The organism is Rathayibacter sp. AY1H3 (assembly GCF_002932015.1).
Genome location: NZ_PSUU01000006.1, coordinates 1 through 101,160, shown reverse-complemented (window position 1 = coordinate 101,160; position 101,160 = coordinate 1). Strand labels below are relative to the sequence as shown.

Here is a 101,160-nt window from a genome sequence, read left to right as displayed (position 1 = left end):
GCGCGGCGTCCGAGATCGAGCCGGTGAGGCTCGGGTAGACGGTGAAGGCCCGCGCGACCTGGTCGACGGTCAGGCGGTGCTCCACGGCGAGGGCGGGGGAGAGGCGGGCGGGCCGCTCGGCCGCGCGGGAGACCGCGATGCCGTCGAGGACTGCGAGGAGAAGCGCCGCGTCGTCGGCGCCGAACGACGCTGCGGGATGCGCGGCGCGCAGCAGCTCCAGGACGACGTCCTCCGTGCGCGACCAGCCGGCGGTGTGGATCGCGCGGATCTCCGGATCGGTGCCGGCGCGGGAGGCGAAGGCGGTCCACACGATCGCGTCGGGCACGTCCTCGTCTGCGACGCACGCGATCTCGTCGCAGAAGACGCGCAGCCGCACCTCGGCCGAGGGTTCGGCCTCCAGGCGGCTCCGCATCCGCTCGCGGAAGCGCTCCTCGACCCGGGCCATCGCGCCGGCCAGCAGCGCCTGCTTCGTCGGGAAGTGGTGCTGGACGGCCCCCACCGAGACGCCGGCCTCGGCCGCGACGGTGCGGATGCTGAGGTGCTCCGCCCCGCGGGTCGAGAGGACGGCGACGACCGCCGAGAGGATGTCGCTCCTGCTCTCGCGCCGATCCGGCATGGCGTCCCTCTCGTTCGACTGCTCGAGCAGGCTACGCTCTCGGACATGACCAATACGACCGTATTGCCACCCCGTGCCGGAGCCGGCCGCCGCATCGCGACCCTGGACGTCGTCCGCGGTGTCGCGATCATCGGGACCCTCGGCACGAACATCTGGATCTTCTCCCACCCCTGGGGGATGCTCGGACTGCTCTCCGTCCCGGTGACGCCGGAGACCTCCTCCTCCGCCGGGACTGCGCAGCTCCTGCTGATGGCGCTGGCGCAGGGCAAGTTCCTCGCCCTCCTCTCCCTCGCCTTCGGGGTGGGCCTCGCGATCCAGCACGCCTCCGCGGTCCGGCGCGGGACGCGCTGGCCGGGCCGCTACCTCTGGCGCGCGACGCTCCTCCTCCTGGACGGCGCGGTCAACTACGTGCTGATCGCGGAGTTCGACGTCCTCATGGGATACGCCGTCACCGGAGCGGTCGTCGCCTGGCTGCTGCTCACCCGGCCGACGACGCAGCGCCGCGTGATCCTCGTCTGCGGCGCTCTGCACGTCGTCCTGATCTCGGCGCTCGTGGCGCTCGTGGCGGTGAGTCCGGACGGTGCCGGACAGGGGCCGACCGGCCGGAGCCCCTACGCGGACGCGTCGTTCCTCGGCCTCGCCCTCTTCCGGCTGCAGAACGCGGGCGTCTTCCGTGCGGAGCCGGTGCTCATCGGGCTCCTCAGCCTCGCGATGTTCCTCCTCGGCGCGCGCCTCCATCGGGCGGGGGTCCTCGCCGCCGAGGGCGCGTCACTCCGCCGTCGCATGATGGTCCTCGGCGCCCTCGCCCTCCCCGTCGACCTCGCGCTGGGCGTCGGGGGGAGCGCCGCCGGTCTGCTCGCCGAGCGCTACCTCGTCGCGCCCCTGGTCGGGCTCGGCCTGCTCGCGGCCCTCGCCGAGGCCTGCCTCCGCCGGGGCGCCGAGGGCTGGGCGGCACGCCGGGCGCGGGAGGTCGGCCGGGTCGCCCTGAGCGCCTACCTCCTGCAGAACCTGCTCGGCGGCGCCCTCTTCTACGGCTGGGGACTCGGGCTGGCGGTGACCGCCGCGCAGTGGCGCGTCCCGGCGACCGTCGGAGCGTTCCTGCTCATCGCGGCGGTCGTCGTGCTCGCGGCGCACCTGTGGCTGCGCCGGTTCGAGCTCGGTCCGGTGGAGTGGCTCTGGAAGCGGGGCGAGCGGATCGGTGTCCGCGCGCCCCGCTGACCGGAGGGGGACCTACGCGAGGAGCTCCGCGACGCCGGTGCGCAGGGCGGCGAGGCGGGACGAGACGGCCGACCGGCGGGCGTCGGCGTCGGAGTCGTGCGACCAGGCGTCGAGGTAGAGCTTGACCTTCGGCTCCGTGCCGCTCGGGCGCGCGATGAGACGGGCACCGTCCAGGGAGAAGCGGAGCGCGTCGGTCGGGGGCAGCGCGCCGCCCTCGGCGAGCAGGTCCTCGCTTCGCTCGACGGCGAGCCCGCCGATCGCGGTCGGAGGCGTCGCGCGCATTCCGGCCATGATCCGGCCGATCTCGGAGAGGTCGGTGACGCGGAGCGAGATCTGCTCCGATCCGAAGAGCCCGAACCGCTCGGCGAACGACTCCAGCTCGTCGTCGATCGTGCGCTCCTCGGCGGCGAGCGCGCTCGCGAGGGAGAGGAAGGCGAGCGCGGCCGAGACGCCGTCCTTGTCGCGGACCGTCCCGGGGTTCACCAGGTAGCCGAGTGCCTCCTCGTAGCCGAAGACGAGGTCGGGGACGCGCGAGATCCACTTGAAGCCCGTGAGCGTCTCGGCGAAGTCGAGGCCGTAGTCGGCCGCCACGGCACCGAGGGCGGGGGAGGACACGATCGAGCAGGCGAGCGCTCCTCCGGTGCGGCCCTCTCGGCGGGCCTGCTCGGCGGCGCGCCAGCCGAGCAGCGCTCCGACCTCGTTGCCGGTGAGGCGCCGGAAGCCCTCCGGGGCGGAGGCGTCGGGCACGGCGGCGGCGAAGCGGTCGGCGTCCGGGTCGTTGGCCACGATCAGCTGCGCGCGACCGGAGCGCGCGGTCGAGAAGGCGAGGTCGAGGGCGCCCGCCTCCTCCGGGTTGGGGAACGCGACCGTGGGGAACGCCGCGTCGGGCTCGATCTGCTCGACCACGACGGCCGGCTCGTCGAATCCCGCCGCGGAGAGCACCCGGTGCGCCGTCTCCCAGCCGACCCCGTGCATCGCCGTGTAGACGATGCGCAGCGGAGCGGACTGGCGGCCGACGGAGGCCGTCGCCTCGATGTAGGCGGCGACCACGGACTCGTCCGCGAGCCGGTACTCGCCGCGCGGAAGCTCCGGAACGCGCCGGTCCCGCGCGACCGCGAGGATCCGCTCGGCGATCTCGGAGTCGACCGGCGGCACGATCTGCGAGCCCTCGTCGGCGCCGCCGAGGTACACCTTGTAGCCGTTGTCCTGCGGCGGGTTGTGGCTCGCCGTGACCATCACTCCGGCGTCGGCGCCGAGGTGGCGCACGGCGAAGGCCAGCACGGGGGTGGGCAGGAGCCGGGGCAGCAGCACCGCGTCCACGCCGGCGCCCGCCATCAGCGCGGCGGAGTCCTCGGCGAAGACGCGCGAGTTCTTCCGGCCGTCGTAGCCGATCACGACCACGGGCCGCTGGACGCCCTGCGCCAGCAGGAAGTCGGCCAGGCCCACGGCGGCCTGCGAGACCAGCACGCGGTTCATCCGGTTGGATCCCGCCGCGATGGCGCCGCGCAGGCCCGCGGTGCCGAACGCCAGGCGGGCGCCGAAGCGGTCCTCGAGCTCGGCGCGGGCGGAGGCGTCCCCCGAGTCGGAGGCGGTCAGCAGGCCGACCAGCTCCTCCCGCGTCTCCGGGTCGGGGTCCTGGGCGAGCCAGGCCTCGGCGAGCTCCCGGACGTCGGCGCTCACAGGGCGCCCGTGATCCCGGCGAGCAGGCGGGCGAGGTCGTCCTCGGCGTCGCGGCCGGCCTCGAGCACCTCCTCGTGGCTGAGGGGGGTCTTCTGGATGCCGGCGGCGAGGTTCGTGATGAGCGACATGCCCAGCACCTCCATGCCCGCCTCGCGCGCGGCGATGGCCTCGAGGGCGGTCGACATGCCGACGATGTGGCCGCCGATGATCCTCGCCATCTGCACCTCGGCCGGGCTCTCGTAGTGCGGCCCGCGGAACTGCACGTACACGCCCTCGTCCAGCTCCGGACGCGTCCCCCGGGCGAGGTCGCGCAGGCGCGAGGAGTAGAGGTCGGTGAGGTCGACGAAGGTCGCGCCCTCGAGCGGCGAGTCGGCGGTGAGGTTGATGTGGTCGCTGATCAGCACGGGGGTCCCGGGCGTCCAGTGCTCCTTGATGCCGCCCGCGCCGTTGGTGAGGATCATCACCGTCGCGCCCGTCGCGGCGGCGGTGCGGACGCTGTGCGCGACGCGGCGCACGCCGTAGCCCTCGTAGTAGTGGGTGCGGGCGCCGATGATCAGCGCGCGCCTGCCGGTGGGGAGCAGGACGGAGCGCAGGGTGCCGCCGTGCCCGTGCACGGCCGGCTTGGAGAAGCCGAGGATCTCGGTGGCCTCCACCGTCGCGGTCGTCTCGCCGATCGCGTCGGCGGCCTTGCCCCAGCCGCTGCCGAGGGTGAGGGCGATGTCGTGCTTCTCGACCCCTGTCGCCTCGGCGATCTGAGCGGCCGCGCGGGCCGCGATCTCGAAGGGATCGGCGTCGGGGGCGTCGAGGGGGTGCAGGGTCTGATCGGACATCCTCCCACCCTACCGACGGGCTGCGCGGCGGCGGAGGGCGACTCCCGCGGCCGATCCGACACCCCGCGATTGGGCGAACACTCAGTGAGAGAGGACAATGGGAACCATGGCTTACGAGTTCGAGCGCGCGCAGAGGATCGCTGTACTCGGAGGGGGGCCGGGCGGCTACGAAGCCGCCATCGCGGGAGCGCAGCTCGGCGCTGAGGTCACCCTGGTCGAGCGGGTCGGAGTGGGCGGCTCGGCCGTCATCACCGACGTCGTCCCGTCGAAGTCGCTCATCGCGACGGCGGAGGCCACCAACGCCATCGGCGAGGCCGCCGACCTGGGCGTGCAGTTCTTCACCCGCTCGGAGCAGAACAAGCCGGTGCGCCCGGACGTGGCGGTCAACCTGGCGACGGTGAACAAGCGCCTGCTCGGGCTCGCGCGCCAGCAGTCCGAGGACATGCGCGCGAACCTGGTGCACCACGGCGTGCGCATCGTCCAGGGGGACGGGCGCCTGGACGGCTCGAACGCCTTGATCGTCTCCACGGCGGCCGGCGGCGAGGGCATGGACTTCGACCGCATCGAGGCGGACACGATCGTGGTCTCGGTGGGCGCCAGCCCCCGTGTGCTCCCGACCGCGGCTCCCGACGGCGAGCGCATCCTCAGCTGGACCCAGCTCTACAACCTCAAGTCCGTCCCCGAGCACCTGATCGTGGTGGGCTCCGGCGTGACCGGCGCGGAGTTCGCCTCCGCCTACCGTGCGCTCGGCGCCCGCGTGACCCTCATCTCCTCCCGCGACCAGGTGCTGCCCGGCGAGGACGCCGACGCGGCCGCCGTGATCGAGAACGTCTTCAAGCGCAACGGCATGGTCGTGCTCTCGAAGTCGCGCGCCGACCGCGTCGAGCGGACCGAGAAGGGCGTGCAGGCCGTGCTCTCGGACGGACGTGTCGTCGAGGGCTCGCACTGCCTGATGGCCGTCGGCTCCGTGCCGAACACGGCGGGCATCGGCCTCGAGGACGCGGGGGTGCAGCTGACGGAGTCGGGGCACATCCGCGTCAACCGCGTCGCCCGCACCAGCGTCCCCTCGATCTACGCGGCCGGGGACTGCACCACGTTCCTCCCGCTCGCCTCCGTCGCCGCCATGCAGGGCCGCACCGGCGTGTTCCACGCGATGGGCGACGCCGTGAACCCGACCGAGGTGCGCAACGTCGCGGCGAACATCTTCACGCAGCCCGAGATCGCGACCGTCGGGTGGAGCCAGCGCGAGATCGAGGAGGGCATCGCGCAGGGCGAGATCTACAAGCTCCCGCTCGCCGCGAACCCGCGGGCGAAGATGATGGGCATCCGCGACGGCTTCGTCAAGCTGTTCGCGCGCACCGGCTCCGGCACCGTCATCGGAGGCGTCATCGTCGCTCCGAAGGCGAGCGAGCTGATCTTCCCGCTCGCCCTCGCCGTGGAGCACCGCCTGACCGTCGACCAGGTCGCGCGGGCCTTCACCGTCTACCCGAGCCTCACCGGCTCGATCTCGGACGCCGCGCGCGCCATGCACATCGTCACCTGACGCGCCACTCCGCCGGGCCGCGCGGGGTGCGGCCCTTCATCGGCAGAGCGCACGACCGGGAATCGCGTGCGAAGCGATTGACCGCAGCGCGACGCGACCCGCTCGGCGGTACCACTCACGTCGAGGAGCCGACCGCGCCGGGCCGCGCGAGGAGCGGCCCGGAACGGGCTCAGACGATCTGGAGGAGCACGTGTCCCGCGGGGACGGTCGCTCCGGCCGTCGCGTCGAGGCCCTTCACGACGCCGTCCTTGTGGGCGGTGAGCGGCTGCTCCATCTTCATCGCCTCGAGGACGACGACCAGGTCGCCGGTGACGACCGTGTCGCCCTCGAGGACGGCGACCTTGACGATGGTGGCCTGCATGGGCGAGGCGACGGAGTCGCCCGTGACGGTGCTGACGGAGGAGGAGCCGCGGCGCTTCGGGGAGGCGGCAGCGGCCCCGCGGGCGGGTCCCGAGCCGACCAGGTCGCCGGGGAGCGTGACCTCGACGCGGCGCCCGTCGACCTCGACGACCACGTTCCGGCGGGCCGCCGGCTCGTCGGTCGCTCCGGGCTCGCCGCTCCAGGCCGGGATCGTGTTCTCGAACTCGGTCTCGATCCAGCGGGTGTAGATCGTGAAGGGCGCGCCGCCCTCGGGGGCGAAGGCCGGGTCCTCGACGATCGCGCGGTGGAAGGGGAGGACGGTCGGCAGTCCGGTGACCTCGAACTCGGCGAGGGCGCGGCGCGAGCGCTCCAGCGCCTGCTCGCGGCTGTCGCCGGTGACGATCAGCTTCGCGAGGAGCGAGTCGAAGGAGCCGGAGATCACGTCGCCGGCGACGACACCGGAGTCGACGCGGACGCCGGGTCCGCCGGGGGCCTTGAAGACGTGCACCGGGCCCGGAGCGGGGAGGAAGCCGCGGCCCGCGTCCTCGCCGTTGATGCGGAACTCGAAGGAGTGGCCGCGGGGCGCCGGGTCGTCGTAGTCGAGCACGCCGCCCTCGGCGAGGCGGAACTGCTCGCGCACGAGGTCGATGCCGGTGATCTCCTCCGACACGGGGTGCTCGACCTGGAGGCGGGTGTTCACCTCGAGGAAGGACACCGTGCCGTCCTTGCCGATCAGGAACTCGCAGGTTCCGGCGCCGAGGTAGCCGACCTCCTGCAGGATCGCCTTCGAGGCGCGGTAGAGCTCGGTGTTCTGCGCGTCCGTCAGGAACGGCGCGGGCGCCTCCTCGACGAGCTTCTGGTGGCGGCGCTGGAGGGAGCAGTCGCGGGTGGAGACCACGACGACGTTGCCGTGCGCGTCGGCCAGGCACTGGGTCTCGACGTGGCGCGGCTGGTCGAGGTACTTCTCGACGAAGCACTCGCCGCGGCCGAAGGCGGCGACGGCCTCGCGCGTGGCGGAGGCGAACAGCTCCTCGACCTCGTCGCGCTCGCGGGCGACCTTGAGGCCGCGACCGCCGCCGCCGAAGGCCGCCTTGATCGCGACGGGGAGGCCGTACTGGTCCACGAACTCGAGCACCTCGGCGGCACCGGAGACGGGGTTGAGGGTTCCCGGGGCCAGCGGCGCGCCGACCTTCTCGGCGACGTGGCGGGCCGAGACCTTGTCGCCGAGGCGCTCGATGGCCTCGGGGCCGGGGCCGATCCAGATCAGGCCGGCGTCGATGACGGCGCGGGCGAAGTCGGCGTTCTCGGCGAGGAAGCCGTAGCCGGGGTGCACGGCGTCGGCACCGGAGCGGCGCGCCACCGAGAGCAGCTTGTCGATGACGAGGTAGGTCTCGGCGCTGGTCGTCCCGCCGAGGGCGTAGGCCTCGTCGGCGAGGCGGCTGTGCACGGCGTCGCGGTCCTGGTCGGCGTAGACGGCCACGGAGGCGATCCCGCTGTCGCGGGCGGCGCGGATGACTCGGACGGCGATCTCGCCCCGGTTGGCGACGAGCACCTTCGTAATCTTCGGCATGGTCCTCAACCCTAGGGGGCGGCTCCGCCCGGCCCGGCGCGGCTCACCACAAAGAAGCGGAGGGCCTTCGTCGGTTCCTCACAAGGGCGGGACGGGCCTCAGCGGTTCCAGAGCGCGGTCCAGTCGACCCCGAGGCTCCGCACCAGAGTGCGGAGGGTCGGCACCGACATCCCGATCACCGTCGAGGGGTCGCCCTCGATCGCGGTGATGAAGCCGGCGCCGCGGCCGTCGATGGTGAAGGCGCCGGCCACCTCGAGGGGCTCGCCGGTGGCGACGTAGGCGTCGATCTCGGCGTCGTCGATGTCGTCGGCGAACGTGACGGCGGCGGAGGTGACCGCTCCGGCCTCGGCGACGATCCTCCCGCCGCGGTGGTCGACGAGCCAGTGGCCGGAGTGGAGGCGGCCGGTGCGTCCGCGCTGGGCGCGCCAGCGCTGCCGGGCCCGCTCGGGCTCGTGCGGCTTGCCGTGGACGACGCCGTCGAGGACGAACGCGGAGTCGCCGCCGAGCACCAGACCGTCGATGTCCGGGCGCAGGACGGCGTGCGCCTTGGCGCGGGCGAGCAGCGAGACGGTGGCGTCCGCGTCCAGCGCCGCGCCCCGCTCCTGCTCGGCCCGGGCGACGGCCGCGGGCTCGTCCACCTCGGAGGGGACGACGACGGGCTCGATCCCGGAGGCCCGCAGCAGCGCGAGGCGCGCGGGGGAGGTGGAGGCGAGGTAGAGGCGCACGAGGGCTCCCTGCGGCCGGGCCCACGCTGTGGGATGCTCGACGGATGGCACAGACCCCGTCCCGAGCATCCGCCCGCCCCGACGGGGCCGACGACGCACTCGGGACCGAGATCGAGCTCGACATTAGCAACGTCGCCCACGGCGGCGTGTTCGTCGCCCGGCACGAGGGCCGCGTCGTCTTCGTCCCGGACGTCCTCCCCGGCGAGCGCGTGCGGGCGCGGATCAGCGAGGTCCGGCACGACAGCTTCTGGCGTGCCGAGGCGCTCGAGGTGCTCGAGGCGTCCGAGCACCGGGTGGAGCACGTCTGGCCCGAGGCCGCCCTCGACCGCCGCCCGGGGGAGCGCGTCGGCGGCGCCGAGCTCGGCCACGCCGACCTGGCCTACCAGCGCGAGCTGAAGCGCCTCGTGCTCGTCGACTCCTTCTCCCGCTTCGCCCGTCGCGAGGTCGAGGTGGAGGTCTCGCCGATCGGCGGGGACGACGCGTCCGGCGGCCTCGGCTGGCGCACGCGGAACCGCCTCCACGTCGACGACGACGGACGGGTCGGCCCCTACGCGGCACGCAGCCACCACGTCGTCACCGTGGAGTCGCTGCCCCTCGCGACCGCCGACTCCTCCTTGGCCGCACCGCTCGGCGAGCGCCTCGCTCCCGGCTCGGTGGTCGACCTCGTCGACGCGGCCGGGTCCGAGGGGGCCGCGGTGCTCGTGCACGACCCCTCCGACAAGCGCGCCCGCCGCGACCGCACGGTGGTGAGCGAGTTCGTCGCCGACCGCACCTTCCGGGTCGACCGCACCGGCTTCTGGCAGGTGCACCGCGGAGCCGCCGCCGCGCTCTTCGAGGCCGTGCAGGCCGCCGTCGACGCGGATGCGGCGGACCCGTCGGCCGCCAACCACGACCTCTACGGCGGGGTGGGCCTGCTCGCCGCGGCGCTGGCCGACCGCCTCGGCGCCGGAGTGCGCGTGACCAGCGTCGAGAGCGACTCCCGCGCCACCGAGCACGCGCTCGAGAACCTGGCCGACCAGGTCGGCGCCCGCGCGGTGACCGCCCGCGTCGACCGCTACCTCCGCGACGTCGTCGCCCAGGCCGATGCGCGCGAGCGGGCGCGGTGGCGCGCGGCGACCGTGGTCCTCGACCCGCCGCGCTCGGGCGCCGGCCGAGCGGTCACCGACGCTCTGGCGGAGCTGCGGCCGGCGCAGCTCGTCTACGTCGCCTGCGACCCGGTCGCGCTCGCCCGCGACGTGGGCGCCCTGACCGGGGCCGGCTACGAGCTCGAGCGCCTCGAGGGCTTCGACCTCTTCCCGCACACCTCCCACGTGGAGGCCGTTGCGCGACTGGTCCGCCGAGAGGACTGACCGCGGGCCCGCGCCTGCGTACCATGGGCGGGATGGAGCCCCACGTCGACGCAGCCGAGGCCCCGCGCGTGCGCGTGGCGATCGTGGACGACCACGAGTCGGTGCGCCTGGGCGTGGCCGCCGCCGTCGAGAGCGCGGGGATGCAGGTGGTCGCCGCCGCCGAGACCGTCCAGGCCCTCGAGAGCACGATCGGCGGCGCCGAGATCGAGGTGCTCGTCCTCGACCTGTCCCTGAACGACGGCTCGAGCATCACCAGCAACGTCAAGTGGGGGCAGGTGCGCGGCTCCGCCGTCCTCGTCCACAGCATCGCCGACCGCGTCGTGGCCGTGCGGGAGGCGCTCGCCGCGGGAGCGGCCGGCGTCATCCCGAAGTCCTCGCCCATGTCGACGGTCGTCGCCGCGATCCGCACGGTCGCCCGCGGCGAGGTCCTCAACAATCTGGAGTGGGCCTCGGCCATCGACGCCGACGACGACTTCGCGCGGGCCGTGCTCGGTCGTCGCGAGCGCGACGTCCTGCACCTCTACGCCTCGGGGCTGCCGTTGAAGCTGGTGGCCGAGCGGCTGCAGATCTCGGTGTCGACGGCGAAGGAGTACCTCGACCGGATCCGCGACAAGTACGTCGAGATCGGCCGTCCCGCCCCGACGAAGGTCGATCTGCTGCGGCGCGCGGTGGAGGACGGCATCCTGCCGGGCATCGACCCGGACGACGGCGATGGCGGGCGCTGAGGCGCCGATCGCCCGCCGCAACGCCGGGCGCGAGCGGATCGACCGGATCATCAGCACGGTCGTGTCGTTCTTCGGCTTCGGCTTCGGTGTGCAGACCGTCCCGCCGATCCTTGCCCAGCTGCCCCTGCTGCGCCCCGAGGTGGCCTGGCCGGTGCTGGTGCTGGTCTTCGGATCGCTCACCGCCGCCGTGGTCACCGCCGTGCTGCGGCGGGGCACGCGGATCACGGCCTTCCTGGTCGCGGTCGGCGTCCTCGTCGCCCTCCTGACCTGGCCGGCCGCCGTCGCCACCGGGGGCGCGGACCGCGAGACCCCGTGGATCTGGTACCTGCTGACCATCGGCACCGCCTTCTGCACGATCGCGGCTCCCCTCCGGATCGCGATCGCGTACGTGTCGGTGACGACCGTGCTGTTCGGGCTGCTGCGCGTCCTCCCCTCCGGCGGCGGGGCGGAGCCGACCCGCGCGATCCTCGACGCCGCCTACGTGGGCATCGTCGGCTTCGTGATGCTGGTGCTGATCACCGTGCTCCGGCAGTCGGCCGACCAGATCGATCGCGCGCAGACGACGGCCATGGAGCAGTACGAGGCGGCGATGCGCCAGCACGCCGGCGAGGTGGAACGGGTCGAGGTCGACGCCCTGGTGCACGACAACGTGCTCGCGACGCTGCTCTCCGCCGCCTCCGCCGAGTCGCCGGCCGAGCGTGCGCTGGTCTCCTCGATGGCGCAGCGCACCCTCGCCGTGCTGTTGCCCGACCACGAGCCGGAGCCGCCCGAGGGGCTGGTCCCGCTCGAGCTCCTGCAACGCCAGCTCGCCCACGCGGCGTCCACCTTCGGGACCGAGATCGCAGTCGCGACGGCCGACGGAGTGGATCCGCGCGCGACGACGCTGCCGCGCCCGGTGGCCGAGGCGCTGCTCGGCGCGGTCTGGCAGGCGCTCGCCAACAGCGTTCAGCACGCGGGTCCGAGCGGCAGCGTCCACCGCGCCGTGCACGGGCTGCTGGGCGACGGCGCGGTGGAGGTCGTGGTGGAGGACGATGGCCGCGGCTTCCGGCTCGCCGACGTCCCGCGCGAGCGGCTGGGCATCCGGCTCTCCATCCTCGAGCGGGTGCACAACGCGCGGGGATCGGCGCGGGTCGACTCGACTCCGGGCGAGGGCACCCGTGTCGTCCTCTCCTGGCGGGCGGACGCGGGAGGAGGGCCGTGATCGCCTACCCGCGCCCCCTGCTCCAGGCGCTCGGCGCCGGCTTCTCGCTGTACCACGTGGTGCTCGCCTTCTTCTCCTTCCGCATCTCCCCGGCCACGCCGGCCGACCTCGTCGCGGTCGCGCTGTACGTCGCGGCGACCGTCGTCGCCCTCTGGCCGGGAGCGACGACCCGGCTCGCCCTGCCCGTCGCGGTCGGGATGACCGCGGTCGCCGTCGCTCTGCCGCTGCTGGTCGCGCCCTCGCTCGATCCGGGTGCCTCCAACGGCTACTCCACCTGGTACATCGCCGCGGTCGGCACCCTCATGACGATCGTGTGCGCCCGCCGGCGCGCGGCCTGCGCCTGGGTCGGCGTCGGCTTCCTGATCGTGCACACCGTGTTCTGGGCCGGCCCGGCCGCGCTGGCCACTCTCGGCGTCGTCGGGGGGATCGCCTGGGTCGCGATCGCGCAGCTGCTCATCGTCGAGCTCGGGCGCGCGGGCTCCGAGGCGCGCGTGCTCGAGGCGGCCGAGCGCGCGGCCGCGTCGTGGCGGGCCGCGGAGGAGGCGCACCTCACGGAGCGCGAGGTCCGGCTGGAGCAGACCCGTGCCCTCGCCGCCGACATGCTGCTGCGCATCGCCGAGCCGGGACCGGGCCTCACCGACGAGGAGCGGCGCGAGTGCCGGCTGCTCGAGGCGGCCGTGCGCGACGAGATCCGCGGCCGGCGGCTGCTGGACGACGAGGTGCGGCGTCTCGTGCTCGACGCGCGGCGGCGGGGGGTGACCGTCTCGGTGCTCGACGACGGCGGCCTCGACCGCACCTCCGAGGGCGAGAGCCGACGGGTGCTGGGGGAGCTCGCCCAGGCTCTGAGCGGGATCCGCGAGGAGGTCGACCGCGTGGTGGTGCGCACCGCGTCGGCCGACTCGGCGTCAGCCGTCACGGTCGTGGGCCTGCGGACGGCCGGCGACGGCAGCGCGGGCGCCCTCGGCTCCGACGACGCGGGGGACGAGGTCGACGCCTGGGTCGAGATCCGGCGCGACGGCGTCGGCGGACGGGACGTCTGAGCGGCGGAGAGCGCGCGGGACGGCGCGGCCGTCCGCCTGCGCAGCGACCGGCGGCGACCCCCCCCCGGAGGGCGTGCGGAAGTCGGATCGGTGCCGCGGGCGGGACGCTCCGGCTCTCAGCACGGCTCAGGTCTCGGCGCGCCCGGTCTCTCGGAGCGGACCGATCGACGGCGCGGCGCGGCACGGCGCGGCACGAGCGTGAGCAGAGCCGTCATGGGCAGAGCCCGTTGAGCGCAGAGCGCGTCAGGACGAAAGCCCGTTAACGGAGTGCGGCGGGCCGTCCACTCCTCCGAAGAGGGGGCCCGGCCCGCCGTCAAACCCCGAGTGAGGGTAACAACCCGAATATTACCCTCACTCGCCCCCAACACACCCGCCTGCTTACCCTGGTCGGCGAGTGATTGGCGGTGCCCCTTCCGAAGGAGGAGCACCGTACGTCCACTAGTGTGCTCGCTCCGCCAGGAGGCGCATAGTCAGCACTTTAGGGGACTAATCGGGGGACAAATTTCACGTTCCGCGTCGCGGATCGCTCGTTCCCCGACGGGCTGCGTCTGCGAGTCCGCTCAGCCGGAGAAGGAGCGCCACGCTCCGGGTGCCGGCCGGAGCGGCCTGCGGACCGCCGCGGCGCGGTCGTTCCAGCCCCCGCTGAGCTCCTGCGGGGTCTCCGGCTCGGCCTCGGTGCGAGAGGTCAGTGCGGTGACGACGGCCGTGACGGCGGCGATCTCGGCGGCGTCGAGGCCGGGGGTGGAGATGACGACGGCGGGTGCGGAGTCGGAGGCGGTCATCCCGTGACGCTATCGCATGCCGTTCACGGCGCCGGTCGGCGGGGCATGGCTATGCTGACGCCGGATGCCGCCGGAGCGTCGTCCGTCCGTTGCGAACAGGAGCGTCCCCGCATGCCGACGTGGTTCCCGAGGAGCGGTGCCGCGGCGCTGCGCCCCCTGCGTCTGCTGGTCCGGAGGTCGCCCGCGGCCGTCTCGGTCGTCCTGGTCCTCCTGGCCGCGAGCGCGATCACGGGGACGCTCGTCGCCCCCGCGGGAGCCGAGACGACGTCCTGGTGGGCGGCGGGCCCGATGACGACCCTCGACGGCCGTCCGTGGACAGCGGTGACCGCCCTCCTGATCGCGGCGGACCCGCTGCAGCTGCTCCTGGACGTCGTGCTGGTGCTCCCGATGCTCCTCGCCGCGGAGCGCCGCCTCGGCTCGGCCCGCACCCTCCTCGCCTTCCTCGTGACCGGCGCCGTCGGGATCGTCGTCGGGTCCTCCGTGCAGTCGATCGGCGCTCTCGTCGGGGAGTGGTGGGCGGGCGACACCGTCGGCGACCACACCTTCGACCCGCTGATCGGCGCGGTCGGCGCCCTCATCGCCTCGACCGCCTTCATGGGCGCTCTATGGCGTCGCCGGCTCCGGGTGACCGTCTTCGCCGTCGTGCTGATGTTCGTTCTCTACGCGGGCGACTCCGCCGACGCGTACCGGCTCCTCGCGGGCGGCGCGGGGCTCGTGCTCGGCGCGGTGCTCGCGCGGGGAGCGGCGGGGCTGCGTCCGCAGCGTCCGGCGCCGAGCTCGCACCGCGAGTCCCGGGGGCTGCTGGCGGCGGTCGTCGTCGTCACCGCGATCGGTCCGCTCGTCGCCGTCCTCTCGGACTCGGGCTACGGTCCGTTCTCGTTCCTCGGCCGACTGCTGCAGAGCGCCTTCACGGGGACGACGGACCTCGAGGACCCGTGCAGCCGCGCCCTCCGGCACTGCGCGCACCACGTGAAGCTGAGCCTGGTCGCCCCCGGGCCGATCCTGCTGACGTTCGTCCCGCTCCTCCTCCTGCTCGTCGCCGCCTACGGCCTGCGCTCCGGGCGCCGCCTGGGCCTGCTGCTGGCGGTCGGGGTGAACATCGCGATCGCGATCCTGGAGGTCTTCTCCCTCCAGCGCGCCGCCCGTCACCCCGAGTTCCTGTACTACGCCGAGTACCTGGTCTGGGTGGCGACGACGGTGCTGGTGCCGCTGGCCGTCGTGGCGATGCTCGTGATCGGGAGGAGGCACTTCCGCATCCGCGCGCCCCGTGCCGCTGCGAGGCTCTGGACGCGGGTCGTCGCCATCGCCTTCGTCGTGTCCCTCGGCGGCTACCTGGCGCTCTCGGCCGGCGTGCGCACGAGCTTCGAGCCGCTCCTGGGCCTCGGGAGGCTCCTCCTGGACGGGCTGCTGCGCTTCGTCCCGGTGAGCTTCCTCGGCGGCGCCGGACTGCTCGCCGTGCCGCGGGAGCCCGTTGCGCGGATCGTCTTCGAGTGGGTCGGCCCGGTGTTCTGGCTCGTGGTCGTCGTGGCGGTGGTCGCTCTGCTCCGGGCCACCGACGTGCAGCGGAACCGCGGCGACGAGGCGCGGTACCGCGCGCTCCTGTCCCTGCACGGCGCCGGCAGCCTCGGCCACCAGGGGACCTGGGAGGGCAACGCGCACTGGATCTCGGCCGACGGGACCGGCGGAGTCGCCTACCGGGTGATCGGCGGCGTGGCGATCACCCTCTCCGACCCGGCCTGCGCTCCCGAGCGGCGGGAGGACGTCGTGGCCGAGTTCGTGCGGTTCTGCGACGAGCGCAGCTGGACGCCCGTGTTCTACAGCATCCACGACGAGCTGCTCCCCGTCTTCGACCGGCTCGGCTGGTCGCGCCTCTCGGTCGGCGAGGAGACGATCATCGAGCTCTCCTCCTTCGAGCTCACCGGCAAGCGGTGGCAGAAGGTGCGCTACCCGCTCACGCGCGGCATCAAGCTGGGCATCGAGGCGCAGTGGACCAGCTGGCCCGAGCTCTCCCTCGGCATGGCCAACCAGATCGTCGACCTGTCGGAGCGCTGGGTCGCCGAGAAGGCGCTGCCCGAGATGGGCTTCACCCTCGGCGGCATCGACGAGGTCCGCGATCCCGACGTCGCCCTTCTGCTCGCGGTCGGACCGGACGGCGTGCTGCAGGGAGTGACGAGCTGGCTGCCCGTGCACAGGGAGGGTCGCGTGGTCGGCTGGACCCTCGACTTCATGCGCCGCTCCGACGACTCGATGCCCGGCATCATGGAGTTCCTCATCGCCTCCGCGGCGCTGCGCGTCAAGGAGGAGGGTGCCGAGTTCCTCTCGCTCTCGGGCGCACCGCTCGCCACCGCACCGGTCGAGGAGGGGGAGGAGCCTCCGGAGCCGACGGTCCTCTCGCGCCTGCTCGAGTTCCTCTCGCGGACGCTCGAGCCGGCCTACGGCTTCACGTCGCTGTTCCGCTTCAAGGCCAAGTTCCACCCGCGCTACGCGGGCCTCTGGATGACCTACCCCGACGCGCTGCAGCTGCCTCGGATCGGAGCCGCGCTGGGTCGCGCCTACCTGCCGGACCTCTCCGCCGCGCAGGCGCTGGCGTTCGCGCGGGTGGTCGGGGCGAAGCCGGAGGAGAAGCCGTCCGAGGCGCCCGCGGCGAAGCCGGATGCTCCGGCCGCGAAGGCAGGCGCTCCGGCGGTGAAGGCGGGTGCTCCGGCAGCCGAGCCGGACGGTCCTGCGGTGAAGGCGGGTGGTCCTGCGGTGAAGGCGGGTGCTCCGGCTGCGAGGGCGGATGCCCGGGAAGCGGAGCCCGATTCCGCGACAGGGGAGCCGGGTGCTCCGGCCGCGGAGCCGGCCGCTCCCGTCGTGCGGCCCGATGCTCCCGCGGAGTCCGCTGCCCGACGGACCGGCCCCGGCTCCTCCGACTGATCGTTCCGCCCCTCCGCCCCGTGAGGAGGCGGTCGCAGCGGAACGCCGCGGCACGGACGGTCTCCCGTCTCCTGCCGCGGCGTCCGAGCGAGTCGGGTCAGAGCGGGATGTTGCCGTGCTTCTTCGCGGGCAGGTTGGCGCGCTTGGTGCGCAGCGCCCGCAGCGCCTTGATGACGGAGACACGCGTCGCCGAGGGCTCGATCACGCCGTCGAGCTCGCCGCGCTCGGCCGCGAGGAACGGGCTCGCGACGTTGTAGGTGTACTCGTTCGCCAGGCGCGTCCGGACGGCTGCGACGTCCTCGCCGGCCTCCTCCGCCTTGCGGATCTCGTTGCGGTAGAGGATGTTCACCGCGCCCTGGCCTCCCATGACGGCGATCTCGGCGGTCGGCCACGCGAGGTTGATGTCGGCTCCCAGCTGCTTGGACCCCATCACGATGTACGCGCCGCCGTAGGCCTTGCGCAGGATGACCGTGACCAGCGGCACGGTCGCCTCGGCGTAGGCGTAGAGCAGCTTCGCGCCGCGGCGGATGACGCCGGTCCACTCCTGGTCGGTGCCGGGCAGATAGCCCGGGACGTCGACCAGGGTCAGGATCGGCAGCGAGAACGCGTCGCAGAAGCGGACGAAGCGGGACGCCTTCTCGCCCGCCTCGATGTTCAGCGTGCCCGCCATGGCGCTCGGCTGGTTCGCGATGATGCCGACGGAGCGGCCCTCGACGCGGCCGAAGCCGATCACGATGTTCGGCGCGAACAGCGGCTGCACCTCGAGGAAGTCGCCCTCGTCGACGATGTGCTCGATGACGGCGCGCATGTCGTACGGCTGGTTCGGGCTGTCCGGGATGACCGTGTCGAGGAAGCGGTCCGCGTCGGTCGTCTCGAGGTCGACCTCGGTCTCGAAGACGGGTACCGGCGACAGGTTGTTGTCCGGGAGGAAGGAGAGGAGCGTCCGCGCGTAGTCGAGCGCGTCGTTCTCGTCGCTCGCGAGGTAGTGCGAGACGCCCGAGATCTTGTTGTGGGTCAGCGCACCGCCGAGCTCCTCCATGCCGACGTCCTCGCCGGTGACGGTCTTGATCACGTCGGGCCCGGTGACGAACATCTGGCTGGTCTTGTCGACCATGATCACGAAGTCGGTCAGGGCGGGGGAGTAGACCGCGCCTCCCGCGGCAGGGCCGCAGATGATCGAGATCTGGGGGATCACGCCGCTCGCCGCGGTGTTGCGGCGGAAGATCTCGCCGTACTTGCCGAGGGCGACCACGCCCTCCTGGATCCGTGCTCCGCCGGAGTCGAGGATGCCGATGATCGGGACGCCGGTCTTCAGGGCGAGGTCCATCACCTTGATGATCTTCTCGCCGGCCACCTCGCCGAGCGAGCCGCCGAAGATCGTGAAGTCCTGCGAGTACACGGCGACCTGGCGGCCGTGGATGGTGCCGGTGCCGGTGACGACGGCGTCGCCGTAGGGTCGCTTCTTCTCCATGCCGAAGGCGTGGGTGCGGTGGCGGACGAACTCGTCCAGCTCGACGAACGAGCCCGGGTCGAGGAGGGTGTCGATCCGCTCCCGTGCGGTCATCTTGCCCTTGGCGTGCTGCTTCTCGATCGCCGCCTCGCCACTGGCCGTGACGGCCTCGTGGTAGCGGTTCCTGAGGTCCGCGATCTTCCCCGCGGTCGTGTACAGATCGGGCGCGGGACGTTCGGTGTTCGCGGTCACCCGCTCACCCTACCGGCGGGGCGGACGCCTCCTCTTGTCGCACTCGCACAGGGAGGGCCGCTCCGAAAGGGAGGATCCGGACAAGGGCGGGACGTCGCGAGCGGCGCTCGGAGCGGCCTCGCGGGAGCCGCCGCTACCGTGGCGGCATGCTCCTCCCGCTCTCCTCCGCTGTCTCCCCCCGCGTCCTCGCGCTCGAGTCGGCGGGGTCGACGAACGACGAGCTCCGCGAGCGGGCGGCCGCCGACCCCGCCGCGTGGCCGCACCTCTCCGTCGTCGCCACCGGCGACCAGCGCGCCGGGCGCGGCCGGCTGGGGCGCGTCTGGCAGGCGCCCGCGGGCCGCACGCTCGCGGCCTCGACTCTGGTCGACGCCTCCGCCCTCGGCGCCGAGGCCTCCGGCTGGCTGCCGCTCGTGGCCGGCGCCGCTCTCGCCCGGGCCCTCGCACCCCTCGTCGACGGGGACGTCGCCGTCAAGTGGCCCAACGACGTCCTGATCGACGGCCGGAAGGTCGCGGGGATCCTCGCCGAGCGCCTGCCGGACGGGCGGGTCGTCGTCGGCACCGGTGTGAACCTGCTGCTGACGGAGGCGGAGCTGCCGGTCCCGACCGCCACCTCGCTCGCCCTCGCCGGAGCACGGACGACGAGCGCCGACGAGGTGCTCGCCGCGTTCCTGACCGAATTCCAGGGGCTGCTGGCTCCGCTGCTCGCCCAGGGCGACGCCGAGGCCTCCGGAGCGGCCGCCGCCGTCCGCGCCTCTTGCGGCACCCTCGGAACGCGCGTCCGGCTCGAGCTGCCCGACGGCACGCAGGAGGAGGGGACCGCCGCCGCACTCGCCCCGGACGGCTCGCTCCTGCTCGAGCAGGGCGGCGCGCTGCGCTCGTTCACGGCCGGCGACGTCACGCACCTGCGCTCCTGATGGCCAGGACCGACCCCGCCGACCGCGAGCTGGCGCGGCTGACCCCGCGCGCCCGCCGGGCGGTCGCACCGGTCGTCGGCCTCCTCCTGCTCACCTGGACGGGCTTCTACTTCGCCGCGCAGTTCGAGCTCGCCCTGCAGCGCTGGATCATCGGGCTCGGCACCGCACTTCTGGTGCTGCTCCTCTGCGCTCCCGGGATCGCGGGCTGGGCGAGCGTGCGCTACCGCGTTACCGCCTCCGGCCTCAGCGCGCGCCGGGGCGTGGCGTCGATCCGGCGGGCCGAGGTGGTCTTCGATCGGAGGATGGAGGTCGTGGTCGAGCGCTCCCTCGGCCAGCGCCTCGCCCGGTGCGGGGACGTCCGGATCCTGCAGGCGGGAGCCGAGGTGTTCGTGCTGCGGGACCTGCCGGATCCGGAGCTCACGGCCGACCTGCTGCGGGAGGCGATCGGCGCGGCTCCCGCTCTCGAGCCGGAGTGGCCGCCGCCCGCGTGAGCGCGTCGGGGCCTCGGTAGCATGGAGCCGCCCCGCGCCAGCGGGCGGAGATGGAGGAGCGCCATGCGCGTCGGCGTGATCGGGGGCGGCCAGCTCGCCCGGATGATGATCCCCGCGGCGGTGGAGCTCGGCATCGAGATCGCCGTGCTCGCCGAGAGCGAGGGCGCCCCGGCGGGGCTCGCCGCGACACGGGTCGGCGACTACCGCGACGAGGCGACCGTGCTCGCCTTCGCCGAGACCGTGGACGTGGTGACGTTCGACCACGAGCACGTTCCCCAGCCGATCCTCCGCGAGCTCGTCGCCCGCGGCGTCGCCGTGCACCCCGGCCCCGACGCCCTGCTGTTCGCCCAGGACAAGCTGATGATGCGGCGCCGCCTGACCGAGCTCGGCGTGCCCGTGCCCGAGTGGGCCGAGGTCTCCTCCGCCGAGGAGCTGGGGGAGTTCCTGGCCGAGCACGGCGGCAGCGCCGTGGTGAAGACCGCGCGCGGCGGCTACGACGGCAAGGGCGTGCGCGTGGTGCGCGGCGCCCACGAGGCGGACGACTGGTTCACCGCCCTCGCCGAGGACGGCCGGGGCGGCTCGCTCCTGGTCGAGGAGCTGGTGGGCTTCCGCCGCGAGCTCGCGCAGCTCGTCGCCCGGCGTCCCTCCGGCGAGAGCATCCTCTGGCCGGTGGTGGAGTCGGTGCAGCGCGACGGCGTCTGCGCCGAGGTGATCGCTCCGGCCCCCGCGTCCGCCGGCCGGCTCGCATCAGCCGCGGCCGAGATCGCGCAGACGATCGCCGACAGCCTCGGGGTCACCGGCGTCCTGGCCGTCGAGCTGTTCGAGACGACGGACGACCGGATCCTGGTCAACGAGCTGGCCATGCGCCCGCACAACAGCGGCCACTGGACGATGGACGGATCGACCACGTCGCAGTTCGAGCAGCACCTGCGCGCGGTCCTCGACCTGCCGCTCGGCGCGACGGGCTGCCGCGATCCGTGGACCGTGATGGTCAACGTGCTCGGCGGCCCGGTGGGGGAGTCGCTGACCGACCGCTATCCGCGGGTGCTCGCCGATCACCCGGGCGTGAAGGTGCACAACTACGGCAAGGAGCCGCGACCGGGCCGCAAGGTCGGGCACGTGAACGCCACCGGCGACGACCTCGACCTCGTGGTCTACGAGGCTCGCGCGGCGGCGGCCGTTCTCACGGACTGACCCGTACGATGGTCGCCGTGACGAGCCTGCCGACCTCCCCGACCCCTGCCGGAGCCCTCTCGTGAGCGCGGACGCGCTCGTGAACGGGCCCGCGCCGCTCGTCGGCGTCGTGATGGGCTCGGACTCGGACTGGTCCGTCATGCAGGCGGCGTCCACCGTCCTCGCCGAGTTCGGCGTGGCGCACGAGGTCCGGGTCGTCTCCGCGCACCGCACCCCGGAGGCGATGATCGCGTACGGCCGCGAGGCCCGCGGCCGCGGCCTGAAGGTCGTCATCGCCGGAGCGGGCGGAGCCGCCCACCTCCCCGGCATGCTCGCCGCCGTGACCTCGCTCCCCGTCGTCGGAGTGCCGGTCCCGCTCGCCCGCCTCGACGGGCTCGACTCCCTCCTCTCGATCGTGCAGATGCCGGCGGGCGTCCCCGTCGCCACTGTCTCCATCGGCGGAGCGCGGAACGCCGGACTGCTCGCGGTGAAGATCCTCGCGACGGCGGACGACGCCCTCTCCGCAGCGCTCGACGACTTCGCCGCCGACCTCGAGGTGCAGGTCGCCGCGAAGAACGACGCCCTGGTGGCGGGCCTGTGACGGCCGTCGCCCTGCCGCTGCGGCACCCGGACGTCGCCTCCCGCGCCTTCATGACGCGGCGGGCGTGGTGGCTGCTGATCGTCAACCTGCTGGTGCCCGGGTCCGCTCAGGTCCTCGCGGGCAACCGCCGGCTCGGGCGCCTGGGGCTCGGCTTCACCCTCGGGCTCTGGGTCGCCCTCCTGGTCGCGGTGCTCCTCTACTTCGTCTTCCCGACCGGCCTCTACACGCTCGCGACCTTCGACGTCTCGATGCTCGCGCTCCAGGCCGCGCTCGTCGTCTACGGGGTGGTCTGGGCCGTGCTGACGCTCGACACCCTCCGCCTGATCCGCGTCGTCCGGGTGCGCCCGCGGATGCGCGGCGTGCTCGCGTTCGCGACGATCGCGCTGATGGCGATCTCGGTCGGCACCACCGCCTACGGCACCTACCTGCTCGGCGTGACACGGGGGACGCTGTCGTCGATCTTCGGCGGCGGAGCGATCGAGCAGCCGATCGACGGCCGCTACAACGTGATGCTCCTCGGCGGCGACGCGGGAGAGGACCGCGACGGTCTGCGCCCCGACAGCATCTCGGTGGTCAGCATCGACGCGTCGAGCGGCAAGGCCTCGATCATCGGCGTCTCGCGCGAGTTCGTCGACTTCCCGTTCCCCGAGACCAGCCCGATGCACGAGCTCTACCCCGACGGCTACGACACCGACAACTGCGCCGTCGACGTCTGCAAGCTCAATTCGGTCTACACCGAGGTCGAGCTGAAGCACCCGGAGCTCTACCCCGACGCCGTCGACCACGGCAGCGAGCCCGGCATCGAGGCGATGCGCGACGCGGTCGAGGGCATCCTCGATCTGAGGATCCAGTACTACGCGCTGATCGACATGGAGGGCTTCGCCCAGCTGATCGATGCGCTCGGCGGCATCGACATCGACTACGTCGCCGACGAGCCGCTGCCCCTGGGCGGGCTGCCCGACTCCGACGGCGTGATGCAGGGCGTCAACCAGTGGATCGATCCCGGGCACTGGCACTTCAACGGCGAGCAGGCCCTCGCCTACGCCCGGTCTCGCTACACCACGAGCGACTACGACCGGATGGCGCGCCAGCGGCAGGTGCAGGAGGCGCTGCTCGCCCAGTTCGAGCCGGGCAACGTCCTCGCCAAGTTCCAGGACGTCGCGTCCGCCGGGTCCCAGGTCATCAAGACGGACGTCCCGCAGGGGATGCTCGGCTACTTCGTGCAGCTGGGGCTCAAGACGAAGTCGCAGCCGGTGGATCCGATCGAGCTGGTCCCGCCGGCCGTCGACCCGGAGGACCCGGACTACGACGTCGTGCACTCGCTGGTGAGTGCCGGACTGTCGGGCGACTCCGCGCCGTAGACGGCCGGGTGCCGCACGCCTCAGAGGTCGGCGTGCAGCGCCCAGACGCGCTCGGCGGAGTCGCGCCAGCTGAAGGCTCGGGAGCGGTCGCGGCCGGCCACCGACATCCGCTCGCGCAGACCGGTGTCGGCGAGCACGCTGCTCATGGCGAGGGCGAGGCGGTCCGGGTAGTCCTTCGCGTCGCCGCGCTCGACGGCGACGCCGGCGTCCGCGGCGACCTCCATCAGCGCGGGGTCGTCGGAGTGCACCACCGGCACTCCGAAGTGCATCGCCTCGAGCACGGGCAGGCCGAAGCCCTCGGCGATGCTCGGGTAGACGAAGAGGGTGGCCCGCGAGAGGACGACGGCGAGGTCGGCGTCGCTGAGGACTCCCAGGGCGCGCACGCGCGTCTCGTCGAGGCCCTGCTCGTCGGCGACGGAGGCCACGTCCAGGTCGCCCCAGCCGGTCGGGCCGACCAGGAGCAGCGGGATCGCCGGGGCGGACGCTCCTCCGAAGGCCGCGATCAGCGAGACCAGGCCCTTGCGCGGCTCCAGCGTGCCGACGCTCAGCACGTACTCCGGGGGGAGGCCCAGCGCCGTGGCGCGCTCGTCGGCGTCCTCCGGGACGACCAGGCCGGAGCCGACGGCTCCGCCGATCACGCGCAGTCGATCGCCGAAGTCCATCAGCTGGGAGAGCTGGTGGGCGACGGCGTGGGTGGGGACGACGACGGCGTCCGCGTGCTTGCGGGCGCGCTTCGCCATCGCCCGGTGCCACTTCGCGCCGTGCGGAGTGAGGGTCTCGGGATGCGTCCACGGCACCGTGTCGTGGATCGTGACGACGATCTGCTCGCCCTCGCTCCCGTCGTGGCTGCGCAACGGGGCGAAGAGGCTCGGGGCGTGGATCATGCCGCCGCCGGCCGGGATGGCGATCCCGTACTGCCAGGCGCGCGAGAGCTCGCGGCGCCCGAGCGGCAGCCGGTGGATGCGCGCGAGGCCGGGCAGGCGCAGGCGCAGCTCCTCCTCCTTCTCGGGCGGGTGGGCGGAGACGACGGCCTCCACCTCGCAGTCGCGGGGAGCCGTCGCGATCAGCTCGCGGGTGAGCTCCTCGGTGTAGCGGCCGATGCCGCCGGGCACGCGGGCGAGCATCTGGTCGACGACGACGCGGAGAGTGGTGGTCACGGGGTCACCGCCTCGAGGGGTGCGGCGGCGAGCGCGTCCTGCCAGGAGCGCAGCGGCGGCAGGCCCGCCCGGCTCCAGCCGTCGTGTCCGAGGACCGAGTAGGCCGGACGCGGAGCGGGGCGGACGAACGAGCCGCTGTCGGTCGGGCGCAGGCGCTCGGGATCCAGGCCCGCCTTGGCGAAGACGGCACGGGCGAAGCCGAGCCAGGTCGTCTCGCCGGAGCTGGTGCCGTGGTAGACGCCGGCCGGGGCCTCCGCGTCGACCAGCTCGATCAGGCGCGCGGCGAGGTCGGCGGTCCAGGTGGGCTGGCCGTGCTGGTCGTCGACCACGGTCAGCGTCTCGTGCGCGCCCGCCAGTCGCACCATCGTCTTAGCGAAGTTGCCGCCGTGCTCGCCGTAGAGCCAGGCCGTGCGGACGACGTACCCGCGGTCCGGGTTGGCATCGAGCACCAGGCGCTCGCCCTCGGCCTTCGTGCGGCCGTAGGCCGAGATCGGGTTCCGGGGGTGGTCCTCGGAGTAGGGGGTCGTCGCGGAGCCGTCGAAGACGTAGTCGGTGGAGACCTGCACGAGTGCGGCTCCCGTCTCGGCGGTGGCGAGGGCGAGGTTGCGCGCTCCGACGGCGTTGACGCGGTGCGCCTCCTCCTCGTCGGTCTCGGCGTCGTCGACGCGGGTGTACGCGGCGCAGTTCACCACGGCGTCGTGTCCCGCGACGGCGGCGCGCACGGCGTCGAGGTCGGTCACGTCGAGGTCGGAGCGGCCGAGGGCGGTGCTGGGGCGGGAGCCGAGGGCCGCGCGCAGGTCGGTGCCGAGCATGCCGGAGGCGCCCGTGATGAGGAAGGTCACCTCCTCATCATGCCCGAGCGGTCCGTCGGCCGACGGTCGGCGCTCCGGCACGCCGCCGGGTGGCGCAGAGAGGCGTCGCGGGCCCGTGACACGCCGTCGTTAAACTGGCGACCGTGCAGATCCGAGAGCTCGACATCCCCGACGTCTACGAAGTGACTCCGCGCCAGTTCCCCGACGATCGCGGGGTCTTCTACGAGTTCTACCGCTTCGACCGCCTGGCCGAGAAGGTCGGGCACCCGCTCTCGCTCCGGCAGGGCAACACCTCCGTCTCGCGGCGCGGCACCGTCCGCGGCATCCACTTCGCGCAGATCCCGCCGTCGCAGGCCAAGTACGTCTCGTGCTTCTCCGGTGCGGTCCTCGACTACGTGATCGATGTGCGCGTCGGGTCGCCGACCTTCGGGCGCTGGGAGTCGATCCTGCTCGACGACGTCGACCGCCGCTCCGTCTACATCGCCGAGGGGGTCGCGCACGCCTTCGTGGCGCTGACCGAGGGCGCCGTGGTCTCGTACCTCGTGAACGCCACCTTCGACCCGGTGCGGGAGAAGGGTATCGACCCGCTCGACGAGCAGATCGGCCTGCGCTTCCCGGAGGAGGCCGGCGAGCTGCTCCTCTCGCCGAAGGACACCGACGCACCGACGCTGGCCGAGGCCGAGGCGCAGGGCCTGCTGCCGACCTGGGACGAGGCGCGGGCCTTCTACACGGAGCTCGACTCCGCGTCCTGACCGCCGATCCGGTGGGCGGGCCGCCCGGCGCCGGCCAGGCGGCCCGCCCGATCGGAGCGGATCAGCTCTTCGAGCGCAGGCGCATCAGCGCGACCCGGGCGCCCAGCCCGGCGCGGACCGCCGCGCGGATCGGCGCCTGATACCAGGCGCCGTACTTCTGCGCGAGGTAGAGGTAGGCGCTGCGGTGGTGGACCGCGAGCATCCGCGCCGAGGCCAGGCGGGTGGAGTGCCCGCCGAGGTGGGAGACGACCGCGTCGGCGAGGTAGACGTTGGTCCACCCGCGCTGTCCGAGCGAGTCGCCCAGCTGGACGTCCTCGAAGTACATGAAGTAGCGGTCGTCGAACCCGCCGATCTCCTCGAAGGCCGTGCGGCGCACCATCACGCAGGCGCCGGAGAGCCAGCCCGCCTCCATCCGGCCGTGGCGGAGGGTCTCGACCGCGCGCGAGCGCCGGTAAGTCGCCGACCACGGGTTACCGGGCCAGACGTGGGCGAAGACGGCGTGCCCGACGCCCGTGCCGAGAGAGGGCAGAGCGCGGGCCGAGGGGTAGATCGTGCCGTCGGAGTCGAGGATCCGGGGCCCGATCGAGCCGATCCGGTCGTCCGCCGTCGCCGCGGCGTAGAGGGCGTCGATCGAGCCGGGGAGGAAGACCGTGTCCGGGTTGGTGACCAGGATCCACTCGACCTCGGGCCCGAGGCGGTCGACCGCGTAGTTGACGGCCCGGCCGTAGCCGAGGTTCTGCCCGGTCTCGTGGAACTCGACCTGCGGCAGGCGCTCGACGACGCTGCGGACGGAGTCGTCCGTGGTCAGGTTGTCGACCACCACGATGCGCACGTCGTGCTCCGTCGCCTCCGGCACGGACTCGAGGCACGCGCGGAGGACCTCACCCGAGAAGTGGGTGACGACGACGACCGCGATGGGCAACGTCGAGCGGGCGATGGGAGCCTCCGGGTGGTGCGGCGTCGACGGGAGGAGTACCCCGTCGGAAGAACTCGACGAGGCTAGCACGCGGCTCGAGCGGTGCCCGGGAGCCTGCGGCCCTCAGCGGACGATGTCGACGGGCTCGGTGCTGACGGCCACGGCGGCGGGGGAGACCGTCTCGATCGCGGGCAGCGCATCGTGCGCCGGACGGCGGAAGACGACGAACTTGTACATGCAGAAGTTCCACACCAGTCCCACGAGGACCGCGACGGCCTTGGCGATGTTGATCGCGAGGAAGGCGTTCTCGCCGGAGCTGGGGAGGAAGAGCAGCGAGTTGCCGAAGCGGGTGTCGAAGAAGACCTCGAAGCCGTAGATGATCGCCGACTGCAGGACCAGCGAGCTGAACCCGGTGACGAGGAAGAACTTCGCGAACGTGGCGACCGAGACCCTGCCCGGGTGGCGGAAGACGAAGAAGTGGTTCAGCGCGTACGAGATCGTGATGCCGACCAGGACGGAGAAGACGTTGGCGACGAGGGTCGGCAGACCGAGCAGGAGCACGAGCGTGTTGAGGATGAGGAAGTCGATCGCCGTGTTGGTGCAGCCCGCGATGAGGAAGCGGACCTTCTGCGATTCGAGGAGTCTCTTCATCTGCGGTGCTCTTTCCCGTCCCCCTCTGGCGTCGATGCCCGACCGTCGGGCTCCGACGGGCGTCCATCGGGGCAGGCGAACAAGGGGTGAACCGCCGTGCACTGTCGTCCATCGTAACCGTGGACCCCTGCCGGGCGGTCGAACAGCCGGTGCCATGTTCCTGAGAGAGTGCGCGGACGGGGCGGCGGGCCGCGGGGCGCGCTCGGAGGCTCGCGAGCACCGCCTCGTTATACTCGCAGGGCTCTCACCGGTCAGCCGGTGCACCGGAAGAACGGATCCTCCCCGCCTCATGCGCTCCCTCGCCGTCGTCGTCCCCACCTACAACGAAGTCGCGAACATCGCGACGGCGCTGCCGCGGGTCGCGCTCGCGGCGTCCCGCAACCCCGACTTCCACGTGACCGTCGCCGTCATCGACGACAGCTCCCCCGACGGCACCGCGGACCGCGCGCGCGAGCTCGCGGCCGAGCTCGGGTCCGACACCTTCGAGGTCCTCGTGCTCTCGCGCGAGAAGAAGGAGGGGCTCGGCGCGGCGTACATCTGGGCCTTCCAGCACCTCCTCGCGGCCGAGCGCCGCTACGACTACCTGCTGCAGATGGACGCCGACCTCTCGCACGACCCGGACTACATCGACGCCTTCCTCCGCGAGGTGCGCGCGGGCGCCGACTTCGTGGTCGCCTCCCGCTACATCGCCGGCGGGGGCACTCCCGACTGGACGCTCGACCGCAAGCTGCTGAGCGGTGGCGGCAACCTCTACACGCGCCTCTTCCTCGGCTCGAAGATCACCGACTGGACCGGCGGCTTCAACCTCTTCAGCGCGGACCTCCTGCGCACCCTCCACCTCGAGACGATCCGCGCAGCCGGCTACGGCTTCCAGATCGTGCTCAAGTACCGGGCGCTGCGCCGGGCCCGCGGAGTGAAGGAGATCCCGATCGTCTTCCTCGACCGCACGGTCGGCAACTCCAAGATCCCGAGCGACACCCTCCTGAAGAACCTCCTGCTCGTCCTGGCCATCCGGTTCGGCGGGAAGCACCGGTGACGGCGGGTCCGACGGGATCCCCTCGGACCCGGAGGGCCCTCCTCGAGCTCGCCGCCCTCGCCGTCGTCGTCAGCGGGACCCTGCTCGTGCTCGGATTCATGGTCGGCACGCCGTGGCGGCCGCTGCTCTTCCGCGACGGCGACTCGCTGGCGCTGCCGCTGATCCTGCAGTCCTTCGCCGAGGGCCGCCCCGCGGCGTGGGTGATGACGAGCCAGCTCTTCCTCTTCCCCGAGCTCCCCGTCTTCGGCGTCGCGTGGCTGCTGACCGGTGGCGATCCCGCGGCGGCGCTCGCGGTCAACGCCGTGCTCAACGTCGTCCTCCTCTACGGCGTGCTCCGGATGCTCGCGCGACGGCTCGTCGCGGACCGGCACCGCCGGCTGCGGCCCGCCGCCGCGCTCGCCGGCATCGCCGTGCTGCTGGTTCTCTGCCTGACGGAGGGCCGCGCGCTCAACAACGAGGGGGCCCTGGCGACCACCTTCCTCCTCACGACCTACTACTACGGCGCGGTGCTCACAGGCCTCGCCGGGCTCGCCGTCGCTCTGGGCGCACTGCGCGAGCGCCGTCCGGCCGCGCGTCCGCTGCTCCTGGTCGGGGCGGCCGTCGCCGCGACGACCCTCTCCGATCCGCTCCTCCTGGTGCAGTTCGTCGGCCCCCTGCTGGTGGTCCTCGTCGTGCTGCTGGTGCTCGCTCTCGCTGCTCCCCGAGCGGTGATGATCGTCGCGGGCACGGTCCTCGGGGCCGCCGCGCTCGGAGCCGCGCTGCGGGTCCCGCTCGGCTTCCTGATCGGGACCGACGCCGGCGGGTACCTCCGGCTGCCGCTCGCCGGGACGGCACTGGACGACCTGATCGTGCAGTTCCTGGTGCTGAAGGCGCCGCTGATCGGCAAGCTCGAGGTGGCGCTGCTGGGTCTGCTGCTGCTGGCGGCCCTCGCCGTCGTCGTGGCCGGTGCCGCCCGACTGGCGCGGGGAGCCGCCCTCGACGAGGCGGCCCGTGCGCGCTTCGCGGTGTGCGCGTTCCTGCCGGCGCAGACGGCGGTGCTCCTGGTGGTGCAGGTCTTCACCGGCAGCTCGGTCAGCCGCTACCTGATGCCGATCCCGGTGACCGCGACCGTGGTCGTGATCGCCCTGATCGGCGCCGCGGCGGCGCACCGGCGTGCTGCGGGCGCGCGGCTGGCGCCGGTCGTCCGCGTCGTCGCTCCGCTGGCCGCCGCAGGCCTCGTCGTCGCCGCCGTGCCGGCCACAACGGCGGTCGCCTCCGCGGCGGCCGAGGCGCGATCGGACCCGGACGCCGACTGCCTGGAGCGCTGGATCGACGGCCGCGAGCTCGCGGGCGTCGGCTCGTTCTGGTCCACGCGGCCGCTGGACCTCTACGGACCGGCCTCGCTGCACGTCCAGCAGGTCAACTTCGACTTCACGGTGCAGCTGTGGATGAACAACCTGAGCGACTACCGCGACCGGCAGTACAGCTTCGTCCTGGCCGACCGCTCGCCCGACTGGGCGGGGCTCGCGCGCGGGACGCTCGGCGCTCCCTCCGATATCGTCGCCTGCGGGGGGTTCGACATCTACGACTACGCGGGCACCGACGGCGAGACCGAGCTGAACCGGATCGTCCAGACCAGCGTGGAGGAGCAGCGCCGTGAGCGCGGCTACTGACGTGCGCGGCCCGCGGACGGCGAGTCGGCGGCGCCGGACGCTCGTCGAGCTCGGATGGGCCCTCGTCGCCGCCCTCGTCTCGGTCGTCGCCGCCGTGCTCGCGCTCGGGATCGGGCCGCAGGACCTGACGGGCCGCTGGACCGTGGGCGGCGACGACCAGATCCTGCACTACACGCTCTTCACCAGCGCCACGCAGGCGTTCCCGTTCGACGGCAACGCGGCGCTCGGCTTCCCCGACGGGTTCAACGCCTTCTTCAGCGCGCAGTTCGACGTCGCCTCCGCCCTCGCCGTGTCGGTCCTGGCCCTCGTGGTGCGCGACGGGACGACGCTCCTGAACGTCTTCTACCTGGGCACGTTCGCGACGGTCGCCGTCACCGGCTACGTGTTCTTCCGCGCCCTCCGCACGCGGCCCTGGGTCGCGGCGTTCTCCGCGGTCCTGCTGTCGCTGCTGCCGTACCACTTCCTCCGGATCGGATTCGGCCACGCGTTCCTCGCCAACTACTGGGCGATCCCGCTCCTGGGCGTGATGGTGCTGATGGTCGCCGGACCGCGCACCGATCCTCTCCGAGCCTGGGCCGAGCGGGGCGCGACGCGGAGGAGCCGCGTACTGCGCTCCGTCGTCCCGGGAGTCGTGCTCGGGCTCCTGGTGGCGAGCACGGGCGGCTACTACTACGTCTTCGCGGTCCTGGTCCTCGGAGCGACCTGGGCGGTGAGCACGGCCGCCGGGCTCCTCTCCCGCGAGCGGCTGCGCGTGCTCGCGGTCTCGTCGGTGCCGATCCTCGCGCTCGGCGTGTTCGTCGGGCTCTCGCTGCTGCTGCTCTCGCTCGACTTCGGGGAGCGCTACAGCCCGTACTTCACGTCGCGGACCGTGGGGGAGTCGGAGGCCTACGCCGGCAAGCTCGTGCTGCTGGGCCTGCCCTGGTCGGGGACCGGGCTGCCGCAGGGGTACGGCCTGCTCAACACCTACGCGGGCCAGTCCGGCGTGGCGCCGACGACGGAGCCGCCCGGGTTCTCGATCCTCGCCAGCGTCGCGCTCCTGATCACGCTCGTGGCGCTCCCGATCTCCGCGCTCGGCGGCGGACGGGCGCTCCGTGCGACCGCGGTCGGCCGGTTCTTCTCGGACGCCCGCGTGCGCGTCCTCGCCGTGGCGACACTGGCCGCGCTCCTCTTCTACACGGTGACGGGCCTGGGCGTCGTGGTCTCGCTGGTGGCGGGGCCGACGATCCGTGCGTGGGCGCGGATGTCGATCGTCATCGCGGTCCTCGTCCTCGGCGTGCTCGCGCTCCTGCTCGATCGGATCACGGCCCGTGGCGGTGTCCGGATCCTCGTGGCGGCGCTGCTCGCCGCCGTCGCCGTCATCGATCAGCTGGCCGGAGTATCGGCCGCGGTGCCGATCGCTCCGACCGACGACTCCGAGATGCGCTCGTTCGTGTCGGAGGCCGACGCGCAGCTGGACGACGGCTGCGGAGTAGTGGAGCTCCCCCTGAAGAGCTTCCCCGACAGCGGGCGGATCGGAGCGCTCTCCGACTACGACGAGGCGCTGCCCTACCTCGCGACCGAGGAGGGACGCCTCCGCTGGAGCTACGGGGCGGTGGAGGGCACCTACGGCTGGGACGTCTGGGGCGACGTCGACGACCCCGCGGAGTTCGCCGACGCCGTGGCGGGCAGCGGCGCCTGCGCCGTCTACGTGGACACCGCCGGCTACACCGACGACCCCGACGGCTGGCGGGCCTACGTCGAGGCGGCGACGGGGGACGTCGAGCCCGAGGTCGCCTCCGTCTCCGGGCGCTGGCTGCTGTTCACGACCCGGCGCTGATCAGCGGTCGTCGAAGGCCAGCTCGAGCAGGCGCCGGGCGGTGCGGTCCCACCCCGGGATGGGCTCCGGTGCGAGTCGCCGGGGACGGCGCAGCGCCTCTCCGATCGCGGCCGACCACCCGGTGCGGTCCGCCGGGTCGATGAAGACGGCGGTGGACTCCCGCCCGGCGAGCGCGTCGCGGAGGCCGGGGATGTCTGCCGCGAGCACCGGAGTGCCGCAGGCGACGGCCTCGAGGGCGGGCAGGCCGAAGCCCTCGTGCCAGGAGGGCATGGCGACGGCGTCGGCCCCCGTGAGCAGGGCCGGCAGATCCTCGTCGGCGACGTAGGAGGAGGCGAAGCGCACGTCGGCTCCTGCGGCCACCGCGCGGGCGACGGCGGAGTGGACGTCCTCGTTGTCCCAGCCGTCCCCGCCCACCAGGAGCAGGGTGTGGTTCTCCGGCCGCTCGGCCTGCCGGTACGCGTCCACCAGGGTGACGAGGTTCTTGCGGCGCTCGATCGATCCGACGAAGAGCAGGTAGGACCCGAGCCCGTGCTGCGCGCGGACCCGCGCCACCTCCTCCTCCCCACGGGCATGGAAGAGGTCGGCGTCGATCGTGGTCGGCAGCACGCGGACGCGCTCGAGAGCGACGCCCAGAGCGCTCTCGACCTCGGCTGCGGACGACGGGGTGCCGGTCAGGACCAGATCGCTGCGCCGGATCCACCGGGGCACCGACCGCGACAGCAGCTCTCGGCGCTCGCGAGGAACGAGCTCGGGCATCACAGCGAAGCAGACGTCGTGCACGAAGGTGAGCGAGCGGGAGCGGGCGAGCGGCCAGCTCCGGAAGTTCGGGAAGAAGTAGGCGCCACGGCCGAGCAGGAGGTCGATCCCCGGCGCGGGCAGTCGGGTCAGTGCGCTCCACACCGGCCGGGGCAGCGGCACCGGTCGGACGCGCAGCGTACGGAAGCCGAAGCGCTCGAGCGAGCCGGCCTCGCTCGCCGGCACGACGAGGAGCACCTCGACGTCTGCGGCGGTCGCGTCGGTGTCCAGGGCGTGCAGCAGGCCGAGCAGGACGCGGCCGACCCCGGTCAGGCGCGGCGCCGCGAGGGCGGTCGCGTCGACCAGGAGGCGGCGGCGCCGCGCGGTCACGGCCTGCTGAGGCGGACGGTGGAGTCGATGTCGACGACGCCGTCGTGCACGGAGGCCCGCTCGACCGTGAAGGTCGCGGCGACCGGGATCCGCATGGTCTCGCCCTGCGAGAAGGTGGCCGAGGAGGCGTGCACGGCGTAGTTGCCGGCGCCGAGGTGCAGGTCGGGGAGGGTGAACGTGACCGTCATCTCTCCGTCGACCGCGCTCAGCGGCGTGCCGATGCGCTCGGTGTTCGTCCCGAAGACGCGCTGGCCGAGGGGGGTGTCGATGCCCATGCCGATGTTCCAGTCGTCGACCGGGCGGCTGGTGCGCACCGTGACGTCGAACTCGAGGGTCTCGCCGCTGCGGACGACCGTGCCGCCGTGCTCGATCGATCCGCCGCGCAGTCGGCAGCCCAGGATCTCGATGAGCTGGGGGGCGGGCTCGTCCGCGGCCTCGGCGGCCTCGGCCTCGCGCTCCTGGCGGGCGGCCCGACGGTCCTCGAAGCTCTCGCGGAGGACCTGGAGTCCCTCGGAGGTCTCGCCGTCGAAGACGACGGTGCCCTTCTCGAGGACGATGGTGCGGTCGCAGAGCTCGCCGACCTGCTCGAGCGAGTGGGTGACCAGCACGATGGTCTTCCCCGCGCGCTGGAAGGCGCGGATGCGGTCCATGCACTTGCGCTGGAACGGCTCGTCGCCGACGGCGAGCACCTCGTCGACCAGCAGCAGGTCGGGATCGGTGTGGATCGCGATAGCGAAGGCGAGCCGCACGTACATGCCCGACGAGTAGAACTTGACCTGGGTGTCGATGAACTCGGCGATCTCGGAGAAGTCGACGATCGAGTCGAACTTGCTGTCCAGCTCGCTGCGCGAGAGTCCGAGGATCGCGCCGTTGAGGTAGACGTTCTCGCGCCCGGTGAGGTCGGGGTGGAAGCCCGCTCCGAGCTCGAGGAGCGCGGCGAGGCGTCCGCGGCGCTCCACGGTGCCGGTCGTCGGCTGCACGATGCCGCCGATGAGCTTGAGGAGCGTGCTCTTGCCCGATCCGTTCGCGCCGATGAGGCCGACGGTCGAGCCCAGTGGGATCTCGAGGTCGACGTCGCGGAGTGCCCAGAACTCGTCGCGGTGCTTGCGCCCGCGGCCGAAGTTGACGATCCGCTCCTTGAACGACTTGTCCTTGCGGATGACGAAGCGCTTGGAGGCGTTGCGCACCCGGACAACGGTCGGGGTGCCGGAGGAGGCGGGCACGGACTCCTGCTTGCTGGTGAGGGTCACGATCAGATCTCCTGGGCGAAGTTGCCCTCGAGGCGGCGGAAGATCCGGTGGCCGATCCACACGAACACCAGCCCGACGACGAGGACGATGAGAAGGCGCAGCTCCATGTCCGGCGGCCACACCTGGGGGGCGATCTCGTTGCCGTCGATGATGCTGACGCGCGAGCCGTCTCCCCAGATCGCGCGCTGGAAGGCGAGGATCGCGTTCGAGATCGGGTTGATGAGGTAGAGCTGCTCGGCCCAGCCGTGGCCCGCTCCGGTGGAGGCGGCGACGACGAAGTTCCACGCGTAGACGATGGGGGAGAGCCAGAAGAAGATCTGCAGCCCGACCTCGACGAGGAACTGGACGTCGCGGAGGTAGACGTTGAGGGCCGAGAGGGCCAGGGCCAGCGCGAGGCCGTACACGAGCACGATCGCCAGCGCGGGCACGATGTAGAGGAGCTGGACGCCGAAGATCAGCGAGCCCGTGAGGACGGCTCCCGCGATCAGGACGACGAACTGCACACCGAAGTTGAAGAGGGCCGAGCCGATGGCCGCCACCGGGAAGATCTCCCGCGGCAGGTACACCTTCTTGATCAGTCCGCCGTTGCCGAGGATCGACGTGGTGCCCGCGGTCACGATCTCGCTGAACAGGCCCCAGAGGGTGAGCCCCGAGAAGACGAAGATCGCGAAGTTCGGGACGCCGCGCGAGGCCCCGAGGATCTGGCCGATCGCCACGTAGTAGATGAGGAGCATGATCAGCGGCCGGACGAGGCTCCAGACGAAGCCCAGGCTGCTGTCCTTGTAGCGCGACTTCAGCTCGCGCCCGACGAGGAGGCGGAGCAGCTCGCGGTGCCGCAGGATCTCGGCGAGGGAGGCGACGAAGCCGCCCGAGCCGCCGCCGACGGCCGACGTGGTGCCGGCGATCTGGAACGGCTCGTCGGCGATCGCGCGCGCGCGATCCACAGCTTTGCTGGGCATGGAACTCCAAGCTCTCGGCCTCCGCCGGGCGACGGACCGCATCATTATACGTGCGGCCCACCCTGGAGCCCCCTGGCTGGCGTGCCGGTGCGCGGCGCATGGCGGGTAGTCTTGCTCCCGCTCGCCGACTGAACGACACGAACGAGGTGTTCGCCATGCCCACGCAGCCATCCGACGTCCCCCTGGACCCGGCGCCGCAGAGCGCTGGGGACCCCGCCCCCGTCCTCGGCGGCACGGGCGAGGACGCTCCTCCCGCTCCCGACCCGAGCCTCGAGTCGGCGGTCGGCGACGCCGCTCCCGCCGCCGTCCCGGCCGAGCCCGCCCGCACGTCCGGGGCTCCCATCGAGCCCCGTCTCGCCGAGCCCGAGTCCCCGGACGAGGAGCTCGCCCGCCTGCGCGCGCAGGTCGACTCCCTCCTCAACGACCCCTTCGACGAGTGGGTCGAGCGGATCCAGGTGGGCGGAGTGACCGCCTCCGGCTTCGAGCGCACCCTCTCCTGGCGGGTGACGAAGCCGCTCCGCCTGGTGCGAACCTTCCAGATCCGCGTCGAGCAGCTCGGGCTGTCGGGCGCCGTCGGCCACAGCGCGCGCTTCGTGAAGCGCCGCCTGTCCGGTCGGGCGCGATGAGCGACCGGTCGCAGGTCTCGGCCGCCGGCGCGGCCGCCGCGCGCGCCCACCGCACGGAGGCGATGCTGCAGCGCCTGGAGCAGATCGGCGCGCTCCTCTTCGACGAGGAGCGCCGCGCCTCGCTGCGCACCCGCGGGCCCGGCCCGTACCTCGACGAGGTGGCCCGCGAGATCCGCTCGCGCCAGGACGACGAGTTGACCTGGGTCGCGCTGGTGTCGTTCACGGCCGCGTACCCGACGAGCGAGCTGTTCGACTGGTTCCGCCGCGCCCTCGAGCTCGCCCCCGAGGAGGCGGCGCTGCGCATCTTCCTCGAGGCGGGCTCCCGCACCGCGACCGGGTTCGCCGATCTGGACGCCCGTGTCGAGGTCGTCACCGGGGCCGTCCTGATCGACGTCGACTTCCCCGCCCGCCACGGTCACAACACCGGCGTCCAGCGGGTCGTGCGCCAGACCGTGTCCCGCTGGGACGCCGAGCACGAGATCGTCCCGGTCGCCTGGGTCCACGGATCGATGTCCTTCCGGCGCCTGAGCGCGATCGAGCACGAGCGCGTCGTCGACTGGTCCTCCGCCGGGCGGCGCGACTGGGAGCACGGCGATCCGGAGCGCATCGAGTTCGTCGTGCCCTACCGCAGCGTCGTCGTCATCCCCTCGGTGCCCGACTACAACCAGTGCGGGCCGCTCGCGGCCCTCGCCGAGTACTCCGGCAACGAGGTCGTCGTCCTCGGCCACGACGCCATCCCCGTCGTCAGCGCCGACACGGTGCCGCCGGAGGAGACGGTGCGCTTCGTCAACTTCCTCTCCGTGGTCAAGCACGCCGAGCGCGTCGCCACGGTGAGCGCCGCGGCTGCGCTGGAGTTCGAGGGCTTCGTGCGAGCGCTCCCCGCTCAGGGCCTCACCGGCCCGACCGTCGTCCCGGTCCCGCTGCCCGTGGAGCTCCCGGACGGCCTGCGCTCCGAGGGCCGGAGCGCGTCCGGCCTGCCGCTCGTGCTCTGCGTCGGCAGCCAGGAGCCCCGCAAGAACCATCTCGCGGTGCTGCACGCCGCCGAGGTCCTCTGGCGCGAGGGCCTGCGCTTCCGCGTCCGCTTCATCGGCGGGGCCAACCCCTGGGCGCACCAGGTCTTCGATCCCCGCGTGCGCGAGCTGGTCGCCGCCGGACGCCCGGTCGAGGTGCTCCGCGGAGCCGACGACGACGTCCTGATCGCGAGCTACCGGGAGGCGCTGTTCCTGGCGTTCCCGTCGCTGCACGAGGGGTACGGCCTGCCGGTCGCCGAGGCGCTGTCGATCGGGCTCCCCGTGCTGACCTCGCGCTACGGCAGCACGGCGCAGATCGCCGAGCACGGCGGATGCGTCCTGATCGACCCGGAGTCCGACGAGGAGATCACCGACGGCATGCGCCGCCTGCTGACGTCGCCGGAAGTCGTCGACGAGCTCCGCCTCGAGGCGGCAGAGCGGCCCGAGCGCACCTGGGACGACTACGCCCGGGAGCTGTGGGCCGCCCTGATCGGCCCCTCGGCCCTCATCGAGCACGAGGAGGCGCCCCGTGCGCTCTAAGCAGTACCTGGTCGACCGTCTCGCCACCCTGGTGCGCACCCTGGCCCCCTCCGTGGAGCCGCTGGGCAGCGTCGACGCCCTCACCGGACAGCTGAGCGTTCTGCTGCCCGCCCCCACCGACCGCGAGGTCTGGCTGGTGCTCGCCGTCCTCCGCGGCACGCTCCCGCGCCGGGAGGACGTCGTCGACGGCCGCCGCCGGGCCCGGCTGGACGGCACCGCCGGTCTGCTCACCCACGCCGCGTCCACCATCGCCTCGAACCGGGTCTTCGCCCGCTTCCACCACCCCGAGGTCGAGGTGGTCGTCGGCGCGGTCGTCGTCGACGTGCACCACACCGCGCGCACGGGGCTGGCCACGGGCATCCAGCGCGTGGTGCGCCAGAGCCTCGTCCGATGGACGCGCGACCACGAGATCCTGCTCGCCGGCTGGGACTCGACCCACGAGTCGCTCGTCATGCTCACCCCGGAGCAGAGCCGGAACGCCGTCTCGGGCGACGTGCCCGACGCCGCCGAGGACCGCTCCCGCGTGATCGTCCCGTGGCAGGGCACCTACCTCCTGCCCGAGCTCGCCGTGGAGGACGAGCGGACGTCGCGCGTCTCCGCTCTGGCCGAGTTCAGCGGCAACCGCACGGGCACCATCGGCTTCGACTGCGTGCCGGTCACCACCGCCGAGACGGCGAGCACCGGCATCAGCGCCGCCTTCTCGCGCACGCTCGTCGCCGTGTCGCACATGGACCGCATCGCGACCATCTCCGAGGCGGCCGCGACCGAGTACTCCGGCTGGCGCCACATGCTCGGCAGCGTCGGGATGCAGGGGCCGGACATCCGGCCGATCCTGCTGCCCTCGCAGCCGGAGAGCGTCTCGGACGAGGAGCTGGCCACCGCCGCGCGCTCGCTGGTGACCGGTGACCTCCCGCTCGTCGTCTGCGTCGGCAGCCACGAGCCGCGGAAGAACCACCTGGCTGTGCTCCAGGCGGCCGAGCTGCTCTGGCGCCGGGGCGTGCGCTTCAGCCTGGTCTTCATCGGCGGCAACGCCTGGAGCAGCGCCGAGTTCGAGTACCGACTCGAGGTCCTCGAGGGGCAGGGCCGTCCGGTCCGCTCGCTCTCCAAGATCACCGACGCGCTGCTCTGGAGCGCCTACCGCCTGGCCCGGTGCACGGTGTTCCCCTCGATCAACGAGGGCTACGGTCTCCCGATCGTGGAGTCGATCTCGGTCGGCACCCCGGTCGTGACCTCCGGCTTCGGCAGCATGCACGAGGTCTCCGCCTCGGGTGGCGCGCTGTTCGTCGATCCGCACGACGACCACGACATCGCCGCGGCCCTCGAGCGGCTGCTGACCGACGACGAGCTGCACGCGCGGCTCTCGGCGAAGGCGCTCGCGATCGACGGCGGCACCTGGGACGAGTACGCCGCCCGCGTCTGGTCGTACCTCGTCGAGGGCGAGGGCGTCGACGAGCGGGGCCGGGCCGAGCAGTCGGACGCGACCGCCTAGGCGTCCTCGACCCACCGCGTGCAGAAGGCCCCCGCTCCAGGAGCGGGGGCCTTCTGCACGCGGTGGGCGCGGCTCAGTCGGAGCGGCGCGCCAGCTCGAGGTCGTTCTCGACCATGCGGGCGACGATCTCCTCGAAGCTGACGGTCGGCGCCCAGCCGAGCACTTCGCGGGCCCGGGAGGCGTCCCCGCGCATCTCGGGGGCGTCCACGGGGCGCGCGAACCGCGGGTCGATCGTGACCCGCTGCTCCCAGTCGTCGATGCCGGCCGCGGTGAAGGCGGCACGGACGAAGTCGCGGACCGAGTGCGCGACTCCGGTCGCCACGACGTAGTCGCCCGCCTCCTCGGCGCGCGAGGCGCGCACGAGGGCGTCCACGTAGTCGGGGGCCCAGCCCCAGTCGCGGCGCGCGTCGAGATTGCCGAGCGAGAGCACCGACTCGGCGCCCGTCGCGATCGCCGCGACTCCGGCGGTGATCTTGCGGGTGACGAAGCCCAGCGGCCGTCGAGGCGACTCGTGGTTGTAGAGGATGCCGGACGAGGCGTGCAGCCCGCGGCCACGGTAGACCGCGACGAGGTGGTGCGCGAACGCCTTCGCGGCTCCGTAGGGCGAAACCGGGCGGATCGGGGTCCGCTCGGTCTGCGGGTTCTCGGTCGCGGCCCCGAAGATCTCGGAGGACGAGGCCTGAACGAAGCGGACCTCCCGGCCCGCCGACTCCTGGAGCGCCAGCGAGGCCTCCAGGAGCGCGGCGACCGCGGTGCCGGTCACCTCCGCCGTGAGCACGGGCTCCTTCCACGAGAGCGCGACGGAGGAGAGGCCGGCGAGGTGGAAGACCGTGTCCGGCTGCGCCTCCGCGACGATACGGCCGAGGCCGGAGGCGTCGCGGAGATCGCCCTCGAAGGCGCGGACGGAGGCGGGAAGAGCGGCGTCGTCGGTCCCGCGCACGAGCGCGGAGACCTCCCAGCCGTCGGCGAGCAGGCGCTCGACGAGGTAGCCCCCGTCCTGACCGCTCGCTCCGGTGACGAGAGCGGCAGGCATGACTACTTGATCAGCGCGGACTGCTCGGCGAGGTCGTTCTCGACCATCATCGCCACGAGCTCGGGGAACGAGACCTTCGGCTCCCAGCCGAGGACGTCGCGCGCCTTCGCCGGGTCGCCGATCAGCAGGTCCACCTCGGCGGGACGCATGAACGCGGGGTTCTGGGTCACGTACGGGGTCCAGTCCTCGATGCCGACGTGGTTGAAGGCGATGTCGAGGTACTCGCGGATCTCGTGGGTCTCGCCGGTCGCGACCACGTAGTCGTCGCCCTCGGGCTGCTGCAGCATGCGCCACATCGCGTCGACGTAGTCGCCGGCGAAGCCCCAGTCGCGCTTCGCGTCGAGGTTGCCGAGCTCCAGCGTCTCCTGGAGGCCGAGCTTGATGCGGGCGACCGCGAGGCTGATCTTGCGGGTGACGAACTCCGGGCCGCGGCGGGGCGACTCGTGGTTGAAGAGGATGCCGGAGGAGGCGTGCATGCCGTACGACTCGCGGTAGTTGATGGTCATGTAGTGGCCGAAGACCTTGGCCACTCCGTAGGGCGAGCGCGGCCAGAGCAGCGTCTCCTCGCTCTGCGGGACCTGCTGGACCTTGCCGAACATCTCGGAGGAGGAGGCCTGGTAGAACTTCACGCGCGACATGTCGGAGCCGGCGTAGAGGCGGGTCGCCTCGAGGATGTTGAGCACGCCCTTGCCGGTCACATCGGTGGTGAGCGACGCGTTCTCCCACGAGTAGGCGACGAACGAGATCGCACCGAGGTTGTAGACCTCGTCGGGCTGGGCGGCGGCGAGCACGCGCACGAGGCTCGACACGTCGGTCAGGTCGCCGGTGAGCAGGGTCACCTCGGGCACGGTGCGGCGGACCAGCTCGTACTTGGGGTTGTTCTGCCCGCGGACGAGCCCGAAGACCTCGTAGCCCTTCGAGAGGAGGAGCTCGGCGAGGTAGAGGCCGTCCTGGCCGGTGATTCCGGTGATCAAAGCGCGGGGCACGTGGTGGTCCAATTCGTCGGGGTCGATGACAGCGGGACACATACTACCCACGGGCACGGCCGGGCGCCGGGAGCGGTGCGGCCCGCCGGTATCCTGGCCGGGCTTCGGACCGATTGGACGCCATGCCGGAACTCCGCCCCGTCACGCTCGCCGTGCTCACCGTCGACCCGGGCGGGATGGGCGGCGGCGAGACCTACGCGCGCGCGCTCACGCGCCTCCTGGCGCCGCGGCCGGGGGAGGAGGGGCCCGCCGTGCAGGTGCTCGTCCCCGAGAACGCGCGCGGCTTCAGCGAGGGCGTGCCCGAGGTCGTGGCCGAGGGGGTCGTCAGCGGGGCGGGCCACCGCCGCCGGGCCGTGGGGATGCTCCAGGCGCTCCTGCGCACGCCGCGCCTGCGCCGGCGCCTCGGCCGGGACGCGGTGCTCTACTTCCCGTTCACGGTCCCGCTCCCGTGGCCGTCGCGGCGGCAGGGGCACGTGCAGATGCTGTTCGATCTGCAGCACCGCGACCTCCCGCACCTCTTCCCCCGCGTCGAGCGCGTCTTCCGCCGGCTCGCCTACGAGGCGACCGCTCGCCGCGCCGACGCGGTCATCACCATCAGCGCCTTCACCAAGGGGCGGATCGTCGAGCTGCTGGGCATCCCGGAGGAGCGGATCCACGTGTCGCATCTCGGCGTGGACACCCGGCGCTTCGTCGCGAATCTGGGCACACGCGAGGACTTCGTCTTCTACCCGGCGCGCGCCTGGCCGCACAAGAACCACGCCCGCCTGTTCGAGGCGGTGCGCCTGCTGCGGGAGGAGGGGCACGCCCTCCGGCTCGTGCTGACGGGAGGGGACCTGGACCGCCTCGGCCCGCTGCCGGACTTCGTCGAGTGGCGCGGCCACGTCACTCCGGAGGAGCTCGCCGACCTCTACCGCCGAGCCGCGGTGCTGGCGTTCCCGAGCCTCTACGAGGGCTTCGGCCTCCCGCCGATCGAGGCGATGGCGTCGGGATGCCCGGTGGCCGCCTCCGACGCGGGCTCGCTCCCGGAGATCTGCGGGGACGCCGCGGTCTACGTCGATCCGCTCGAGCCGCGCTCGATCGCGGACGGGATCCTCGAGGCGATCGAGCGGACCGGCGAGCTCGGCCCGCTCGGCGTCGAGCGCGCCCGGTCCTTCAGCTGGGAGCGCTGCCGGGAGGAGCACCTCGCCGTGCTCCGCCAGGTGGCGCGGCGGCGCGGGCGCTGAGGAGTCCGGTCAGTCCCGCGGGTGCAGGAGCCGGCGCCAGCTCAGTCCCTGGGCCGCGCGCATCGCGCAGAGCACCACGAGCAGCCAGCCGGCGTCGAGCAGGATCGAGCTCTCGGCCAGTGCGGTGACCATCAGCACGGTCAGCACCAGCACCGGCCAGACGTGCACGACCGCCTTGCGCTCGGAGGCGATCAGCCAGGAGCGCCAGAGCGCGAGGCCGATCAGCACGACGAAGAGGACCACCCCGACCGCGCCGACCTGCAGGGCCACGTCGAAGAGCGCGTTGAGGCTCGACGAGTGCGGGCGGCCCGAGAGGTAGTCGATGGCGGTGAAGGGGTAGAGGTCGGGCCGCCAGTAGCCCACCCAGCCCCAGCCGACGATCGGAGCGAGGTCCGTGAAGCGCCAGACCTGCTGCCAGAGCCGCAGCCGGAACTCGAACTCGCTGCCCGCGTTCAGCAGCTCGATCACCCGGTAGCGCAGGAGCCACACGGTGAGGGCGGCCGCGGCGGCGACGCCGAGCACCGCGAACTGCCGCCGACGGCGGTGGGTGCCGTCGCCGTGGCGCACCCAGCGCAGAGCGAGGGCGACGACGACGGCCACGGCGAGCACGCCCGCGCTCACGGCGGAGCGCGTGAAGAGGAGGGTGACCGCGGCGAGGGCGAGCGAGGCGACGGCCGGCCCGCGGGCGACGGAGCGGGTCATCAGCTCCACCGAGAACGTCACGATCGCCAGCAGGCAGACCAGCCCGAGCTGGTTGCGCGTGCCGACGAGTCCCTGGATCGGCCCGCCGACCGCGAGCAGGCCCTCCACGCCGAGGAAGCGCAGCGGCTGGTCGATCAGCACCCCCGAGAGCACCTCCACGGCCAGCGAGGCGATCAGCACGACCCGCAGCACGTCGCCGACCGAGCGGATGATCTGGATGATGTCGCGCGTGAGGCCGATCGCGATCGCCAGGAACGCCAGGGCGAACTGGTAGACGACGCTCGAGACCGTGGCCCAGGTGTAGTCGCTCCACAGCACGCTGAGCGCGATCCAGCCGAGGAACACCAGGATGCTCGTGGGCAGCAGGCCCTCCCAGTCGAGCCGCCCGCGCCGCAGGACGAGCATGACCGCGGCGAGGGCGGTGAGCGTGGCGACGGCGGCGATGTAGCCGGGCCAGCCGAGGAGCCCGCGGACCGCCGGGGCGCAGAGGACGGTGACGAGAGTGGTCTGCGCGAGGGCCGCCGCGAACTGCGGGGACGCCGTCGCGTCGGCGACGGAGGCGGGGAGCGAGGGGCGGCGGGGCCTCATCGCCTCGGGGAGGCGTCGGCGAGGGGGAGCGGGGTCGCGGCGAGGACCTCGGGCGTCTCGGTCGCCGGTCGCTTGGTCTGCACCGCGAAGAGGACGAGGAGCAGCCAGCCTCCCTCGATCAGGATCCGGCTCTCGAACAGCGACTGCGCCAGGAGGGCGACCACGATCAGCAGCGGAGCGAGGCTGACGGCCGTGTAGGGGAGGGTCGAGGTCGCGTCGCGCCGCGGGCGGTCGACCGCGCGGAACCAGGAGCGCCACAGCGTCGAGACGGCGAGCGCCGCGAAGAGGACGAGGCCGAACGCTCCGAGCTGGAGGGCGACGTCGAGCCAGGCGTCGTGGGCCTGCAGGTAGAGCACGCCCTTGCGCTCGGCGAGGGTGTCGAACGGGGCGGCCCAGGGAGCCCAGTAGCTGACCCAGCCCCAGCCGAGGACCGGGCGCTGCAGCGTGAGCGCGATCACCGAGTCCCAGATGTCGAGGCGGCCCGTGGCGTCCTCGCTCTTGCCGAGCAGGCCGAGGAGGGCGCCCCAGCCCGCGGCGCCTCCGGCGACGGCGGCCACCGCCAGCCCCGCGGCGGTCAGGTAGACGGGACGGCGGCGGGACTCGCCCCTCCGGCGAGCCCAGAGCGCGAACGCGGCCGCGAAGACGACGGCGACGAGGCAGAGCAGGACGGTGGCCGAGCGGGTGAGCAGGAGGGTCGCGACGAACAGGGCGACCCAGACCGCTCCCCAGCGGCGCCGGACCGAGTGGGCCGCCAGCTCGATCGCGATCACGATCAGGCCGAGCAGGGCGAGGAAGCCGAGGAGGTTGCGGTTGCCGACGATCCCCTGGACGGGCTCGCCGGTGAAGAGGGCTGCCTGCGACCAGTAGAAGGCGTCGGGCGTCGGTCCGTCGGCGGGAGGCTCGACGCCGAACGGCAGGACGGGCTGCCGCACGACGACCGCGATCACGAGCTCGAAGAGGAGCGAGAGGCCGACGGAGAGGCGCAGTGCCCGTCCGAGAGCCGTGAGCAGTTCCCGGCTGCTCAGCGTGACGGCGAGGACGACGCCGCCGAGCGTCGTCGCGAGCTGCGCCGTGACTCCGATCGCGCTCGCTCCCGGATAGGCGGACCACAGCAGCGAGAGCACCGCGAGCCCGAGGAAGAGGACCAGCGACTTCGGCGTGCGGGCCCAGCGCGGGCGGGGGCGGGCGCGGACGAGCACGGCGATCGAGGCGCCCAGGAGCAGCGCGACGACGACGCCCCAGCCCCACCATCCGGCGAGGTTCCGCAGCGACTGGCCGGCCAGCAGCACGGCCAGCACCGCCACCGCGAGCGCTCGGGGAGCGGCGGGGGCGGCGCGTCGGATCATGGCGACCAGTCTAGGGAGCGGGGGCGGCGCGGCGGCGTGCCGGGCGCGCCGCCGCTCGCTCCCCGGCCGGGGCGTCCCCTCGGGGAAGACGGCTTGGACGGGAGGCTCAGACGAACGCGGCGGTGCCGGTGATCGAGCGGCCGACGATCAGCGTGTTCATCTCGCGGGTGCCCTCGTAGGAGTAGAGGGCCTCCGCGTCGGCGAAGAAGCGGGCGACGCCGTAGTCGAGGACGATGCCGTTGCCGCCCATCACCTCGCGGCACCAGGCGACGGTCTCGCGCATCCGGGCCGTCGCGTAGGCCTTCGCGAGGGCGGAGTGCTCGTCGCGCTGCTCGCCGGCGTCGAGCATCTCGGACACGCGGGTCGCCAGGGCGATGCTGGCCGTGATGTTGCCGATGCTCTTGACCAGGAGGTCCTGCATCAGCTGGTGCCCGACGAGCGGCTTGCCGAACTGCACGCGCTCCTTCGCGTAGCGCAGCGCCGCGTCGTAGGCGCCGATCGCGACGCCGATGGCCTGCCAGGCGACCTCGGCACGGGTGAGCCGGAGCACCTTCGCGGTGTCGCGGAACGAGTTCGCGCCCTGCAGGCGCAGCGACTCCGGGACGCGGACGCCCTCGAGCACGATGTCGGCGTTCTGCACCGTGCGCAGGCTCTGCTTGCGCGCGATGGCGGTGGCGCGGTAGCCCGGCGTCGAGGTGGGGACGAGGAAGCCCTTCACCTGGCCGTCCTCCGCGTCCTTCGCCCAGATCACGGTCACGTCGCTGAAGGTCGCGTTGCCGATCCAGCGCTTCTCGCCGTCGAGGATCCAGTCGTCGCCGTCCCGGCGGGCGGTGGTGCGCAGGCCCTGGGCGGAGTCGGAGCCGGAGTGCGGCTCGGTGAGGCCGAAGGCGCCGACGACCTCGCCCGAGGCGAGCTTCGGCAGCCACTCGGCGCGCTGCTCCTCGGAGCCGGCGACGCCGACCGTGCCCATCACCAGGCCGTTCTGCACGCCGACGTAGGTCGCGATGCCCGCGTCCACCCGGCCCAGCTCGAGTGCCACCCAGCCGCGGAACACGGCGGAGTTCTCGATCGCGCGGGTCTCGGGCCAGGAGAGGCCGATGACGCCGGTGGCGTGGATCCCGGGGATCAGCTGCCGCGGGAACTCCGCGCGCTCCCAGTACTCGTCGGCGATCGGCCGCACCTGCTCCTCGAGGAACGCGCGGACGCCGACCAGCAGCTCCTTCTCGGCGGGCGTGAGCGCCGCCTCGAACCCGTAGAAGTCGGCCCCCAGGGTCTCGAAGGTCGTGCTGTCCATGCTCTGTGCTCCCTCGCTCGTCGGATGCGGCACGGCGACCGCTCCGACGGCGACAGTGCTGCGACTCCCAGCGTACGAAGCGCGCCTGCGAGTGCCGCGTCCTCTGGCGGAGAGCACCAACAGGCGGGCCCTCCTCCCGGGCCCGCGTTGTGGATCCTGCTAGCGTCGCAGCGGAGCGGCCCCGGCGCGTCCGGCTGAGCGGCTCGGACCCACCCCTCGGACGGAAGGCCAGCGCTCCCGTGTTCATCCCGATCGGCAACACCCCCCGCGACTACGCCTGGGGCTCGCTCACCGGCATCTCGGAGGCCCTCGGCACCGCGCCCTCCGGCGCCCCCGAGGCCGAGCTCTGGCTCGGCGCGCACCCGGGCTCGCCCGCGCGCATCCTCGACCCCGCCTCGGTCGGCGCCGGCACGCTCGCCGAGTGGATCGGCGAGCACCCCGAGGCGGCGCTCGCCGGAGTGGAGGGGTCGGTCGATCCGGTCTCGGGCGCTCCCCGTCTGCCGTTCCTGCTCAAGATCCTCGCCGCGGGCGGGCCGCTGTCGCTCCAGGCCCACCCCTCGTCCGAGCGGGCCCGGCGCCGGTTCGTCGAGGAGGAGGAGGCCGGCATCCCGCGGGACGCCGCCGATCGCAACTACAAGGACCCGTTCCACAAGCCCGAGCTGATCTACGCGCTCAGCGAGAGCTTCGACGCGCTCTGCGGCTTCCGCGAGCCGGCGGACGCCCGGGCGCTGCTCGCCGAGCTGGCCGGGCGCGCCCCGGCGGAGGAGGCGGCCGCGATCGCGCGGTTCGCCCGGACGCTCGAGGGCGAGCCCTCGGAGGTCCTCCGCGGCGCCCTGTCGTGGCTGCTCGCCGACGGCGACCGCGCCGAGGTCGCCGCGCTGGTGTCCGCGGTCGTCGCGGCGTCCACGGGCGACGACCGCCTCGAGACGACCACGGTCCGGGACCTGGCCGAGAGCTACCCGGGCGACCCCGGCATCGTGCTCTCGCTCCTGCTCAACCGCGTCCGCCTCGCCCGCGGCGAGGTGCTCTACCTGCCTGCAGGCAACATCCACGCCTACCTCGCGGGCACGGGCGTGGAGCTGATGGCCGCCTCCGACAACGTGCTGCGCGGGGGCCTCACGCCCAAGCACATCGACGTGCCCGAGCTGGTGAGCGTGCTGGAGTTCTCGCCGCTGCCCGTGCCCTACCTCCCGGCCGAGCAGGCCGGACCGGGCGTGCGCGTCTACCGTCCGGACGTCCCCGACTTCGTGCTCGCCGTCGTGCAGCCGGCGTCGGAGGAGCCGGCCCGCGTCGCCCTGCACGGGCCCGCCATCGCGATCGCGACCGAGGGCTCGTTCTCGCTCGAGGGCGCCGAGGGCTCGGTCCGCGTCGAGCGCGGCGGCAGCGTGTTCGTGACCCCGTCGGAGGGCGCTCTCGCCGTCACCGGACGGGGCACGCTCTTCGTCGCGACGGTCTGACCCCTCCAACGACCCGGCCGCTCAGGCGGCGAAGGTGCGGCGGTAGGCCACCGGCGTGGTCCGCAGGACGCGCGTGAAGTGGTGGCGCATCACCGCGGCCGTGCCGAAGCCGACCCGCGCGGCGACCGCCTCGAGGGTCAGCTCCGTCTCCTCCAGCAGCACCTGCGCCCGGAGGAGGCGCTGGCGGGTGAGCCAGGCGAGCGGAGTCGTGCCGAGGTCGGCCCGGAAGCGGCGCGCGAAGGTGCGGGGGGCCATCAGGGCCCGACGGGCCAGCGCCTCGATCGAGAGGTCCTCGTCGAGGTGCTCCAGCATCCACTCGGTGACCTCGGCCAGCGAGTCCGCGCGCGCCTCGGGAACGGGGGTCCGCAGGTACTGCGCCTGCCCGCCGTGGCGCTGCGGGGGTACGACCATCCGCCGGGCGACGACGCTCGCCGCCGTCGCGCCCAGCTCCTCGCGCACCACGTGCAGCGCCGCGTCGATGCCGGCCGCGGTGCCCGCGCTCGTCACGATGCGCCCCTCCTGCACGTAGAGGACCTCCGGGTCCACCGTGACGGAGGGGAAGCGCCGGGCGAGCTCCGCGGCGTGCATCCAGTGGGTGGTCGCGCGCCGACCGTCGAGCAGGCCCGCCTGCGCCAGGGTGAAGGCCCCGCTGCAGACGCTGAGGATCCACGCGCCGCGCTCGTGAGCCTCGCGGAGGAGGTCGAGCACCCGCTCGTCGGCGGGCCCGCGGCCGTGGGCGGGGACGGCGATCAGGTCCGCGTCCCGGGCCGCGTGGAGACCATCGGCGATCAGCAGGTCGAATCCGAGGCTCGTGCGGACGGGGCCCGGATCGGGAGTGGCGATCCGGAAGTCGAGGGCGGGACCTCCGTCGGCGCCGCGGTCGATCCCGAACACCTCGCAGACGACCCCGAACTCGAACGGCGCGAGGCCGGGCAGGGCGAGGAGGGCGACGGAGCGGAGCACGACGGCAGGATATCGCGTCACGTCGTCATCCGGCCTATCCACGCCGTCGATCCCCGCCGCTAGGGTGTCTTCCGGCGCGCGGAGTCGCGGGCCCGCACCGAGGAGGATCCACATGGCATGGCTGGTCACCGGGGGAGCCGGGTACATCGGGGCGCACGTGGTGCGCGCGTTCTCGGAGCAGGGCATCGACCCCGTCGTCCTCGACGACCTCTCCTCGGGGCACGCGTCGTTCGTGCCCGAGGGCGTCCCGTTCCGCCAGGGCTCGATCCTCGACGAGGCCCTGCTCGACCGCGTGCTCGCCGAGCACGACATCGAGGGCGTCGTCCACGTCGCCGGGTTCAAGTACGCCGGAGTCTCGGTGCAGCGCCCTCTGCACACCTACGAGCAGAACGTCACCGGCACCATGCGCGTGCTGGCGGCGATGGAGCGCGCCGGGGTCTCCTCGATCGTCTTCTCCTCGAGCGCTGCCGTCTACGGCGCGGTCGACGTCGAGATCGTCACCGAGGACACCCCCAAGAGCCCGGAGTCGCCCTACGGCGAGTCGAAGCTGATCGGCGAGTGGCTGCTCGCGGACGCGGGGCGGGCGCACGGCGTCAGGCACGCCTCCCTGCGCTACTTCAACGTCGTCGGGTCCGGCTACCCGGACGTCTACGACACCAGCCCCCACAATCTCTTCCCCCTCGTCTTCGAGGCGCTGCTGGACGGCCGCACGCCCCGGATCAACGGCGACGACTACCCGACACCGGACGGCACCTGCGTCCGCGACTACATCCACGTCGCGGACCTGGCGCTCGCGCACGTCGCCGCGGCGCGCCGCCTGGCCGCCGGCGAGCCGATCGACCCGGTCTACAACCTGGGCAGCGGATCCGGGGCCTCCGTCGGGGAGATCATGCGCGCGATCGCCGACAGCACCGGCATCGCCTTCACGCCCGAGGTCGCCCCGCGGCGGCCGGGCGATCCGCCCCGCATCGTCGCCTCCGGTGAGACGGCGGCCCGCGACCTGGGCTGGGAGATGCGGCACACCGTCGCCGAGATGGTGGAGAGCGCCTGGCGCGCACGGAGCGCCGCGACGGCCTGATCGGATCTCACGTTCGCGACACGCCGGTGTGTCGTGAACCCTCCACGGCGGGTTGAGGGTTTATGGTCCGCGACTTGACCTGAGCGAATGACACCGCTGTAATTACCTAGGCAGCGGCTCCGGGAGGAGCGGCCGCCGATCATCGGTTCGCAGGCGGGGTAGGAGACGGCATGACGCTTCCGGAACAGCACTCCGGAGTCCCCGAGGACTGGTTCGTCGATCCGGTCCGTCTGGGCGTGCCCGGGGTCCGACCCGGGATCGACACCGCGACCGAGGCGCCGGGGGGCGCGCTCTCCTGGCAGGTCGACTCGCTGTGCGCGCAGACCGATCCCGAGGCCTTCTTCCCCGAGAAGGGCGGCTCGACCCGCGACGCCAAGAAGATCTGCACCTCGTGCGAGGTCCGGGCCCAGTGCCTCGAGTACGCGCTCGAGAACGACGAGCGGTTCGGCATCTGGGGCGGCCTCTCCGAGCGCGAGCGCCGGAAGCTGCGCCGCCGGGCCTAGTCCCCTCCTCGCCGCGACCCGACCGACGGGGCGGCGAGCCGCAGGCGGGCGGCGCGGCGGCATCGCTTAGGGTGGTCCGCGATGTATCCACGAGTCACCGCCGTCCTCGTCGCGCGCAACGGCGCGGCCTATCTGGAACGAACCCTCGCGGCTCTGCGGGCGCAGACCCGTCAGCCCGACGCGACGGTGTTCGTCGACGGAGGCTCGAAGGACACGACCGACGAGCTCCTCGCGTCCTGGGGTCCGACGCAGCTCGTGCAGGTCGCCGAGCACCTCCCCTTCGGCCAGGCCGTGGCCCGCGCGGTCCGCGTGATGCAGCCGCCGGCCGGAGAGGACGAGTGGCTGTGGCTGCTCGCGCAGGACTCCGCCCCCGAGCCCGGCGCCCTCGCGGCGCTGCTGGGAGCCGTCGAGGTCGCCCCCTCCGTCGCGGTCGCCGGCCCCAAGATCATGGACTGGACGCGCTCCGGCTACATCCGCAGCTACGGCGAGTCGATCACCAAGCACGGCACGACCGTCCACCTCGTCGAGGACGAGCTCGACCAGGGCCAGCACGACTCCACGCCCGACGTCCTGGCCGTCGCCGCCGGCGGCATGCTCGTGCGCCACTCCCTCTGGGAGGAGCTCGGCGGCTTCGACCCCGGCCTGCCGGTCGTCGACGACGCGCTCGACTTCTCGATCCGCACCCGGCTCGCCGGGCACAGGGTCAGCCGCGTGCCGGACGCCCGCGTCACCACCGCCCGCATCGGGCTGCAGCGCCCCGACGGCCGCCGCATCGACAGCGGCGAGCGGCGCCGGGCGCGCCAGCACCGCACCGCGCAGCTGCACCGCCGGCTCGCCTACGCGCCCGTCGCGCTCCTCCTCCTGCACTGGCTCTCGCTCGTCCCCCTGGCGATCGGCCGCGCGGTCGTGCGCCTGCTGCGCAAGCAGCCCGGGCTGGTCGGAGGGGAGCTGCTGGCGGCCCTCGTCGTCGCCTTCGGGGGGACGAAGGTGCTGCGGGCCCGCACCGTTCTCCGCTCGTCGAAGAACGTGGGCTGGAAGGCGATCGCGCCGCTGCGCATCCCGCTGGACGTGGTGCGGCAGCTGCGCTCGGTGCGCCACGACGCCGTGCGCGTGCAGGCCGGGCGGGACCGTCATCCGCTGCACTTCTTCCAGGGCGGGGGAGTGTGGGTCGTCCTCGTCGCCGCGCTCGCCGGCCTGGTGATCTACACGCCGCTCCTCGCTGCTCCCGCGCTCAGCGGCGGTGGTCTGCTGACGCTCTCGCCGACCGTCGGCGAGCTGTGGCGCAACGCGGCCTACGGCTGGCGCGACCTCGGCTCGGGGTTCATCGGCGCGGCGGACCCGTTCGCCTCCGTCCTCGCCGTGCTCGGCTCGCTGACCTTCTGGTCGCCCAGCTACTCGATGGTGCTGCTCTACCTCGTCGCGCTCCCCGCTGCCGCCCTCGGCGCCTGGCTGATGATCGCCCGGCTCACCCCGCGCGCGACCGCCCGCGCCGCCGGAGCCCTCGTCTACATCCTCGCTCCCGCCTTCTTCGCCGCGCAGGCCGACGGGCGCCCCGCCCCGCTGATGGTGCACGTGCTGCTGCCCTGGCTCTTCTTCGCCGGGTTCGGCGCGTACCGCTCCTGGTCCGCCTCCGCGAGCGCCTCGATCCTGGCCGCGGCCGTCGTGGCGTGCGCGCCGGTGCTGGCCGTGCCGCTCCTGGTGATCTGGCTCGTCGTCGTCGCCACCTCGGGGCGGCGGATCGGCCGCTTCCTCGGCCTGCCGATCCCCGCGGCCGTCCTGCTCTTCCCGCTGGTGGTCGCCCGCGCACCGCGGGGCGACTGGCTCGGCGTCCTCGCGGATCCGGGCGTCCCGCTGCCCTCCGCGCAGTCGGACCTCGTCGCGCTGCTCGCCGGCTTCCCGGCCGGTCTGCCCGACGGATGGCTCGCGTTCCTCGGCGGTCTGGGGATCGGCGCCTCCGCCGCCCCGCTGGTCACGGCCGTGCTCGTCGTGCCGCTGATCGTCGCGGCGCTGGCCGCCCTCCTCCTCCCGAACAACCTCTCGGCCCTCGGCGGAGTCGGCGTGGCGGCGGCGGGTCTCGTGACCGCCTCGCTCGCCCAGGGCGTGCAGGTCGCGACCACCGGCTCCGAGGCGGTCTCCGTCTGGAGCGGTACCGGTCTCAGCCTCTACTGGCTCGGCCTGGTGATCGGCGCGTCGCTCTCGCTCGCCGCCGTGCGCTCCGTGCGCGTGGTGCCGGCGCTCGTCGTCACGGCCGCGGCAGCAGCACTGGTCGGTCCGCTCGCGGTGGCCTTCCCGTCCGGCGCCGGCACGTCCGTGTCGACCACGTCGGACCGCTCGCTCCCCGCCTACGTGGCGGCCGAGGCCCGGAACGACCCGCGGGTGGGCACGATCGTGCTCGTCCCGCAGGCGGACGGCGGCGTCCTCGCCCGGCTGGAGCGCGGAGCGGGCGCGACCCTCGACCAGCAGTCGACCCTCGCGAACACCGGCGCCGAGAGCACGGACGCGATCGACGAGCTGGCGGGCAACCTCGTCTCGCGGACGGGCTACGACGTCCCCTCCGCGCTCGAGAGCCTCGGCGTGCGCTTCGTCGTGCTGACCGAGCCGGCCGGCACCCAGGTCGGCGACGCGGCCGCCGCCGTGCGCGCGCGGGCGGCCGTCTCCCTCGACGGCAACGCGGCGTTCTCGGCCGTCGGCGACACCCGCTACGGGCTCCTCTGGACGGCCGTCGACACCGAGGGGACCCGCACCGAGGCCGCTCCGTCCGGCGTGGTCGGGCCCTTCGGGATCGCCTACACGATCGCCCTCCTCCTCGTCTTCGTCGTCGCCCTCCTGCTGGCGGTGCCCACCGGGCTCTCGCTCGAGCGGGGCCGCTCCAGCGGCGCGGTCGCCGGGATCGACGACGAGCCGGGCGAGGCCACCGGCCAGTTCGACGACGGGAACGACGATGTCTGACCCCGCCGACCAGGAGAAGCAGATGCCCGAGTCCTCCGCCCGCCGCTCCCGCGCGGAGCGCCGCGCCGATCGCTCCGCGGCATCGACGCCCGATCGCGCACCCTCGGCCGCCCGTCGGCGCCGGACGGCCCTGCGCGGTGCGGTGGTCGCGGCCGGAGTCGTGATCGCCGCGGCCGCCGTGGTCGTGCCCCAGCTCCTCCCGTCCCCCCTGGTCTCGAGCGCCGCGGAGGGCGTCGTCGTGACGCCCGTCGCGGCCGACAGCTCGCTGGTCTGCGGCGGCGATCTGATCGACGCCGGAGAGCCGGAGCAGCTGCGCGCCCTCGACGGCGCGGCGACCGCGGTCCGGCCCGAGGGCTCCACCTCGGACCCCACGGTCCTCGACGAGGACGATGTCGCCGCACCGGGCACCGGCATCACCGGTCTGAGCGTGCCCGCGGGCTCCGACCCCGCTCCCGGTGGAGCCACCGTCCAGGCCATCGGCACGGACACCCTCTCCGGACTGTCCGCCCGCGCCTGCGCCGAGCCCTCGGCCGACAGCTGGCTCGTGGCCGGCTCGACCGACGTCGGGCGCACCTCCGTGCTGATCCTGGCGAACCCGAGCGAGGTCGCCTCCACCGTCGACCTCACGCTCTTCTCCGAGACCGGCACCGTCCAGGCCACCGGCGCCACGGGCATCGTCGTTCCGGCCGGAGCGGTCCGCGCGCTCCCGCTCGCGGGGCTCGCCCCCGGGGTCGTCCAGCCCGTCGTGCACGTGACCGCACGGGGCGGCGAGGTCGCCGCGAGCATGCAGAGCAGCGCCATCTCCGGGCTCACCCCGGAGGGCGTCGAGACCACCGGCCCCTCCGCCGGCCCGGACACACTCGCCGTGATCGCCGGCTTCACCGTCACGTCGCCTCCGGCCGAGACCGCGAGCGACGACGGCAGCGGCGGCGCGGGCAGCCCCGTGCTGCGCATCCTCACCCCCGGCGACGCCGACAGCACGGTCTCGGTCGAGGTCACCAACGAGGACCCGAGCGGGTCGGGCGCCTCCACCCAGGTCGTCGTCCCCGCCGGCCTCGTCGGCGAGGTCCCGCTCACGGGCCTGGCGGACGGCTCCTACCGCATCGTCCTGCGGGCCGATCAGCCGATCGTCGCGGCGGGGCGGACGACCTCGACCGGCTCGGCCGGCACGGACTTCGCCTGGTTCGCCTCCGGCACCGCGACCACGACGCCCTTCGGCGTCGCCGGCACGGGCGAGGGCGACGCGCGACTGCACCTGGTCAACGGCAGCGACTCGACCGCCTCGGTCGAGATCGAGGCCCCGGGCGGCACCCGCACGCTCGAGCTCGGCCCGTTCGCGGCTCTCGCGACCCCGCTGGACGGCGACGGCGCGGTCGTCAGCAGCACCCAGCCGGTGCAGGCCTCGGTCTCGATCGCGCGCGACGGGCGGATCGCCTCGTACACGATCGTCCCGCCGGGACCGCTCTCCTCGCCGATCACGGTCTACTCGCACTGAGACGCGGGGCGGCGGCGCCTCGGCGGTGCCGGCGCCTCAGAGCTGCCGGCGCATCAGGGGTGCCGGTAGCGGTCCGGGGAGATGTCCCACGGGTCGCGGCCGAGCAGCTCCGCGACGGCGCGGAACACGTAGCTCTCGATCAGCATGCGCTGGTGCCACTCGTCGCGGCGGTGCAGCTTCGCCAGGCGCTCGATCGGCACGCGGTAGAGCGTGATGCGGCGCGCGGCGTGGTCGACGCGCCACCGCGCGATGCCCGTGCCCTGCAGCCGGTCGGGGTCGACGTCGGGAGTCGCAGCGACGTCGACGCGGATGCCGGCGAGCTCCTCCGGCCAGGTGCCGCGGAGGTAGTCGAAGGCCGAGCCGATCGTCGCCTCGAAGAAGTCGGAGCGGGTCTGCAGCAGGGGGAGGTGCGGACCGGTGATCGGCCCTCGTGCGCCGCGGCCGTGCCGGTCGCGGGAGCCTCCGCGCGACCCGCTCGTCGGGCGAGCGGCGGAACGACGAGCACGGGGCATGGCTCCAGCCTATTGCTACTGTGGGCGGCGATGACCGGACGGCACTGCTCGCGGACGGGCTGCCGCGCGCAGGCCGTCGTCACGCTGACCTACGACTACCGCGACTCGCTGGTGGCGGTCGGGCCGCTGAGTCCTGCGCCGGATCCGCACGGCTACGACCTCTGCGCCGAGCACGACCGGCGGCTCCTCGTCCCGCGCGGCTGGGAGACCGTCCGCTACGGCGCGGGGCCCGCCTAGGCCGCTGCCGCGCGCGTCAGGGCCGCTCGGGGAAGCCGCGCGGCGTGCTCGAGAGCACGGGGGCCAGCCGCTCGAGGCGCTGGTCGGACAGGAGCAGGGCGCGCTCCTCCCGCGCCCGGCGGAGTGCGGCCACGGCGAGGAGGAAGTCCTCCGCGGGCGCGGCGGGCAGCGGGGAGACGTGGACCGCGGTCTCGTCGGCCAGCGCGGCGGCGAGCTGCGAGCGCGACGGCTCCGTCATGCCGTGGCGCTGGCGGAGGAACTGCGCCAGTCGGCGCGCCAGGGCGTCGGGGAGGCGCGCGGTGTCCGCCGTGACGGCCCAGCCCCGCAGCGGCTCCGGGATCTCGACGACCAGCGGCTCCGCGCGGGGAACCCGCTCGAGCTGGCTGTGCGTGCCCGCGAGGACGTCGCCGAGACGGCGCGATCGGCGCGAGAGGAGGCCGACGACCGCGGCGAGCCCGCCGAAGGTCATCAGGATCTCGAGGACGCCGGTGAGGCCGCGCACGAGGGCGTGCCGGAAGCCGATGGAACCGCCGTCGTCGCGGACGACGCGAGCGCCGACGGTGAGCTTCCCGAGCGAGCGGCCGCGACTGGCCGTCTCGACGGTGACCGGCACGATCACCACGGCGATGACGAGGGCCGCGATCGCCACGGCGGCCGAGGCGGCGGGGTCCAGGCCGCCGTCCCCGGAGAGGGAGGAGACCAGCAGGAACAGGCCCAGCGCGAGCAGGAGCTCCGCGATCAGGTCGATGATCGCGCCGACCGCGCGGAGCACGAACGAGGTGACGGGCACCTCGAGCGCGATCGCCTCGCCGGTGACCAGGTCGGCGTCGTCGAACTCGGTGCGCTGCTCCTCCACGGTGCTCCTCCCGGATGCTCGGCCTCGGCGGCGTGCCTGGCTATCCTGTCAGGAGATGGACATCGACGCTCTCTCGGCCGCCCGCACTGCGCAGTGGACCCGCCTCGACGAGCTCTCGCGCAGGCGCCGCCTGACCGGAGCCGAGGCGGACGAGCTGATCGAGCGCTACCAGGCGGCATCCGCGGACCTCGCCACGATCTCCTCCACCGCCGGATCGACGGCCGTCGGCACTCGGCTCGCCGTCTCGCTCTCGCGGGCTCGGGGACGCCTGACCGGCACGCGAGACGAGCCGCTCGCCGCGGTCTCCCGCTTCGTCGTCCTCTCGCTCCCGGCCGCTCTGCACCGGCTGCGCTGGCTGACGCTCGCCGTCGCCCTCGCGACCGCGGTGGTGGCGACGCTCTACGCGCTCTGGATCCTCGGCGACCCGCGCCTGCTCGCCGCGCTGGGCGACGACGAGGAGCTGCGGCGCTTCGCCCGGGGCGACTTCATCGACTACTACTCCGAGAACCCCGCCGCCTCGTTCGCCGGGCAGGTCTGGACGAACAACGCCTGGATCGCGGCGCAGTGCGTGGCCTTCGGGATCGTCGGCGTCTACGTGCCGTACATCCTGCTGCAGAACGCGCAGAACCTCGGCACGTCGATCGCGGTGATGTTCCATGTGGGGGAGGGCGACACGTTCTTCCTCTACATCGCGCCGCACGGACAGCTCGAGCTGACGGCCGTGTTCGTCGCCGCGGCCGCGGGCCTGCGGATCTTCTGGGCCTGGATCGCTCCCGGCGCGCGCACCCGCGGCCAGGCGCTCGCCGAGGACGCGCGGAGCCTGTTCACGGTGGCGATCGGCCTGGTCTTCGTGCTGCTCGTCTCGGGCGTGATCGAGGGGTTCGTCACTCCGGCACCCTGGCCCTGGTGGCTCAAGATCGGGATCGGGGCGCTCGCCCTCGGCGCGTTCCTCTTCTACATGATCGTCGTCGGCGGGCGCGCGGTGCGGGCGGGGGAGACGGGCGACCTCGACCGGTTCGAGGCCGGGTCGCGGAGCATCGCGGCCGGCTGAGCCGAGCCGGACGAGCGCGGCCGTCGGAGCGGGGCCGTCGATCAGCGCTCCCGGGACCGACGACGGCCCCTCTCGCAGGTCAGAGCCGTCCGGCCGCCTTGAGCGCGAGGTAGCGGTCCGCGAGCGCCGGCGGGAGCGCGGAGGGGCTGCCGAGCACGACGTCCCCGCCGAGACGGCGGACGGCGGCCGAGAGCCGGTCGACGTCCGCGAGCGAGCGCTCCGCGGCGGCGGCGGAGTAGACCGCGGCCCGGTCGCTCCGGTCCTCCGCCATCCGCTGCAGCTCGGGGTCGAGCGCGCAGGCGACCACGACCGTGTGCACGCGGGTGAGCTGCGGGAGCACCGCGAGGAGCCCCTCCGCCGAGCCGACCGAGTCGAGCGCGGTGAGGAGCACCACCAGCGAGCGCTGGGAGGCCAGGGTGCGCACCTGCGCGGGCACCGCCGCCCAGTCGGTCTCGATGAGCTGGGGCTGCACGGGGGCGAGGGCGTCCACGACGCGGGTCAGCACCTCCGTGCCGGTGGCGCCGTGCACGCGGGCTCGCCGGGTGCGGTCGAACGCGAGCACGTCGACCCGGTCGCCGGCCGAGGCCGCGAGGGCCGCCAGGAGGAGCGACGCCTCGATCGCCGTGTCCAGGCGCGGCTCGTCCTCGATCCGTGCGGCGGACGTGCGGCCCGTGTCGAGCACGACGATCACGCGCCGGTCGCGCTCCGGGCGCCAGGTGCGGACGACCGGCTCCCGGCGCCGCGCGGTCGCCCGCCAGTCGAGCGAGCGGACGTCGTCGCCGCGGACGTACTCGCGCAGGCTGTCGAACTCGGTCCCCTGGCCGCGGATCATCACGCTGGTCCGCCCCTCCAGCTCGCGCAGCCGCGCCAGGCGCGAGGGCAGGTGGCGACGGGAGCGGAAGGCGGGCAGCACCCGGACGACGGCCGGCGCGGCCCGCGTCGCCTGGCGGCCGGCCAGCCCGAGCGGCCCGCGGGAGCGGATGGTGACGTGGAGTGCCCGGCGCTCGCCGCGGCGGAGCGGCTCCAGGACCGTGGTCACCGCGCGGCGCTCGCCCGGCGGCAGACGCAGGGACGACCGGGTCTCGAGGGCGCCGGCCGAGGGCTCCCAGGCGTCGCGGAGGACCCCCGTGATCCTCCTGCGGCCGGTGCTCGTGACCAGAAGGGTCGCCTCGGTCCGCTCGCCGAGCCGCACCCGGTCCGGCACCCGCCGCTCGAGCACGACGGCCCGGGGCGAGCCCGCGACCGCGACGTCGATCCCGACGAGGACCGCCCAGGCCAGGAGCCAGAGGCCGAGCACGGCGAAGGCGACCTCGGGGCGGCCGCCCAGGAGGACGACCGGCACCAGGCCGACGAGGAGGACGAGGACGCTGCGTCCGGTGAGGTGCACGGCTCAGACCGGGACGCGGACCTGCTGCAGGATCCCGCCCAGGACGGCCTCGGTGCGGACGCCCTCGAGCTCCGCCTCCGGCTCCAGCTGGATGCGGTGGCGCAGCACGGGCAGGACCATCGCCTGCACGTGGTCGGGGGTGATCGAGCCGTAGCCGTTGAGCCAGGCCCAGGCGCGGGACGCCGCGAGCAGGGCGGTCGAGCCGCGGGGGCTGGTGCCGAGCTTGACGCTCGGGCTCTCGCGGGTGGCGCGGGCGAGGTCGACGATGTAGCCGAGGACGTCGGGACCGGCTCCGACTCGCCGGGCCGAGGCCTGGGCGGCGCGCAGACGGGCGGCGTCGAGCACGGGTCGCACGCCCGCGGCGTCAAGGTCGCGCGGGTCGAAGCCCGCGGCGTGGCGCGAGAGCACCTCCACCTCGACGTCGCGCGGCGGGATGTCGAGCACGAGCTTGAGCAGGAACCGGTCCAGCTGGGCCTCCGGGAGCACGTAGGTCCCCTCGTACTCGACCGGGTTCTGGGTGGCGGCGACGAGGAACGGGTCCGGCAGAGGCAGGGTGCGCCCGTCGACGCTGACCTGGCGCTCCTCCATCGCCTCGAGGAGCGCGGCCTGGGTCTTCGGCGGCGTGCGGTTGATCTCGTCCGCCAGCAGGAGGTTCGTGAAGACCGGGCCCTCGCGGAAGGCGAAGCCGGAGGTGGAGGCGTCGTAGACGAGGGAGCCGGTGATGTCGCCGGGCATCAGGTCCGGCGTGAACTGCACCCGGCGGGTGTCGAGGCCGAGCGAGACGGACAGGGCGCGCACGAGCAGCGTCTTCGCGACTCCGGGGACGCCCTCGAGCAGGACGTGGCCGCCCGCGAGGAGGGCGATCAGGAGCCCGGAGACGGCGCCGTCCTGGCCGACGACCGCGCGGCCGACCTCGGAGCGGACCCGGTCGAGCTCGGCGCGCAGGTCGTCGTCGGAGACCGGCGCTCCGTCGCGGGCGGAGGGGGTGGTGTCGCTCATCGGGAGGGGCCTTCCGGTCGTCGGGCGGTCGTCGGGGAGAGGGCGGCGCGGAGTGCGCTCTCGAAGCGGAGGAGCTCGTCGGAGGCGGCGACGAGGGCGGCGTCGTCGCCCGGCAGGTCGTCGACGAGCAGACGGCGCAGCGCGGCCTGATCGCGGCCGAGGCGCTCGGCGGCGACGGCGACGATCTCGTCGACCCCGGTCGCCGGAGCGAGTCCCAGGAGCGCGGCCGTCCGCCGGAGGGTGCCGATGCGCAGTGCGTCGAGGGCGCGGGGCCGGAGGGCTCCGCGCGCGTAGAGCCGCGCGCGGCCGCGGGCCGTCTCGCTCGCATGCACGACGACCGGCAGCGGCTCGACCGCGAGCGGGCCGAGCCGGCGGCCGCGCCAGACGGCGGAGGCGACGAACACGGCCACCAGCAGCAGGAGAGCCGGAGTCACCCAGCCGGGGGCGAGATCGGCGGGTGCAGGGGTGGTGCTCGCCGAGTCGGCGGCTCCGGCGCGGTACCAGACCAGCCGGTCCTCACCGCCGAGCAGTCCGAGTGCGAGAGCGGCGCGGCCGTCCTGGCCGATGGTGCCGTTGCGGAGGAGGTCGGCGTCGCCGATCGCGGTGACGTCGGCGCCCTGCGGGAACCCGGTGCTCACGAGCAGGAAGCCGTCGTCGCCTGAGGGGAAGCAGCCGACCGCGTCGCCGTCGTCGAGGATCCGGTACGTGCTCCCTCCCGCGGGGAGCGTCCCGGCGCGCTCGGCCGCCGGGAGCGGGCACTCGGCGCGGAAGGGGCCGTCGCCGGCCGGGGAGCCGGCGAAGCGGACGTCCGGCAGCAGGGCGTCGAGCGCGGCTCCTCCTGGGGTCACCAGGACGAGCGAGGCCGAGGCGCGGGCGAGCCGGCGGTACTGGGCCTCGTCGAGGGCCACGTCCGGGTCGTCGACGAGCAGTGTCGCGTCCGGGGAGGAGGCGGCGAGAGCGGAGTCCAGGTCGTCGGCGCGGACGACCTCGACGCCCTGATCGCGCAGCACCTGGGCGAGCGCGCGGGCGCCGTCCGGGGTCGCGCTGTCGACGTCGAGGTCCGGGGCGGCCACCCGGGTCCCGGTCGCGACGGTGAGCAGCAGAGTGCCGACCGCGACGATCACGAGCAGGAGCACCCACACCCGTCCGCGGCGCAGCAGCGCGCCGAGGGTCGGGCTGGAGACCGTGTCGGCGCTCACCGGGGCGCCGCCAGGGCGTCCAGGACCGGCGAGGCCGCGGCGAGCTCGCGGTCCAGAGCCGCGACCCGCTCGTACTCGGCCGGGCCGCAGGGCTGCCCGAGGTAGCGCACGCGGTCGAAGTCGTCGGCCGTGCGGCGCAGCGCGGCGGCGGAGGAGGGGAAGGCCGCAGAGGCGCGCGACGCCAGGCCGAGCGCGGTCGTGCCGGGCGAGACCCGCAGGACGGTCCGCTCGTCGAGGGAGCGCACCAGGGCGCGGAAGCGCTCGACGACCGCCTCGTCCCAGTCCCCGCGGGCGGCCGCGGCCTCGGCGAGCGAGCGGAGGGTCGCGGCCGAGCGGGTGTCGTCGTCGGCGAGCACCGCTCCCGTGACGGTGCTGCGGCGACCGGCGCGGGGCCGTCCCGCGATGACGAGCGCGGCGACCACGAGCGCCACCAGCACCAGCACGCCGATCACGGCGGCGATCGGCACCGGCGGGCCGTCGCCCTGCAGCGTGAGGGAGGCGAACCAGTCGCGCACCGCCTGCACCACCCGGTCGAAGAGGGTCGGCTCGGCCGCCCGGTAGCGCGGGTCGGCGAGCTCCTCGATGAGGAGTCGGCGCGCCTGCTCCGCGTCGGGCTCGAGAGGGGCCGCGGCGAGGATCACGGGCGCTCCGGCACGGGGAAGGGATCGGGGGAGGGGCGGCCCGCCGCGCGCTCCTCGACGTGGCGCATCAGCACCAGGTCGAAGCCCTCGCGGCGCATCCGTCGGTCGAGGTAGACCAGGCCCGTCACGGCCGACTGGAGCACGGTGCCGACGGCGCCGATCACGAAGCCCACGGCGACGGAGGCGATCGTCACCACGAGCGAGGTGACGAGCTGCGCGTCCGGGTCGGTCGGGGCGATCAGGGCGCCGGCGATCGGGATGAGCAGGCTGAACGGCGTGGCCACGATCTGGCCGGCGACCTGGATGATCACGGTCATCAGCGCGAGCGCGCCGAAGGTGCGCCAGAAGCCGCCCGCCACCAGCCGCCAGGAGCGCGCCACCGCACGGCGCAGCGGCAGCCGCTCGACGACGATCAGGCTCGGCACCAGGGCGAGCTTCGTCGACAGCCAGACCCCCAGCGCGAGGGCGACCAGGCCGGAGCCGACGAGCACCAGGATCCCGCCGACGATCGCGCTCGACGTCCCGTCCATCGCTCCGATGACGAACAGCGGCACGGCGAGCGCCACGGCGAGGAGCACCAGGAGGAGGTAGCCGACGCCCTGCAGGACCGTCCAGCCGATCAGCGCCCAGAAGCGGCCCCGCAGCCGGGCGAGCAGCTGTCGGAAGGTCGCCCGCTCGCCGAGGACGCCGCGGGTGACCTCGAGCACGACCACGCCCTGCACGAGGGCGCCGCTGGCGAGCGAGACGGCGAGGGGGATGAGGGCGGCCAGGACCACGACCGCGAGGGAGCCCGCGCCGACGGCGTCGCGGTCGGCGGACTCCGCCTGCGAGATGCGCCCGACGGCGAGCACCGCGATCAGGCCGTAGACCGCCAGGGCGAGCACCGACCCGAGGCCCTGCACCAGCAGGGCGACGCCCAGGGTCGTGCGGGGGCTGCGGCGGAGGACCTGGAACGGGGCGCCGAGCAGGGTGCCGAAGCCGAGCGGGCGCAGCGGCACGAGACCGGGCTTGGGCGGGGGAGTCCAGCCGGGCGCTGGGCGTCCGGGCGACCAGGGGCCGGCGCCGGCGGGCGACCAGGAGCCCCCGGCGGGACCGGGTGGTACGGGGCCTGCGCTCGGCGGCGCGGGCGACCAGGCCGGGGCGACGGGAGCGGGCAGCGGCCTGCGCCGGTCGCCGTCCTGCGCCGGGACGGCCGCGTCGTCCGGACGCCCTGCGGGCGGGGGCCACTGAGCTGCGTCGGTCATCCCCTCCATGCTGTCATAGGCGTGCGGGCGGGGTCCTCCCCCGAGCGGACCCCCTTCGCCCGCAGAGCCCGCTCCCCGCCCACGGAGAGGTGCGTCGGTTAGCCTGGGTCGGGTCACCGTGCGCGCCGTGGGCGGGCGCGACCCGAGACGAGGAAGAGCAGACCGATGAGCGCGCGCATTCTGGTGGTCGACGACGACGCCGCCCTGGCCGAGATGATCGGCATCGTCCTGCGCGCCGACGGGTACGACGTCTCCTTCTGCGCGGACGGCTCCGGCGCCCTCGAGGCCTTCCGGCGGGCCCGGCCGGACCTGGTCCTGCTCGACCTGATGCTGCCCGGGATCGACGGGATCGAGGTGTGCCGCGCGATCCGCGCCGAGTCCGGAGTCCCCGTCATCATGCTGACGGCCAAGTCCGACACCTCCGACGTCGTGCAGGGCCTCGAGTCCGGCGCCGACGACTACATGGTCAAGCCGTTCGACCCCAAGGAGCTCGTCGCGCGGATCAGGACGCGCCTGCGTCCCGCCACCGCCGCCGCGAACGCGGTGCTGCAGGTCGGGGACCTGAGCCTCGACGTCGCCGGCCACGAGGTCCGCCGCGGCGAGACGCGCATCGGCCTGACCCCGCTCGAGTTCGACCTCCTCCTCGCCCTCGCCTCCAAGCCCCAGCAGGTCTTCACCCGCGAGATGCTGCTCGAGCAGGTCTGGGGCTACCACTACAAGGCCGACACCCGCCTCGTGAACGTGCACGTCCAGCGCCTGCGCGCCAAGGTCGAGAAGGACCCGGACGACCCCCGCATCGTGATGACCGTGCGCGGCGTCGGCTACCGCGCCGGCGCCGTCCTCCCGGGCTGACCGTGCCCCGCCTCGCCGCTCCCGACGTGCGCCGGTGGCCCCGCCGCGTGCTCGGGGTGTGGCGCACGTCGCTGCAGTTCCGCGCGGTCGCGATCACGGTCCTGCTCAGCGGCATCGCCATCGGCTCGACCGGCGTCTACCTCTCGTACAGCATCAGCGACAACCTGTTCCAGTCACGGCTGACGCAGGTCACGGGCGACACGTCGCGCGCGACCCGGGCCGCGCAGGGATACCTCGACGCAGCCACAGTCTCCACCCGCCAGGACATGGAGGAGGTGATGAGCTCGGTGCGCACCGCCGTCCGGGACGCCTCCTCCTCCGCGCTGATCGCCGTCGTGCGCTCGCCCGACCAGGAGGCGTCCTCGCTGGCGCCTCAGGACATCTACAACCGCGAGCTGCAGAACGGCGTGATCAGCGACGCGCTGCGCGAGCGGGTGCAGGCGGGCTCCGACGGGCAGTACTGGCAGTCGGTGACGCTCGACGCCTCCGGTCAGCAGCAGCCCGGCATCCTCGTCGGCTCGACCCTCGAGCTGCCGAGCTCGGCCGGGCGCTACGAGCTGTACATCGGCTACTCCCTCGCGGACGCGGAGCGCACGCTCCAGTTCGTGCAGCAGGTGCTCAACGTGGCGGGGATCCTGCTCATCCTGCTGATCGGAGCGGTCAGCTGGGTCGTCGTGCGGATCGTCGTCGCCCCGGTCCGGGTCGCGGCCGAGACGAGCCAGCGCCTCGCCGCCGGCGACTTCGACGTGCGGATCCCCGAGCGGGGCCAGGACGTGATCGCGACCCTCGCCCGGTCCTTCAACGGCATGGCCGACAGCCTGCAGGACCGGATCAGCGAGCTCGCGACGCTCAGCCAGGTCCAGCAGCGCTTCGTCTCGGACGTCTCGCACGAGCTCCGGACGCCGCTGACGACGATGAAGCTGGCCGGGGACGTGCTGTACGACCAGCGCGAGGACTTCGCCCCGGTCGCCGAGCGCACGGTCGAGCTGCTGCACAGCCAGATCGACCGCTTCGAGAGCCTCCTCGCCGACCTGCTCGAGATCTCCCGCCACGACGCGGGGTCGGCCGAGCTCGAGCTCGAGCCGGTCAACTTGGTGAAGCTGGCCGGCGACGAGATCGAGGCGATGCGGGGGATCGCGGAGGCGAACGGCTCCCGGCTCACTCTCTCCGCCCCGGGCGGCTACTTCGACGCCGACCTCGATCCGCGCCGCATCCGCCGGATCGTCCGCAACCTGCTGGGCAACGCGATCGAGCACGGCGACGGCCGCGAGGTCGTCGTCACCGTCGACAGCAACGCCAGCGCGGTCGCCCTCGCGGTGCGCGACTACGGGCACGGCATGAGCAGCGAGGAGGTGGTGCGCGTCTTCGACCGCTTCTGGCGCGCCGACCCGTCCCGCCGCCGCACGCTCGGCGGCACCGGCCTCGGCCTCTCCATCGCGCAGGAGGACACCGCCCTGCACCACGGCTGGCTGCAGGTCTGGTCCGTGCCCGATCGCGGCGCCTGCTTCCGCCTGACCGTGCCCCGGCACCGCGGCGAGCGGATCGAGGCCTCGCCGCTCCCGCTGCCCCCGGTCGACGCGGGCGAGCAGGCCTACAGCGGCCCGATCGTCCTCCCGCCGCTGCAGGCTCCTCCGGTCGGGGCCGCGGGGGTGCTCCCGTGAGGCGCGGCGTCCTCCGCGCCGTCGCGGCCGCCGCGCTGCTCGCGCTCGGGCTGGCCGGGTGCGCCGGCATCCCGCGGGACGGCGACGTCGGAGTCGGACGGCCCGACACCGCGCCGCAGGACCTCCAGTACGACTTCCTCCCGTCGGGACCCGCCGTCGGTGCGTCGCAGCGCGACATCCTGACCGGCTTCATCGACGCCGCGTCGAGCCCGCAGAACAACTACAAGATCGCCCGCGAGTTCCTCTCCACCGGAGCCGACTGGACGCCGGGCGAGCACGTGACGGTCGACGAGGGCCAGCGCTCCGCCTCGCCGCAGTCGGGATCCACGCTCTCGCTGACGATCACGCCCGTCGCCGAGGTCGACGCGACGGGCGTCTACACCGACGTCGCCACCACGGCCGGCCTGACCCTCGACTACGGCTTCGTCCAGGAGAACGGCGAGTGGCGCATCAGCGCGCCGCCGAGCGGCGTGGTGATCGACCGCACCACCTTCGAGCAGGTCTTCTCGACGCACGCGCTCTACTTCTTCGACCCCGGATACCAGTACCTCGTGCCGGACCTGCGCTGGTTCGCCTCGCGCGCCGACAGCTCCACCAGCACCACGATCGTCACCGAGCTGCTGCGCGGCCCCACGCCGTGGCTGCGGGACTCCGCCGCCGTCGTGTCGGCCTTCCCGACCGGGACGACGCTGGCGGCCGAGACCGTCCCGGTCGAGTCGCAGCGCGCCGTGGTCGACCTGAACCCGGCCGCTCTCGAGGCCGATCCGGCGCAGTGGCGGCTGATGGCGCTGCAGCTGAACCGGAGCCTCGCGAACGTCTCGAACGTCACCGGAGTCGCGCTCTCCGTCGAGCAGAACCCGATCGACGTCCCCTCCGAGGTCACCGGGCTGCCGACCTCGCCCCGCGTCGACACCCGGCCGCTCGTGCTGACCGACGACGCTTTCGGATTCCTCGGCTCCTCCGGGCTGGCCGGCCTCGGGATCTCGGATCGGATCGAGGCGCTGCAGCCGCGGGCCGCGGTCCTCGGCGAGCAGCGCGGGGCCGACTCGGACGCATCGGCCGCCGTGCTCACCGCCGCGGGCGTGAGCCTCGTGGAGCCCGACGGTGCCGACGTCCTCCTCGACGCGCGGTCGGGCCTCGTCGCGCCGTCCATCGATCCGCTCGGGTACGTCTGGTCGGTGCCGTCGGCCTCGCCCGGGCAGCTGGTGGCGTACTCCGCGGACGGCTCGCGCTCGATGCAGGTCGCGACGGCCTGGAGCGAGGTCGAGTCGCTCGCCTCGATCGCCGTGTCGCGCGACGGCACCCGGATGCTGGCGCTCGCCCAGGACGGGCAGCAGGCCACGGTGCTGGTGGCCGGCATCACCCGCTCACGGGACGGCGACCCGGTGGCGGTCGGCGAGCCGGTCGTCCTCCGCTCGACCCTGGGGACCGCGGTCGCCGCGGCCTGGACGGACGAGCTCGACGTGGTGTCGGTCGTGCGCGGCTCGACGGGGGAGGACGCCGTCACGATGAACCTGCTCGGCGGAGGCGCCACGGCGCTCGGCACGACGACGGGCACGGTCCAGATCGCCGCGGGCAACACCTCGACCCAGATCCGCATCCTCGCCGAGGGCGGGGAGCTCCGGCAGCAGCGGGGCTCGGCCTGGCAGACGACCGCGACGGACATCCGGCTGCTCGCGGCGCAGACCGGCATGGGGTCCTGACCGGTCCTGTCGGCGGCGACGAGCCCTTCCGACGGCGGCGCGCTCCGGATGCTCCTCCCCAGGCGCGTCGGGCAGGCGGATCGTCCCGATCCGACGGATCCACCCCCCGCGCCGCGGCCCGGACGGCGAACGTGGAGGCATGCTCTCCGATCACCTGCTCGACGCCCTCGCCGTCCTCCTCCCGCTGGAGTGCCCCGCCTGCGGAGAGCCGACGAGCCGGGCGCCCTGTCCGGACTGCTCGGCCGACGCGGCCGCCTCGGCCTGCCTGCTGACCCGCGTCGTCGGGCCGCCGGACGATCCGCTCCTCGTCGTCACCGGTGCCCCGTACGAGGGCACGGTGCGCCGCCTCGTCGTCGCGCTGAAGGAGGAGGGCCGCACGGCCTGCCTCGCCCCGCTCGGCGCGCTGTTGCGTCCGGCCCTCGGCGCGGCGCTCGCCGGCAGCCCCGCGATCCTGGTCGTCCCGCCCGGCTCCTGGCTCGGCCGCGTGCGGCGGGGCGCCGATCCCGTCGCGCAGCTGGTCGCCGCGGCGGGAGGGCGGGCGGCGCGTCCTCTCCGGCGGTCGCGGATGGTCCGCGACCAGGTCGGGCTCGGCCGCATCGAGCGGCGCGGCAACCTCGACGGGGCGTTCCGCGCCCGCCGTCCGCTCTCGTCGTGGCCGCCGGTGGTCCTCGTCGACGACGTGGTCACCTCCGGCGCGACCCTGCTCGAGCTCCGGCGCGCCGTGCGTGCGGCCGGCGGGACGGTCCGGGCCGCGGCGGCCCTGGCCGGCACCGCGCAACGAAGAGGGAACGTAGCAGCAGAATCCGGACGAACTCCCGGTGACGATCCGGTGGCCGGGGTCTACGGTGGGGGCACGGCGTGAACGGTCCGCCCCGGAGAAAGGCGGCACGCCGTACTCGACTGGGAGGTTGTCATGGACATCGACATCACAGGACGCAACATCGACATCACCGATCGCTTCCGCGCGTACGCGACGGAGAAGTCGGACAAGGTGGCGCACCTCGCCGATCGTGCTCTCGCACTCGAGATCAAGGCGAGCAGGCACGCCGAGGGCAAGGGCTCGGCCGGCGGCGACCGCGTGGAGCTGACGCTGATCGGCAAGGGGCCCGTGGTCCGGGCCGAGGCGAGCGGAGCCGACAAGTACGCGGCGTTCGACGTCGCCATCGGCCGGCTGCTCGAACGGGTGAGACGCGCCAAGGACCGGAAGAAGGTCCATCGGGGCCAGCATCGGCCGACCTCGCTCCGCGACGCGGCCGCCGACGACTTCAGCGTCGTCGCCATCCAGCCTGCCGACGCGGCGGTGCTGGAGCAGCTGAGCACGGGCGTCATCCCCGTGCAGGAGGCGCCGGAGCCGGTGGAGGACGAGGTCGAGGAGCCGTACTGCCCCGTCGTCATCCGCAAGAAGGTCTTCGCCTCCGTCTCGATGACCGTCGACGACGCCGTCGACTACATGGAGCTGGTCGGACACGACTTCTACCTCTTCATCGACTCCGACACGAACCGCCCGAGCGTGGTCTACCGCCGCAAGGGCTGGGACTACGGCGTGATCGGCCTCGGCGACGAGGCCGACGAGCTCGCCGAGCAGGCCGCCGGCTGAGATCCGACCCCGGGCCCCGGAGCATCCGCTCCGGGGCCCTCCCCGTGCCCAGGCAGGGAGTCCGCCCAGGGCGGACGCGTCGCCCCGACCGCTCGCCGCCCGCCCCGGCTAGGCTGGTCGCGGTCCGCGCTTCGGCGCGCGACTCCTGTCTTCTACTTTTTTGGAGTACCCCGTGGCCTCTGTCCTCGAAAAGGTCCTTCGCGTCGGGGAGGGGCGGGTCATCCGCCGCCTCGAGAACTACGCGAAGGCCGTCAACGCCCTCGAAGAGGACTTCACGCACCTCAGCGACGAGGAGCTGAAGAACGAGACCGTCGAGCTGCGCGAGCGCTACTCGAACGGCGAGTCCCTCGACGACCTGCTGCCGGAGGCGTTCGCCGCCGTCCGCGAGGCCTCGCGCCGGACGCTCGGCCTCCGCCACTTCGACGTGCAGCTCATGGGCGGCGCCGCCCTGCACCTGGGCAACATCGCCGAGATGAAGACCGGAGAGGGCAAGACGCTCGTCGCGACCCTCCCGGCCTACCTCAACGCGATCGCCAGCCGCGGCGTGCACATCGTCACGGTCAACGACTTCCTCGCGTCGTACCAGTCCGAGCTGATGGGGCGCGTGTTCCGCGCCCTCGGCATGACGACCGGAGTGATCCTCTCGGGCCAGACCCCGGAGCAGCGCCGTGAGCAGTACTCGGCCGACATCACCTACGGCACGAACAACGAGTTCGGCTTCGACTACCTCCGCGACAACATGGCGTGGCAGGCGCAGGACATGGTCCAGCGCGGCCACTTCTACGCCATCGTCGACGAGGTCGACTCGATCCTCATCGACGAGGCCCGCACCCCGCTGATCATCTCCGGGCCGGCCTCGGGCGAGGCGAATCGCTGGTTCGCGGAGTTCGCCAACCTCGCCAAGCGCCTCGACGAGGGCGAGGACTTCGAGGTCGACGAGAAGAAGCGCACCGTCGGCGTCCTCGAGCCCGGCATCGAGAAGGTCGAGGACTACCTCGGCATCGACAACCTCTACGAGTCGGCGAACACCCCGCTGATCTCGTTCCTCAACAACGCCATCAAGGCGCGCGCGCTGTTCAAGAAGGACAAGGACTACGTCGTGCTGAACGGCGAGGTCCTGATCGTCGACGAGCACACCGGCCGCATCCTGGCCGGACGCCGCTACAACGAGGGCATCCACCAGGCCATCGAGGCGAAGGAGGGCGTGCAGGTCAAGGCCGAGAACCAGACACTGGCCACCGTCACGCTCCAGAACTACTTCCGCCTCTACGCGAAGCTCTCCGGCATGACCGGAACGGCCGAGACCGAGGCCGCCGAGTTCATGTCGACCTACAAGCTCGGCGTCGTCCCGATCCCGACGAACCGCAAGATGCAGCGGATCGACAACGCCGACCTCGTCTACAAGAACGAGCAGGTCAAGTTCGCCCAGGTCGTCGAGGACATCGCGGAGCGCCACGCGGCCGGGCAGCCGGTCCTCGTCGGCACGACCAGCGTCGAGAAGAGCGAGTACCTCTCGCGCCTGCTCGCCAAGAAGGGCGTGCGCCACGAGGTCCTGAACGCCAAGAACCACGCGCGGGAGGCGGCCATCGTCGCCCAGGCCGGCCGCCTCGGCGCCGTCACCGTCGCGACCAACATGGCCGGTCGAGGCACCGACATCATGCTCGGTGGCAACGCCGAGTTCCTCGCGGTCTCCGAGATGACGGCCAAGGGCCTGAACCCCTCCGAGACTCCGGAGGAGTACGAGGCCGCGTGGGACGAGGTCTTCGCCGCCGTCAAGGAGAAGGTGGGCGAGGAGGCCGAGAAGGTCCAGGCCGCCGGCGGCCTCTACGTGCTCGGCACCGAGCGCCACGAGTCGCGCCGCATCGACAACCAGCTCCGCGGACGCTCGGGGCGCCAGGGCGACCCGGGGGAGAGCCGCTTCTACCTCTCGCTCACCGACGACCTCATGCGCCTGTTCAACTCCGGCGCCGCCGAGGCGCTCATGGGCCGCGGCAACGTCCCGGACGACATCGCCATCGAGTCGAAGGTCGTCTCGCGCGCCATCCGCAGCGCCCAGTCGCAGGTCGAGGCCCGCAACGCCGAGATCCGCAAGAACGTCCTCAAGTACGACGACGTCCTCAACCGCCAGCGCGAGGCGATCTACTCGGACCGCCGCCACATCCTCGAGGGCGACGACCTGCACGAGCGCACCCAGAAGTTCCTCGTCGACGTGATCGACGAGATCCTCGAGGTGCACACCGGCGACGGCAACGGCGACGACTGGGACTTCGACGCCCTCTGGACCGAGCTGAAGACGCTGTACCCGATCAGCCTCACCATCGACGAGGTGGTGCAGGAGGCGGGCAGCCGCGGCCGCATCAACAAGGAGTTCATGCGCCGCGAGATCCTCTCGGACGCGCAGCTCGCCTACCAGCGCCGCGAGGAGCAGCTGGGCTCTCCCGCCATGCGCGAGCTCGAGCGCCGTGTCGTGCTCTCGGTGATCGACCGCCGCTGGCGCGACCACCTCTACGAGATGGACTACCTCAAGGACGGCATCGGCCTGCGCGCGATGGCCCAGCGCGACCCGCTGGTCGAGTACCAGCGCGAGGGCTTCGCCCTGTTCCAGCAGATGATGGGGCAGATCCGCGAGGAGACCGTCGGCTTCCTCTTCAACCTCGAGGTCGAGGTGACCCAGAAGCAGGGCGAGGTCGCCGGAGTCGCGGCCAAGGGCCTCACTCAGCCGGTCGCTCCGGCCGAGAAGCTCAGCTACTCGGCCCCGAGCGACACCGGCGGCGTCGAGGTCCGCGACCAGCGCGGACAGGTGCAGCAGGCGGCCACCGCGAAGGCCCGCGCCGAGGAGGCCCGCAAGGCGCTTCCCGAGGGCGAGGCGGAGGAGACTCCGACGACCGGCGCCTTCGGCCAGAAGCCGGGCGGCTCGGACGCCCCCGCCAACCGCGAGGAGCGACGCGCGCAGTCCAAGCGCCGCTGAGTCCTCCCCGGACGACGCCCTCGGCCCCGGTCCCGCAGCAGCGGGTGTCCGGGGCCGTCGGCGTTCCTGCGGAGGCTCGGAGCCCGGCCTCGCCCGCCGTCAGGACTCGCCGCGCGCGAGAGCCGAGACGAAGCCGCCGGCGAAGGTGTCGCCGAGGCCGATCGTCGTCGGCCGGTCCGTCTCGAGGACGAGCCCGGGGACGCAGCAGGCCTCGAGCGCCGACTCCACCGCTGCGCACACCGCTCGCGAGCCGGGCTGGGGAGGGAGTCCGCCCATGTGGTCGTAGTCGGCGGCGGTGAAGCCGTCCCCGAGGAGGTCGCGGAGCTCGATCGCGCGGATCATCTCGTCACCGCCGCCCCCGGAGCTCGAGGAGGCCCTGCGCGACAGGGGAGTGGAGATCGTGCTCCCGGCCGGTGCGGCCGTCCGGGAGCGCTGACCCGCTCCTCACAGCACGTTGATCGCGGTGGCACGCCAGCGCGCGTCCGTGCCCTCGAGCCGGATCGCGACGGCCCGGCTCCGTGCGCGGTGATGCACCAGGACCACTCCCTCGACGACGCCGTCCCGCGGCTCCGTGACGATCACCCGTCCGACCGTGAACGGGACGCGCTGCGCCGTCCGCTTCCGCAGGCTGCGGGCGCGGGCCGCGAGTACGACCCGCTTCTGCAGGTGGTGGTAGACCTCGTCGCTCAGCCACCGCGCGATCTGGTCGATCTCGCGCGAGCCCTCCAGGATCTCGATCACGAGGTGCGTGAGCCGGGCGAGCAGGGGCTCCGGGTCGGGCAGCTCCGCGCGGGTCGCAGGCTGCGGGGCGAAGAACTCCGCGATGGTGAGCCGCTCCACGGCCGCCTCGGGGTCGAGGGGGAGGGTGCGGTAGTCGAAGGCGTGGAGGGGAAGGCTCATGCGGCGATCTCCTGGGGCAGGACGAGCTGTTCACGGGTCCGGGTCACCTCTCTGCTCGACGGGCGGGGCGCGCTGGGTCGGCACGCGAGGACGACCTCATCGAAGCAGTCGAGGGATGCTCATGGAGTGCAGAGGCGCAGACTGTGGATAATCGTCGGCCGTCCCGAGCTGTGGACAGCGAGCCCGGCGTGCACCGCCCGGCCGCGCCCTAGGCTTGTCGGGTGTCGACCCTCAGTGACCTCGTCCTCTCCCACGGCCGATCCGACGAAGCGGACGTCGAATGGCTGCACCTGCTCGTCGGCGACCTGCAGCTGCTCGCCGACCTGGCCTTCGCCGACATCGTGCTCTGGGTGCCCACGGCCGACGACAGCTTCGTCGCCGTCGCCCACGCGCGCCCCAGCAGCGCGGCGACGCTCTTCTACCGCGACTTCGTCGGGCAGAGGATCAAGTCGGAGTGGCGCGCCCAGGTCGTCGAGGCGTTCGAGACCGCGCGGATCGTCGACACCTCCGCCCCGGACTGGTTCGAGGAGACGCCCACCCGCGTGCGCGCGGTGCCCGTCCTGCGCCGCCTGGGGGCCTCCGACGGCGGGACGACGGACCGCCCCATCGCGGTCGTCACGCGCCACACCAACCTCAGCGAGACACGCACGCCGAGCCGGCAGGAGCTGACGTTCAACGACTGCGCGAACGACCTCTTCTCGATGATCGCCTCGGGCGACTTCCCCGATCTGGGCGCGCCGACCGGTCCTCGCCGCGGGGCGCCGCGCGCGTCCGACGGCCTGATCCGCCTGGACGTCGACGGCGTCACCACGTTCGCGAGCCCCAACGCCCTCTCGGCGTTCAACCGCATCGGCTTCGCCGACGAGCTCGAGGGGGAGTCGCTCGCCGAGGTCACGACGAAGCTGATCGCGGGGAAGGTCGTCATCGACGAGTCGCTCCCGCTGGTCGTGACCGGCCGGGCGCCGTGGCGAACCGACATCGAGGCCCGCGGAGTGACGGTGTCGCTGCGCGCGATCCCGATCCGCGACCGCGGCGAGCGGGTCGGCGCCGTCGTCCTGTGCCGCGACGTGACGGAGCTGCGCCACCAGGAGCGGGAGCTCATCACCAAGGACGCGACGATCCGCGAGATCCACCACCGCGTGAAGAACAACCTGCAGACCGTGGCCTCGCTGCTGCGGATCCAGGCCAGGCGCACCCACTCCGACCTCGCCCGGGAGGCGCTCACGCAGGCGATGCGCCGCGTCGCCGCCATCGCGGTCGTGCACGACACGCTCTCTGAGGGGCTGAACCAGAACGTCGACTTCGACGCGGTCTTCGACCGGGTGCTGCTGCTGATCGCCGAGGTCGCCTCGACCCACAACACCACGGTGCACCCGAAGCTGACGGGGAGCTTCGGCAACCTGCCCAGCGAGTACGCGACTCCGCTCGCCCTCGCCCTGACCGAGCTGGTCACCAACGCCGTCGAGCACGGCCTGGCCGGACGAGAGGGCGACGTGGAGATCGTCGCCTCGCGCAGCGACGACGAGCTCACGGTGAAGGTGCGCGACACGGGCGTCGGGCTGCCGGAGGGCAAGGTCGGATCGGGCCTGGGCACGCAGATCGTGCGCACGCTCATCCAGGGCGAGCTCGGCGGCACCATCGACTGGCACACGCTGGTCGGGCGCGGCACCGAGGTCACCATCGAGGTGCCGCTGCGGTGGCTGGAGCGCGCCCGCTCCTGAGCCCGGAGACGACGCGACCCCCGCTGCCGAGAGGCGACGGGGGTCGGGATCGTTCGTGCCGCCGAGCGGCTCGTGCGCCTAGGAGGCGCGGCGTGCGCGGGCGGCGCGGCGCTTCAGGGCGCGACGCTCGTCCTCGCTGAGGCCGCCCCACACGCCCGAGTCCTGGCCGGTCTCGAGGGCGTACTGGAGGCAGACCTCGGTGACGGTGCAGCGTGCGCACACCGACTTCGCCTTCTCGATCTGGTCCACGGCCGGGCCGGTGTTGCCGACCGGGAAGAAAAGCTCGGGGTCTGCGGTGAGGCAAGCGGCCTTGTCGCGCCAGTCCATGCGGGTGCTCCTTGTGTGAAGGCGTGCGTGGAGGAACCACGCAGTGTTCGGGTGGGATGATCGATCCACGCCGACGATCCCGACCAGTACTCGACCTCCGCGCCCTCACCGGCGCACGCCACGAGGCCCCGTGCTGGAGCGCGGGGTGGATCGGGGTGGTGGACGGGAGAACGCTCGGTTCTTGCCGGCGCACTCGACGCGATGCGTGAGCACTGCGTCGGCCACCCGGCTCCAGTGCTGGTCATCCGGCTCGCCCCCGTGCCTGACGGCGCGGCGGGATCGGATGTTCACATCGGCGGAAACCCACGACCCTGTGAGCGGTGAAACGAACTGGACTAGCCTGTCACGGGGATGAGCCCGAATCAAGAGTCCTGGATGGGATGTGCCTGTGACCGCTGACGCGAACGGGTCCCGCGGACCCCGCCCGACCGCCTCACGGCCGCTCGGTCTGGTGGTGCTGATCGCGGTCCTGGCGCTCGAGACGCTCGCCGTCGCCGGGGTCGCGGCGTGGCTCGTGCTCGAGCTGCTGACGACTAGGGCCGATACGGTCGGCGGCGGGATCGCCATCGTCGTCCTCGCGCTGATCGCCGTGTGCTGGGCCGCCGCGACGACGCTCGGCGCCGTGCGACGGCGCGGCTGGATGCGCGCGTCGGCGCTGACGATCCAGCTGGTGATGATGGCCGTGGCGCTCGGCGCCTTCCAGGGCCAGTACGCCGTGCCCGACATCGGCTGGGCGCTGCTGGCGCCGGCCGTGGTGGCCGTCGTCGCGCTGTTCCTCCCGAGCGTGGTCGCCGCCACTCGTCGCGATCCGGCCGTGTAGCCGGACGGCTGGCGCGCCGCCGCTCGCGGGTGCGACGCTGGAGGGACCCCCTCCTCGACACGGAAGCGACGCGCATGGACTCCACCCGACTCGGCTCCAGCGGCCTGCAGATCTCCTCGATCGTCCTCGGCTGCATGAGCTTCGGCGCTCCCGAGCGCGGGGCCCACGGCTGGAGCATGGGCGAGGAGGAGTCGCGGACCTTCCTCCGGCGGGCGCTGGAGCTCGGCATCACCACGTTCGACACGGCGGACGTCTACTCCGACGGCACGAGCGAGGAGTTCGTCGGCCGGGCGCTCGCGGACTTCGCGGTCCGCGAGGAGGTCGTGATCGCCACGAAGGTCCACGGGCGGATGCGCCCCGGCCCCAACGGCGGCGGCCTCTCGCGGCGGCACATCCTCAGCGCGATCGACGACAGCCTCCGGCGTCTCGGCACGGACTACGTCGACCTCTACCAGATCCACCGCTGGGACCCCGAGACGCCGATCGAGGAGACGATGGAGACCCTCCACGACGTCGTCCGCTCGGGCAGGGCGCGCTACATCGGCGCCTCGAGCATGTGGGCCTGGCAGTTCGCGAAGGCGCAGTACACCGCGGATCTGGGCGGCTGGACGCGGTTCGTCTCGATGCAGGACCAGTACAACCTGATCCAGCGCGAGGACGAGCGCGAGCTGCACCCCTTCTGCGTCGACCAGGGAGTCGGCGTGATCCCGTGGTCGCCGCTCGCCCGGGGCCGGCTCACCCGTGACTGGGACGAGACCACGGCGCGCACCGAGACCGACGTCTTCGGCGGCACCCTCTACCGCCAGCAGGAGGAGGCCGACCGGCGGACCGTCGCGACCGTCGCACGCATCGCCGAGCAGCGCGGCGTGCCCCGTGCGCAGGTGGCGCTCGCCTGGGTCCGGCAGCAGGAGGCGGTCACCGCTCCGATCGTCGGAGCCACGAAGCTCCACCACCTCGACGACGCGGTCGCGTCGCTGGACGTGGAGCTGACCGCCGACGAGCTGGAGGCGCTGGGCGCCGACTACGCACCGCGCGCCAACGAGGGGTTCTGATCCGGCCGATGCGCCACCGCTGATCCGCCCGAGCGGTCTCCGCTATGTTTCCTCTCGAAGATGACGGAAGCTCGGATCGGGAGGCGGCATGGCGAGGAGTGCTGGGGATCCGTTGGGGGCGCGCTACCGCCTGTTCGAGCGGATCGGCTCGGGTGCCGCGGGCGAGGTGTGGCGCGTCGCCGACGCGCAGGGGCCGGACCGCGCGGCGAAGCTCCTCCGCGGTGAGCACGTGCACGACGCGGGCCTGGTCGAGCGGTTCGTCCGTGAGAGGTCGGTGCTCACCCGTCTGCGGCACCCGCACGTCGTGGAGGTGCTCGACCTCGTCGTGGAGGGGGAGACGCTCGGGATCGTGATGGAGCTCGTCGGCGGCGGATCGCTGCGGGAGCTGCTGCGGGACGAGGGCACCCTCCCGGCGGTCGATGCGCTGCCCGTGGCGGCCTCGATCCTCGACGCTCTCGCCGCCGCGCATGCGATCGGCACGGTCCACCGGGACGTGAAGCCCGACAACGTCCTGCTCGCGGAGGGTGCGGACGATGCGGGCTCCGCCGTCCGCGTCTCCGACTTCGGCATCGCTCACGTGGTCGCCGAGGGGCCGCGCGCGACGACGGGTGTCATCGGGACGCCGGAGTACCTTTCGCCCGAGATGCTCGCCACCGGAGCAGCCGGCCCGCCGAGCGACGTCTACTCGACGGGGATCCTGCTCTACGAGCTGCTGTGCGGCCGGACCCCGTTCGCCGGCCCCGGCGCCGACGTCGCGGTCGCCTACCGGCACGTCGCGATGCTCCCGCCGCCGCTGGATCTGCCGCCGCGGCTCGCGTCGCTCCTGGACCGGATGCTCGCGAAGGATCCGGCGTCGCGGCCGACGGCTGCGGAGGCGGCGGGGATCCTGCGACGCCTCTCCCCGGCGCTGGCCGGGCTGCCGGCGCTGCCGCTCGCGGCGGGCGCGGCGGAGTTCGAGGAGGCCGAGCGCCCGGGCACGGTCCTCCGCGGGATGGCGGTGGAGATGTCGTCGGAGCCGGTGGAGGAGGGGCCCGCTCCCGAGCTCGGCCCGTCGTCGCAGGCGACCGTGCTCCGCCCGGTGCCGCGCCGCGAGCTGCGCCTGGTGGAACGGCCGTTCGAGGCTCCAGCTCGGCGGGGGCGCGGCGGACGTCTGCGGATGATCCTCGCCGCCCTCGGCGCCGGCGTCCTGCTCATCGGGGCGGTGCTCCTCGCCGTCCAGCCGCGCGGCGGCGGAGCACGGGCCTCGGCGCCGGATGCCGACCTGTCGGCCCGGCAGCAGGACCGGCCGCTGCCGACGGGCCTCGGAGTGACGCGATCGGCCACCTGGGACGCGGAGCGACGGGCCGTGGTCGTCGAGATCTCCTACTCCGCCCAGAGCGCGCCCCTCTCGGGGTCCTTCCTCGAGGTGCTGCCGGGCCCGGACGCCGCGGCGGCGTGCCCCGCGGCCAGCTGGTCCGGAGTGACGGCGGTGCGCAACCGGCCGAGCGTCACCGGAGTCGGGGTCGGCTGCGGTTGGAGCCTGACGGACCTGCACGTCCCGGCGCAGGGGATCGTCGACGTCACGGCGACCGTGCCGATCGCGGTGGCCGAGCAGAGCGCCCTGGACGGGTGGCTGGCGGCGGCAGCGTCTGCGACGGCACAGGCCGTGGCCGACCCTGCGGTCACCGGGACGGCGTATCCCGTGCAGCGGCTGCGGGATGTGCGGATCGAGACTCCCGCGCGGACGGTCGGCCGGACCCCGCTGCCGGTGACGCTGGTGCCGGTCTGGCCGAGCGGGGCCGACCCCGTGAACCCCCTGCTCGCGACGCCGTCGTCCGCGCCGGCGAGCAGCATGCTCGACGCGATCGCGGGCGGAGTGGAGGGCGTGCGGTTCAGCGACGGCTGCAGCGGCGCGGTCGCCGTGTCGTCCGACGGGCTGACGGTGACCGCCCTCACGGTGACTCCGTCCTGCGAGCTGCGCGCCCGAGTGGGCGCGTTCTCGGACCTCTCGAGCAGTCCCTTCGCGATCACCACTCGCGAGTGAGTCGACCTCTCGCGCCAGTGTCGCGCCGTCGACGCCATGCGCGCCGTCTGCGCGGTCTCGCCTCCTACCATGACGAGACATCCTCATGAAACGACGGTGGAGTGGGGAGCGGTCGGGACGGTCCCGTCCGCAGGGGTAGAAAGGTGTGATCCATGTCACGTGTTCTCTCGACCGACGAGGCGAAGTCCGCGATCCAGCAGATCCAGTCGATCGTCAACGGCGGCCTCGCCGATCAGATCAGCCGGCTCGACGCACAGGGGCGGACACTGTCCGATCCGAACGTCTGGGATGGTCCGCTGGCCTCGCAGTTCCGCTCGTCGACCTGGCCGGAGACGAAGTCGGCCCTCGAGAAGGCCAAGCAGGAGCTCGAGGAGCTGCGCAGCCAGCTGGCGACGATCTCGCAGAACATCTTCGCCGCCGGCGGAGGGAGCTGACCGGCCGTCTCGCCCCTGCGTGCTCCGGCGAGCGGGGGCGGGACGTGCTCGTCGTCTCCGCGCTCCTTCCTCCGCGCACCTCCATCGGTGCGTCTCGGAGTGATCGGAGCGCTCTCGAGGAGGACGCGCCGATCGACTTGGTGGCGGAGGCGCGATCACCCGCCCGAGGGCGCTGATCAGCCGCCGTCCGCCGGCGTCGGCGAGACCGACTGCACGAAGTGGATCTCGCCGTCGAGGCTGACGAAGCCCCGGCCCACCGTGGGCGGGACGGGGAAGCGCCGCGGGATCTGCGCGCCGAGGAGAGTGCCGTCGTTGTCGATGTCGGGCTGGAGCAGCAGCACGGAGCGGGAGGCCGCCGCCTTCTTCGTCCAGTTCCCGAAATGGCTGCGGAGCTCGCTCGACCGGCCGGCCAGCACGACGCAGAGTCCCGGGCGACCCGACGAGACCAGCCTCATCAGCGCCTGGTCGGTGTCGTCCCAGCGCTCGGCGTCGTCGAGGAGGAGCAGCACGGGGCCCTCCTCCGTCGACAGCGACGCGAGGAGGGTGCGGAGCTCCTCCGCGCCCACGGCGAGTCGGTCGAGGTCCGCGCCCCTCAGCGGGGAGCGTCGATCGCACACTCCCCAGACGGCGACCGAGCCGGCGGCCCGCGCCGCCTCGGCCAGGGCGAGCAGCACGGTCGACTTGCCCGATCGGGCGGGTCCGGCGATGACGACGTGCTCGCCCTCGAAGACCTGGAACGCCAGCGGGGCGAGGTCCGACTCGCCGAGGCCGATCGGGAGCAGCCACGGCTCGCGATCGAAGCGGGCCTCGATCCCGAGCGCGCTCACGGCGACCATGTCGGGAAGCGTGCCGACCGTGCTCGTCCTGCCGCGCGCATCCGGCCAGGCGGCCGCGAGCTCGGCGATCGCGTCGTCGAGACCGGCCCTCGGAGTCGCGACCTGCGTCTGCAGGAGCGACGAGGTGAGAACGCAGCGCCCCGGCACCGCTGCCGGCGCCTGCACCGGCTTCACCCCGGCGGCGGCGTAGTCCTGCGGGTCGGCGAGGCGGAACAGCCACTTCTGCGTCGTGACCTCCTCCATCACCGAGGGGATCGCCCTCGCCCGGGTGCTCGTCACCGCGAAGTGCAGGCCGAGCTCCGGTCCGTCGGCGTAGGCGCGGGTGAACGCCTCCATCAGAGCCAGGCCCTCCCAGTCCTGGAACTCGTCCTTCAGAGTCGCGAGTCCGTCGATGAGCACCAGCGCACGCCGGTGGCCCCCGGGCGATGCTCGGCGCCGGCGCACCTCGTCGCCCAGGTGACGGAGGAACCGGGTCTGCTTCTCGTGGGATCCGCCACCTGCTCCGGCGTAGGAGACGGTGTGCGGGAGTCGCGCGAGCGGGGCGGAGTCGCGGGAACCGGCATCGAGGACGTAGAGGTCGAGCTCGTCCGGAGGGAAGTGGCGGGCGGCCGTCAGTGCGATCGACGCGAGCACCGTGCTGGTGCCGCTGCCGGGGATGCCGATGAGGAGCAGGTTCCCCTCGCCCAGATCCCAGCCGGTCGGCGTCTGGCGCTGCCGGTCGGGGTCGTCCGAGAGTGCGACGTGCAGGACGTCGCCGACGACGCGACCGAGGTCGGACTCCTCCGCGCCGAACCCGCTGAGGGCCACGGTGTCCTCGAGCGGCTCCGGCCAGATCGGGCGGGGAGGGCCGAAGCCCGAAGCGGCGTCCGCCTCGACCACCGCGTCGATCAGGAGGTCGAGATCGGTCGGGGCCGTCTCGTCGGCGGCGACAGGGGAGGGGCCCTCGACGGGGACGCCCGTGGGTCCGACCGGGCGGACCTCGATCGCCTCGACGGCCGCCGCCTCCGCTCGACCGGTGACCAGCGCCGTCTGGACGGGCGAGATGTCGTTCTGGCCACGCTTCACATACGCCCGGCCGGTCTGGGAGCGGGAGATCCCGGCCGCGCTCGCGACTCCGATCACGTCGGCGGAGTCGTCCCGGCTCTGCACCCGGAGGGCGACGCGGAGGTTGGTGTTGGCGAGGATGTCGTCGTTCACCACTCCGGCCGGACGCTGGGTGGCGAGGATCATGTGCACGCCGAGCGTCCGGCCGACCGCGGCGACGCTCACGAGGGACGTCAGGACGTCGGGATGCTCCTTCGCGAGAACGGCGAACTCGTCGACGACGAGCAGGAGCCGCGGCATCGGCTCCGGCGGCGAGGTGGCCCAGTACGCGTCGAGGTCGTCGACACCCTCGCCGGCGGCGGCGAAGAGCCGCTGACGACGCCGCATCTCGGCCTCGAGCGAGCGCAGCGCGCGGTCGGCGAGCTGGGCGTCGAGGTTGCTGATGGTGCCGATCGTGTGCGGGAGCCGCTCGCAGGACGCGAACGCTGCACCCCCCTTGAAGTCGATGAGCACGAAGGTGAGGCGCGTCGGATCGTTCCAGGCCGCGAGGCCGGCCACGAAGGAGCGCAGGAACTCGCTCTTGCCCGAGCCCGTGGTGCCGCCGACCAGGCCGTGCGGGCCGTCGGCGACGAGATCGAGCACGAGCGGACCGTGCTCGGACGAGCCGACGGGCGCGCGCACGCCCCGGGCGCTCGACCACCACCCCCGGACGTCCGCGGCGGTCGGACGATCGGCGCCCAGGAGCGGCGGCAGCCGCACGAGCGCGGGGAGAGCCGCCCCCGCGGTGACGAGCTCCGGGTCCTCGAAGCGCGCCAGGTCGCGCGCACAGCGCTCGGCCGTGGAGGAGGCGAGACCGGCGAGCACCACGTCCTCGACGGTGATCCGCTCGTCGGGCCGGGAGAGGACCGCTGAGGCGTCAGCTCCGACCCGGACGACGACCGTGCAGGAGGCGGGGAGCTGCTCCTCCGACGCCGCGAGCACGAGGCCGGAGATCCGGATCGCCGTCTCGCGCTCGCCGCGGCCGAGTCCGAGGAGCTCGCGCGCCGGAGCGGCGCGTCCCTCGGTCAGCACGTCGGAGTCGAGCACCAGGAGCACGCGCGGCGAGTCCTCCTCGCGGAGGGCGCGGAGGAGCTCGGAGCTGCGGTCGCGCCGGTCGGAGAGTCGGCGTCCGCCCCCGGGCAGACGCGTGTGGGGGAGCCAGGAGGCCCAGCTCCAGTCGGAGTCGCGTCGCCGGTCGCAGAACACCCCGATCGCCAGGTCGGCCGGACCGCAGTGGACCGCCGCCTGGCAGAGCAGGCTCCTCGCCAGAGCGAGGCCGCCCTCGCGGTCGCCGACGATCCCGACGACGCCCGAGTCCGCGAGATCGATGGACACCGGCGCGCTCGGGACGACGCTCACCGCGAGGATCGCGCGCACCTCCTCCTCGAGCCGCGGCACTCCGCGCTGATCGAGCGGGGGAGACCACGGGACGTCGCCGACGCCGATGTGCAGGCGGAGCACATCGGCGGAGGTCGCGCGCCGCTGCCACAGCGACGTGGCGGGCAGCGCCGCCCGGCGGATCGTCGTCGCCGGGTCGGGCGCGTCCTCCTCGAGGCGGGCCCGTTCGACACGCGCGGAACGGGCGATGTCGTCGCGGAGCGTCTGCAGCGCCTCGCCGTAGCGCTGCTCCTCGGACCGGGTCGCTCGGGCGTGCCGGTGCCGCTGCTCGAACCACAGGCCCCCTCCGGCCACGGGGCTGAGCGCGGCGAAGAGGGCGTAGCGCGCATCGCCCATGATGAGGACCATCGCGAAGGCGAGGACGAGCGGCGCGGCGACGGTGATCACGCTGAAGGTCGTGGCGGAGGCGATCTCGAGGCGGGCCGGCGGGACGACCGCCTCGCCGGCCGCCGGACGTCCCGGTCGCGGCGGCCGGTTGAAGGGCACGGTCGCCGTCGCGGTGACGTTGTCCGTGCTCCCCGGCTCGGGCGCGAGGAGCTCGGGAGGCGCGGGGCGCAGTCGGAGAGCCGCCCCACCGGCGATCACGACCGCGGCGTCGGAGACGAGGACCCCGTCCCCCGTCGCGGAGACGCCGTCGACCAGAGTGCCGTTGGTGCTGTCGGCGTCGCGCACCCGCAGGCCGTCGCCCTCGCGGGTCACCGAGAAGTGCTCCCAGGAGGCGCTCGCCGTGTCGAGGACGACGTCGGCGTGCGGGGAGCGGCCCACGATCAGCGCACGGCCCCGCGGGATCTCGACCACGGCTCCCGCGCCGAGACCGCCCGACAGCACGGCCGTCCACCCGCGGGCCGCGGCAGGTCGGGGCAGGGGGGAGCGGGCGATCCGCGTTCCCTCGAGCAGCAGCAGATCGGCCAGCCGGGTCTCCACAGGATGCAGGGCGGTGTCGACGGCGAGGGCCGTCCCGGGCGGGAGGCGGTGCCCGGTGGCGGTGGCGATCAGCTCGCCGAGTGTCACGGAGTCGCGGTGGCGGCCGAGGTCGATGTCGGAGCGGGTGCCGTCGAGGTCGAGGAGGAGTCGCACCGGGGGCTCACGGTCGGGGCTGTCCGGCGAACCAGAGCAGCGGCGGGTCGGCGGGCCGCAGGCCGAGACGCTGCGGCGAGGAGTGGAGGGGGAGTGCCGGGGCGTCCAGAGCGTGCGCGGCGCCGAAGTCGAGCGGCGGACCGGCGAGCCCGTCCGTCGGTCCGATCGTGGATCCCCGGAGTGCGGCGGCGACCGCCGAGGGTTCCCTGCTGCCTGCGACGGCCGCGGCTCGCACGAGCGCCACGACGGCGTCGTGGCTGGGGGCGTCCGCGACCGCGGCGAGATCGCGGAACGAACGGTCGCCGAGGAGGGTCGCCCGCGCGGCATCGTCGGCGGTCATCCGCACGGCCCCCAGGAACGCGGAGGCCGCGCGTCCGCGCTCGTCGCCGCGGAGGGCGACCGCGTCGCCGGAATCCGTGCCGATCGTCGTCAGATCTCCCGAGAGGGTGCCTCCGGCCGCGGCCAGGGCGGGAGCGAAGGCGGGGCTCAGCGCGTCGGGCGTGAGCAGGATCGGGACGGACGCCCCCGCCGCCTGCAGAGCGGCGACCGCCGTCGCCTGCGCCGCGGCGGGGCCGGACACGACGACGCGCTCGACCGCCGGCTCGCCCTCGAGGTGCGGGCGGGCGGCGGTGATGATCACGTCCGCGGTGGCGCCGGGATCGGCGGTCACCGTCGCGGCGGGCGAGAGACCGGTCGGGGTGCCTCCACCGGTGTCGACGAGGAGTACCCGGGCGCCGCCGCCGGCCTCCTCCACGAGTGCCGCGTCGGTCGAGGCGGTGTCGGGTCCGAGGGACCAGACGCCGTCGCCGGGCAGGGCGGGGTCGCCTCCGTACGGGAGGACGGCCGCTGTCCCCGCTGCCCGAGCGGCGTCCACGGCCGCAGCGGTGTGCATGCCGTAGGTCGCGAGGACGAGGCCGGACACGCCCTGGCCCGTCAGCTCCTCGACGGCGGCGCGGGCACCCTCGGGCGTCCCGTGGTCGTCGACGGCGACGAGACCGATCTCGCAGTCGCCCATCGCTGACCGGTGCGCTGCGACGACGGCACCGTTCGCCGCGTCCTTCCACTCCGCGCCCTCGCCCGGAGCCGAGCTGAGCGAGACCACCACCCCGAGCGTCAGCTGCTCGGGCACCCGGGCGCACGAGAAGCCGACCGGGAGAGCGGCGACCTCCGTCATCGGGGCGGACTGCGGGGGCAGGAGGGAGACGAGGGCACCGCTGACGCCGAGGAGGGCGACGGCGCCGCCGATCAGCATCGGGCTCCGTCGGGCGGTGCGGGGGTGCTGCGCCGCGCGCCTGCCCAGGCGGGTCATCGCTCGTCCCCGATCCGGAAGGAGTAGACCGTCCGGGTCCGCGTGCCCTCGGGCAGGTCGAGGTGGAACGCGGGAAGCTCATCCCCGGCGCGGAGGGAGGCCCGCTCCTGGGCCTGCGCCAGCAGGATGCCCGAGACGTCCTCGGATCGCACCGCGGCGTAGCCCCGTGCGCTCTGCGAGGCGAGGGCGAGCTGCACGTCGGCGGTGCCGACCTTCGCGGCACTCGTGGTCATCGATCCGAGCAGGCCGGAGCCGCCGACCGTCCGGTCGCCGAGGTCCAGGAGCACCTTGTGCAGATCGGCGGCGAGGAGCGCGGCGGCCGCGTCGGTGTCGCGGGTCGAGGCGTCGATCGTCGTCGCGATGCCGGCCAGGGAGGCGCGCGTCCGCTCGGAGACGGCCCCGCCGATCCGGGCCTCCGCGGTGCGGAGAGCCCGGTGCCCGGCGTCCACCGTCGCTGCACCGTCGGAGCGGATGCCGGAGGAGGCCGTGCGTAGGCTCGAGACCGACCGGTCGAACATCGCGACGACCGCGTCGGCGTCGGCGCCGGAGCGCGTCGAGATCCGCCGCACCTGCTCGTCGAGGAGTGCGGTGACCGCGGAGGCGGCGGCCGTGTCCGTCTCGGCGAACGCCTTCTGGATCGCCGGTGCGAGAGCGTCCTGCTGGGCGCCGAGAGCGTCGATGCGGGTGCCGAGGGCGTCGCGCTGAGCGGTCAGCGCGTCGACGCCGGTGCGGAGGGAGGCGAGCAGGCCGGTGAGGCGTGCGTCGTCCGAGCCGGCCGTCGCGCCGGCCTCGGCCATGCCGCTGCGGATCGTGGCGAGCGCGGCGCGCAGGGCGGCGAGGTCGGCACTCGCGCCGGTGCTGCCGACGGTGGAGGCGACGGCGGTCCACGCGTGGACCTGGTCGCTCAGCCGGTCGGCCAGGGGGGCCGGATAGCCGTCGGGAGCGTCGAGGCGGCCCGCGCCGGAGCAGGGCGTCGCGGTCAGGTAGGCGCGGAGCTCCTCGACGGAGCCCCGGGTCACCTCCACGGGTGCGCGCGTCGGGCGCCCGGTCGGCGTGGGTGCGGCAGCAGGGGACTGTGTCGCCGGCGACAGCTCGCAGAGCCGATCGGCCAGCTCCTGGTTCTGCGCCGACAGCGACCCCGTGCTGGTCGGCGTGCCGAGCTCGTCCAGGGCGGTCGTGGCGGCGGCGCCGACCGAGGCGACCGTCGTCTCCAGGCCCGCGGTGTCCGCGTCGAGCTCGTCCAGCGTCGCCGACAGGGCGGCGAGCGCCCGGGTGACGGATCCCTCCGGGTCGGCCAGGGTGTCCACCGAGGCCGACGCGGCGTCCACCCTGCTCGCGAGGGCGGCGAACCCGGCCTGCACGCCGTCCATCAGCTCCGGCTGCAGGGAGTCGACGAGGTCCTGCCCGCGATCGAGCATCCCGAGCAGCACGGTGTCGACGGCGGCTGCGGAGGCGGCGAGGGAGCATGTCATCGAGGGTGCCGTGCAGGTCTCGGCGGAGGGCTGTGCCGGCCCCGCGGCAGCACGGAGAGCCGCGACGACCTCGTCGCGGCAGGACTCGGCCGCGGTCCCGTACGCGTCGAGCTCGGCCGTGAGCCGTAGCAGCTCCGAGTGGATCGAGCCGGTGCGGCCGCCGTCGACGGCGAGTCCGCATCCGCTGCCCGAGACCGTCGGCGGCGGCACCGCGGCCGATGTGTCGCCCAGCAGGGCGTCCACCGCGTCGATCGCCTCGGACAGCTGCGCCAGCAGGCCGGACTCGGTGCCCGAGACCGTCGACGACAGCTGCGCCCGGAGCGCGCCGAGCTGCCCGGAGAGGCTCTGCATCGAGGCCGCCGTCGAGGCGGCGCCGGCCCGCAGCTCCTCGGCCGTGCGGACACCGAGAGTCTCGGAGGTCGCGTCGAGCGAGGCCCGCACCTCGGCGACGGTGGTGCCGGCCTGCGTCAGCAGGTCGTCCACCGCGGTGACGACCTCGATCGTGCGGCGCTCGAGGGCGAGCGGAGAGGCGTCGGAGGAGTCGAACGCGGCGCCCAGCGCCCCCTCGGTGGTCGGGTCGGTGCTCAGGCCGGGCTGGACCGCCAGGTCGAAGGCGGGGACGGCGAAGTCGGCGACGTCGGCGACGAGGGTCAGCGTCGCCGTCGCGCCACCGCCCGGGGGAGCGAGGAGAGCGGCCCACTGCACGACGGCGTCTCCGTGCTCGTCACGGCTGAGCACGCCGTTGGTGACGGCACCCGACTCGCTCTCGGTGACGACGCGACTCGGCGAGACGCCCGGCAGGACCGCGGAGGCTGCGATCGTCAGCGGAGCGCCGACGAGTGCACTGCGGCGGGCTGCACGACCGGCCGCGTCGAACGCGACCTCCTCGGGCCGGACCGTCAGGTTCTCCACCGCGAGCGAGATCTCGATCCGACCCGAGCGCCCGGCGAGGTCGGCCGGATCGGTGCCCGAGGCGTCGGCGGTGCGCCACGAGGGCCGGACACGGACCGGCAGGTCGGCGGCGACCTCGGGGGGATCGTAGACGGTGGTGGTCGCCGAGGTGTCGGACGGGTCGTCGCCGACGGCGAGGGCCGTCCCCTCGATCGCACGGACACCCCCGTCGGACGAGACGGCGACGGACACCGCCTGCATCACCCTGGCGGCGGTGAGCGCCGGCTCCGGTGGCGTGCAGCCCGCCAGTACAGCTGCCACGACCGCGATCGCCGCTGCGGCCGTCGTCCTGCGAGCATTCGAGCGCACCCTGACCACCCCTCGTCCCGACGGGGCACCGGGCGGTGCCGCTCACGTCGACATGAGAGATGCTCGCAGATGAGCGGAACCCCGAGAGCCGGTGGCGCACGATGACCTGCACCGCGCGCCCCGGGGTCAGACGAGCTTCAGCTTCTTGCGGAGCGCCTGCACGTGCCCGGTCGCCCGGACGCCGTACTGCGCGAACTCGAGCGCTCCCTCGGCTCCGACGACGAACGTCGAGCGCAGCACGCCGACGACGGTCTTGCCGTAGAGGCTCTTCTCGCCCCACACCGCGTACGCGCGGTGCACGGTCATGTCGGGGTCGCTCAGCAGCGGGTACGCGATGCCCTGGGCGTCGGCCCAGCGGCGCAGCGCCTCCGGGGCGTCCCGCGAGATCCCGAGGACCTCGTAGCCGGAGTCGCGGAGGGACGCCGCGTTGTCGCGGAAGTCGCAGGCCTCCGTGGTGCAGCCGGGGGTGTCGGCCTCGGGGTAGAAGAACAGGATGACGCGCCGTCCGCGGTAGTCCGCGAGCGAGACGGGCTCGCCGTCCTGGTTCGGCAGCGTGAACTCCGGAGCGGAGTCGCCGGCGGCGAGGCGCGCCTCGGCGGGGAGGGGGGAGAGGTCGGTCATCGTCTGCTTCCGTCGGTCGTGGCGAAGGTGGTCAGGAGGCGCTGGAGCGAGTCGAGGCGCTCCGGTCCGCTGGCGCCCAGCAGTCCGCCCTCGACCGCCTCGATGATGGCGCAGTCGGGGGAGTCGGGCAGGTGCGTGCAGCCGCGCGGGCAGTCCCGGGCGATCACGGCGAGGGTCGTGAACGCGCCGAGGATGTTGTCGGTGTTCACGTGGCCGAGTCCGAACGAGCGGACGCCGGGGGTGTCGATGACCCAGCCGTGCCGGTCGCCGCGCTCCACGCGGAGCGAGACGGTGGAGGACGAGGTGTGCCGACCGCGGCCCGTCACGGTGTTCACGCGCCCGATGGCCCGGTGCGCGTCCGGGACGAGCTTGTTCACGAGGGTGGACTTGCCGACTCCGGAGTGCCCGACGACCACGGTCTCGTGGCCGAGGAGGGCGTCGGCGATCTCGTCGACCGGCGGCTCGTCCTGGCTCGAGAGGAACACGCGGAGGTCGAGCCCCTCGAAGTTGCGGAGGAACGGGGCCGGGTCCGCGAGGTCGGTCTTGGTGATGCAGAGCATCGGAGTGATCCCGGCGTCGAAGGCGGCGACCAGGTAGCGGTCGACCAGCCGGGTCCGGGGCTCGGGGTCGGCGGCGGCCACCACGCAGAGCATCTGGTCGGCGTTGGCGACGATCACGCGCTCGATCGCGTCGGTGTCGTCGGCGCTGCGGCGGAGGAGGGTCGACCGCTCGCGGATGCGGACGATGCGGGCGAGCGTCCCCTCGTCGCCGCTGGAGTCCCCGACCACGTCGACGCGGTCGCCGGCCACGATCGCCTGGCGCCGCAGCTCGCGGGCCCGGGCCGCCGTGAACTCGTGCTCCTCGGGCGTCCCGTCGCCGATCATCACCGTGTAGCGACCCCGGTCGACGCCGAGCACCATCGCGATCTCGGCGTCCTCGTAGGCGGGCCTGTTCTTGGTCCGGGGCTTCGTGCCCTTCGGGTTCGGGCGAACCCGCGCGTCCGACTCGTCGTACCCGTCGAAGTCGTCGAGAGCACCGTCGGCGTCGAGGCCGCTGTCCGTCCACCACGACACGGGTCAGACCGATCCGGCGAGGGTCGTCCACAGCTCCGGGAACTGCGGGAGGGTCTTCGCTGTCGTCGCAACGTCCTCGATCACCACGCCGGGGACCACGAGGCCGATCAGAGCGCCGGCGTGGGCCATGCGGTGGTCGGAGTAGGTGCGCCAGCGGCCGCCGTGGAGCTCGGCGGGCTCGATGCGCAGACCGTCCTCGAGCTCCGTGACCCGGCCGCCGAGGCCGGTGATCTCGGCGGCGAGGGCGGCGAGGCGGTCCGTCTCGTGGTGGCGGATGTGGCCGATCCCGGTCAGGGTGCTGGGAGTGGAGGCCAGCGCGGCGAGGGCGGCGAGGGCGGGGGCGAGCTCGCCTCCCTCCGACAGGTCGAGGTCCACGCCCAGGATCTTGTCGCCGCCGGTGACCACGAGGTCCTCGCCGTCGCGCTCGACGCGGGCGCCGAACAGCGGCAGGATCCGCTCGAGGTGCGCCCCGACCTGCGTGGTGACGGCCGGCCAGTGGCGAAGCCGGACGCGGCCGCCCGTGACGAGGGCCGCAGCGAGGAACGGCGCGGCGTTCGAGAGGTCGGGCTCGATCAGCACGTCGGCGCCGGCGATGGGCTGCGGCGCGACGGTCCACTCGCCGTCGGCGGGCGTGCCGACCTCGACGCCCCGTGCCGCCAGTGCGGCGACGGTCATGTCGATGTGGGGCCGGGAGGGGACGGCGCTGCCCTCATGGCGCAGGTGCAGTCCCTCCTCGAAGCGGGCGCCGGCCAGCAGGAGCGCCGAGACGAACTGGCTCGACCGCGAGGCGTCGACGACGACGTCGCCGCCCCGGACGGCCCCGGAGCCGTGGACGGTGAAGGGGAGCGCGCCGCGGCCGTCGTCGGCGACGTCGACGCCGAGCGCGCGGAGGGAGGCGATCGTCGCCCCCATCGGCCGCTTCGCCGCGTACGCGTCGCCGTCGAAGGTGGTGGGGCCGAGCGCGAGGCCGGCCAGCGGCGGGACGAAGCGCATCACGGTGCCCGCGAGCCCGCAGTCGATCGTCGTCGAGCCGAGCAGCTCCTCCGCGGGCTCCACGACCAGGTCGGCGCCGAAGCCGCCGGTCGAGCCGGACTCCCGGATCGTGGTGCCGAGCGAGCGCAGCGCCTCGATCATCAGGGCGCTGTCGCGGGAGTGCAGCGGCGCCCGCAGCGTGGAGGGTCCGTCCGCCAGAGCGGCGAGCACCAGCTCCCGGTTGGTCAGCGACTTGGAGCCGGGCAGGCCGACCTCGGCGTCGAGAGCGCCGGCCGCGAGGGGTGCGGGCCAGGCGTCGTCGCCGGGGAGCGCACGGGCGTCGCCGTACGGATCGAACTCGGGGGCGGAATAACGCGAGAAGACCATCGGTTGTCAGAATAGTCGGCGCGCAGGGCGTCGTCAGGAGCGTGACGGAGGCGGAGCATGACGGCAGCACCCCCGGTCCTCCGGAGCAGCAGGCCCGTCGCCCGGAGGCGCCCTCGTGCCGCAACCCCGGTCGTCCGCCGCGCCGCCGCTCTAGAATCGCTCGTGATGACTCGCGACGACGAACCCCGCACCACCCCCGCCGACGAGGCTCCCGAGCCCGCCGACGCGGAGCAGACGATCGTGGAGACCGTCGAGGAGTCGCTGGACGACGCCCCGGTCGAGGCTCCCGTCGATCTCCGCTCCCTCTTCGAGCAGCAGGCGCTGCCCTTCATCGACCAGCTCTACGCGGCCGGTCTGCGGATGACGAAGAACCCCTCCGACGCGCAGGACCTCGTGCAGGAGACGTTCGCGAAGGCGTTCGGCGCGTTCCGCCAGTTCGAGCAGGGCACCAACCTGAAGGCCTGGCTCTACCGCATCCTCACGAACACGTTCATCAACTCGTACCGCAAGAAGCAGCGCGAGCCCTACCAGAGCGCGATCGACGAGCTCGAGGACTGGCAGCTGGGCGGCGCCGAGTCGACCACGGCCACCTCCAGCCGCTCGGCCGAGGCGGAGGCGATCGACCACCTCCCCGACACCGCGGTGAAGGAGGCGCTCCAGGCGATCCCGGAGGACTTCCGGCTCGCCGTCTACTTCGCCGATGTCGAAGGCTTCTCCTACCAGGAGATCGCGGACATCATGAAGACCCCCGTCGGGACCGTCATGAGCCGGCTGCACCGCGGCCGGCGCATGCTGCGCGAACGACTCACCGACTACGCACGCGAGCGCGGATTCCGCGCCGCATTCACTTCCGGGAGCACGAAATGACCGACAGCGGCTGCACGAAGGCGAAGGCCGAGCTCGAGGAGTACCTCCACAACGAGCTGTGCAAGGAGGACGCCGCCGACATCCGCGAGCACATGGCGGGATGCGTCGACTGCGCCGATGAGGCGAAGGTCGGCGTGGTGCTGACGGTCGCCGTGCAGCGGGCGTGCAAGGAGACGGCGCCGGAGGACCTCCGCGCCCAGGTGCTCGGCATGCTCCGCGACGAGCACGCCGCGCACTCGCAGGCGTCCGCCCGCCTCTAGGCGCCGCACGACCCGGGGAGCCCCGGCCGTTCGAGACCTCCCGCGCACCGCGGGCCCTCGAGGGGCCGGGGCTCCGTCGTGTCCGGCGGCCTCCGGGCGCCGCGGCACCCGCACGTCGCGCGCGCTCCTGCCGGTCTCTGCGGGCCTGCGGTCAGGCACGGTCCGCCCGCAACGCGACGGGCCCGCCGGAACACGAGGTTCCGACGGGCCCGACCGCGTCGTGCGGACCGCGGGTCAGCGGGTGAGCGCCCGCGACAGCAGGTCGGCCTGCTCGGAGGCGTGCCGCTTGGCCGAGCCGGCCGCGGGGGAGGCCGCGGACGGCCGCGAGACCACGCGCATGGACCGGCCCAGCTTCGGAGCGACCTCGAGGGCCATGAACGGCCAGGCGCCCTGGTTCTCGGGCTCGTCCTGCACCCAGACGAGCTCCGCGTCCGGGTAGCGCTCGGCGATGCCGCGCAGCTCCTCGATCGGCGCCGGGTAGTACTGCTCGACCCGGACCAGCGCGATGCCGTCGTCGGGCTTCTTCTCGAGCTCCGCCTTGAGGTCGTAGTGGACCTTGCCGGCGTGGAGCAGGACGCGCTTCACGGCCGAGGCGTCCTGGATCCGCGCGTCGTCGATCACCGGCTGGAAGCGGCCCGAGGTGAAGTCCTCGACCGGGCTCGAGGCTCCGCGTAGACGCAGCATCGCCTTCGGGGTGAAGACGATCAGCGGTCGGCGGGGCCGGGAGTAGGCCTGGCGGCGCAGCAGGTGGAAGTAGGACGCCGGCGTCGACGGGCGCGCGACGGTCATGTTCCGCTCCGCGCACATCTGCAGGTAGCGCTCGATCCGCGCCGACGAGTGGTCGGGGCCCTGGCCCTCGTAGCCGTGCGGGAGCAGGAGCACGAGCGACGAGCGCTGGCCCCACTTCTGCTCGGCCGAGGAGATGAACTCATCGATCACGATCTGGGCGCCGTTCGCGAAGTCGCCGAACTGCGCCTCCCACAGCACGAGCGAGTCGGGCCGCTCCACCGAGTAGCCGTACTCGAACGCCATCGCCGCGTACTCCGAGAGCAGCGAGTCGTAGATCCAGAGCCGGGCCTGCTGCTCGGACAGGTTCATCAGCGGCAGCCACTCCTGGCCGTTCTCGCGGTCGTGGAGGACAGCGTGGCGCTGGACGAAGGTCCCGCGGCGCGTGTCCTGGCCGACGAGGCGCACCGGGGTGTCCTCGAGCAGCAGCGAGCCGAGCGCGAGCAGCTCGCCGAAGGCCCAGTCGATGGAGCCGGAGCGGCTCATCTCCTGGCGCTTCGCCAGCAGCTGCTGGAGCTTGGGGTGCACGGTGAAGCCCTCGGGCGGCGTCGTGAACGCGTCGCCGATGCGGGTGACGACCTCGGTCTTCACGCCGGTGACCTCGGGCTCGCCCGGGTAGTCCTCGCCCTGCTGCGCGTCGGGCAGCTCGAGGTCGGCCACGGAGTCGCCGTCGGCGGTGATCACGGGGATCGCGCCGGTCTGCGCGGCGTGGGTCTCGGCGAACGCGCGCTCCAGACGGTCCTGGAAGTCCTGGTGGGCGCGGTCGTACTCCTCCTCGGTGATGTCGCCGCGGCCGACGAGCGCCTCGGTGTACAGCTTGCGGACCGAGCGCTTGGCCTCGATCAGGCTGTACATCAGCGGCTGGGTCATCGAGGGGTCGTCGCCCTCGTTGTGCCCGCGCCGGCGGTAGCAGATCAGGTCGATGACCACGTCGCGGTGGAACCGCTGGCGGTACTCGAACGCGAGCTGCCCGACGTGGACGACCGCCTCGGGGTCGTCGCCGTTCACGTGGAAGATCGGCGCCTGGATCGTCTTCGCGCCGTCGGTCGAGTAGATCGAGGTGCGGGCCTCGTGAGGGGGAGTTGTGAACCCGACCTGGTTGTTGATGTTGATGTGGATCGTGCCGCCGGTGCGGTACGCGCGCAGCTGCGACATCTGCAGGGTCTCGACCACCACGCCCTGGCCCGCCATCGCGGCGTCGCCGTGGACGAGGATCGGCAGCGTGGTGAAGGTGCCGATGGGCTTGCGGTCCTGCTTGGCGCGGACGATGCCCTCGAGCACGCCGTTCACGGCCTCGAGGTGCGAGGGGTTCGCCGCCAGGTAGACCGGGATCTCCTCGCCCGCCGCGCCGCGGAAGGTGCCCTCGGTGCCGAGGTGGTACTTCACGTCTCCGGAGCCCTGGACCGTGCGCGGGTCCTGGGTGCCCTCGAACTCGCGGAAGATCTGGCCGTAGGTCTTGCCGGCGATGTTGGTCAGCACGTTCAGGCGGCCGCGGTGGGCCATGCCGATCGCGACCTCGTCGAGGTGCTCGTCGGCCGCGCCCTGCAGGACGGCGTCGAGCAACGCGATGAGCGACTCCCCGCCCTCGAGCGAGAAGCGCTTCTGGCCCACGTACTTGGTCTGCAGGAAGGTCTCGAAGGCCTCGGCCTCGTTGAGCTTGCCCAGGATGCGCAGCTGCTCGTCGTGGCCCGGCTTCTCGTAGCCGCGCTCGAGCTTCTGCTGCATCCAGGCGCGCTGCTCCGGGTCCTGGATGTGCATGTACTCGACGCCGACGGTGCGGCAGTACGAGTCGCGGAGGATCCCGAGGATGTCGCGCAGCTTGAGCTGGCGCTTGCCGCCGAAGCCGTCCGTGACGAACTCGCGGTCGAGGTCCCAGAAGGTGAGGCCGTGGCTCTCGATGGCGAGGTCGGGGTGCGAGCGCTGCACGTACTCCAGCGGGTCGACGTCGGCCATCAGATGCCCGCGGACGCGGAACGAGTTGATGAGCTCCTGCACGCGGGCGGTCTTGGAGACGCGCTCGGCGAGGTCGACGGCGATGTCCGTGGACCAGTGGATCGGGTCGTAGGGGATGCGAAGCGCGGCGAAGATGTCCTCGTAGAAGCCGCGGCCGCCGAGCAGGAGCTCGTGCACGATCTTGAGGAACTCGCCCGAGCCGGCGCCCTGGATGACGCGGTGGTCGTAGGTCGAGGTCAGGGTGATGGTCTTGCCGATGCCCAGCTCGACCAGCGTCTTCTCGGACGCGCCCTGGAACTCCGCCGGGTACTCGAGGGCGCCGGCTCCGATGATGCACCCCTGGCCCTTCATCAGGCGGGGGACGGAGTGGACCGTGCCGATGCCGCCGGGGTTCGTCAGCGAGAGCGTGGTGCCCGCGAAGTCGCCGGCGACGAGCTTGTTGCCGCGCGCGCGCTTGACCAGGTCCTCGTAGGCCGAGAGGTAGGCCGTGAAGCTGAGCGTGTCGGCGCGCTTGATGCTCGGCACGAGCAGGGCGCGCGTGCCGTCGGGCTTGGGCATGTCGATCGCGATGCCGAGGTTGACGTGCGCCGGGGCGACGACCGCGGGCTTGCCGTCGACCTCGTCGTAGAACACGTTCTGGCTCGGGAAGTCCTTGAGCGCGCGGATGAGCGCCCAGCCGATCAGGTGCGTGAACGAGACCTTGCCGCCGCGGGTGCGGCGCAGGTGGTTGTTGATGACGATGCGGTTGTCGATCATCAGCTTCGCCGGGATCGTGCGGACGCTCGTCGCGGTGGGGATGCTGAGGCTGGCGTCCATGTTGGTCGCGAGGCTCTTCGCCATGCCGCGGAGCGGGGTGACGACGTCCTCGTCCGGCGTGGAGTCCTCGGCGGAGGGCTTGCTCACCGGAGCGTCGGCCGGGATCGGCTGCGCCTTCGGCTGCTTCGACGTGGTGCGGGAGGCGGGGGTCGACTCGGAGGAGGAGGCCGCGGCGGGATGGGTCACGGCGCCTCCGCCGCTCGACGAGACGCGCTCGGCGGCAGCGGCGGGCTTCGAGGCGGCGGGCGCGGGGGCCGCGGCGGGAGCCGGAGCCGGAGCGTCCTTGCCGGAGTTCGCGAGCTGGGCGCCGTAGCGCTCCAGGATGGGCCACCAGGACTCGTCCACCGAGGCGCGGTCGGCGCTGTACTGCTCGTACAGCTCCTCCACGAGCCACTCGTTGGCTCCGAAGTCCTCCGCGCCCTGCTCTGTTCCTGCTCCGGTCAACTGGCTCGACACAGCCGATCGCCCACTCTCTCCGTTGATTCGTCCTCGATCATCCGGACGGGCCCGTCGCATCCCTCGGCGCCTGCCACCGCGGCGGAGGAGGTCGTCCTCGCACCAGCGGGAACCGGTGCCGTCGCCTGGTCCCGTCCCGGTCGCCCAGCCTAGCCCCGTTCCCTGCACGGCCGACCCGGGGCCGCGCCGGAGTAGCGTTTCCCCCATGCGTTTCTCCGGCGGAACACCCTCAGGCGACCTCACCTACTCGGACGTCTTCCTCGTCCCCGGCCGCTCGTCGGTGACGAGCCGCCTCGACGTCTCGCTCGCCCCGGGCGACGGCACCGGGGCGACGATCCCCGTCGTCTCCTCCAACATGAACTCGGTCACCGGTCAGCGCCTCGCAGCGACGCTCGCGCGCCGGGGCGGGCTCGGCGTCCTCCCGCAGGACATGCCCCTGCAGGCGCTGGACGCCGCGATCCGCTGGGTGAAGCGCCAGCCGGTCGCCTTCTCCGGCGCCCTCACCGCCTCGCCGGCGACGACCGTGGAGGAGGCGCTGCGCATCCTGCCGGCCGTCGCCGGCCACGGCTTCGTGGTGCAGGAGGAGGGCGGCGCGATCCTCGGCTGCGTCCCGGCCTCGCGTCTGGCGACCGCGCTGCCGGACGCGCGTCTGGGCGACCTGGTGCACTCCGCCACGCCCTCGATCGACGCCGACGACGTGCCCACCGCGCGGGCCGCCTTCGACCTCATGGTGGCCGCCGACCTCGACTTCGCCCCGGTGCTGCACCACGGCGCCCTGGTCGGCACGCTGTCGCGCACCGGCGCCCTCCGCTCCACCGTCTACGACCCGGCGCTCGACGCGGACGGGCGTCTGCGCGTCGCGGCGGCGATCGGCATCAACGGCGACGTCGAGGCGAAGGCGCGCGCGCTCGTCTCCGCGGGCGTCGACGTCCTCGTCCTCGACACCGCGCACGGCCACCAGGAGGGGATGCTCCGGGCGCTCCGGACGGTCTCCGCGCTCGATCTCGGAGTGCCGATCGCGTCGGGCAACGTCGTCACGGCCGACGCGGTGCACGACCTCGTCGACGCGGGAGCGGACATCCTCAAGGTCGGCGTCGGCCCCGGCGCGATGTGCACCACCCGGATGATGACCGCGGTCGGCCGCCCGCAGTTCTCGGCCGTCCTCGAGACGGCCGAGCGCGCGCACGAGCTGGGCGCCCACGTCTGGGCGGACGGCGGGGTGCGCTACCCGCGCGACGTCGCCCTCGCGCTGGCCGCGGGCGCCGCCTCCGTGATGATCGGCTCCTGGTTCGCCGGCACGATCGAGGCGCCGGGGGAGCTGCGCAGCGACGCGGCCGGCCGGGTCTACAAGGAGAGCTGGGGCATGGCCTCGGCCAAGGCGGTGCAGGAGCGCTTCGACCGCCTCGACGCCTACGAGCTCGCCCGCAAGCGCCTCTTCGCCGAGGGCATCTCCTCCTCCACCATCTACCTCGACCCGTTGCGGCCCTCGGTCGAGGACCTGCTCGACATGATCACCTCGGGGGTCCGCTCGTCCTTCACCTACGCCGGCGCCCGGAGCGTGGCCGACTTCCACGAGCGGGCGCACGTGGGCCTGCAGTCGGCCGCGGGCTACGAGGAGGGCAAGGCGCTGCCGGTCAGCTGGTGAGCGGGCGCCGCGTGCTAGAACCGAGCCCATGACCATCGTCGACAACGCCGTGTACGTCGACGGCCGCCGCATCCGGAACCCCGACTCGCTCGAGGACACCTTCGAGCTGATGCGCGACGAGCACGGCATGGCCTGGATCGGCCTCTACCGCCCGACGCGCGAGGAGGTCGAGGCGGTCGCCGAGGAGTTCGGGCTGCACCCGCTCGCCGTCGAGGACGCGCTCAGCGGGCACCAGCGGGCCAAGCTCGAGCGCTACGACGACGGGCTCTTCGTCGTGCTGCGGCCGGCGCGCTACGCGGACGCCGCCGAGACGGTCGTCTTCGGCGAGCTGCACGTCTTCGTCGGCCCCGATTTCGTGGTCACCATCCGGCACGCCGACTCCCCGGACCTCGCCCGCGTGCGCCGCCGCCTGGAGGAGGATCCGGCCCTCCTCGCCCGCGGGCCCGAAGCGGTGCTCTACGCGATCCTCGACCAGGTCGTCGACGAGTACGCGCCGGTGGTGTTCGGCGTCCAGGGCGACGTGGACGAGATCGAGGACCAGCTCTTCGGCGACGACTCCGACGACGGGCTCTCCGAGCGCATCTACCGGCTCTCGCGCGAGGTCATCCACTTCCAGCGCTCGGTGCAGCCGCTGACCGCCCTGCTGCACGAGCTGCTGCAGGAGTCGACGCCCGTGGAGGGGGAGCCCTCGCCCTCGCCGGAGCGGATCGAGCTGCGCCGCTCCCTCCGCGACGTGCTCGACCACACCATCCGCGTGACGGAGGCGGTCGACTCCCTGCGCGCGATCCTCGACAAGGCGCTCACGGTGCACTCGACGCTCGTCTCGCGCCGGCAGACCGAGACCGGGCTCGCCCAGAACGACGTGGTCCGCAAGATCTCCTCGTGGGCGGCGATCCTCTTCGCCCCGACCCTCGTGGCCGGCATCTACGGGATGAACTTCGACGACATGCCGGAGCTGCACTGGCGCCTCGGCTACCCCTGGGCGCTGGGCCTGATGGTGCTGTTCGGCTTCGCGCTCTACGCGGTGTTCAAGCGGAAGAAGTGGCTCTGAGCCGCGGCATCGGAGCACGCCCGGCGGCGCTCCGCGGCGGGTAGACTCGGCGCCACAATGGACGACCCTCCCTCTGCGCATCCGGCCTGTTCCGCTCACTGCAGTGCTCCTCGGACTCCCGCTCGCCGCTCACGGTCCGCCGCTCCGCCGGCCCGCCCCGTCCGGCCCTCCTCGCACCTCCCTCTCGTGACCGGGGGCGACCACCGTGGGAACTGAGTGGCTCCTCCTCGGCGTCGGCCTGCTGCTGACCCTGGGCACCGGCGTCTTCGTCGCCAGCGAGTTCGCGCTGGTGAACCTCGACCGGGCCGATCTCGAAGCCCGTCGCGACCGCGGCGAGACGCGCCTGGGCATGACCATCGCGGCCCTGCGCGTCACCTCCACGCACCTCTCGAGCGCGCAGCTGGGCATCACCCTCACGACGCTGCTCACCGGCTACACGATGGAGCCCGCCCTCTCGACGCTGCTCCAGGAGCCGTTCAGCGGATTCGGCATCCCGGAGGAGGCGCTCGCGCCGGTCATGACGGTGGTCGCCATCGTCATCGCGACCCTGCTGTCGATGATCCTCGGCGAGCTGGTCCCCAAGAACTTCGCCCTCGCTCTGCCGCGGGCGACCGCGAAGCTCGTCGTGCCGCTGCAGACCGCGTTCACGACGGTGTTCCGCCCGGCCGTCGCCCTGCTGAACGGCAGTGCGAACGCCCTGCTGCGCCTGGTCGGCATCGAGCCGAAGGAGGAGCTCTCGGGCGCCCGCAGCGCCGAGGAGCTCTCGAGCCTCGTGCGCCACTCCGCCAGCGCCGGACTGCTCGAGGAGGACACGGCCGACCTGCTCGGGCGCACCCTCCGCTTCTCCGCCCTCACCGCGGGCGACGTGATGACGCCGCGCCTGCGCCTGTCGACGGTCGAGCGCGCGAGCACCGCGCAGGACGTGCTCGACCTCGCCCGAACCACCGGGTTCTCGCGCTTCCCGATCACGGACGACGACATCGACGACATCGTCGGAGTCGTGCACGTCAAGCAGGCCGTCGCCGTGCCCCGCGGCAAGAGGTCCGACGTGCCGGTCACGGCGCTGCGCTCCGAGCCGCTCCGCGTCCCCGAGACCATGAAGCTCGACGTGCTGCTCACGGAGCTGCGCGGACGCGGCTTCCAGCTCGCGGTCGTCGTCGACGAGTACGGCGGGACGGCGGGCGTCGCCACGCTCGAGGACCTGGTCGAGGAGCTGGTCGGCGAGGTCGCCGACGAGCACGACCGCTCCCGGGCCGACGTCGTCAAGCTCCCCGGCTCCACCACCTTCCCCGGCATGCTCCGCCCCGACGAGGTCCTCGACCGCGCCGGCGTGCACATCCCCGAGGAGGGGCCCTACGAGACGGTCGCCGGATTCGTGATGAGCGAGCTCGGCCGCCTCCCCGCCGTCGGCGACCGGGTCGACGTCGAGGGCGGATCTCTGCGCGTCGAGCGCCTGGACGGCCGCCGCATCGACCGCCTCCGCTTCACGCCCGACCCCGACGCGGATCCCGACGGGATCCCCGACCCGCTCGCCGACGTCGCCCGCGGACACCGCGGACGGAAGGAGTCCGACGATGAGTGACTGGGCCGGAATCGCCTGGCTCGTGGTGCTCCTCGCCGCGAACGCCTTCTTCGTCGGAGCGGAGTTCGCGGTCATCTCCGCGCGCCGCTCCCAGATCGAGCCCCTCGCGGAGAGCGGACGCCGCAGCGCGATCACCGCGCTCGCCGCGATGGAGCACGCCACACTGATGCTCGCGACCACGCAGCTGGGCATCACCGTCTGCTCGCTGCTGATCCTCAACGTGAGCGAGCCGGCGATCCACCACCTGCTCGAGGTGCCGCTGCACGCCGTCGGCATCCCCGACGAGCTCTCCGGCACCGTCGCCTTCGTCATCACGCTGCTGATCGTGTCGTTCCTGCACGTGGTGCTCGGCGAGATGGTCCCCAAGAACATCTCGTTCTCGATGCCCGACCGCGCCGTGCTCCTCCTGGCGCCGCCGCTCGTCGCCATCGCCCGGGTCCTCCGCCCGATCATCGTCGCCCTCAACGCGGTCTCGAACGGAGTGCTCCGCCTCTTCAAGGTGGAGCCCAAGGACGAGGCGAACAGCACCTTCACGCTCGAGGAGGTGCAGACGATCGTCGACCAGTCCACCCGCGAGGGCACGCTCCGCGACTCGACCGGGACCCTCCTCGCCGCGTTCGAGTTCACCGAGAAGAAGGTCCACGACGTCGCCCTGCCCCTCGACGGGATCGTCAGCCTCCCCAACGGAGCGACCCCCGCCGACGTCGAGCGCGCCGTCGCCAAGCACGGCTTCTCGCGCTACGTGATCCTCGGCGAGGACGGCACCCCCGAGGGCTACATCCACCTCAAGGACGTCCTCGACCTCGACGGCGACACGGAGGGCGCCAAGTTCCGCCTCCCCGTCCCCGCCAAGCGCATCCGCCAGCTCGCCTCGATCTTCGAGGCCACCGACCTCGAGGACGCCCTCGCGATCATGCGGCGCACCGGCGCCCACCTCGCCCGGGCGTTCGACGAGCAGGGCCGCGCCACCGGAGTGCTGTTCCTCGAGGACATCATCGAGGAGCTCGTCGGCGAAGTCGACGACGCCACCCGCCGCTAGGCGCGGGCCGCGGAGGGGCCGTCTGCGGCGTTGTCGTCGGGCGCGATACCGCCGGTATCGCTTCCTCCTCCGCCTTGCATCCGACCCCTCCGCGGCCCGCGCCCGCGGGTGCTGGAGGCGGCGTTGTCGTCGGGCGCGGTACCGCCGGTATCGCTTCCTCCTCCGCCTTGCATCCGACCCCTCCTCGGCCCGCGCCCGCGGGTGCTGGAGGGGGCGTTCGCGGCGTTGTCGTCGGGCGCGGTACCGCCGGTACCGCTTCCTCCTCCGCCCAGCGACTGCCCCTCCAGCACCCGCGCCCCCCTGGAGAAAGGGGAGAGGGGTGCGGCTGCGCCGGCACCAGTGCGCTGCGCCGGCACCAGTGCGCTGCGCCGGCACCAGTGCGCTGCGCCGGCACCAGTGCGGCAGCGGCGGCACCGGGCGGCTCCGTCGCAGGGCGACGTAGGGTGGCGGGATGGGTGAGCGGGTCGGGACGGCGGAGGCGGCGCGGAGCATCAGGGTGCCGCGGGAGGACGACGACAAGTACACGCGCGGGGTGCTGGGGATCGCGACCGGGTCGGAGCGGTACCCGGGAGCGGCGGTGCTCGGCGTCGAGGCGGCGGTGCGGACGGGAGTCGGCATGGTCCGCTACCTCGGACCGGAGCGGCCCGCGGGACTGGTGCTCGCCCGGCGGCCGGAGGTCGTGACCGCGGTGGGACGCGTGCAGGCCTGGCTCGTCGGCTCCGGCACCAGCGCCGAGGACCGCAGCGACGAGGAGCGGCGCACCCTGATCGAGCAGCTGCACTCGGGAGTCCCGGTGGTGCTCGACGCGGGCGCGCTCGACCTGATCGA

82 protein-coding genes are annotated in these 101,160 nt (G+C 73.4%); 45 read left to right on the top strand and 37 right to left on the bottom strand.

Annotated features, from left to right (window positions below; all coding sequences use genetic code 11):
• Nucleotides 1-616: TetR/AcrR family transcriptional regulator (locus C5C33_RS04405; RefSeq protein ID WP_104260505.1), on the bottom strand; the 616-nt coding region annotated here is incomplete at its 3' end.
• Nucleotides 617-661: 45 nt separating this feature from the next.
• Between C5C33_RS04405 and C5C33_RS04400 the strand changes: the two genes are divergently transcribed.
• Nucleotides 662-1,834 carry a DUF418 domain-containing protein gene (locus tag C5C33_RS04400; protein WP_104246686.1) on the top strand — a complete coding sequence of 391 codons (1,173 nt, stop codon included), beginning with the start codon at nt 662-664 and terminating at the stop codon, nt 1,832-1,834.
• A 12-nt stretch (nt 1,835-1,846) separates the two neighbouring features.
• On the opposite strand, the gene C5C33_RS04395 is transcribed toward C5C33_RS04400, so the two are convergent.
• Together C5C33_RS04395 and C5C33_RS04390 are read right to left on the bottom strand one after the other, a co-directional pair.
• Nucleotides 1,847-3,514: a phospho-sugar mutase gene (locus C5C33_RS04395; protein ID WP_104260504.1), complete on the bottom strand. Its 1,668-nt coding sequence runs from the start codon at nt 3,512-3,514 to the stop codon at nt 1,847-1,849.
• Nucleotides 3,511-4,344: a purine-nucleoside phosphorylase gene (locus C5C33_RS04390; protein ID WP_104232831.1), complete on the bottom strand. Its 834-nt coding sequence runs from the start codon at nt 4,342-4,344 to the stop codon at nt 3,511-3,513. Before C5C33_RS04390 ends, C5C33_RS04395 begins: the two co-directional genes overlap by 4 nt.
• 106 nt (nt 4,345-4,450) lie before the next feature.
• Between C5C33_RS04390 and C5C33_RS04385 the strand changes: the two genes are divergently transcribed.
• Nucleotides 4,451-5,887, top strand: a complete 1,437-nt coding sequence (locus tag C5C33_RS04385) for an NAD(P)H-quinone dehydrogenase (RefSeq protein WP_104223171.1) — start codon at nt 4,451-4,453, stop codon at nt 5,885-5,887.
• Nucleotides 5,888-6,056: 169 nt separating this feature from the next.
• Here the strand turns inward: C5C33_RS04385 and C5C33_RS04380 are convergent, their stop codons facing one another.
• Entirely contained in the window at nt 6,057-7,817 is a 1,761-nt protein-coding gene (locus C5C33_RS04380) for a biotin carboxylase N-terminal domain-containing protein (RefSeq protein ID WP_104260503.1), read from the bottom strand.
• A gap of 98 nt (nt 7,818-7,915) precedes the next feature.
• Nucleotides 7,916-8,542 (bottom strand): nucleoside triphosphate pyrophosphatase, encoded by a 627-nt coding sequence (locus C5C33_RS04375; protein WP_181136187.1) that lies wholly within the window; start codon nt 8,540-8,542, stop codon nt 7,916-7,918.
• A 44-nt stretch (nt 8,543-8,586) separates the two neighbouring features.
• On the opposite strand from C5C33_RS04375, the gene C5C33_RS04370 reads away from it, so the two are divergent.
• From C5C33_RS04370 to C5C33_RS04355, 4 genes are read left to right on the top strand one after another with little or no spacing between them, the layout of a single operon-like run.
• On the top strand, nt 8,587-9,891 hold the full coding sequence (locus C5C33_RS04370; protein WP_146080877.1) for a class I SAM-dependent RNA methyltransferase: 1,305 nt from the start codon (nt 8,587-8,589) through the stop codon (nt 9,889-9,891).
• A gap of 23 nt (nt 9,892-9,914) precedes the next feature.
• On the top strand, nt 9,915-10,616 hold the full coding sequence (locus C5C33_RS04365) for a response regulator transcription factor (RefSeq protein ID WP_104223169.1): 702 nt from the start codon (nt 9,915-9,917) through the stop codon (nt 10,614-10,616).
• Nucleotides 10,603-11,817: a sensor histidine kinase gene (locus C5C33_RS04360; RefSeq protein ID WP_104232828.1), complete on the top strand. Its 1,215-nt coding sequence runs from the start codon at nt 10,603-10,605 to the stop codon at nt 11,815-11,817. Before C5C33_RS04365 ends, C5C33_RS04360 begins: the two co-directional genes overlap by 14 nt.
• Complete coding sequence (locus C5C33_RS04355; protein ID WP_104225461.1) at nt 11,814-12,857, top strand: hypothetical protein; 1,044 nt, start codon at nt 11,814-11,816, stop codon at nt 12,855-12,857. Before C5C33_RS04360 ends, C5C33_RS04355 begins: the two co-directional genes overlap by 4 nt.
• Before the next feature lie 560 nt (nt 12,858-13,417).
• Here C5C33_RS04355 and C5C33_RS04350 read toward each other — a convergent pair.
• Nucleotides 13,418-13,639, bottom strand: coding sequence for an acyl-CoA carboxylase subunit epsilon (locus tag C5C33_RS04350; RefSeq protein ID WP_104225462.1), 222 nt, complete (start codon nt 13,637-13,639; stop codon nt 13,418-13,420).
• 111 nt (nt 13,640-13,750) lie between these two features.
• Between C5C33_RS04350 and C5C33_RS04345 the strand changes: the two genes are divergently transcribed.
• Entirely contained in the window at nt 13,751-16,555 is a 2,805-nt protein-coding gene (locus tag C5C33_RS04345) for a DUF2156 domain-containing protein (protein ID WP_181136186.1), read from the top strand.
• A gap of 97 nt (nt 16,556-16,652) precedes the next feature.
• On the opposite strand, the gene C5C33_RS04340 is transcribed toward C5C33_RS04345, so the two are convergent.
• The gene (locus C5C33_RS04340; RefSeq protein WP_104223164.1) at nt 16,653-18,257 is read right to left on the bottom strand and encodes an acyl-CoA carboxylase subunit beta; all 1,605 of its coding nucleotides are present in this window, start codon (nt 18,255-18,257) and stop codon (nt 16,653-16,655) included.
• Between the two features lie 146 nt (nt 18,258-18,403).
• Here C5C33_RS04340 and C5C33_RS04335 point away from each other — a divergent pair, with 146 nt between their 5' ends.
• The 5 genes from C5C33_RS04335 (at nt 18,404) to C5C33_RS04315 (ending at nt 22,797) form a co-directional block, all read left to right on the top strand.
• Entirely contained in the window at nt 18,404-19,171 is a 768-nt protein-coding gene (locus C5C33_RS04335; RefSeq protein ID WP_104260501.1) for a biotin--[acetyl-CoA-carboxylase] ligase, read from the top strand.
• On the top strand, nt 19,171-19,662 hold the full coding sequence (locus C5C33_RS04330; RefSeq protein WP_104246680.1) for a PH domain-containing protein: 492 nt from the start codon (nt 19,171-19,173) through the stop codon (nt 19,660-19,662). The genes C5C33_RS04335 and C5C33_RS04330 overlap by 1 nt, the downstream gene beginning before the upstream one ends.
• A 63-nt stretch (nt 19,663-19,725) precedes the next feature.
• On the top strand, nt 19,726-20,856 hold the full coding sequence (locus C5C33_RS04325; RefSeq protein ID WP_104260500.1) for a 5-(carboxyamino)imidazole ribonucleotide synthase: 1,131 nt from the start codon (nt 19,726-19,728) through the stop codon (nt 20,854-20,856).
• Nucleotides 20,857-20,968: 112 nt separating this feature from the next.
• The gene (gene purE / locus C5C33_RS04320) at nt 20,969-21,436 is read left to right on the top strand and encodes a 5-(carboxyamino)imidazole ribonucleotide mutase (protein WP_104246749.1); all 468 of its coding nucleotides are present in this window, start codon (nt 20,969-20,971) and stop codon (nt 21,434-21,436) included.
• On the top strand, nt 21,433-22,797 hold the full coding sequence (locus tag C5C33_RS04315) for an LCP family protein (RefSeq protein ID WP_258062231.1): 1,365 nt from the start codon (nt 21,433-21,435) through the stop codon (nt 22,795-22,797). Before purE ends, C5C33_RS04315 begins: the two co-directional genes overlap by 4 nt.
• Before the next feature lie 20 nt (nt 22,798-22,817).
• Here the strand turns inward: C5C33_RS04315 and C5C33_RS04310 are convergent, their stop codons facing one another.
• Nucleotides 22,818-23,954: a glycosyltransferase family 1 protein gene (locus tag C5C33_RS04310; protein WP_258069176.1), complete on the bottom strand. Its 1,137-nt coding sequence runs from the start codon at nt 23,952-23,954 to the stop codon at nt 22,818-22,820.
• Nucleotides 23,951-24,796, bottom strand: coding sequence for a dTDP-4-dehydrorhamnose reductase (rfbD, locus tag C5C33_RS04305; RefSeq protein WP_104246678.1), 846 nt, complete (start codon nt 24,794-24,796; stop codon nt 23,951-23,953). The genes C5C33_RS04310 and rfbD overlap by 4 nt, the downstream gene beginning before the upstream one ends.
• A 113-nt stretch (nt 24,797-24,909) precedes the next feature.
• Here rfbD and C5C33_RS04300 point away from each other — a divergent pair, with 113 nt between their 5' ends.
• Nucleotides 24,910-25,518: a dTDP-4-dehydrorhamnose 3,5-epimerase family protein gene (locus C5C33_RS04300; RefSeq protein WP_104232821.1), complete on the top strand. Its 609-nt coding sequence runs from the start codon at nt 24,910-24,912 to the stop codon at nt 25,516-25,518.
• 61 nt (nt 25,519-25,579) lie between these two features.
• Here the strand turns inward: C5C33_RS04300 and C5C33_RS04295 are convergent, their stop codons facing one another.
• Together C5C33_RS04295 and C5C33_RS04290 are read right to left on the bottom strand one after the other, a co-directional pair.
• Nucleotides 25,580-26,440 carry a glycosyltransferase family 2 protein gene (locus tag C5C33_RS04295; RefSeq protein ID WP_244229466.1) on the bottom strand — a complete coding sequence of 287 codons (861 nt, stop codon included), beginning with the start codon at nt 26,438-26,440 and terminating at the stop codon, nt 25,580-25,582.
• A 117-nt stretch (nt 26,441-26,557) separates the two neighbouring features.
• Complete coding sequence (locus C5C33_RS04290) at nt 26,558-27,085, bottom strand: GtrA family protein (protein WP_104223158.1); 528 nt, start codon at nt 27,083-27,085, stop codon at nt 26,558-26,560.
• A 289-nt stretch (nt 27,086-27,374) separates the two neighbouring features.
• Here C5C33_RS04290 and C5C33_RS04285 point away from each other — a divergent pair, with 289 nt between their 5' ends.
• Genes C5C33_RS04285 through C5C33_RS04275 form a run of 3 tightly spaced genes read left to right on the top strand, consistent with a single transcriptional unit; the run spans nt 27,375 to nt 31,589 of the window.
• On the top strand, nt 27,375-28,121 hold the full coding sequence (locus tag C5C33_RS04285; RefSeq protein WP_104223157.1) for a polyprenol monophosphomannose synthase: 747 nt from the start codon (nt 27,375-27,377) through the stop codon (nt 28,119-28,121).
• The gene (locus C5C33_RS04280) at nt 28,118-29,773 is read left to right on the top strand and encodes a hypothetical protein (protein WP_104260499.1); all 1,656 of its coding nucleotides are present in this window, start codon (nt 28,118-28,120) and stop codon (nt 29,771-29,773) included. Before C5C33_RS04285 ends, C5C33_RS04280 begins: the two co-directional genes overlap by 4 nt.
• Nucleotides 29,757-31,589 (top strand): hypothetical protein, encoded by a 1,833-nt coding sequence (locus tag C5C33_RS04275; RefSeq protein WP_146085203.1) that lies wholly within the window; start codon nt 29,757-29,759, stop codon nt 31,587-31,589. The genes C5C33_RS04280 and C5C33_RS04275 overlap by 17 nt, the downstream gene beginning before the upstream one ends.
• Here the strand turns inward: C5C33_RS04275 and C5C33_RS04270 are convergent, their stop codons facing one another.
• The 3 genes from C5C33_RS04270 to C5C33_RS04260 are packed head-to-tail and all read right to left on the bottom strand — an operon-like array spanning nt 31,590 to nt 34,923.
• Entirely contained in the window at nt 31,590-32,714 is a 1,125-nt protein-coding gene (locus C5C33_RS04270) for a glycosyltransferase family 1 protein (protein ID WP_104260497.1), read from the bottom strand.
• Nucleotides 32,711-33,964 carry an ABC transporter ATP-binding protein gene (locus C5C33_RS04265; RefSeq protein ID WP_244229465.1) on the bottom strand — a complete coding sequence of 418 codons (1,254 nt, stop codon included), beginning with the start codon at nt 33,962-33,964 and terminating at the stop codon, nt 32,711-32,713. Before C5C33_RS04265 ends, C5C33_RS04270 begins: the two co-directional genes overlap by 4 nt.
• A gap of 2 nt (nt 33,965-33,966) precedes the next feature.
• Nucleotides 33,967-34,923, bottom strand: a complete 957-nt coding sequence (locus C5C33_RS04260) for an ABC transporter permease (protein WP_104223153.1) — start codon at nt 34,921-34,923, stop codon at nt 33,967-33,969.
• Between the two features lie 155 nt (nt 34,924-35,078).
• On the opposite strand from C5C33_RS04260, the gene C5C33_RS04255 reads away from it, so the two are divergent.
• From C5C33_RS04255 to C5C33_RS04245, 3 genes are read left to right on the top strand one after another with little or no spacing between them, the layout of a single operon-like run.
• Complete coding sequence (locus C5C33_RS04255) at nt 35,079-35,549, top strand: hypothetical protein (RefSeq protein ID WP_104223152.1); 471 nt, start codon at nt 35,079-35,081, stop codon at nt 35,547-35,549.
• Nucleotides 35,546-37,099 (top strand): glycosyltransferase, encoded by a 1,554-nt coding sequence (locus C5C33_RS04250; protein ID WP_104260496.1) that lies wholly within the window; start codon nt 35,546-35,548, stop codon nt 37,097-37,099. Before C5C33_RS04255 ends, C5C33_RS04250 begins: the two co-directional genes overlap by 4 nt.
• Nucleotides 37,089-38,588: a glycosyltransferase family 1 protein gene (locus C5C33_RS04245; protein ID WP_104260495.1), complete on the top strand. Its 1,500-nt coding sequence runs from the start codon at nt 37,089-37,091 to the stop codon at nt 38,586-38,588. The genes C5C33_RS04250 and C5C33_RS04245 overlap by 11 nt, the downstream gene beginning before the upstream one ends.
• Nucleotides 38,589-38,661: 73 nt before the next feature.
• Here the strand turns inward: C5C33_RS04245 and C5C33_RS04240 are convergent, their stop codons facing one another.
• Together C5C33_RS04240 and C5C33_RS04235 are read right to left on the bottom strand one after the other, a co-directional pair.
• The gene (locus tag C5C33_RS04240) at nt 38,662-39,621 is read right to left on the bottom strand and encodes a GDP-mannose 4,6-dehydratase (RefSeq protein ID WP_104260494.1); all 960 of its coding nucleotides are present in this window, start codon (nt 39,619-39,621) and stop codon (nt 38,662-38,664) included.
• 2 nt (nt 39,622-39,623) lie between these two features.
• The gene (locus tag C5C33_RS04235) at nt 39,624-40,607 is read right to left on the bottom strand and encodes a GDP-mannose 4,6-dehydratase (protein ID WP_104275317.1); all 984 of its coding nucleotides are present in this window, start codon (nt 40,605-40,607) and stop codon (nt 39,624-39,626) included.
• A gap of 122 nt (nt 40,608-40,729) precedes the next feature.
• On the opposite strand from C5C33_RS04235, the gene C5C33_RS04230 reads away from it, so the two are divergent.
• Complete coding sequence (locus C5C33_RS04230) at nt 40,730-41,830, top strand: glycosyltransferase family 1 protein (RefSeq protein ID WP_104246673.1); 1,101 nt, start codon at nt 40,730-40,732, stop codon at nt 41,828-41,830.
• A gap of 9 nt (nt 41,831-41,839) precedes the next feature.
• On the opposite strand, the gene C5C33_RS04225 is transcribed toward C5C33_RS04230, so the two are convergent.
• The 3 genes from C5C33_RS04225 to C5C33_RS04215 form a co-directional block, all read right to left on the bottom strand.
• Entirely contained in the window at nt 41,840-43,120 is a 1,281-nt protein-coding gene (locus C5C33_RS04225; protein WP_104260493.1) for an O-antigen ligase, read from the bottom strand.
• Entirely contained in the window at nt 43,117-44,466 is a 1,350-nt protein-coding gene (locus C5C33_RS04220; RefSeq protein ID WP_104260492.1) for an O-antigen ligase, read from the bottom strand. The genes C5C33_RS04225 and C5C33_RS04220 overlap by 4 nt, the downstream gene beginning before the upstream one ends.
• 106 nt (nt 44,467-44,572) lie before the next feature.
• Nucleotides 44,573-45,760, bottom strand: coding sequence for an acyl-CoA dehydrogenase family protein (locus C5C33_RS04215; RefSeq protein ID WP_104246671.1), 1,188 nt, complete (start codon nt 45,758-45,760; stop codon nt 44,573-44,575).
• 239 nt (nt 45,761-45,999) lie between these two features.
• Between C5C33_RS04215 and manA the strand changes: the two genes are divergently transcribed.
• The gene (manA, locus tag C5C33_RS04210) at nt 46,000-47,217 is read left to right on the top strand and encodes a mannose-6-phosphate isomerase, class I (protein WP_104246670.1); all 1,218 of its coding nucleotides are present in this window, start codon (nt 46,000-46,002) and stop codon (nt 47,215-47,217) included.
• 21 nt (nt 47,218-47,238) lie between these two features.
• On the opposite strand, the gene C5C33_RS04205 is transcribed toward manA, so the two are convergent.
• The gene (locus C5C33_RS04205) at nt 47,239-48,180 is read right to left on the bottom strand and encodes a GlxA family transcriptional regulator (RefSeq protein ID WP_104246669.1); all 942 of its coding nucleotides are present in this window, start codon (nt 48,178-48,180) and stop codon (nt 47,239-47,241) included.
• Nucleotides 48,181-48,292: 112 nt separating this feature from the next.
• Here C5C33_RS04205 and galE point away from each other — a divergent pair, with 112 nt between their 5' ends.
• From galE to C5C33_RS04185, 4 genes are all read left to right on the top strand, one after another.
• Nucleotides 48,293-49,258, top strand: coding sequence for a UDP-glucose 4-epimerase GalE (gene galE / locus C5C33_RS04200; RefSeq protein ID WP_104246668.1), 966 nt, complete (start codon nt 48,293-48,295; stop codon nt 49,256-49,258).
• Nucleotides 49,259-49,428: 170 nt separating this feature from the next.
• Entirely contained in the window at nt 49,429-49,761 is a 333-nt protein-coding gene (locus C5C33_RS04195; RefSeq protein ID WP_104224145.1) for a WhiB family transcriptional regulator, read from the top strand.
• A gap of 81 nt (nt 49,762-49,842) precedes the next feature.
• The gene (locus C5C33_RS04190; protein WP_104260491.1) at nt 49,843-52,710 is read left to right on the top strand and encodes a glycosyltransferase family 2 protein; all 2,868 of its coding nucleotides are present in this window, start codon (nt 49,843-49,845) and stop codon (nt 52,708-52,710) included.
• Complete coding sequence (locus C5C33_RS04185) at nt 52,703-54,205, top strand: DUF5719 family protein (protein ID WP_146085202.1); 1,503 nt, start codon at nt 52,703-52,705, stop codon at nt 54,203-54,205. Before C5C33_RS04190 ends, C5C33_RS04185 begins: the two co-directional genes overlap by 8 nt.
• 53 nt (nt 54,206-54,258) lie before the next feature.
• Here C5C33_RS04185 and C5C33_RS04180 read toward each other — a convergent pair whose 3' ends face one another.
• Nucleotides 54,259-54,717, bottom strand: coding sequence for a metallopeptidase family protein (locus tag C5C33_RS04180; RefSeq protein ID WP_104224142.1), 459 nt, complete (start codon nt 54,715-54,717; stop codon nt 54,259-54,261).
• A gap of 30 nt (nt 54,718-54,747) precedes the next feature.
• Here C5C33_RS04180 and C5C33_RS04175 point away from each other — a divergent pair, with 30 nt between their 5' ends.
• Nucleotides 54,748-54,954, top strand: a complete 207-nt coding sequence (locus C5C33_RS04175) for a DUF3499 family protein (RefSeq protein ID WP_104224141.1) — start codon at nt 54,748-54,750, stop codon at nt 54,952-54,954.
• A 16-nt stretch (nt 54,955-54,970) separates the two neighbouring features.
• On the opposite strand, the gene C5C33_RS04170 is transcribed toward C5C33_RS04175, so the two are convergent.
• Nucleotides 54,971-55,810 carry an RDD family protein gene (locus C5C33_RS04170; RefSeq protein WP_104224140.1) on the bottom strand — a complete coding sequence of 280 codons (840 nt, stop codon included), beginning with the start codon at nt 55,808-55,810 and terminating at the stop codon, nt 54,971-54,973.
• A gap of 55 nt (nt 55,811-55,865) precedes the next feature.
• On the opposite strand from C5C33_RS04170, the gene C5C33_RS04165 reads away from it, so the two are divergent.
• A complete protein-coding gene (locus tag C5C33_RS04165) occupies nt 55,866-56,861 on the top strand; it encodes a stage II sporulation protein M (RefSeq protein ID WP_104224139.1) in 996 nt (331 codons plus the stop codon).
• A 79-nt stretch (nt 56,862-56,940) separates the two neighbouring features.
• Here C5C33_RS04165 and C5C33_RS04160 read toward each other — a convergent pair whose 3' ends face one another.
• From C5C33_RS04160 to C5C33_RS04140, 5 genes are read right to left on the bottom strand one after another with little or no spacing between them, the layout of a single operon-like run.
• Nucleotides 56,941-58,248, bottom strand: a complete 1,308-nt coding sequence (locus tag C5C33_RS04160; protein WP_104255250.1) for a DUF58 domain-containing protein — start codon at nt 58,246-58,248, stop codon at nt 56,941-56,943.
• A 3-nt stretch (nt 58,249-58,251) separates the two neighbouring features.
• On the bottom strand, nt 58,252-59,247 hold the full coding sequence (locus C5C33_RS04155) for a MoxR family ATPase (protein ID WP_104224137.1): 996 nt from the start codon (nt 59,245-59,247) through the stop codon (nt 58,252-58,254).
• A complete protein-coding gene (locus C5C33_RS04150; RefSeq protein WP_104225485.1) occupies nt 59,244-60,446 on the bottom strand; it encodes a DUF4350 domain-containing protein in 1,203 nt (400 codons plus the stop codon). The genes C5C33_RS04155 and C5C33_RS04150 overlap by 4 nt, the downstream gene beginning before the upstream one ends.
• Nucleotides 60,443-61,087 carry a DUF4129 domain-containing protein gene (locus C5C33_RS04145; protein ID WP_104260488.1) on the bottom strand — a complete coding sequence of 215 codons (645 nt, stop codon included), beginning with the start codon at nt 61,085-61,087 and terminating at the stop codon, nt 60,443-60,445. The genes C5C33_RS04150 and C5C33_RS04145 overlap by 4 nt, the downstream gene beginning before the upstream one ends.
• Nucleotides 61,084-62,331: a hypothetical protein gene (locus C5C33_RS04140; protein WP_146082923.1), complete on the bottom strand. Its 1,248-nt coding sequence runs from the start codon at nt 62,329-62,331 to the stop codon at nt 61,084-61,086. Before C5C33_RS04140 ends, C5C33_RS04145 begins: the two co-directional genes overlap by 4 nt.
• Nucleotides 62,332-62,496: 165 nt before the next feature.
• Here C5C33_RS04140 and mtrA point away from each other — a divergent pair, with 165 nt between their 5' ends.
• The 6 genes from mtrA (at nt 62,497) to secA (ending at nt 71,112) form a co-directional block, all read left to right on the top strand.
• Nucleotides 62,497-63,183, top strand: coding sequence for an MtrAB system response regulator MtrA (mtrA, locus tag C5C33_RS04135; RefSeq protein ID WP_104224133.1), 687 nt, complete (start codon nt 62,497-62,499; stop codon nt 63,181-63,183).
• Nucleotides 63,184-63,185: 2 nt separating this feature from the next.
• On the top strand, nt 63,186-64,844 hold the full coding sequence (gene mtrB / locus C5C33_RS04130; RefSeq protein ID WP_244229464.1) for an MtrAB system histidine kinase MtrB: 1,659 nt from the start codon (nt 63,186-63,188) through the stop codon (nt 64,842-64,844).
• Nucleotides 64,841-66,547: an LpqB family beta-propeller domain-containing protein gene (locus tag C5C33_RS18375; RefSeq protein ID WP_181136185.1), complete on the top strand. Its 1,707-nt coding sequence runs from the start codon at nt 64,841-64,843 to the stop codon at nt 66,545-66,547. Before mtrB ends, C5C33_RS18375 begins: the two co-directional genes overlap by 4 nt.
• Nucleotides 66,548-66,686: 139 nt before the next feature.
• Nucleotides 66,687-67,409 (top strand): ComF family protein, encoded by a 723-nt coding sequence (locus C5C33_RS04120; protein ID WP_104260487.1) that lies wholly within the window; start codon nt 66,687-66,689, stop codon nt 67,407-67,409.
• Nucleotides 67,410-67,460: 51 nt separating this feature from the next.
• The gene (hpf, locus tag C5C33_RS04115; protein WP_104224131.1) at nt 67,461-68,144 is read left to right on the top strand and encodes a ribosome hibernation-promoting factor, HPF/YfiA family; all 684 of its coding nucleotides are present in this window, start codon (nt 67,461-67,463) and stop codon (nt 68,142-68,144) included.
• A gap of 172 nt (nt 68,145-68,316) precedes the next feature.
• Nucleotides 68,317-71,112, top strand: a complete 2,796-nt coding sequence (secA, locus tag C5C33_RS04110) for a preprotein translocase subunit SecA (RefSeq protein WP_104260486.1) — start codon at nt 68,317-68,319, stop codon at nt 71,110-71,112.
• A gap of 99 nt (nt 71,113-71,211) precedes the next feature.
• On the opposite strand, the gene C5C33_RS04105 is transcribed toward secA, so the two are convergent.
• Together C5C33_RS04105 and C5C33_RS04100 are read right to left on the bottom strand one after the other, a co-directional pair.
• Entirely contained in the window at nt 71,212-71,454 is a 243-nt protein-coding gene (locus C5C33_RS04105) for a hypothetical protein (protein WP_104260485.1), read from the bottom strand.
• Nucleotides 71,455-71,556: 102 nt separating this feature from the next.
• Nucleotides 71,557-72,012: an Rv3235 family protein gene (locus tag C5C33_RS04100; protein WP_219812134.1), complete on the bottom strand. Its 456-nt coding sequence runs from the start codon at nt 72,010-72,012 to the stop codon at nt 71,557-71,559.
• Between the two features lie 221 nt (nt 72,013-72,233).
• On the opposite strand from C5C33_RS04100, the gene C5C33_RS04095 reads away from it, so the two are divergent.
• Nucleotides 72,234-73,733, top strand: a complete 1,500-nt coding sequence (locus tag C5C33_RS04095; RefSeq protein ID WP_104224128.1) for a sensor histidine kinase — start codon at nt 72,234-72,236, stop codon at nt 73,731-73,733.
• A gap of 78 nt (nt 73,734-73,811) precedes the next feature.
• Here C5C33_RS04095 and C5C33_RS04090 read toward each other — a convergent pair whose 3' ends face one another.
• Nucleotides 73,812-74,060: a WhiB family transcriptional regulator gene (locus C5C33_RS04090; protein ID WP_055788231.1), complete on the bottom strand. Its 249-nt coding sequence runs from the start codon at nt 74,058-74,060 to the stop codon at nt 73,812-73,814.
• 388 nt (nt 74,061-74,448) lie between these two features.
• On the opposite strand from C5C33_RS04090, the gene C5C33_RS04085 reads away from it, so the two are divergent.
• The 4 genes from C5C33_RS04085 (at nt 74,449) to C5C33_RS04070 (ending at nt 78,389) form a co-directional block, all read left to right on the top strand.
• Nucleotides 74,449-74,880 (top strand): hypothetical protein, encoded by a 432-nt coding sequence (locus tag C5C33_RS04085; protein WP_104255262.1) that lies wholly within the window; start codon nt 74,449-74,451, stop codon nt 74,878-74,880.
• A 74-nt stretch (nt 74,881-74,954) separates the two neighbouring features.
• Nucleotides 74,955-75,932, top strand: coding sequence for an aldo/keto reductase (locus tag C5C33_RS04080; protein ID WP_104260484.1), 978 nt, complete (start codon nt 74,955-74,957; stop codon nt 75,930-75,932).
• A gap of 112 nt (nt 75,933-76,044) precedes the next feature.
• Nucleotides 76,045-77,955 (top strand): serine/threonine-protein kinase, encoded by a 1,911-nt coding sequence (locus C5C33_RS04075; protein ID WP_258069174.1) that lies wholly within the window; start codon nt 76,045-76,047, stop codon nt 77,953-77,955.
• Between the two features lie 152 nt (nt 77,956-78,107).
• The gene (locus tag C5C33_RS04070) at nt 78,108-78,389 is read left to right on the top strand and encodes a pyrophosphorylase (protein ID WP_104224124.1); all 282 of its coding nucleotides are present in this window, start codon (nt 78,108-78,110) and stop codon (nt 78,387-78,389) included.
• A gap of 176 nt (nt 78,390-78,565) precedes the next feature.
• Here the strand turns inward: C5C33_RS04070 and C5C33_RS04065 are convergent, their stop codons facing one another.
• The 6 genes from C5C33_RS04065 to aroA all read right to left on the bottom strand — a co-directional run bounded on the left by C5C33_RS04065 (nt 78,566) and on the right by aroA (nt 89,877).
• On the bottom strand, nt 78,566-82,783 hold the full coding sequence (locus C5C33_RS04065) for an FtsK/SpoIIIE domain-containing protein (protein WP_104260482.1): 4,218 nt from the start codon (nt 82,781-82,783) through the stop codon (nt 78,566-78,568).
• 7 nt (nt 82,784-82,790) lie between these two features.
• Nucleotides 82,791-84,092: a hypothetical protein gene (locus tag C5C33_RS04060; RefSeq protein WP_146085745.1), complete on the bottom strand. Its 1,302-nt coding sequence runs from the start codon at nt 84,090-84,092 to the stop codon at nt 82,791-82,793.
• Nucleotides 84,089-86,776, bottom strand: a complete 2,688-nt coding sequence (locus C5C33_RS04055; RefSeq protein WP_146085744.1) for a hypothetical protein — start codon at nt 86,774-86,776, stop codon at nt 84,089-84,091. Before C5C33_RS04055 ends, C5C33_RS04060 begins: the two co-directional genes overlap by 4 nt.
• Nucleotides 86,777-86,950: 174 nt before the next feature.
• Nucleotides 86,951-87,445 carry a thioredoxin-dependent thiol peroxidase gene (gene bcp / locus C5C33_RS04050; protein WP_104232788.1) on the bottom strand — a complete coding sequence of 165 codons (495 nt, stop codon included), beginning with the start codon at nt 87,443-87,445 and terminating at the stop codon, nt 86,951-86,953.
• Nucleotides 87,442-88,518 (bottom strand): ribosome small subunit-dependent GTPase A, encoded by a 1,077-nt coding sequence (rsgA, locus tag C5C33_RS04045; protein WP_104224119.1) that lies wholly within the window; start codon nt 88,516-88,518, stop codon nt 87,442-87,444. Before rsgA ends, bcp begins: the two co-directional genes overlap by 4 nt.
• Before the next feature lie 3 nt (nt 88,519-88,521).
• Complete coding sequence (gene aroA, locus C5C33_RS04040) at nt 88,522-89,877, bottom strand: 3-phosphoshikimate 1-carboxyvinyltransferase (RefSeq protein ID WP_104260479.1); 1,356 nt, start codon at nt 89,875-89,877, stop codon at nt 88,522-88,524.
• A gap of 165 nt (nt 89,878-90,042) precedes the next feature.
• On the opposite strand from aroA, the gene C5C33_RS04035 reads away from it, so the two are divergent.
• Nucleotides 90,043-90,744 carry a sigma-70 family RNA polymerase sigma factor gene (locus C5C33_RS04035; protein WP_104224117.1) on the top strand — a complete coding sequence of 234 codons (702 nt, stop codon included), beginning with the start codon at nt 90,043-90,045 and terminating at the stop codon, nt 90,742-90,744.
• Nucleotides 90,741-91,004, top strand: coding sequence for a zf-HC2 domain-containing protein (locus C5C33_RS04030; protein WP_104260478.1), 264 nt, complete (start codon nt 90,741-90,743; stop codon nt 91,002-91,004). Before C5C33_RS04035 ends, C5C33_RS04030 begins: the two co-directional genes overlap by 4 nt.
• A 234-nt stretch (nt 91,005-91,238) precedes the next feature.
• On the opposite strand, the gene C5C33_RS04025 is transcribed toward C5C33_RS04030, so the two are convergent.
• Nucleotides 91,239-95,015 carry a multifunctional oxoglutarate decarboxylase/oxoglutarate dehydrogenase thiamine pyrophosphate-binding subunit/dihydrolipoyllysine-residue succinyltransferase subunit gene (locus C5C33_RS04025; RefSeq protein ID WP_181068290.1) on the bottom strand — a complete coding sequence of 1,259 codons (3,777 nt, stop codon included), beginning with the start codon at nt 95,013-95,015 and terminating at the stop codon, nt 91,239-91,241.
• A gap of 205 nt (nt 95,016-95,220) precedes the next feature.
• Here C5C33_RS04025 and C5C33_RS04020 point away from each other — a divergent pair, with 205 nt between their 5' ends.
• The 5 genes from C5C33_RS04020 to C5C33_RS04000 form a co-directional block, all read left to right on the top strand.
• The gene (locus C5C33_RS04020) at nt 95,221-96,660 is read left to right on the top strand and encodes a GuaB1 family IMP dehydrogenase-related protein (RefSeq protein WP_104260477.1); all 1,440 of its coding nucleotides are present in this window, start codon (nt 95,221-95,223) and stop codon (nt 96,658-96,660) included.
• 28 nt (nt 96,661-96,688) lie between these two features.
• The gene (gene corA / locus C5C33_RS04015; RefSeq protein ID WP_104224113.1) at nt 96,689-97,711 is read left to right on the top strand and encodes a magnesium/cobalt transporter CorA; all 1,023 of its coding nucleotides are present in this window, start codon (nt 96,689-96,691) and stop codon (nt 97,709-97,711) included.
• 205 nt (nt 97,712-97,916) lie between these two features.
• Nucleotides 97,917-99,293, top strand: coding sequence for a hemolysin family protein (locus C5C33_RS04010; protein WP_104224112.1), 1,377 nt, complete (start codon nt 97,917-97,919; stop codon nt 99,291-99,293).
• On the top strand, nt 99,286-100,332 hold the full coding sequence (locus C5C33_RS04005; protein ID WP_104260476.1) for a hemolysin family protein: 1,047 nt from the start codon (nt 99,286-99,288) through the stop codon (nt 100,330-100,332). The genes C5C33_RS04010 and C5C33_RS04005 overlap by 8 nt, the downstream gene beginning before the upstream one ends.
• Nucleotides 100,333-100,783: 451 nt before the next feature.
• On the top strand, nt 100,784-101,160 hold a 377-nt coding region (locus C5C33_RS04000; RefSeq protein WP_308471169.1), incomplete at its 3' end, for an NAD(P)H-hydrate dehydratase.

What these genes read in the sequence shown, in the direction of transcription:
- C5C33_RS04260 (WP_104223153.1), bottom strand. Translation starts at nt 34,923, where the DNA reads ATGCCCAGCAAAGCTGTGGATCGCGCGCGCGCGATCGCCGACGAGCCG.
- C5C33_RS04230 (WP_104246673.1), top strand. Translation starts at nt 40,730, where the DNA reads ATGCCGGAACTCCGCCCCGTCACGCTCGCCGTGCTCACCGTCGACCCG.
- aroA (WP_104260479.1), bottom strand. Translation starts at nt 89,877, where the DNA reads ATGGTCTTCTCGCGTTATTCCGCCCCCGAGTTCGATCCGTACGGCGAC.
- C5C33_RS04370 (WP_146080877.1), top strand. Translation starts at nt 8,587, where the DNA reads ATGGCACAGACCCCGTCCCGAGCATCCGCCCGCCCCGACGGGGCCGAC.
- C5C33_RS04350 (WP_104225462.1), bottom strand. Translation starts at nt 13,639, where the DNA reads ATGACCGCCTCCGACTCCGCACCCGCCGTCGTCATCTCCACCCCCGGC.
- C5C33_RS04345 (WP_181136186.1), top strand. Translation starts at nt 13,751, where the DNA reads ATGCCGACGTGGTTCCCGAGGAGCGGTGCCGCGGCGCTGCGCCCCCTG.
- C5C33_RS04360 (WP_104232828.1), top strand. Translation starts at nt 10,603, where the DNA reads ATGGCGGGCGCTGAGGCGCCGATCGCCCGCCGCAACGCCGGGCGCGAG.
- hpf (WP_104224131.1), top strand. Translation starts at nt 67,461, where the DNA reads ATGGACATCGACATCACAGGACGCAACATCGACATCACCGATCGCTTC.
- C5C33_RS04060 (WP_146085745.1), bottom strand. Translation starts at nt 84,092, where the DNA reads ATGACCCGCCTGGGCAGGCGCGCGGCGCAGCACCCCCGCACCGCCCGA.
- C5C33_RS04390 (WP_104232831.1), bottom strand. Translation starts at nt 4,344, where the DNA reads ATGTCCGATCAGACCCTGCACCCCCTCGACGCCCCCGACGCCGATCCC.
- C5C33_RS04190 (WP_104260491.1), top strand. Translation starts at nt 49,843, where the DNA reads ATGTATCCACGAGTCACCGCCGTCCTCGTCGCGCGCAACGGCGCGGCC.
- C5C33_RS04220 (WP_104260492.1), bottom strand. Translation starts at nt 44,466, where the DNA reads ATGATCCGACGCGCCGCCCCCGCCGCTCCCCGAGCGCTCGCGGTGGCG.
- C5C33_RS04185 (WP_146085202.1), top strand. Translation starts at nt 52,703, where the DNA reads ATGTCTGACCCCGCCGACCAGGAGAAGCAGATGCCCGAGTCCTCCGCC.
- C5C33_RS04030 (WP_104260478.1), top strand. Translation starts at nt 90,741, where the DNA reads ATGACCGACAGCGGCTGCACGAAGGCGAAGGCCGAGCTCGAGGAGTAC.
- C5C33_RS04290 (WP_104223158.1), bottom strand. Translation starts at nt 27,085, where the DNA reads ATGAAGAGACTCCTCGAATCGCAGAAGGTCCGCTTCCTCATCGCGGGC.
- C5C33_RS04380 (WP_104260503.1), bottom strand. Translation starts at nt 7,817, where the DNA reads ATGCCGAAGATTACGAAGGTGCTCGTCGCCAACCGGGGCGAGATCGCC.
- C5C33_RS04165 (WP_104224139.1), top strand. Translation starts at nt 55,866, where the DNA reads ATGGACATCGACGCTCTCTCGGCCGCCCGCACTGCGCAGTGGACCCGC.
- purE (WP_104246749.1), top strand. Translation starts at nt 20,969, where the DNA reads ATGGGCTCGGACTCGGACTGGTCCGTCATGCAGGCGGCGTCCACCGTC.
- C5C33_RS04175 (WP_104224141.1), top strand. Translation starts at nt 54,748, where the DNA reads ATGACCGGACGGCACTGCTCGCGGACGGGCTGCCGCGCGCAGGCCGTC.
- C5C33_RS04120 (WP_104260487.1), top strand. Translation starts at nt 66,687, where the DNA reads ATGCTCTCCGATCACCTGCTCGACGCCCTCGCCGTCCTCCTCCCGCTG.
- corA (WP_104224113.1), top strand. Translation starts at nt 96,689, where the DNA reads ATGACCATCGTCGACAACGCCGTGTACGTCGACGGCCGCCGCATCCGG.
- C5C33_RS04090 (WP_055788231.1), bottom strand. Translation starts at nt 74,060, where the DNA reads ATGGACTGGCGCGACAAGGCCGCTTGCCTCACCGCAGACCCCGAGCTT.
- C5C33_RS04400 (WP_104246686.1), top strand. Translation starts at nt 662, where the DNA reads ATGACCAATACGACCGTATTGCCACCCCGTGCCGGAGCCGGCCGCCGC.
- C5C33_RS04365 (WP_104223169.1), top strand. Translation starts at nt 9,915, where the DNA reads ATGGGCGGGATGGAGCCCCACGTCGACGCAGCCGAGGCCCCGCGCGTG.
- C5C33_RS04140 (WP_146082923.1), bottom strand. Translation starts at nt 62,331, where the DNA reads ATGACCGACGCAGCTCAGTGGCCCCCGCCCGCAGGGCGTCCGGACGAC.
- mtrA (WP_104224133.1), top strand. Translation starts at nt 62,497, where the DNA reads ATGAGCGCGCGCATTCTGGTGGTCGACGACGACGCCGCCCTGGCCGAG.
- C5C33_RS04180 (WP_104224142.1), bottom strand. Translation starts at nt 54,717, where the DNA reads ATGCCCCGTGCTCGTCGTTCCGCCGCTCGCCCGACGAGCGGGTCGCGC.
- C5C33_RS04255 (WP_104223152.1), top strand. Translation starts at nt 35,079, where the DNA reads ATGCCCACGCAGCCATCCGACGTCCCCCTGGACCCGGCGCCGCAGAGC.
- C5C33_RS04240 (WP_104260494.1), bottom strand. Translation starts at nt 39,621, where the DNA reads ATGCCTGCCGCTCTCGTCACCGGAGCGAGCGGTCAGGACGGGGGCTAC.
- C5C33_RS04385 (WP_104223171.1), top strand. Translation starts at nt 4,451, where the DNA reads ATGGCTTACGAGTTCGAGCGCGCGCAGAGGATCGCTGTACTCGGAGGG.
- C5C33_RS04195 (WP_104224145.1), top strand. Translation starts at nt 49,429, where the DNA reads ATGACGCTTCCGGAACAGCACTCCGGAGTCCCCGAGGACTGGTTCGTC.
- C5C33_RS04080 (WP_104260484.1), top strand. Translation starts at nt 74,955, where the DNA reads ATGGACTCCACCCGACTCGGCTCCAGCGGCCTGCAGATCTCCTCGATC.
- C5C33_RS04005 (WP_104260476.1), top strand. Translation starts at nt 99,286, where the DNA reads ATGAGTGACTGGGCCGGAATCGCCTGGCTCGTGGTGCTCCTCGCCGCG.
- bcp (WP_104232788.1), bottom strand. Translation starts at nt 87,445, where the DNA reads ATGACCGACCTCTCCCCCCTCCCCGCCGAGGCGCGCCTCGCCGCCGGC.
- C5C33_RS04105 (WP_104260485.1), bottom strand. Translation starts at nt 71,454, where the DNA reads ATGATCCGCGCGATCGAGCTCCGCGACCTCCTCGGGGACGGCTTCACC.
- C5C33_RS04035 (WP_104224117.1), top strand. Translation starts at nt 90,043, where the DNA reads ATGACTCGCGACGACGAACCCCGCACCACCCCCGCCGACGAGGCTCCC.
- C5C33_RS04330 (WP_104246680.1), top strand. Translation starts at nt 19,171, where the DNA reads ATGGCCAGGACCGACCCCGCCGACCGCGAGCTGGCGCGGCTGACCCCG.
- C5C33_RS04335 (WP_104260501.1), top strand. Translation starts at nt 18,404, where the DNA reads ATGCTCCTCCCGCTCTCCTCCGCTGTCTCCCCCCGCGTCCTCGCGCTC.
- C5C33_RS04325 (WP_104260500.1), top strand. Translation starts at nt 19,726, where the DNA reads ATGCGCGTCGGCGTGATCGGGGGCGGCCAGCTCGCCCGGATGATGATC.
- C5C33_RS04155 (WP_104224137.1), bottom strand. Translation starts at nt 59,247, where the DNA reads ATGAGCGACACCACCCCCTCCGCCCGCGACGGAGCGCCGGTCTCCGAC.
- C5C33_RS04225 (WP_104260493.1), bottom strand. Translation starts at nt 43,120, where the DNA reads ATGAGGCCCCGCCGCCCCTCGCTCCCCGCCTCCGTCGCCGACGCGACG.
- C5C33_RS04250 (WP_104260496.1), top strand. Translation starts at nt 35,546, where the DNA reads ATGAGCGACCGGTCGCAGGTCTCGGCCGCCGGCGCGGCCGCCGCGCGC.
- C5C33_RS04285 (WP_104223157.1), top strand. Translation starts at nt 27,375, where the DNA reads ATGCGCTCCCTCGCCGTCGTCGTCCCCACCTACAACGAAGTCGCGAAC.
- C5C33_RS04020 (WP_104260477.1), top strand. Translation starts at nt 95,221, where the DNA reads ATGCGTTTCTCCGGCGGAACACCCTCAGGCGACCTCACCTACTCGGAC.
- C5C33_RS04215 (WP_104246671.1), bottom strand. Translation starts at nt 45,760, where the DNA reads ATGGACAGCACGACCTTCGAGACCCTGGGGGCCGACTTCTACGGGTTC.
- galE (WP_104246668.1), top strand. Translation starts at nt 48,293, where the DNA reads ATGGCATGGCTGGTCACCGGGGGAGCCGGGTACATCGGGGCGCACGTG.
- C5C33_RS04100 (WP_219812134.1), bottom strand. Translation starts at nt 72,012, where the DNA reads ATGAGCCTTCCCCTCCACGCCTTCGACTACCGCACCCTCCCCCTCGAC.
- C5C33_RS04070 (WP_104224124.1), top strand. Translation starts at nt 78,108, where the DNA reads ATGTCACGTGTTCTCTCGACCGACGAGGCGAAGTCCGCGATCCAGCAG.